75 protein-coding genes, 1 tRNA gene and 1 pseudogene (1 of these 77 only partly in view) are annotated in these 93,133 nt (G+C 72.0%); 37 read left to right on the forward strand and 40 right to left on the reverse strand.

Features of this window, described 5'->3' with window-relative positions; genetic code table 11:
* From FYX01_RS17255 to FYX01_RS17265, 3 genes are all read right to left on the reverse strand, one after another.
* Positions 1-772 carry the 5' portion of a leucyl aminopeptidase gene (locus FYX01_RS17255; RefSeq protein ID WP_150242594.1) on the reverse strand. Its footprint begins 728 nt before the window's first position, so 772 of the gene's 1,500 nt are visible here — the first part of the coding sequence; the start codon lies at positions 770-772; its stop codon lies off the left edge, out of view.
* A 344-nt stretch (positions 773-1,116) separates the two neighbouring features.
* Entirely contained in the window at positions 1,117-1,875 is a 759-nt protein-coding gene (locus FYX01_RS17260) for an adenosylcobinamide-GDP ribazoletransferase (protein ID WP_150242743.1), read from the reverse strand.
* 74 nt (positions 1,876-1,949) lie between these two features.
* On the reverse strand, positions 1,950-2,945 hold the full coding sequence (locus FYX01_RS17265) for a bifunctional adenosylcobinamide kinase/adenosylcobinamide-phosphate guanylyltransferase (protein WP_150242745.1): 996 nt from the start codon (positions 2,943-2,945) through the stop codon (positions 1,950-1,952).
* Between the two features lie 273 nt (positions 2,946-3,218).
* Between FYX01_RS17265 and FYX01_RS17270 the strand changes: the two genes are divergently transcribed.
* Together FYX01_RS17270 and FYX01_RS17275 are read left to right on the forward strand one after the other, a co-directional pair.
* Positions 3,219-3,425, forward strand: coding sequence for a hypothetical protein (locus FYX01_RS17270; protein WP_150242596.1), 207 nt, complete (start codon positions 3,219-3,221; stop codon positions 3,423-3,425).
* Between the two features lie 159 nt (positions 3,426-3,584).
* The gene (locus tag FYX01_RS17275; RefSeq protein ID WP_150242598.1) at positions 3,585-4,049 is read left to right on the forward strand and encodes a hypothetical protein; all 465 of its coding nucleotides are present in this window, start codon (positions 3,585-3,587) and stop codon (positions 4,047-4,049) included.
* A gap of 380 nt (positions 4,050-4,429) precedes the next feature.
* Here the strand turns inward: FYX01_RS17275 and FYX01_RS17280 are convergent, their stop codons facing one another.
* Both FYX01_RS17280 and FYX01_RS17285 read right to left on the reverse strand, forming a co-directional pair.
* Complete coding sequence (locus tag FYX01_RS17280) at positions 4,430-5,434, reverse strand: aldo/keto reductase family protein (RefSeq protein ID WP_190394364.1); 1,005 nt, start codon at positions 5,432-5,434, stop codon at positions 4,430-4,432.
* A gap of 153 nt (positions 5,435-5,587) precedes the next feature.
* Positions 5,588-6,241, reverse strand: a complete 654-nt coding sequence (locus tag FYX01_RS17285) for a DUF3043 domain-containing protein (protein WP_190394365.1) — start codon at positions 6,239-6,241, stop codon at positions 5,588-5,590.
* 117 nt (positions 6,242-6,358) lie between these two features.
* Between FYX01_RS17285 and FYX01_RS17290 the strand changes: the two genes are divergently transcribed.
* The 5 genes from FYX01_RS17290 (at position 6,359) to FYX01_RS17310 (ending at position 10,563) form a co-directional block, all read left to right on the forward strand.
* Positions 6,359-7,135, forward strand: a complete 777-nt coding sequence (locus FYX01_RS17290; protein WP_150242600.1) for a PspA/IM30 family protein — start codon at positions 6,359-6,361, stop codon at positions 7,133-7,135.
* Entirely contained in the window at positions 7,132-7,410 is a 279-nt protein-coding gene (pspAA, locus tag FYX01_RS17295) for a PspA-associated protein PspAA (protein WP_150242602.1), read from the forward strand. The genes FYX01_RS17290 and pspAA overlap by 4 nt, the downstream gene beginning before the upstream one ends.
* A 391-nt stretch (positions 7,411-7,801) precedes the next feature.
* Positions 7,802-8,719: a zinc metalloprotease HtpX gene (gene htpX, locus FYX01_RS17300; RefSeq protein WP_150242604.1), complete on the forward strand. Its 918-nt coding sequence runs from the start codon at positions 7,802-7,804 to the stop codon at positions 8,717-8,719.
* A 73-nt stretch (positions 8,720-8,792) separates the two neighbouring features.
* Positions 8,793-9,389: a PspA-associated protein PspAB gene (pspAB, locus tag FYX01_RS17305; protein WP_150242605.1), complete on the forward strand. Its 597-nt coding sequence runs from the start codon at positions 8,793-8,795 to the stop codon at positions 9,387-9,389.
* 70 nt (positions 9,390-9,459) lie between these two features.
* Complete coding sequence (locus tag FYX01_RS17310) at positions 9,460-10,563, forward strand: glycerate kinase family protein (protein ID WP_150242607.1); 1,104 nt, start codon at positions 9,460-9,462, stop codon at positions 10,561-10,563.
* Between the two features lie 205 nt (positions 10,564-10,768).
* On the opposite strand, the gene FYX01_RS17315 is transcribed toward FYX01_RS17310, so the two are convergent.
* Both FYX01_RS17315 and FYX01_RS17320 read right to left on the reverse strand, forming a co-directional pair.
* Positions 10,769-12,016: an ABC transporter substrate-binding protein gene (locus FYX01_RS17315; RefSeq protein WP_150242609.1), complete on the reverse strand. Its 1,248-nt coding sequence runs from the start codon at positions 12,014-12,016 to the stop codon at positions 10,769-10,771.
* A 434-nt stretch (positions 12,017-12,450) separates the two neighbouring features.
* Positions 12,451-12,879 (reverse strand): PaaI family thioesterase, encoded by a 429-nt coding sequence (locus FYX01_RS17320; RefSeq protein WP_150242611.1) that lies wholly within the window; start codon positions 12,877-12,879, stop codon positions 12,451-12,453.
* A gap of 134 nt (positions 12,880-13,013) precedes the next feature.
* Between FYX01_RS17320 and polA the strand changes: the two genes are divergently transcribed.
* The 5 genes from polA to coaE all read left to right on the forward strand — a co-directional run bounded on the left by polA (position 13,014) and on the right by coaE (position 19,556).
* Positions 13,014-15,827 carry a DNA polymerase I gene (gene polA / locus FYX01_RS17325; protein ID WP_150242613.1) on the forward strand — a complete coding sequence of 938 codons (2,814 nt, stop codon included), beginning with the start codon at positions 13,014-13,016 and terminating at the stop codon, positions 15,825-15,827.
* Positions 15,828-15,873: 46 nt separating this feature from the next.
* Positions 15,874-16,317, forward strand: a complete 444-nt coding sequence (arfB, locus tag FYX01_RS17330; protein WP_223830509.1) for an alternative ribosome rescue aminoacyl-tRNA hydrolase ArfB — start codon at positions 15,874-15,876, stop codon at positions 16,315-16,317.
* A gap of 434 nt (positions 16,318-16,751) precedes the next feature.
* Positions 16,752-18,251 carry a 30S ribosomal protein S1 gene (gene rpsA / locus FYX01_RS17335; protein ID WP_150242617.1) on the forward strand — a complete coding sequence of 500 codons (1,500 nt, stop codon included), beginning with the start codon at positions 16,752-16,754 and terminating at the stop codon, positions 18,249-18,251.
* Between the two features lie 170 nt (positions 18,252-18,421).
* The gene (locus FYX01_RS17340; protein WP_150242619.1) at positions 18,422-18,946 is read left to right on the forward strand and encodes a GNAT family N-acetyltransferase; all 525 of its coding nucleotides are present in this window, start codon (positions 18,422-18,424) and stop codon (positions 18,944-18,946) included.
* A gap of 10 nt (positions 18,947-18,956) precedes the next feature.
* On the forward strand, positions 18,957-19,556 hold the full coding sequence (coaE, locus tag FYX01_RS17345) for a dephospho-CoA kinase (protein ID WP_150242621.1): 600 nt from the start codon (positions 18,957-18,959) through the stop codon (positions 19,554-19,556).
* On the opposite strand, the gene FYX01_RS17350 is transcribed toward coaE, so the two are convergent.
* The gene (locus FYX01_RS17350) at positions 19,553-20,659 is read right to left on the reverse strand and encodes a hypothetical protein (RefSeq protein WP_223830510.1); all 1,107 of its coding nucleotides are present in this window, start codon (positions 20,657-20,659) and stop codon (positions 19,553-19,555) included. The two genes, coaE and FYX01_RS17350, sit on opposite strands and share 4 nt — an antisense overlap.
* 152 nt (positions 20,660-20,811) lie before the next feature.
* Between FYX01_RS17350 and uvrB the strand changes: the two genes are divergently transcribed.
* The 17 genes from uvrB (at position 20,812) to FYX01_RS17435 (ending at position 39,119) form a co-directional block, all read left to right on the forward strand.
* Entirely contained in the window at positions 20,812-22,911 is a 2,100-nt protein-coding gene (gene uvrB / locus FYX01_RS17355) for an excinuclease ABC subunit UvrB (protein WP_150242623.1), read from the forward strand.
* A gap of 179 nt (positions 22,912-23,090) precedes the next feature.
* Positions 23,091-23,537, forward strand: coding sequence for a DUF3060 domain-containing protein (locus FYX01_RS17360; RefSeq protein ID WP_150242625.1), 447 nt, complete (start codon positions 23,091-23,093; stop codon positions 23,535-23,537).
* Between the two features lie 344 nt (positions 23,538-23,881).
* On the forward strand, positions 23,882-24,877 hold the full coding sequence (locus FYX01_RS17365; RefSeq protein WP_077689583.1) for a GNAT family N-acetyltransferase: 996 nt from the start codon (positions 23,882-23,884) through the stop codon (positions 24,875-24,877).
* 77 nt (positions 24,878-24,954) lie between these two features.
* The gene (locus tag FYX01_RS17370) at positions 24,955-25,878 is read left to right on the forward strand and encodes a hydroxymethylglutaryl-CoA lyase (RefSeq protein ID WP_150242627.1); all 924 of its coding nucleotides are present in this window, start codon (positions 24,955-24,957) and stop codon (positions 25,876-25,878) included.
* Between the two features lie 262 nt (positions 25,879-26,140).
* Positions 26,141-27,781 carry a CTP synthase gene (locus FYX01_RS17375; RefSeq protein ID WP_150242629.1) on the forward strand — a complete coding sequence of 547 codons (1,641 nt, stop codon included), beginning with the start codon at positions 26,141-26,143 and terminating at the stop codon, positions 27,779-27,781.
* A 45-nt stretch (positions 27,782-27,826) separates the two neighbouring features.
* A complete protein-coding gene (locus FYX01_RS17380; protein ID WP_150242631.1) occupies positions 27,827-28,489 on the forward strand; it encodes an NUDIX domain-containing protein in 663 nt (220 codons plus the stop codon).
* 60 nt (positions 28,490-28,549) lie between these two features.
* Positions 28,550-29,494, forward strand: a complete 945-nt coding sequence (locus tag FYX01_RS17385; RefSeq protein ID WP_150242753.1) for a site-specific tyrosine recombinase XerD — start codon at positions 28,550-28,552, stop codon at positions 29,492-29,494.
* Between the two features lie 254 nt (positions 29,495-29,748).
* A complete protein-coding gene (locus tag FYX01_RS17390; RefSeq protein WP_150242633.1) occupies positions 29,749-30,705 on the forward strand; it encodes a ParA family protein in 957 nt (318 codons plus the stop codon).
* Positions 30,702-31,097, forward strand: coding sequence for a hypothetical protein (locus tag FYX01_RS17395; RefSeq protein WP_150242635.1), 396 nt, complete (start codon positions 30,702-30,704; stop codon positions 31,095-31,097). The genes FYX01_RS17390 and FYX01_RS17395 overlap by 4 nt, the downstream gene beginning before the upstream one ends.
* A gap of 118 nt (positions 31,098-31,215) precedes the next feature.
* The gene (locus FYX01_RS17400; protein WP_150242637.1) at positions 31,216-32,091 is read left to right on the forward strand and encodes a segregation and condensation protein A; all 876 of its coding nucleotides are present in this window, start codon (positions 31,216-31,218) and stop codon (positions 32,089-32,091) included.
* Positions 32,092-32,102: 11 nt separating this feature from the next.
* Positions 32,103-32,717 carry an SMC-Scp complex subunit ScpB gene (gene scpB / locus FYX01_RS17405; RefSeq protein WP_394350483.1) on the forward strand — a complete coding sequence of 205 codons (615 nt, stop codon included), beginning with the start codon at positions 32,103-32,105 and terminating at the stop codon, positions 32,715-32,717.
* Entirely contained in the window at positions 32,704-34,380 is a 1,677-nt protein-coding gene (locus FYX01_RS17410; protein WP_150242639.1) for a pseudouridine synthase, read from the forward strand. The genes scpB and FYX01_RS17410 overlap by 14 nt, the downstream gene beginning before the upstream one ends.
* 93 nt (positions 34,381-34,473) lie before the next feature.
* A complete protein-coding gene (gene aroH, locus FYX01_RS17415; protein ID WP_150242757.1) occupies positions 34,474-34,836 on the forward strand; it encodes a chorismate mutase in 363 nt (120 codons plus the stop codon).
* Between the two features lie 83 nt (positions 34,837-34,919).
* Positions 34,920-36,077 (forward strand): prephenate dehydrogenase, encoded by a 1,158-nt coding sequence (locus tag FYX01_RS17420; protein WP_150242641.1) that lies wholly within the window; start codon positions 34,920-34,922, stop codon positions 36,075-36,077.
* 94 nt (positions 36,078-36,171) lie between these two features.
* Entirely contained in the window at positions 36,172-36,867 is a 696-nt protein-coding gene (gene cmk, locus FYX01_RS17425) for a (d)CMP kinase (RefSeq protein WP_150242643.1), read from the forward strand.
* A 68-nt stretch (positions 36,868-36,935) separates the two neighbouring features.
* Positions 36,936-38,507: a ribosome biogenesis GTPase Der gene (gene der / locus FYX01_RS17430; protein WP_263363761.1), complete on the forward strand. Its 1,572-nt coding sequence runs from the start codon at positions 36,936-36,938 to the stop codon at positions 38,505-38,507.
* Positions 38,508-38,621: 114 nt separating this feature from the next.
* Positions 38,622-39,119 (forward strand): 2-thiouracil desulfurase family protein, encoded by a 498-nt coding sequence (locus FYX01_RS17435; protein ID WP_150242759.1) that lies wholly within the window; start codon positions 38,622-38,624, stop codon positions 39,117-39,119.
* Positions 39,120-39,168: 49 nt separating this feature from the next.
* On the opposite strand, the gene FYX01_RS17440 is transcribed toward FYX01_RS17435, so the two are convergent.
* From FYX01_RS17440 to FYX01_RS26740, 7 genes and pseudogenes are all read right to left on the reverse strand, one after another.
* On the reverse strand, positions 39,169-39,708 hold the full coding sequence (locus tag FYX01_RS17440) for a dihydrofolate reductase family protein (RefSeq protein ID WP_150242647.1): 540 nt from the start codon (positions 39,706-39,708) through the stop codon (positions 39,169-39,171).
* Complete coding sequence (locus tag FYX01_RS17445; RefSeq protein WP_150242761.1) at positions 39,705-40,637, reverse strand: helix-turn-helix domain-containing protein; 933 nt, start codon at positions 40,635-40,637, stop codon at positions 39,705-39,707. Before FYX01_RS17445 ends, FYX01_RS17440 begins: the two co-directional genes overlap by 4 nt.
* Positions 40,638-40,937: 300 nt before the next feature.
* Positions 40,938-41,378 (reverse strand): annotated as a pseudogene (locus tag FYX01_RS27280) (3-deoxy-7-phosphoheptulonate synthase); the annotation flags it as partial.
* Entirely contained in the window at positions 41,276-41,740 is a 465-nt protein-coding gene (locus FYX01_RS27285) for a 3-deoxy-7-phosphoheptulonate synthase (protein ID WP_394350478.1), read from the reverse strand. The pseudogene FYX01_RS27280 and the gene FYX01_RS27285, both read right to left, overlap by 103 nt.
* Positions 41,741-42,066: 326 nt before the next feature.
* Positions 42,067-42,768, reverse strand: coding sequence for an acyl-CoA dehydrogenase family protein (locus FYX01_RS26730; RefSeq protein ID WP_223830512.1), 702 nt, complete (start codon positions 42,766-42,768; stop codon positions 42,067-42,069).
* Between the two features lie 2 nt (positions 42,769-42,770).
* The gene (locus FYX01_RS26735) at positions 42,771-43,475 is read right to left on the reverse strand and encodes an FAD-binding oxidoreductase (RefSeq protein ID WP_223830513.1); all 705 of its coding nucleotides are present in this window, start codon (positions 43,473-43,475) and stop codon (positions 42,771-42,773) included.
* Positions 43,476-43,576: 101 nt separating this feature from the next.
* Positions 43,577-43,957 carry a chorismate mutase gene (locus FYX01_RS26740; RefSeq protein WP_223830514.1) on the reverse strand — a complete coding sequence of 127 codons (381 nt, stop codon included), beginning with the start codon at positions 43,955-43,957 and terminating at the stop codon, positions 43,577-43,579.
* On the opposite strand from FYX01_RS26740, the gene FYX01_RS17470 reads away from it, so the two are divergent.
* From FYX01_RS17470 to FYX01_RS17480, 3 genes are all read left to right on the forward strand, one after another.
* Positions 43,930-44,003: transfer RNA gene (locus FYX01_RS17470), tRNA-Pro, on the forward strand. The two genes, FYX01_RS26740 and FYX01_RS17470, sit on opposite strands and share 28 nt — an antisense overlap.
* A 243-nt stretch (positions 44,004-44,246) precedes the next feature.
* Positions 44,247-44,918, forward strand: coding sequence for a response regulator (locus FYX01_RS17475; protein ID WP_150242650.1), 672 nt, complete (start codon positions 44,247-44,249; stop codon positions 44,916-44,918).
* 140 nt (positions 44,919-45,058) lie between these two features.
* On the forward strand, positions 45,059-46,753 hold the full coding sequence (locus FYX01_RS17480) for a sensor histidine kinase (RefSeq protein ID WP_190394369.1): 1,695 nt from the start codon (positions 45,059-45,061) through the stop codon (positions 46,751-46,753).
* Between the two features lie 21 nt (positions 46,754-46,774).
* On the opposite strand, the gene FYX01_RS17485 is transcribed toward FYX01_RS17480, so the two are convergent.
* Positions 46,775-47,752, reverse strand: a complete 978-nt coding sequence (locus FYX01_RS17485; RefSeq protein ID WP_150242655.1) for a universal stress protein — start codon at positions 47,750-47,752, stop codon at positions 46,775-46,777.
* Between the two features lie 309 nt (positions 47,753-48,061).
* Here FYX01_RS17485 and FYX01_RS17490 point away from each other — a divergent pair, with 309 nt between their 5' ends.
* Positions 48,062-48,787: a helix-turn-helix domain-containing protein gene (locus FYX01_RS17490; protein WP_150242657.1), complete on the forward strand. Its 726-nt coding sequence runs from the start codon at positions 48,062-48,064 to the stop codon at positions 48,785-48,787.
* A 150-nt stretch (positions 48,788-48,937) separates the two neighbouring features.
* Positions 48,938-49,063 (forward strand): hypothetical protein, encoded by a 126-nt coding sequence (locus FYX01_RS27050; protein WP_263363762.1) that lies wholly within the window; start codon positions 48,938-48,940, stop codon positions 49,061-49,063.
* Positions 49,064-49,103: 40 nt separating this feature from the next.
* Here FYX01_RS27050 and FYX01_RS17495 read toward each other — a convergent pair whose 3' ends face one another.
* The 8 genes from FYX01_RS17495 to FYX01_RS17525 all read right to left on the reverse strand — a co-directional run bounded on the left by FYX01_RS17495 (position 49,104) and on the right by FYX01_RS17525 (position 58,450).
* Positions 49,104-50,303 carry a nitrate/nitrite transporter gene (locus FYX01_RS17495; protein WP_150242660.1) on the reverse strand — a complete coding sequence of 400 codons (1,200 nt, stop codon included), beginning with the start codon at positions 50,301-50,303 and terminating at the stop codon, positions 49,104-49,106.
* A 109-nt stretch (positions 50,304-50,412) separates the two neighbouring features.
* Complete coding sequence (gene narI, locus FYX01_RS17500) at positions 50,413-51,156, reverse strand: respiratory nitrate reductase subunit gamma (protein WP_150242662.1); 744 nt, start codon at positions 51,154-51,156, stop codon at positions 50,413-50,415.
* Complete coding sequence (gene narJ, locus FYX01_RS17505) at positions 51,153-51,812, reverse strand: nitrate reductase molybdenum cofactor assembly chaperone (RefSeq protein ID WP_150242664.1); 660 nt, start codon at positions 51,810-51,812, stop codon at positions 51,153-51,155. The genes narI and narJ overlap by 4 nt, the downstream gene beginning before the upstream one ends.
* Positions 51,809-53,527, reverse strand: a complete 1,719-nt coding sequence (gene narH / locus FYX01_RS17510; RefSeq protein ID WP_150242666.1) for a nitrate reductase subunit beta — start codon at positions 53,525-53,527, stop codon at positions 51,809-51,811. The genes narJ and narH overlap by 4 nt, the downstream gene beginning before the upstream one ends.
* On the reverse strand, positions 53,527-57,240 hold the full coding sequence (locus FYX01_RS17515) for a nitrate reductase subunit alpha (RefSeq protein WP_223830515.1): 3,714 nt from the start codon (positions 57,238-57,240) through the stop codon (positions 53,527-53,529). The genes narH and FYX01_RS17515 overlap by 1 nt, the downstream gene beginning before the upstream one ends.
* Before the next feature lie 423 nt (positions 57,241-57,663).
* Entirely contained in the window at positions 57,664-57,864 is a 201-nt protein-coding gene (locus FYX01_RS17520) for a hypothetical protein (RefSeq protein WP_150242670.1), read from the reverse strand.
* A complete protein-coding gene (locus tag FYX01_RS27290) occupies positions 57,768-58,010 on the reverse strand; it encodes a hypothetical protein (RefSeq protein ID WP_394350479.1) in 243 nt (80 codons plus the stop codon). Before FYX01_RS27290 ends, FYX01_RS17520 begins: the two co-directional genes overlap by 97 nt.
* 155 nt (positions 58,011-58,165) lie before the next feature.
* On the reverse strand, positions 58,166-58,450 hold the full coding sequence (locus FYX01_RS17525) for a hypothetical protein (protein WP_150242673.1): 285 nt from the start codon (positions 58,448-58,450) through the stop codon (positions 58,166-58,168).
* Positions 58,451-58,593: 143 nt separating this feature from the next.
* On the opposite strand from FYX01_RS17525, the gene FYX01_RS17530 reads away from it, so the two are divergent.
* Positions 58,594-59,067 (forward strand): hypothetical protein, encoded by a 474-nt coding sequence (locus tag FYX01_RS17530; protein WP_150242675.1) that lies wholly within the window; start codon positions 58,594-58,596, stop codon positions 59,065-59,067.
* A 118-nt stretch (positions 59,068-59,185) separates the two neighbouring features.
* Here the strand turns inward: FYX01_RS17530 and FYX01_RS17535 are convergent, their stop codons facing one another.
* The 14 genes from FYX01_RS17535 to eccD form a co-directional block, all read right to left on the reverse strand.
* On the reverse strand, positions 59,186-59,389 hold the full coding sequence (locus FYX01_RS17535; protein ID WP_077689608.1) for a cold-shock protein: 204 nt from the start codon (positions 59,387-59,389) through the stop codon (positions 59,186-59,188).
* A 268-nt stretch (positions 59,390-59,657) separates the two neighbouring features.
* Entirely contained in the window at positions 59,658-61,997 is a 2,340-nt protein-coding gene (yicI, locus tag FYX01_RS17540; RefSeq protein WP_150242677.1) for an alpha-xylosidase, read from the reverse strand.
* Between the two features lie 54 nt (positions 61,998-62,051).
* Positions 62,052-62,216 (reverse strand): hypothetical protein, encoded by a 165-nt coding sequence (locus FYX01_RS17545; protein WP_223830516.1) that lies wholly within the window; start codon positions 62,214-62,216, stop codon positions 62,052-62,054.
* Between the two features lie 255 nt (positions 62,217-62,471).
* Positions 62,472-63,500, reverse strand: a complete 1,029-nt coding sequence (locus FYX01_RS17550; RefSeq protein WP_150242679.1) for a LacI family DNA-binding transcriptional regulator — start codon at positions 63,498-63,500, stop codon at positions 62,472-62,474.
* Positions 63,501-63,751: 251 nt separating this feature from the next.
* Complete coding sequence (locus FYX01_RS17555) at positions 63,752-67,057, reverse strand: right-handed parallel beta-helix repeat-containing protein (protein ID WP_150242681.1); 3,306 nt, start codon at positions 67,055-67,057, stop codon at positions 63,752-63,754.
* Positions 67,058-67,123: 66 nt separating this feature from the next.
* Complete coding sequence (locus tag FYX01_RS17560; protein ID WP_150242683.1) at positions 67,124-68,794, reverse strand: hypothetical protein; 1,671 nt, start codon at positions 68,792-68,794, stop codon at positions 67,124-67,126.
* 69 nt (positions 68,795-68,863) lie between these two features.
* A complete protein-coding gene (locus FYX01_RS17565; protein WP_150242685.1) occupies positions 68,864-69,229 on the reverse strand; it encodes a hypothetical protein in 366 nt (121 codons plus the stop codon).
* 51 nt (positions 69,230-69,280) lie between these two features.
* Positions 69,281-69,616, reverse strand: coding sequence for a YbaB/EbfC family nucleoid-associated protein (locus FYX01_RS17570; RefSeq protein ID WP_150242763.1), 336 nt, complete (start codon positions 69,614-69,616; stop codon positions 69,281-69,283).
* The gene (locus FYX01_RS27055) at positions 69,507-72,575 is read right to left on the reverse strand and encodes a hypothetical protein (RefSeq protein ID WP_150242687.1); all 3,069 of its coding nucleotides are present in this window, start codon (positions 72,573-72,575) and stop codon (positions 69,507-69,509) included. The genes FYX01_RS17570 and FYX01_RS27055 overlap by 110 nt, the downstream gene beginning before the upstream one ends.
* A 33-nt stretch (positions 72,576-72,608) precedes the next feature.
* Entirely contained in the window at positions 72,609-74,672 is a 2,064-nt protein-coding gene (locus FYX01_RS17580) for an AAA family ATPase (RefSeq protein WP_150242689.1), read from the reverse strand.
* Between the two features lie 119 nt (positions 74,673-74,791).
* Entirely contained in the window at positions 74,792-75,088 is a 297-nt protein-coding gene (locus FYX01_RS17585; RefSeq protein ID WP_150242691.1) for a WXG100 family type VII secretion target, read from the reverse strand.
* Positions 75,089-75,142: 54 nt separating this feature from the next.
* Entirely contained in the window at positions 75,143-75,415 is a 273-nt protein-coding gene (locus FYX01_RS17590) for a hypothetical protein (RefSeq protein ID WP_150242765.1), read from the reverse strand.
* Positions 75,416-75,488: 73 nt separating this feature from the next.
* Complete coding sequence (eccB, locus tag FYX01_RS17595) at positions 75,489-76,931, reverse strand: type VII secretion protein EccB (RefSeq protein ID WP_150242693.1); 1,443 nt, start codon at positions 76,929-76,931, stop codon at positions 75,489-75,491.
* A 1-nt stretch (position 76,932) separates the two neighbouring features.
* A complete protein-coding gene (gene eccD / locus FYX01_RS17600; protein WP_150242695.1) occupies positions 76,933-78,333 on the reverse strand; it encodes a type VII secretion integral membrane protein EccD in 1,401 nt (466 codons plus the stop codon).
* 193 nt (positions 78,334-78,526) lie between these two features.
* Between eccD and eccCa the strand changes: the two genes are divergently transcribed.
* The gene (eccCa, locus tag FYX01_RS17605; protein ID WP_150242697.1) at positions 78,527-82,489 is read left to right on the forward strand and encodes a type VII secretion protein EccCa; all 3,963 of its coding nucleotides are present in this window, start codon (positions 78,527-78,529) and stop codon (positions 82,487-82,489) included.
* A gap of 162 nt (positions 82,490-82,651) precedes the next feature.
* Here eccCa and FYX01_RS17610 read toward each other — a convergent pair whose 3' ends face one another.
* Complete coding sequence (locus FYX01_RS17610; protein WP_150242699.1) at positions 82,652-83,908, reverse strand: S8 family serine peptidase; 1,257 nt, start codon at positions 83,906-83,908, stop codon at positions 82,652-82,654.
* Positions 83,905-92,277, reverse strand: coding sequence for a hypothetical protein (locus FYX01_RS26225; RefSeq protein WP_223830518.1), 8,373 nt, complete (start codon positions 92,275-92,277; stop codon positions 83,905-83,907). The genes FYX01_RS17610 and FYX01_RS26225 overlap by 4 nt, the downstream gene beginning before the upstream one ends.
* 150 nt (positions 92,278-92,427) lie before the next feature.
* On the opposite strand from FYX01_RS26225, the gene FYX01_RS26750 reads away from it, so the two are divergent.
* Positions 92,428-93,111, forward strand: coding sequence for a hypothetical protein (locus tag FYX01_RS26750; protein ID WP_223830519.1), 684 nt, complete (start codon positions 92,428-92,430; stop codon positions 93,109-93,111).
* The last annotated feature ends 22 nt before the right edge of the window (positions 93,112-93,133 follow it).

The following is a 93,133-nucleotide window of genomic DNA, read 5'->3' on the forward strand; positions in this document are numbered from 1 at the left end:
TGCGGGTGGCCTCCGGGTGGGTGTGGGAGAGGCGGACCAGGCGAGGCGGGTTGGCCGAGCCCTGACCGACGCCGGTCAGGCCGCCGTAGCCGCCCTCGGACAGGGCGCGCTCGTCCAGGACCTCGATCTGGAGGCCGGTCTGCGCGGCGATCTCCTGGGCGGTGTCGGCCAGGTCCTCGGGGACCAGGTCGGCCGGTGCGGTGTTGACCAGGTCACGCGTGAGGTTGACGGCCTCGGACAGGACGGTGGCGCGCTCGGCGGCGTCCCCGGCGTCGGAGGAGACCAGGACCAGCTCGGCGGCCGCGTCGGCCTTCTTGCCGTTCCCGGTGCGGTACCGGTCGAATTCGTAGGCGCCCAACCGTGCGCCGAGGGCGACGGCCTCGGCTTCGGCGGAGGTCTGGGCGGGCAGGGCCAGGACGACCCGGCCCGCACCCCCCGGGCGCGAGGTCAGGGAACGCAGCGCGGCACCGGCCGCGCGGGACAGGATGCCGGAGTCGACGGGACCCTCGGCGGGCGCCGGGCCGAGACCGACCGCGACGACGACCGGGGCCTTGACGGCTCCGAGGGAGGCAAGGGTGTGCACCTCCTCGGGGGCGCCGCTCGCTCCCAGGAGCGACAGGGTCTGGGCGAGGCCGCCTGAGAAGGCGGCATCGACGTCATGTGCGCCCGACGCGGGCTCCGGAGCGTCGCCTCCGGAGTGGTAACCGACGACAACGGCGTCGGCGTCGAGCGAACTGGGGGACTCCGTATTTACTGACAACGACGTGCTCACACTCCCGATGCTAGTCGCCTCGTGCGCTCGGCGGCGACGCGGCGCCCCGGGGTGGGAGGGGGTCTGACGCGGCGCTGCGGGCGATTCCGGAGAGCGGGGGTTCCCCGGGGCGGCCCCGGCCCGTTCGGGCGGCGAGGGGGGCTCTGGCCGCCGGTGGAGGGCGTCGTGCGCCGTCGTCCGGGTGGTGGCGGTTCCCCGTGTGCGGAATCCGTGAAACCCGGTGTGAAAAAATGTGATGATCATGACATCGGGGGTTCCTGGAGATTACCCGTTGGTAGGAGGCCGCCTGGTGGAGCCGCCTCCCACGCGCACGGCGGGTTCCGCGCGTCCCGGCCCGGTGGCCCTCACCCCCAGGCGGAGGCCGCCGCGGCCACCACGAGTACCGCCGTCGCGGCGGACTCCACCAGAGCGCCCAGCACATCACCGGTGACCCCGCCCAGCCGCCGCACCGCCCGACGCAGTACGCCGCCCGCCATGAGCAGGCCCGCGACCGCCGCGAGCACGCACGCCAGCGCGAACACCGGAGCATGTGCCCAGCCCGTCAGGCACACCACGGCCGTGAAGGCACCGGCGGCCAGCGCCCCCGGCCAGCGCACGGTCCCCGCCACGAACGCGCCCAGCCCCTCCGGGCGCGCCGACGGCACGCGCGGTGTGCACGCCAGCGCCACCGCGAGCCGCCCCACCGCCCCGGCCGCCGCCGCGCCCGTCAGCGCCGCCCACGGGGAGGCCGCCGCCAACTGGCCCAGCGCCAGCACCTGCGCGCCCAGCACGACCACGAGGGTGACCACGCCGAACGGGCCGATGTCGGAGCGCCTCATCACCTCCAGGGCACCCTCGGCCGGACGGCCGCTGCCCAGTCCGTCGGCGAGGTCCGCCAGACCGTCCAGGTGCAGCCCCCGGGTCAGCAGCGCGGCTAGGCCCACGGCGAGTACCGCCGCCAGCGGCGCGGACAGCCCCGCGGCCGTGCCCAGTACGGCCACCGCACCGGTCAGAGCGCCCAGGAGCGCACCCAGGACGGGCGCCCACACCATCGCCCAGCCGGCGGCGGAGCGGTCCACCCGCTCCACGCGCACGGGGAACACGGTGAACGTCCCCAGCGCCATCCTCGCGCCGGCGACCGCAGGGGAGGGGCCGGAGCCGTGGTCGGGACCCGGGGAACCGCCGCGGGCCGCACCGGTCACGGGAACTCCATGACGCGGCCCGCGGTCACCAGCACGACCTCCTCGGACTCGGCGGCCACCCACTGGTTCAACCGGCCCAGGTGGTCGCGGAACAGCCGCCCGGCGCGGGTCGCGGGCACCACGCCCGCCCCCACCTCGTTGGTGACCGCCACGACGTAGGCCTGGGTCTCGCGCCAGGCCTCCAGCAGTCCGTGCACCGCGGCCTCCACCCGGTCCTCGGCGCCGGGGGGAGGGGCCTCCTCCCACAGCCCGGCCTCACCCATCACCCAGGTCAGCCACGTGCCCAGGCAGTCCACCAGGACCGCGCCCCGGGACCGCTTGAGCACCGCAGCCAGGTCGGTGGTCTGCTCGGTGCGCCACCACCACGGGCGGCGCCGCACGTGCCGGTCCACGCGGTCCGCCCACTCGGGGTCCTCGACCGGGTCCGGTACCGGGCCGGTCGCCGCGTACAGCACCCTCGGCTCGGCCATCAGGCGCAGCTCGGCCTCGGTGGACTTGCCGGATCGGGCACCGCCGGTCACCAGGGTCCGGTGCGGGCCGTGCGGCCGCGACTCCGGCCACACGGCGGGCGGGCACGACAGGGCCTGCCCGTCGCCCGGCATCAGGGCGCCCCACAGCCGCGCCCGCCGGGCGAACTCCGCCGGGGAGCGGACGCGGTGGTCGCCGCCGACCGCCACGACGGCCGTGGTCACCCCGATCACCCCCGAGCGGCGCAGTTCGCCGATGACCTCGGGGCGCTGCGCCGCGTCCACGATGACCATGTCCACCTGCTGGTCGGGCCGGGCCGAGGAGTAGCCGGAGGAGCCCTCCGCCCGCGCCTCCGCCGGGGGGACGCCGGGCAGGGATCCGGGCCCCGTGCGGGCGTACAGCAGCCTGCCGCCGTCAGGGCCCTCCAGCAGGACGCCGTCGGGTGTCGGGAACACCGAGTACCCCGGGGGCACCGGGCCCACCGCACCCGTCTCGCGGATACGGAAGCGGTCGTCCACGGTCACGCGTAGGGGCAGGCGCCGTTCGGCGAGGGCCTTGTTGCAGGAGGCGCAGGTGCACTGCGGGGCGGGCCACCCCGAATGGCCGGCTGTCCCGAGAAAACGGATACGCACCCAACGAGTAAACCGCATGGCCCGCCGAGTTCCGGTCAGCTTCCCGGCTCCCGGAGGAGATCGGCCCGCGGACGGGTCCCCGGTCCGCTCGCCCGGTTGGTTAGGCTCTGGACAGGATCACGGTGACCGGATGCTGTGACCTCCGCGACGAAGGGGTGGCCGAACATGGCGTGGAGCTGGCGGTACTACGGGGCCGAGGGTTCCGGCCCGGCGGGACAGGACCTGCCCGCCGAGTCGTTCACCTCGCGGGGCGACGCGGAGAGCTGGCTGGGCGAGAACTGGCAGGAGCTCGCCGAGGGCGGCGTGAACCGGGTCGCCCTGTTGGAGGGTGACAAGGAGGTCTACGCGATGTCCCTGGAACCCGTCGACTAGGTCGTGATTCCTTTGCATCGTTCCGGGACCGCGTCCGCCGGGCTGCCTCCCGCTGACCCGAAAGCCCTCTGAAAACACTCCCCAGACGCCTCCGCCGTGCCCCGCGGGGCACGGCCCCCTCGCGGGCGGTACCGGGGCACACGCGAGGACAACGGGGACGTGATCTCTCCTCTGCGCAACCTGGCCGTCCTGGAACTGGCCAACATTCCCCTGTTCGCCGTGGTGCTGTTCCTGTTCCTGGACGTGCCCGCCTCCCCGGCCAACCTGGCCGGGTTCGCCCTGTTCGCCCTGCTGCTGGTCCAGGGCGGTGCCTACTGGTGGTCCAAGGTGCGCCAGCTGCGCGCGCGGGCTCGGGTCCCGGAGGGCCTACCGGTCCTTCGCGTCCTGAGGTGGGTGAACCCGCTGCTGCTCCTCGTGGGCGGCGCGGTCGCGGCGGCGGCCCTCGCCGAGGGCGTCCCCTGGACCCGTGTGTGGCCGGGCCTGGGCCTGTGGCTGTTCGCGGTCCTGGAGTACGTCAACTACTTCCACGTCCAGCTGTCCCACCAGACCCGCGCGGACCTGTCCCGGCTGCTGCGCACCAGGCGCCTGCACCGCTCCCACCTGTCCCGCGACATGGCGCGCTGACCGGTCCGGGGGAGGGAGGGCGACGGGGCCCACGGCCAGCGGTTCCCCGGCTCCACCTCCGGGGGAAGCCGAGGAAGGTCCGGATGACGCCGACCCCGGCGGCCCCCGATGGCGGTCCCCAGCGCATCGATGGCCCGGGCGGTGCCCATGGGCCCCTCCTCCGCGGCGTGTGTGGCGCGGCGGCTGCCCGGAGCGGGCGGGGCGGCACCAGGAACGCTCGTCGATCCGGACGCGAAGGGCCCCGGCCACCCGGAGGTGGTCGGGGCCCGAGGCGCACAACGCGGCGGTCCCAGCCCTTGGGGGGGTGGTCCGGGCGCCGGGGGCTCCCGCCTTCGGGGTGCCCGGACACGGGGCGAAGCGGAGCCCCCGAAGAGCACGGCTCAGCCGCGGATGTTCTCCGGGCTCTTGGTCAGCGCCGGATCGCGCTTGACGCTGTCGTCGAGGATCTCGTCGATCCTGGTGAGCAGCCCCGCGTCGAGCTCGACTCCGGCGGCCTTGACGTTGTCCTCCACCTGCTCGGGGCGGGAGGCGCCGATGATCGCGGACGACACGTTCTGGTTCTGCAGCACCCAGGCCACGGCCAGCTGGGCCAGGGACAGGCCCGCCTCGGCGGCCAGCGGCTCCAGCTTCTGCACGCGCTCCAGCAGGACCTGGTCCTCAAGCGGTCCGCGCAGGAACTTCCCGCTGTTGGGGTCGGCGGCGCGCGAGCCCTCGGGCAGCTCCTGGCCGGGCTTGTACTTGCCGGTCAGGACGCCTCCGGCGATCGGCGACCACACGATCTGGCCGATGCCCTCGCGCTCGGAGAGCGGAACGACCTCGGGCTCGATGACCCGCCACAGCATGTTGTACTGCGGCTGGCTGGAGACGATCCGGTCGAAGCCCATCTCGTCGGCGATCTTGAGCGCCCGCTCGATCTCCTCGGCACGCCACTCCGAGACACCGACGTAGAGGACCTTGCCCTGGCGGACCAGGTCCTCGAAGGCCCGCATGGTCTCCTCCAGCGGTGTGGAGTGGTCGAACCGGTGCGCCTGGTACAGGTCCAGGTAGTCGGTTCCGAGGCGGCGCAGGGAGTCCTCCGCGCCGCGGATGACGTGCTTGCGGGACAGGCCCTTGTCGTTCTTGCCCTCTCCCATGGGCCAGAAGACCTTGGAGAAGATCTCCAGCCCGTCCCGGCGCTCATCCTTCAGTGCGCGGCCGAGCACCTCCTCCGCCCGTCCCTGGGCGTAGGCGTCGGCGGTGTCGAACGTGGTGATACCCGCGTCCAGCGCCGCGCGGACACAGGCCTTGGCCGTGTCCTCCTCCACCTGGGAGCCGTGCGTGAGCCAGTTCCCGTAGGCGATCTCGCTGACCATGAGACCGCTGTTGCCTAGATGCCGAAAGTCCATGCCGAGCACTCTAGTAGGCGGTTGTGGCTCTTCGCGAGGTTTTCGACCAAGTGTGCGGAAATGGGGAGAAAGCCCCCATGAAGGAGCGAGTGAAGGGCCGGTGCGAACACCGGCCCTGCTCACACTGCTCGGTCCGGAGGGGTGGGAGGGAAGCTAGCGCGCGCTGCGCGGGGTGGGGTCCTCGCGGACCTTCAGCCGCGGCTTGGGCAGGCGCAGGCGGCGGAACTGCAGCTGGCGCATGGCCGCGTACATCCCGATGCCCTTGATGGTGGGGTCGCCGGGGAAGTACTCGGAGGCGCGCTTCTTGACCGTGCGGCCCACCAGGACGCCCTCGGCGATGATCGTCACCATCATCAGCGGCCACGCCACGTAGGCCACACCGACCTGGAAGACCGGGTTGTTGATGAACAACAGGGCCACGATCAGGATCGAGAACGGCAGGAAGAACTCGCTGGCGCTGCGGCGGGAGTCGACGAAGTCGCGGGCGAAGGCCCGGGCCTCGCCCATGTCCTGCTGGCGGTAGTGGCGGGCATCGTCCTTGGACACGCCCTTGGGCGCTCTGGAACCCCGGGCGCCCGACCCGCGTTGACGTTCGAGACGTTCCCGGTAGGCCCGGTAGGCCTCCTTGCGGGTCTCGGGCGCCTTCAGCGGTCTGCGTGGGGCCACCTCGGATTCCCTGCGTTTTGGGGTGGGGACCCCCTTCTTGGGGGTATATCCCTTAGGTTGGGTGGCCTCAGTGGCCTCAGGGCTGGCGGATTCGGCGGTGGCCGAGTCCGGGGCTGTGGAAGCGGAGCGACGTCGGAACACACCCACAGGGTAGCCGCTCGTCGCATTATGGCGACCGCAGGCCAGAGCGCGTAGGGTTGGGCAAAGCGCCCGCTGGGAACAGCCGATGTACGCACCGAGAAGGGGACGGCCACGCCGATGAGCGTGTTTCAGCGACTTTCGATGATCTTCAGGTCCAAGGCCAACAGAGCCTTGGACTCGGTCGAGGACCCAAGGGAGACACTCGACTACTCGTACCAAAAACAGCTTGAACTCTTGCAGAAGGTGCGTCGTGGTGTGGCCGACGTCGCGACCTCCCGCAAGCGCGTCGAGCTCCAGATCCAGCAGTTGGAGCAGCAGTCCGGCAAACTGGAGACCCAGAGCCGGGCGGCCCTGACCCAGGGCCGGGAGGACCTCGCCCGCGAGGCCCTGACCCGCCGCTCCGGCCTGACCCAGCAGATCGAGGGCCTGCGCGAGCAGCACGCCAACCTCCAGGGCGAGGAACAGAAGCTCACGATGGCGGCGCAGCGCCTGCAGACCAAGGTGGACGCCTTCCGCACGCGCAAGGAGACCATCAAGGCCACCTACACCGCCGCCCAGGCCCAGACGCAGATCAGCGAGGCCTTCTCGGGCATCTCCGAGGAGATGGGCGACGTCGGCATGGCCGTCCAGCGCGCCGAGGACAAGACCGCCGACATGCAGGCCCGTGCGGGCGCCGTCGACGAGCTGCTCGCCTCCGGCGCGCTCGACGACGTCACCGGCACCGCCCGGGACGACATTCAGAGCGAGCTCGACAACATGGCCAGCACCACCAGCGTCGAGGCCGACCTGGAGCGCATGAAGATGGAGCTCGGGCAGGGTGACAGCGGCTCCACCCAGCAGATCGAGCGCGGTGGCAACGGCGCTGGCAACACCGGCAATCGGGAGGGCGCGTGATCGTCCGCATCATGGGTGAGGGACAGCTCGACCTCACCGACGCCGACCTGGAGCTGATCAACTCCTTCGACTCCCAGCTGGAGTCCGCCATCGAGTCGGGCGACGAGGCCACGTTCCGCCAGGCTCTGCACGACCTGTTGGAGAAGGTGCGTGAGGACGGCAGGCCGCTGGAGGCCGACGCCCTGGAGCCCTCGCAGTTCATCCTCCCGCCCGCCGACGCCACCATGGAAGAGGTACGGGAGATGCTGCAGGACGACGGGCTCATCCCCGGCTAGGACCGTTTCCGTCCAGACGCACCGTTTCCGTCCAGGTGCGTCCGGACAGGGTGAGCGGGGTCCCCGCCAGGCCAGGCCACGGCCGGTCGGAGCCCAGCTCGGTGCCTGCGCGCGCGTTTCCAGGCCGCCGTGATCCCCCAGGGGGCACGGCGGCCTTGTCGTGCGCGCAGGCGCTGCGGGGCGCGGGGCGGACGAGGAGTGTTCCGCCGTCCACAGGAACCGCGGCCGGTGCCTCGTTCGTTGGAGTGGTCGGGTGCGGCGCGGGGGAGGGCGCCACGGGCGCCACCCGGGGACGGCGGGGCGGAACACGCTGCGCACCGCCTTGGGTTCTTTCGCACCTGGGCGAACTACACTCCGAGACAGTCGACGTGTCGGCGGAGAGGACTACGGCATGGCCGGTTCCAAGTTCAGACCTGACCGGGGGCTGACCGCCCGCATGGTGATGACCATGGGCCTTCTCGCCCTGGTCTACGTGGCCTTCATCGCCGGGCTGGTCCTGGCGGGCCTCAGCGTATGGCTGGTCCTGCTCATCGTCGCCGGGTTCGCGCTGTTCAGCTACTTCGCCTCCGACAAGATCGCCATGTTCTCCATGGGGGCCAAGGAGGTCACCCCCCAGCAGGCGCCCGACCTGCACGCCGTGATCGACCGGCTGTGCGCCATGGCGGACATGCCCAAGCCCCGCGTGGGGATCGCCGACACCGACGTCCCCAACGCCTTCGCCACCGGGCACAGCGAGAAGTCCGCGGTCATCTGCGTGACGACCGGCCTCATGCGCCGCCTGGAGAACTCCGAGCTGGAGGCGGTCCTGGCCCACGAGCTGTCCCACGTCGCCCACCGCGACGTCATGGTGATGACCATCGCCGGCTTCCTCGGCATCGTCGCCGGGTTCCTCACCCAGGCCGGACTGCGCTTCGCCATGTTCACCGGGGGGATGCGCAACAACAACGGCCCCGCCCCGGCCGTGATCGCCCTGCTCGTCGTGCTGGTCAGCGCGGTCGCCTGGGCGCTCAGCTTCCTGCTCACCCGGGCGCTGTCGCGCTACCGGGAGCTGTCCGCCGACCGCGCCGCCGCCTACCTCACCGGGCGCCCGTCCATGCTGGGCAGCGCCCTGACCAAGATCACCGGCGACATGGCCCGGATACCCACCCGCGACCTGCGCCAGGCGGAGCCGTTCAACGCCTTCTTCTTCGCGCCGGCCGTCTCCCGCAAGGGGTTCAGCTTCAGCCAGCTGATCGCGACCCACCCGCCCGTACAGCAGCGCCTGGCCCAGCTGTCCGACATCTCCAGGCAGCTCGGCCAGGGCGGTTGACCGCGGCCGGCCCGGCCGCACACGTCGGCCGCACACGGCCGATCCCAGACCCCGAGAGGACAGAGGGGACACGATGAGTTTCTGGCGAGCCCTGCTCGGGCGTTCCGAACCGGCCCAACCCGACCTCGACGCCCTGTTCGGGCTGCCCTCGGCGTCCGTCACCCTGCGTGCCGCCGCGGGCTTCCGGCCGACCGGCACCGGCTCCGTCGCCTTCCGCGCCGCCGAGGGCGCCGCCTTCGCCGACCTGAAGCGCGACGTCACCGAGTTGCTCGACACCGGTGGGGGCCCGCCCGTCGACCAGGTCACCGACGACTACGGCTACACCTGGCTGGTGGTCCGCTCGCAGGGCGCCCCGGCCTCCGGGGACGGGACCGACGCTCCCGACATCACCGGCCTGGTGACCGACCTGCACGCCGTCAACTCCACCCTGGAGGCCAACGGGTACGGGCCCTCCCTGCTGTGCTCCCTGGTCGGCTTCACCGACGGCAGCCGCCATCTGGGGCTGGTCTACCTCTACAAGCGCGGCACCTTCTACCCCTTCGCGCCCGCCGGCGGCCAGCGCAGGGACAACGCCCTCGAACTCCAGGCCGAGGCGGCCATCGGCGCGGACCTGCCACTGGAGAAGGACCGCTCCCGCTGGTTCCCCGTCTACGGCGCCCCCGGGCTCTGACCAGGAGCGCGCGGCCTCTGACCAGGGGTACCCCGAAGCCGGGGGAATGTGGCCTGGCACACTTGGGTCCGTGCGTATCCTCATCGCTCCTGACAAGTTCGCCGGCACCCTCTCCGCGCTCGAAGCCGCCCAGGCCGTCGCCGACGGCTGGCACCGGACCGACCCCTCCGCCCGGACGGAGCTGCTTCCGCTCTCCGACGGCGGTCCCGGGTTCGTCGAGGTGCTGCACACCGCCCTCGGCGGCGAGGTGCACCGAGCCGAGGTGACCGGTCCCCTCGGCGCACCCGTGACCGCGGAGTACCTCCTCGACGGTGACACCGCCTACGTGGAGAGCGCCCAGGCCTGCGGTCTCCACCTGGTACCCGCCGACGACCGCGACCCCGGCCGCACCACCACCCGCGGTGTGGGCGAGCTGGTCGCCCACGCGGTCCGTGCGGGCGCACGCACCGTCGTCGTCGGCCTCGGCGGCAGCTCCACCAACGATGCCGGAGCCGGGCTCCTCGCGGCCCTCGGCGCCACCCCCGGCGACCACCTCGGCCGCGGCGGCGGCCCCCTGGCCGAGCACGTCGGCTCCGTCGACCTGGAAGCCGCCCGCCAGACCCTGGCGGGGGCCCGCCTCGTCGCCGCCACCGACGTCGACAACCCCCTCCTCGGCATCCACGGCGCCAGTGCCGTCTTCGGCCCGCAGAAGGGCGCCGACCCCGACCAGGTCCAGCGCCTCGACGCGGCCCTCGCCGCCTTCGCCGACCGGGTCGACCCCGACAAGAGCACCCGTGACGTCCCCGGCGCCGGCGCCGCGGGCGGTCTGGGCTTCGCCCTGCTCCTCCTCGGTGGCACCGTCGAGTCCGGCATCAGCCGTGTCCTCGACTCCGTTCGCCTGACGGAGCGCCTCGACGGCGCCGACCTCGTCGTCACCGGCGAGGGCTCCTTCGACTCCCAGTCCCTGCGCGGCAAGCTCCCGCACGGCGTCGCCCAGGTCGCCCGTCAGCACGGTGTTCCCTGCATCGTCACCGCCGGGGCCGTGAAGGTCGGCCGGGCCGAGGCCGCCGACGCAGGGATCACCGAGACCTACTCCCTCGTCGAGTCCGCCGGTTCGGTGGAGGCGGCCATGAGCCGCTCCGCCGAGGAACTGCGCGCCCTGGCCGCCGACATCGCCCGTCGCTGGTCCCGGTGAGGAGACGGAGGGAGGGGCGGTAGGGGAGGAGGGAGGCCGACCACACCTCCTTCCCGGAGCCCGGGAGTCCGGCCCGCCCCGCGAGCCCCACGCCCCCTCCGACGGGGACGGGCGAACACGGACAGAGAGGAGCGCCCCGGGAGAAGGATCTCCCGGGGCGCTCCTCGTGCTCGGTGACGGGCGGCCGAGGCCGACCGTTCCTCACCTAGTCCTGGAGGGAGTGCTCCTCGTAGGCCAGGACCTCGTGACCGTCGTCTCCGTAGTGGAAGATCTCGAAGGTGGCGGCGGTCGGGTCGCCGTTGTCGTCGAAGTCGATGTTGCCGCTGGCACCCTGGTAGTTGATCTCCTCACCGTCGGCCAGCAGGTCGCTGCACTCGGAGAAGGAGGAGCACTCGGTGCCCTCGGGACGGCTGACGTTGGGCAGTTCGGCCACGTAGTCGGACGCGTTCGCGCTGCCGGCGGCCTCGGCGGCCAGGGCGATCACGGTGACGCAGTCGTAGACCTGCGGGGCGAACTGGAAGACCTCCAGCTCCTCGTTGTAGCTGGTCAGACCCTCCGTGAACTCGGGGTTCTCCGCACTCGGGGCGACACCGGTGATGCCGTTGACGATGTCCGGGTCCTCCTGGTTGACGGTCTCGCCCAGGTTCGGGTCGTTGAGGCCGTCGGTGACGAAGATCTGCTCACCCTCGATGTCGCTCTCCAGGAGCTGGGCGATGACCTGCGCGCCCTCCTCGAAGGCGATGAGCGCGACGGCGTCCGGCTCCTCGTTGGCAACGCTGCCGACGACCGAGTCGAAGGTGGTGGCCATGGGGTCGTAGGTCTCGTTGACGACGACCTGGGCGCCGAGGTTCTCCAGTTCCGTCTGGAGGGCGTTGGCGTAGCCGCCGCCGTAGTCGTCGGCGCGGGCGACGATGCCGACGTTCGCGTGGCCCTCGTCAGCGATCTTGCGGGCCATCACCACGGCGGAGAGCTTGTCGCTGGGCGCGGTACGGAAGTAGTAGCCGTTGTCCTCGATGTCGCTCAGCGCGGCGGAGGTGTTGGAACCGGAGCACTGGACGATCTCGGCGCCGGTGATGGTGTCGTAGGTCGCCTGGGTCATACCGGAGGCGGCGGCGCCGATGACGGCGTCCACCTCGTCCGAGACGAGGCTGTTGGCGGCCTCGTTGGCCTGTGCGTTGTCGCCGGCCTCGTCACCCTGGACGATGTCGGGGACCTCGTTGCCGAGGATGCCGCCGGCCTCGTTGATCTCGGAGATCGCGTATTCCGCCGCGGTGATCTGGGGCGGGCCGAGGAAGGCGAGGTCACCGGTCTGCGGGTAGAGGATGCCGTAGGTGAACTGGTCGTCCCCTCCGTCACCGCCGTCTCCTTCGCCGCCCCCGCTGCCACACGCGGTCAGGCCGAGTACAAGGGCCGCGGTTGCGGCAGTGAGGCCTAGGACCTTCTTGCTTGCCATGATCGTGGTCACTCCGTTCAACCGGCGAAACACGTGCTGCGTGACGCAGCCGTGCCGATGTGCATGTGCGTCCTGATGCCCGCGGTGTGTGGCATGACTTAATCAGGAGCATTAGCGGAGCTTAATCACGGAAGTTCTGGATCGGAAAGCATGGAGCGGCCGTTGGTGCCGACTCGCCGTCATGCTGTTATGCCCCTGTAGTCATCACTGGGCTTTCGCGGCCGATATTTGTACAGTTCGCAGCTATCCGTGTGCAGGGGGCAGCAAACTGTCGCGACGACCAGGGACGACGAAGCCCGACCGTCAAGAGCCGCGGTCGGGCTGTAGGAAAGCTACAGAGGTACTGCACGCGGGTGTGAAGCGGTCCTTCCGTAAACAGAAAAACCCTTGACCTATACACGTTCCGTCCCTCCGGCCGTCTCCCGCCGTCTCCCCTACCCGCGGGGCGTCTCGCGCAGCATGCACGTGAGCCGGGAGGTGCACACCTTCCGGCCCCCGTCGTCGGTGATGGTGATGTCCCACGTGGCCAGCGTCCGGCCCAGGTGCACCGGGGTGGCCACGCCGGTCACGTACCCCTCGGTGGCCGACCGGTGGTGGGTGGCGTTGATCTCGATACCGACCGCGGTCCTGCCGAACCGGGCGGCGTGGGCGGTGGACCCGATCGATCCCAGGGACTCGGCCAGTACGCACGAGGCGCCCCCGTGCAGCAGCCCGAACGGCTGGACGTTGCCCTCCACCGGCATCCGTCCCACCACGCGCTCGGCGGAGGCCTCGGTGACCTCGATGCCCATGCGCTCGCCCAGCCCGCTGGTCAGGGCGCCAGTGTCGAGCATCCGGCGCATCGCCTCGGAGTCCGTCGTCATGGTGTGTGCCTTCCGATCCGCTGGGGTGTCCACCCGCTCCGGACGGCGGAGGAGACCTCCGGTCCGGAGCGGTGGCCTCCGGTGTTCTCGCGGTGTGGCCGCGAAGTGTCCGCATCGCATCCTAGGATTTGTCTGTGGTGACCAAGCGAGAGACCCCCGACCAGACATCCCAGGCCAGCGCCGGGGCGGGCGGCACGGCCCCCGCCGGCAGCGGTGGCCAGCGCCCCCGCCTCCTTCTCCTGGACGGCCACTCGATGGCCTTCCGCGCGTTCTTCGCGCTTCCGGTGGAGAAGTTCGGCACGAGTACCGGACAGTCGACCAACGCCGTCTACGGCTTCGCGTCGATGCTGGTCAAGTTGCTGCGGGACGAGGAGCCCACCCACGTCGCGGTGGCATGGGACCTGTCCGGCCCCACCTTCCGGCACGAGGAGTACGCCGAGTACAAGGACGGCCGCTCCGACACACCGCCGGAGTTCCCCTCCCAGGTGCCCCTCACCCAGGACCTCATGCGGATGGTCGGCGTCGCCAACCTGTCCGCGCCGGGCTTCGAGGCCGACGACGTCATCGCCACGCTGGCCCACCGGGGCGGTGAGGCCGGGATGGAGGTGCTCATCGCCTCCGGAGACCGCGACGCCTTCCAGCTGATCACCGACTCCTGCACGGTCCTGTACCCGGGAAAGAGCCTGTCGGACCTGCGGCGCATGGATCCCGCGGCGGTCGAGGACAAGTACGGGATCCCCCCGGAGCGCTACCGCGACCTGGCGGCCCTGGTGGGGGAGAAGGCCGACAACCTGCCCGGCGTGCCCGGGGTGGGTCCCAAGACCGCCGCCAAGTGGATCACCAAGTACGGGTCCCTGGACGAGCTGGTCGCCCACGCCGACGAGCTCCCCGGCAAGGCGGGGCAGAGCTTCCGCGACCACCTGGACGACGTGCTGCGCAACCAGCGCCTGAACCAGCTGGCCACGGACGTGGCCCTGGACGTGGACGTCAGGGCGCTGGGCCTGGGCGAGGCCGACCGGACCGGGATCGACGCGCTCTTCGACAACCTGGAGTTCGCCTCCAACCTGCGCGAGCGCCTGTACTCCGTGATCCGCCTGGAGGGCGGCGCGGAGGCGGCCGACGCCGCGCCCGCCGAGGGCTTCCGGATCGACCTGACCGTGGCCGGGACCGGGGAGCTGGCCTCCTGGATCACCCGGCACGCCGCCCCTGACAACGCCGACGGCGACACCCTCACCCCCACGGCGCCCGCAGGGCTGGCCGTGGACGGCACCTGGGGCCGCGGCACCGGCAGGGTGGACGCGCTGGCCGTCAGCGTGCCCTCGGGAGAGGCGGTGTTCGTCGACCCCACCACCCTGGACCCGGCCGACACCGAGGCGCTGGCCGCCTTCCTGGCCGACCCCGGCCGCCCCAAGGTCGTGCACGAGTGCAAGGGAGCCCTGCTCGCACTGGGCGCGCACGGGTGGACGCTGGGCGGTGTGGTCAGCGACACCGCCCTGGCCGCCTACCTGGTCCAGCCGGGGCAGCGCCGCTTCGACCTCGCCGACCTGTGCCGCAGGTACCTGGGCCGGGAGCTGGAGGAGTCCTCCTCCGGCGACCAGCTGACCCTGGACCTGGGCGACGGCGGCGAGGCGGGCTCGGGCCACCAGCACCTGCTGGCGGTGCGCGCGAGCGCCACCCGCGACCTGGCCGGGGTGCTGTCCGCGGAGTTGGACAAGAGGGGCGGCACCCACCTGTTGCACGAGGTCGAACTGCCGCTGGTGGACGTGCTGGCGCGGCTGGAGCGGGCGGGGATCGCCGCCGACCGCGAGTACCTGGAGGACCTGCAGGGCGAGTTCGCCTCCGCGGCCCGCGGCGCGGTGGAGCGGGCGCACGAGGTGGTGGGCCGCGAGTTCAACCTCGGCTCTCCCAAGCAGCTCCAGCAGGTGCTGTTCGAGGAGCTGGGCCTGCCCAGGACCAAGAAGATCAAGACGGGCTACACCACCGACGCGGACGCGCTGGCGTGGCTGGCGGCGCAGACCGACAACGAGCTGCCCGCGGTACTGCTGCACCACCGCGACCAGACCAAGCTGCGGACCACGGTCGAGGGGCTGATCAAGACGATCGCCGACGACGGCCGCATCCACACCACCTTCAACCAGACGGTGGCCGCGACCGGCCGTCTCAGCTCCACCGAGCCCAACCTGCAGAACATCCCGGTGCGCACCGACGTGGGAAGGCGCATCCGGCGGGCGTTCGTGGTGGGCGAGGGCTTCGACGAGCTGCTCACCGCCGACTACAGCCAGATCGAGCTGCGCATCATGGCGCACCTGTCGGGCGAACAGGCGCTGATCGAGGCCTTCGACAGCGGCTACGACTTCCACGCGCAGATGGCCGCGCAGGTCTTCGACGTCGAGGTCGAGCGGGTCGACGGAGAGGCGCGCTCCAAGATCAAGGCGATGAGCTACGGCCTGGCCTACGGGCTGAGCGTCTACGGCCTGTCCCAGCAGCTGGGCATCGCGCCGGAGGAGGCCAAGCGCCTGATGGAGAACTACTTCGCCGAGTTCGGCGGAGTGCGCGACTACCTCGACTCGGTGGTGGAGGAGGCCCGCAGGGTCGGCTACACCGAGACGATCCTGGGGCGCCGCCGCTACCTGCCCGACCTGACGAGCGACAACCGCCAGCGCCGGGAGATGGCCGAGCGGATGGCGCTCAACGCGCCCATCCAGGGGTCGGCGGCCGACATCATCAAGGTGGCCATGCTCCGGGTGGACGCGGCGCTCACCGAGGGCGGCTTCTCCTCGCGGGTCCTGCTCCAGGTGCACGACGAACTCGTGGTGGAGATCGCTCCGGGCGAACGCGAGGCGGTCGAAAACCTCGTGACGCGGCAGATGAGCTCCGCCTATGATCTGCGTGTCCCGCTGGCCGTCTCGGTCGGCAGCGGGCAGAACTGGCACGACGCCGCGCACTGAGCCGCGGCGCGGGAGAACCGTGGGACGACGCGAGGAGGCGGAAACGGTGACGGCACGTGGCGGAGCCCCCGAAGGGCTGACCGTGGGTTCGGTCACCATCCCCGCCGACGCGCTCACGTGGCGGTTCTCCCGCTCCTCCGGGCCGGGCGGCCAGCACGTCAACACCTCCGACACCCGGGTGTCGCTGTCGTTGGACGTGGCCGCCTGCACCAGCCTGGGGCACACGCGGCGCCAGCGCGCGCTGGAGCGGCTCGGGGGGCGCCTGGTCGACGGTGTGCTGACGGTGACGGTGCAGACGACCCGGTCGCAGGCGCGCAACCGGGTCGAGGCCAGGGAGCGGATGGCGGTCCTGCTGGCGGAGGCCACGGCCCCGCCCGCGCGCGAACGCCGTGCGACCCGCCCCAGCCGGAGGGCCAGACAGCGCCGCGTGGACGCCAAGCGGCAACGGAGCGCGATCAAACGGTCACGCTCCCGCCCTCCTATGGACTGACCGTAACCCGCTCCCCCCAATATTTTTTCCGGCGCCCCAGGACGCCCCGCCGGTGCGCGCCCGGCGTTCACCCAGAGGCGGTACGCCCCTGCGGACGTGGGGGTACCGCTAGTTGATCTTGACTGCCATACTCGGGTAAATTGCCGCCATTGTGACCTACGTCGGGTTGGCGGGCCGGGGTTCCGATTGACCAGGACGCCCTTGTCTCATATTCTGGCTGCAGCGTTGTGGGTTCGTGCGGGCGTCCGCTGTCTCCAGTGAGGGACAAACAGGATGGCACCACTTCGGTCAACACTCTGGACCCGGCGGTTGGTGGTCAGGCGGCCCTGTGTCGCCACGGCCCTGCTTCTCACCTCCGGACGACGGATCGATGGGCTCGAACCTACGGCGTGCCCATCTTCCTGAATCTGTCCGTATCCGGAGTCCACCCACAAATGACGAGCAGCACCGAAGCCACCTCGGCACCCCAGGTAGCGGTCAACGACATCGGGTCCGAGGAAGCCTTCCTCGCGGCGATCGACGAGACCATCAAGTACTTCAACGACGGTGACATTGTCGAGGGCACCATCGTGAAGGTCGATCGAGACGAGGTCTTGCTCGACATCGGCTACAAGACCGAGGGTGTGATCCCTTCCAGGGAACTCTCGATCAAGCACGACGTCGACCCCGGCGAGGTTGTTGCCGTCGGCGACCAGGTCGAGGCCCTCGTCCTCCAGAAGGAGGACAAGGAGGGTCGTCTGATCCTGTCCAAGAAGCGCGCCCAGTACGAGCGCGCCTGGGGCACGATCGAGAAGATCAAGGAGGAGGACGGCGTCGTCACCGGCACCGTCATCGAGGTCGTCAAGGGCGGCCTCATCCTCGACATCGGTCTGCGCGGCTTCCTGCCCGCCTCCCTGGTCGAGATGCGCCGTGTGCGCGACCTGCAGCCCTACGTCGGCCGTGAGCTCGAGGCGAAGATCATCGAGCTGGACAAGAACCGCAACAACGTGGTCCTGTCCCGCCGCGCCTGGCTCGAGCAGACCCAGTCCGAGGTTCGCCAGACGTTCCTCAACACCCTCCAGAAGGGGCAGATCCGCAAGGGCGTCGTCTCCTCGATCGTCAACTTCGGTGCCTTCGTGGACCTGGGCGGCGTCGACGGCCTGGTGCACGTCTCGGAGCTGTCCTGGAAGCACATCGACCACCCGAGCGAGGTCGTCGAGGTCGGCCAGGAGGTCACCGTCGAGGTTCTCGACGTGGACATGGAGCGCGAGCGCGTCTCCCTGTCGCTCAAGGCGACGCAGGAAGACCCGTGGCAGCAGTTCGCCCGGACCCACCAGATCGGCCAGGTTGTTCCCGGCAAGGTCACCAAGCTGGTTCCGTTCGGTGCGTTCGTGCGCGTCGAAGAGGGCATCGAGGGTCTGGTCCACATCTCTGAGCTGGCCGAGCGCCACGTCGAGGTGCCGGAGCAGGTCGTCCAGGTCGGTACCGAGATCTTCGTCAAGATCATCGACATCGACCTCGACCGCCGTCGCATCAGCCTCTCGCTGAAGCAGGCCAACGAGAGCGTCTCGCCGGACCAGGTCGACTTCGACCCCACGCTGTACGGCATGGCGGCCGACTACGACGAGCAGGGCAACTACAAGTACCCCGAGGGCTTCGACGCCGAGAGCGGCGAGTGGCTCGAGGGCTTCGAGGCCCAGCGGGACGAGTGGGAGCGCAGCTACGCCGAGGCGCAGGCCCGCTTCGAGGCGCACCGCAAGCAGGTCGAGGAGGCCCTCGCGGCCGAGGCCGACGCTGCGAACGCGCCCGCCCCGGAGGAGGAAGAGGAGTACACCGGCGGCGATGGTGGCCAGAGCGCCAACCAGCCCGCTTCGGAGGCTTCCTCCAGCGGCGCCCTGGCCTCGGACGAGGCCCTGGCCGCCCTCCGCGAGAAGCTCGCGGGCGGCGACGCCTAGGCAGTAGGCCCGGTAGGTCCGCGAGGACTCGCTGACAGCCCCGAAGGGCCGTCCCCTCTTGCGAGGGGGCGGCCCTTCGCCGTGTCCGGGTCCGCCTCCGGGGTTCCGGTGGGGCGGGGAACTAGGGTCGTGGCGTGTCCCCGACGGGCGGGGCGTGTTGAGGAGGCGACGTGTTCGACATCCACCCGGCCACCCCCGCCGACGCGGGTGAGGTCTTCACCCTCCAGCGGGCCGCGTTCGTCGACGAGGCCCAGGCCTTCGGCGACCCGTTCGTGCTGCCGCTCACGGAGAGCCTGGAGAGGGTGGAAAGACTGCTGGGGCAGGAGGACACCCTCGCGCTCAAGGCGGTCTCCGGGACCCGCCTGGTCGGGGCGGTCCGGGCGCGGGTGATGGGCGCCAGCGCCGTGGTCGGCCGCCTGGCGGTGGTCCCCGACCTGCGGCGCCGGGGGATCGCGCGGACCCTGCTCGCCGACGTCGAAGGGCGCCTGCGCGAGCGCCACCCCCACCTGACCGCGCTCGCCCTGTCCACCGGTGCCCAGGAGGCCGGACAGCAGCGGCTCTACCGCGGGCTCGGGTACACCGAGACCTCCAGGGAACGGGTGGCCGAGCACCTGGTCATGGTGCACATGCGCAAGGAACTCACCCCGGACCCGTCCGACGGGGGCGGCGTCGCCGAGCGGGGAGCGGCGGTCTAGGGTTCTCGGCATGCTGAAAGTGGGACTCACCGGTGGGATCGGCTCCGGCAAGAGCGCGGTCTCGGCCGGACTGGCGGCCTACGGCGCCACCGTCATCGACGCCGACGCCATCGCCCGGGAGGTGGTCGAGCCGGGCACGCCCGGCCTGGCCGCGGTCGTCGCCGAGTTCGGGGAGGAGGTGCTCACCCCGGAGGGGCGGCTGGACCGGCCCAGGCTGGGCGAGATCGTCTTCGCCGACGAGGAACGCCTGGCCCGGCTCAACGCCATCGTGCACCCCCTTGTGGGCGAGCGCAGCGCCCAGCTGATGGAGGAGGCGGTGGCCTCCGGGGTGGAGGTGGTCGTCTACGACGTCCCGCTGCTGGTGGAGAACGGACTGGGACCGCTCTACGACGTGGTGGTCGTGGTCGACGCCCCCGACGAGGTGCGGGTGGAGCGGGTGGCCGTCAACCGGGACATGCCGCGCGAACAGGTGCGGGCCCGCATCCGTGCGCAGGCCGACCGGGAGGCCCGCCTGGCCGCCGCCGACCTGGTGGTCGACAACTCCGGCACCCGCGAGGAGCTGCGGGAGCGGGTCGCCGAACTCTGGAGCGAACTCCTCAAGCGCGCCTAGATGTGCTGTCCCGGTCCTCGGCGCAGGGCCGCGGACAGGGACGCGCCGGCGTCCACGGCCTCGCGTACCAGCTCCTCCCGGACCGAGTGCGCGGCCTCCACGCTGAGCAGGCTGTCGTCGATCTCCTCGGTGCGCATGGCCTCCTGGGACGAGGACAGCGCCAGGTCGGCGTAGTCCGCGGCGCGGTCGGCGATCTCCTGGCACTGCTCCCACTCGCGGTGTGCGGTCACCGCCGCGTGCACACGCTCGCCGTAGCCGATCAGCACCCCGACCCGCTCGGCGAGCGCCGCGTGGGCGCGGCCCACGGCCTCCTCCTGCGGTTCGAGCGCCCGGGTGACCTGGTCGGACACCGCCTCGCGCTTGCGCCGCAGCAGCTCCTTGCGCAGGGAGCGCAGCCGTAGCAGCTCCTGGGACATCCGCCACTCCTCCTCGCGCAGCAGGGGCAGCGTGAGGCCGGCGTCGAAGGACTCGCCCAGTACCCGGGCGCCCTCCTCCACCCTGTCGGTGGCCTGCTGGAGCTGGGCGAACAGGTGCGCCTCGGGCTCGTCGCGGCGGGTGGCGTAGCCGTGGGGGCGGCCGAAGTCCTCGGGCAGCACGTAGCGGTCGGCGTTCTCCGAGGCCAGACGGGCGACCATGCCCGGGCGCATGACGGCCCCGGTACCGCCCACGGCGACGGCCAGGTAGAGGGCCGCGGTGGTGGGGTCGCCGGGGACGACCGAGCCGAGCGGTCCGACGACCGGTTCGAGCAGCAGCCGGGCGCCCATGACCCCGACCGCGGAGGCGGGCAGCGCCCAGAAGGCGTGCATGACCAGGTCGGCCCAGTCGTCGGTGAAGGAACCCTTGAGGGAGACCAGTCCGAGAACGGCCATGGTCGTCCCCAGACACAGCAGGGCCATGAGGACGGCACCGGCGGCCGGGGAGAGCAGGGCGACGGCCGCGAGGGAGCTGCCTCCCGCGGCGGTGAGCGCGGCCCCCCGCCTCCAGGTGAGACGGCGGGAGGGCCCGGACGAGCTCGGGATCAGCCTCTCGGGGTGGGCCCGCATACGCGCGACCGCACGGGGAGGGAGGGCCGGGTCGAAGGTGGGTCTGCGGGGATGGGACACGGCTGGCACCTCCGCTTCGGACACAGCACGCTGTCTCGATGGTAGCCCCCTACCCACGACCCGACAGGGATGTCACAGGCGGTCGGTAGCGTTGGGGGTGAGGGACACGCGGACGCGGGGGCGGCCCGCCGTTCGATGGGAGAAGAGGCGACGTGCGACCGGTCAGCGACATCAAACGCAGCGAGGCGCCCTTCGAGGTGATCTCGGAGATGACCCCGGCGGGGGACCAGCCAGGCGCGATCACCGAGATCAGCAGGCGGGTGCGTGCGGGGGATCCGCACACGGTGCTGCTCGGCGCCACCGGTACCGGTAAGACGGCGACCGTGGCGTGGACGGTGGAGCGGCTCCAGCGGCCGACCCTGGTGATGCAGCCCAACAAGACCCTGGCGGCGCAGTTCGCCAACGAGCTGCGGCAGATGCTGCCGAACAACGCGGTCGAGTACTTCGTGTCTTACTACGACTACTACCAGCCCGAGGCCTACGTCCCGCAGAGCGACACCTTCATCGAGAAGGACTCCTCGGTCAACGACGAGGTGGAGCGGCTGCGCCACTCGGCGACCAACTCGCTGCTCACACGCCGGGACACCATCGTGGTCGCGTCGGTCTCGTGCATCTACGGCCTGGGCACCCCGCAGGAGTACGTGGACCGGATGGCGCAGCTGGCGGTGGGTATGGAGGTCGACCGCGACCAGCTGCTGCGCCGCCTGGTGGAGATGCAGTACTCCCGCAACGACACCGCGTTCACGCGTGGCACGTTCCGCGTGCGCGGCGACACCATCGAGATCATCCCGGTCTACGAGGAGCTGGCGATCCGCATCGAGATGTTCGGTGACGAGGTCGAGCGCCTGCTCACCCTGCACCCGCTCACCGGCGAGGTGCTGGGGGAGAGCCGGGAGATGTTCATCTTCCCCGCCTCGCACTACGTGGCCGGTGAGGAGCGCACCGAGCGTGCGATCGCCTCGATCGAGGCGGAGCTGGGCGAGCGGCTGGCCGACCTGGAGGCGCAGGGCAAGCTGTTGGAGGCGCAGCGCCTGCGCATGCGCACCACCCACGACCTGGAGATGATGCGCCAGCTGGGTACCTGTTCGGGCATCGAGAACTACTCGCGGCACTTCGACGACCGCGAGCCGGGCAGCCCGCCCAACACCCTGCTGGACTACTTCCCCGAGGACTTCCTGCTGGTGCTGGACGAGTCGCACGTGACCGTCCCGCAGATCGGCGCGATGTACGAGGGCGACGCCGCGCGCAAGCGCACCCTGGTCGACCACGGGTTCCGGCTGCCCTCGGCGATGGACAACCGGCCGCTGAGGTGGGAGGAGTTCACCGAGCGGATCGGGCAGGCCGTCTACCTGTCGGCGACCCCGGGCCGCTACGAGCTGCGCCAGAGTGGCGGCGACGTGGTGGAGCAGGTCATCCGTCCCACCGGCCTGGTCGACCCGGAGGTGCTGGTCAAGCCGACCGACGGGCAGATCGACGACCTGGTGCACGAGATCCGGGTGCGCGCCGAGCGCCAGGAGCGGGTGCTGGTCACCACGCTCACCAAGAAGATGGCCGAGGACCTCACCGACTACTTCGCCGAACTGGGCATCCGGGTGCGCTACCTGCACAGCGAGGTGGACACGCTGCGCCGGGTGGAGCTGCTGCGGGAGCTGCGGGTGGGCGAGTTCGACGTGCTGGTGGGCATCAACCTGCTGCGCGAGGGCCTGGACCTGCCCGAGGTGTCGCTGGTGGCGATCCTGGACGCGGACAAGGAGGGTTTCCTGCGCTCGGAGACCTCGCTGATCCAGACGATCGGTCGCGCGGCACGCAACGTCGCGGGCCAGGTGCACATGTACGCCGACAACGTCACGGACTCGATGCGGTCGGCGATCGACGAGACCACGCGGCGCCGCGACAAGCAGCTGGCCTACAACGCCGAGCACGGGATCGACCCCACGCCGCTGCGCAAGCAGATCGCCGACATCCTGGACACGCTCAACCGGGAGGACGTGGACACCGAGGAGCTCATGTCCACCGGTTACCGCAGCTCCGGGACCAAGGGCGGCCGTGCCCCGGTACCCGCCCTGGGCGAGCGCTCGGCCGAGGTCTCCTCCATGCCGCGCGCGGAGCTGGCCGACCTCATCGGGCAGCTGAGCGAGCAGATGCACCAGGCGGCGACCGACCTCCGGTTCGAGCTGGCGGCCAGGTTGCGCGACGAGATCGGTGAGCTCAAACGCGAGCTTCGCGGTATGGACGCGGCCGGGGTGAGGTGACGCCGACCCCCGCGGCACGGCGGTTCCGGTTCCGGGGGGCCGGGGCCGGAGCGGGCGGGCGTATCGGAACAGGAACGTTTGGGGAACAGCGAGGTCGCACGGTTATCTCCGCGTGACATACTCTTGGCTTCGCGCAAGCTGTATGTCGCAATTGCCGGTTATCCGGTTGTGGGGGAAACATGAGGGTTCGGCTCTTGGCGGCTGCGGGCGGTGGCCTGCTGTTCACCTTCCTGCTTCCCGGCTGCGGTCTGGCCTTCGGGCATGAGGACGTCGAGGTGCCCAACGGTGCCCCGGGCACCGAGGGCGCCAGGGACGACGTGGTCATACCCGACCACAACGTCAGCGACGACGACACACTGATCATCGTCGACGACGGCGCCGAGATCAACGAGGACTGCGGCGGCCGCGAGGTCGTGGTCACCGCGGACGACGCCGTCGTGATACTGCACGGCGGCTGCGGGCTGGTGCGGGCCACCGGTCGCGGGTCCACCGTCGACGTGGGTTCGGCGGACAAGATCGTGCTGATCGGGGTGGACAACACCGTCTCCTTCGCCTCAGGCGACCCCGAGGTGGTCAACCACGGCCGCAACACCACGGTGACCGAGGGCGGCGTCGCCGGGAAGTGATCCGGGAACGCTGGTGGGCAGGGCGGTTCCGTGTCGGTGCGTTGACCGCCCCGGCACCCTAGAGTGACCTTCGATCCGTTACCGTGGTGCGCGTCCGCTCGTATCCTCATCGGAGCGCGCGGACGCCAAGGTCGGGTGCGCGCGGCGACGCGGAGTGAATTCTCGATTGCAATCGGAGATTTCGTACTCTCGGCCGGTTCCGAGGCGGTACGGTCGTTTCGTCCCGCCCGCGGTGCGACTCCGGTCCCGTCGGGGCGGCACGACGGTCAGGGCGTCGCACGCGCCATTCCGGTACCGGTCCGAGAGCGCGTGTTCGACGTGAGGACCCGCTAGGGGAGGGGTGGATGAGCGGTTATGTCGCGCGGGTGCGACATGATGAGTCGCCCGGGGGCGACGTCGGCCTGGACCCGTTGGTGCGGTCGGCCGCCCAGCGCTGGGCGGACACGGACCCCCTGCTGCCCGAACCCGTCAACTTCGCTCCGGGCTCCTATCCCCTTCTGACCGTCAGCGACGAGGACGGTCGCGCCGTCGCCGCCGGCACCATGCACTACACGTGGTACCAGCCCGGCGAGGTCGGCCGGATCTGGGGCGTGCCGGACCAGCACTGGCTGACCCCCATCGTCGGCGGTCCCGACCCCAGCCGCGCCCTGGACTCCCTGCTGACCAGCTGGCGCGACCAGTTGGAGGACCTGCCGACCGGCACCGGTTCGGAGTCGGCGGCCCTGGTGAGCTGGCCCGCCCGCGACGTGTGCGGCATCATCCCGCTGCAGCGCCACGGCCTGCAGCCCTACACCGTGCTGGCCGCCCGCCAGCGCCGCCGCGGAGTACCCCCGTCGCTGCCGCCGCGCGACGTGACCATCAGGCTGGCCGACCGCAGCGACCTGACCCAGGTGGTCGGGCTCCTGATGGAGGAGCACCGCTACGAGCAGCACTTCGGCGGGGTGTTCCTGCAGGAGGACACCGCCGAGCAGACCCGCAAGGTCGCCGCGCGTGCGCTCAACCGCTCCCGTTCCTGGATCTGGCTGGCCGAGCGGCGCGGTCGCGCCGTGGGCCTGCTGTGGGTGTCCCCGCCCGAGAGGTCCCGGTGGGCCAAGTCCCTGGTCAACGCCCGTCCGATCGCGCACATCGGCTACGGCGTGGTGGTCGCGCAGGAGCGCGGCAACGGGATCGGCACCGCGCTGGTGGGCCAGGCGCACCAGGCCCTGGACAGCCACGGCGTGGGTGTCTCCGTGCTCAACTACGCCGCGATGAACCCGCTGTCCGGCCCCTTCTGGCATCGCATGGGCTACCGGCCGGTGTGGACGACCTGGGAGGTCCGCCCCGCCCTGGCCCTGCGCTGAGCCCCGGTGCGGGCTCGCGGCGGGAGGTTCTACTAGCCTGTGCGCGCAAGCGCGACGGTGCGTGGAAGGTGAGGCGGATGACCGCGAACGACCGTGGGCCCCAGGGCGCGGAACACGTGGAGATCGTCGAGGTGGGGCCGCGCGACGGCCTCCAGAACGAGGCCAGGACGCTCTCGGTCGACGACCGGATCGAGCTGATCGACCGCGCCGCGGCCGTCGGTGCGCGCCGGATCGAGGCGGTCAGCTTCGTCAACCCCAAGCGGGTGCCGCAGATGGCCGGGGCCGAGGAGATCATGGCGGGGGTCACGCGCGCGCCGGGAGTCTCCCACATCGGCCTGGTACTCAACCGGCGCGGCCTGGACCGCGCGGTGGCGGCCCGGGTCTCCGAGATCAACGTGGCGGTGCCCGCCACCGACGGGTTCTGCGTTCGCAACCAGGGCTGCACCGTCGAGGAGATGCTCGGCGCCCTCGCCGACATCGACGCCGCCCTCGCGGGGACGGGCATCCCGCTGAGTGTCACCGTCTCCACCGCGTTCGGCTGCCCCTTCGACGGTGAGGTGCCGCCCGAGCAGGTCGTCGAGGTGGTCCGCCGTATCGCCGACACCGGCGCCGTGGAGATCGCCCTGGCCGACACCATCGGCGTGGGCGTGCCCCGGCAGGTGGGGGACCTCCTGGCCAGGGTCGGGAGGATCGCCGACGGCCGCAGAATGCGCTGCCATTTCCACAACACCCGTAACACCGGTTACGCGAACGCACTGGCGGCCGTGGACGGGGGAGTGCGGGTGCTCGACTCCAGCCTGGGCGGTTTCGGCGGCTGCCCGTTCGCGCCCGCCGCGACCGGCAACATCGCCACCGAGGACCTGCTGTACATGCTGCACCGCAGCGGACTGCACACGGGTGTGAGCCTGTCGGGGGCCGCCGCCCTGGGCGAGTGGATGGGGGAGCGCCTGGACAAGCAGCCTCCCGCCTACCTGGGACGTGCGGGCGCCTTCCCGGCCTGACGCACCACCGCTCGTCCGGCACGGGCCTTCCGGAGCGGTGCCACGACACCCTCCGCGGGCCCGGCCGTGGCGGGTGGGGAGAGGGGAACAGCGAGGTATACGGAGGTGTTCCCAGGTGTGGACGGACGGGGGGCCTGTTATCCTGGTGCCCCGTGGAGTCCGGCGGCCGGAGCGATGAGCAACCGCCCGCAACCGGACCGCCGCACGGCCGCTCAGTTCGCCCCGAGCCAGCCGTAGCCACTCAACCCACGGGAGCATCACTTTGGCATCCGCCGCGAGTACCAAGCACCTTTTCGTTACTGGCGGCGTCGCCTCCAGTCTTGGCAAGGGCCTGACGGCCTCCAGCCTGGGACGACTTCTCAAGTCGCGCGGCCTGCGGGTCACCATGCAGAAGCTCGACCCCTACCTCAACGTCGACCCGGGGACGATGAACCCCTTCCAGCACGGCGAGGTGTTCGTCACCGACGACGGTGCCGAGACCGATCTGGACGTGGGCCACTACGAGCGCTTCCTGGACACCGAGCTGTCCGCGACGGCCAACGTCACCACCGGCCAGATCTACTCCAGCGTCATCGCCAAGGAGCGCCAGGGCGCCTATCTCGGTGACACCGTGCAGGTCATCCCGCACATCACCAACGAGATCAAGGCGCGCATCTACGCGATGGACGCCCCCGACGTCGACATCGTCATCACCGAGATCGGCGGCACGGTCGGCGACATCGAGTCGCAGCCCTTCCTGGAGGCGGTTCGCCAGATCCGCCACGAGATCGGCCGGGACAACTGCTTCTTCCTGCACGTGTCCCTCGTCCCGTTCCTCGGCCCGGCCGGGGAGATGAAGACCAAGCCCACCCAGCACTCCGTGGCCGCCCTGCGCAGCATCGGCATCCAGCCCGACGCGATCGTGTGCCGCTCGGACCGCCCCATCACGCAGAGCCTGAAGTCCAAGATCAGCCTCATGTGCGACGTGGACGAGGCCGGTGTGGTCTCCACCCCCGACGCCCCCTCCATCTACGACATCCCCAAGGTCCTGCACCGCGAGGGCCTGGACGCCTACGTCGTCCGCCGCCTCGGCATGCCCTTCCGCGACGTGGACTGGACCGAGTGGGACGAACTGCTGCGCCGCGTGCACCAGCCCGCCCACGAGGTCACCGTCGCCCTGGTCGGCAAGTACATCGACCTGCCCGACGCCTACCTGTCGGTCAGCGAGGCACTGCGCGCGGGCGGCTTCGCCACCGACACCCGCGTGAACATCCGCTGGGTGGCCAGCGACAACTGCGCCAGCCCCTCCGGCGCCGCGGCCGAGCTGGACGGTGCGGACGGCGTCCTCATCCCCGGCGGCTTCGGTGTGCGCGGTATCGAGGGCAAGCTCGGCGCCATCCGCTACGCCCGCCAGAACGGGGTTCCGCTGCTGGGCGTCTGCCTGGGCCTGCAGGCCATGGTCATCGAGTACGCCCGCGACGTGCTCGGCCTGGACGGGGCGAACAGCACCGAGTTCGACGACAAGGCCCAGAACCCGGTCATCGCCACCATGGCCGACCAGACCGACGTCGTCGCCGGCGAGCGCGACATGGGCGGCACCATGCGCCTGGGCATGTACCCGGCCGAGTTGAGCGAGGGCACCGTGGTGCGCGAACTCTACGGCGGGCGGGCCGAGGCCTCCGAGCGCCACCGCCACCGCTTCGAGGTCAACAACGCCTACCGCTCCCAGCTGGAGGAGTCGGGCCTGGTGTTCTCCGGGCTCTCCCCTGATGGCAAGCTGGTGGAGTACATCGAACTGCCCCGGGACGTCCACCCGTTCTTCGTCGCGACGCAGGCGCACCCGGAGCTGCGGTCCCGTCCGACCAAGGCCAACCCGCTCTTCCGCGGACTGGTCTCGGCGGCCCTGGATTACCACAACTCCTGACGGAGGCCGAACCGGGCGGGGCACGAGTCCTGAGAGGCGGGATCCATGCCCAGTGACGCCCACCCCGACCAGACCACGGGGGCGGACGCGAAGCTCGCGGACGCCCCCGAGTCGTGGCCGGTGGAACGGTCCGAGGAACGCTTCCGCAGCGCCAAGTGCGGGATGCGTACGGACTGGGTGCACATGCCCGGGGCGGGCGGTGAGGGTACGACCGTGGCCGCCCGCGACTACATGGACCACCCCGGCGCCGCCGCGGCCCTGGCCCTGGACGGGGACGGCAGGGTGCTCCTGCAGCGCCAGTACCGCCACGCGGTCCGGCACGTCCTCTGGGAGCTGCCCGCGGGGCTGATCGACGTCGAGGGCGAGGGGCCCCTGCCCACCGCCCAGCGCGAACTGGTCGAGGAGGCGGGCCTGCGCGCCGGGCGCTGGCACGAGCTGGCCGACTTCTTCCCCAGCCCCGGGTTCTCCAACGAGCGCATCCACGTGTTCCTGGCCCGGGACCTGTCGGTGGTGCCCGCCGAGGAGATCGACTTCGAGCGCGAGCACGAGGAGACCGGCCTGGTCGCCGAGTGGATCCCCCTGGACGAGGCGGTCGGCCTGGTCACGGCGGGTCGGCTGCACAACGGCGCGACCGTGATCGGCGTCCTGGCCGCCCAGGTCGCGGCGGCCGACGGCTTCGCCTCGCTGCGCGAGCCCGGCGCGGACTGACCCGTGGCCGAGCGACCGGAACCCGCCGCCCCGGAGGAGGAGCCGGGACCGCTGGCGAGGATGTGCTCCGCCTTCCTGGACCACCTCAGCGCCGAGCGCGCCCTGGCTACCAACACCCTCACGGCCTACCGGCGCGACCTGAGCCGCTACCGTGCCCACCTGGCGGCACGGGGGGTCGCCTCCCCGGACACGGTGGGGCCCGGACACGTGGGCGACTTCCTACGGGTGCTGCGGGAGGGGGACGAGCACCACCCGCCGCTCAGCGCCGCCTCGGCCGGGCGGGCCCTGGCCGCCGTGCGCGGCCTGCACCGTTTCGCGGTGCGCGAGGGGTGGTCGCGGACCGACCCGGCCACCGACGTCTCCCCGCCGGCTCCGCCGATGCGGCTGCCCAAGGCGGTACCGCTGGAATCGGTGGAGCGCCTCCTGGACGCCGCCGGACCGGCCGACGCCCCGACCTCCGGCGACCGCGCCGCGCTGCTGGCCCTGCGCGACCGCGCCCTGCTGGAGGTGCTCTACGGCACGGGCGCACGCGTCTCCGAGGCGGTGGGACTGGACGTGGACGACGTCGCCGACGCCGTGGAGGACGGTGACACCGTGGGTCTGGTGCGGTTCCGTGGCAAGGGCGGCAGGGAGCGGGTGGTCCCGTTGGGCTCCTACGCCCGCCGGGCGCTCTCGGGCTACCTGGTGCGGGCCCGGCCGGGCCTGGCCGCCTCCGGCCGCGGCGGTCCGGCGCTGTTCCTCAACGCCCGCGGCGGCAGGCTCACCCGCCAGGGCGGTTGGGGGGTCCTGGCGGCCGTCGCCGAGCGCGCCGGAGTCGAGGGGGTGTCGCCGCACACGCTGCGCCACTCCTTCGCCACCCACCTCCTCGACGGCGGCGCGGACATCCGCGTCGTGCAGGAGCTGTTGGGGCACAGTTCGGTCACCACCACCCAGGTCTACACACTCGTTACAGTCGAACACCTGCGCGAGGTGTACGCGTCGAGTCATCCCAGGGCACGGCGCTGAGACGGCCGTGTGGGGCGGGAACCCCCCGCCGCGGGGCGGGGCGGAACGGGCCGGTTCGGGTTCTTCCGATTTCCCCCGGGGGCGAAGGCGTGGGATTCTACCCGTACGTTTCGTTGAAGTGCGTCGTGTCGGCGTTCTAGAGTCGCCGCACAGAGGTACGTTGCTGTCGACATATTGAGTTTCCGACGGCGGCCAGGCCCAGGAGCACGGTGTCCCTTGGAGCCGTGGCCAGTCCGTAGGGGAGGTCAAGGGTTGTGAACTGGGAGAACGACGAGGCTGCGAACACCGCACCCGTCGGCGAGGAGGGACTCGTCGACCCGGTGACCAATCCATGGGGGACGACACGCAACACGGGGGCTGATCTGCACACCACAAGACCCGAGCGGACGTATCCGGAGCCCGAGCCTGTCGACGAACACGGCCCGGCACGGATTGTAGCACTCTGTAACCAGAAGGGTGGGGTCGGTAAGACCACCACGACGATCAACCTCGGCGCCGCCATCGCCGAGTACGGAAGACGGGTGCTGCTGGTCGACTTCGACCCGCAGGGAGCACTCTCCGTCGGCCTGGGGCGCCTCGATCCGCGCGAGCTGGACCTGACCGTCTACAACCTGCTCATGCAGCGGGACGTGGCGGTCGAGGACGTCCTGCTCAAGACCGACATCGAAGGCCTGGACCTGATCCCGAGCAACATCGACCTGTCGGCGGCCGAGGTGCAGTTGGTCGGAGAGGTCGCGCGCGAGCAGATGCTCGGCCGCGCGCTGCGCCCGATCATCGACGACTACGACGTCGTGCTGATCGACTGCCAGCCCTCGCTGGGCCTGCTCACCGTCAACGCGCTCACCGCGGCCGACGGCGTCATCGTGCCGCTGGAGTGCGAGTTCTTCGCGCTGCGCGGTGTGGCCCTGCTCATGGACACCATCCAGAAGGTCCAGGAGCGGCTCAACGAGGAACTGGTCATCGACGGCTTCCTGGGCACCATGTACGACCCGCGCACGCTCCACGCGCGTGAGGTGCTGTCCACGATCATCGACGGGTTCGGCGACAAGGTCTACGGCACGGTCATCAACCGTACCGTGCGCTTCCCGGACGCCACCGTGGCGGGCGAACCCATCACCAGGTTCGACTCGTCCTCGGCCGGGGCCAACGCCTATCGGGATCTGGCCAAGGAGGTGCTGGCGAGGTGGCCTCTCAGCGGTCACGGCGCGTGACCCTACCCGGAGCGGACGAGATGTTCTTCCGCTCCAACGGCGCCGAGGAGGCGCCGGAAGAGACCGAACGCCAGTACACGGCACCGGAGCAGCAGAACAGGAAGACCGAGACGTCGGCGCGCTCCAACGGCAGGTCCAAGCGCAGGTCCGGCACGAAGGTGCGGGGAGCGCCCAAGCCGAGCGGGCGTCAGCGCCACGACGAGAAGATCACCGTCTATGTCTCCGCGCCCGAACTCCTGGCCCTGGAACAGACCCGGTTGTCGTTGCGGGCCGAGCACGGGCTGGCGGCCGACAGGGGCCGACTCGTCCGGGAGGCCGTCGCGGTGTTGCTGGCCGACTTCGAGGAGCACGGATCCTCCAGCATGCTGGTACGCAGGCTGAGCGAGGACTGAGCTCCCGCACCGGTACCGGAGGGGGTACCGGTTCGGCGACGAAGGTCGCGGGTGTCACCGGCGGGTTCACGCCGGTGACACCCTTGTCGCATGAGCGAGACGACGTGGGGTCGGTGCCATGGTGGTTGAGGGGACCCGGGCGGACGCCGAGGCCGAGGTGGACGAGAACGCCTTCCAGGTGCACCTCGACAACTTCGAGGGGCCCTTCGACCTGCTCCTGGCACTGATCTCCAAACACAAGCTGGACATCACCGAGGTGTCCCTGTCGAGGGTCACGGACGAGTTCATCGCGCACATCCGGGCGTACGGCGAGGAGTGGGACCTGGACCAGGCCAGCAACTTCCTGCTGGTCGCGGCGACCCTGCTGGACCTGAAGGCGGCCCGGCTGCTGCCGCGCGGTGACGTCGAGGACGAGGCCGACCTGGCCCTGCTGGAGGCCCGCGACCTGCTGTTCGCCCGGCTGCTGCAGTACCGGGCCTACAAGGAGGTCGCCGCGTTCATGCGCGAGCGGCTGGCCTCGCAGGGGCGCCGTTACGCGCGCGCCGTCCCGCTGGAGGAGCGCTTCGCCGCCCTCAGGCCGGACGTGCTGTTCAAGCTGGGGCCCCAGGAGTTCGCGGCGCTGGCCGGGATGGTGTTCACGCCCAAGGAACCGCCCAGTGTGCCGGTCACCCACATCCACCAGGCCAGGACCTCGGTCAGGGAGCAGGGCGAGCTGATGGTCGCGGAGCTGCGCGAGCACGGGCGGTTGACCTTCGCCGAGCTCACCGCGGCCTGTACCGGTACCTTCGAGGTCGTCGCCCGCTTCCTGGCGTTGCTGGAGCTGTACCGGGCCTCCAGCGTGGACTTCGACCAGCCCGAACCGCTGGGCGACCTGCTCGTCACCTGGACCGGTGGTGAGGACGGGGTCGAGCTGCGCAGCGAGTACGACGGATCCGGCGGGGCCGGGGACGCGGAGAGCACGGACGGACCAGGGGAGACGGAGGGGCGGGGATGAGCGCCGAGGACATGACGGCCGGGGCCGTGGCTGCCGTGGGGACGGCCGCGGGGGACACGGCCGGCGGAGCCCAGGCCCCGCCCACCCTGCGCCGTGACCTGGAGGCGGTGCTGATGGTGGTGGACCAGCCGGTGTCGGAGTACGACCTGGCCCGGGCCATGGACGTGCCCGTCACCGTGGTCTCGCGGACCCTGGAGTCCCTGTCCCGGGAATACACCGAGCAGGGCAGGGGTTTCGACCTTCGGGCGGTGGCCGACGGATGGCGCGTGTACACGCGTCCCGAGTGCGCCGACGTCGTCGAGCACTTCCTCCGGGAGGGGCAGGAGGTGCGGCTCACCCAGGCCGCGCTGGAGACGATGGCGGTGGTCGCCTACCGACAGCCGGTCTCCCGGGGCAGGGTCTCCGCCGTACGCGGGGTCAACTGCGACGGGGTTATGCGTACCCTCGTACTGAGGGGGCTGATCGAAGAGGCCGGGCACGACTCCGAGTCCGGCGCGCTGCTGTATCGGACCACCTCCTACTTCCTGGAACGGTTGGGCCTGAGAGGCCTCAACGAGCTGCCTGATCTGGCACCGTTCCTCCCCGACGACATCGAAGGTCTAGACGACACCGGTGAGCACACCTAACGAAAGTTCCCGCGGTGCGCGGGACGACGCCCCGCGCGGTGAGCGCGGCGACTACGACAACCGCGGCGGCCAGGGCCGCCGCGAGAACCGGGACCGCCGGGACGACCGTCCCCGTGGCGGTTACCGGGACGACCAGGGCCGAAAGGGCCGTGACGACCGCCGTTCCGACGGCGGTGGCCGGGATGACCGCGACCGCGGTGGTTTCCGGGGTGACCGGGACCAGCGCGGCGGGCGCGACTTCCGTGGCGGAGACCGTGACAGCCGTGGCGGACGTGACTTCCGTGACCGCGACGACCGCCGTCCCCACGGCGACCGCGACAACCGCGACAGCCGTGGTCGTGACGACCAGCGCGGTGGCGGCCGCTACGAGCGGGGTGGACGTGGTCCGGCTGGCGTCCGGGACGACCGCGACCGCGGAGGCCGGGACGGCCAGCGTGGCGAGGGCCGCTCCTTCGGCGGCGACCGCGGTGGTTACCGCGGCGGCCGGGACGACCGTGGCCGGGAGGACCGCCGCTCCTCGGGGGGCGGTCGCGACGACCGCCGTTCCTACGGCGACCGTGACAGCCGCGACTCCCGTGGTGCGGGCGACCGCTCCACCAGCCGTGGCCGGGACGACCAGCGCGGTGGCGGCCGTTACGAGCGAAGCGGGCGTGGTCCGGGCGGCGGTCGCGACGACCGTGACCGTGGTGACTCCCGTGGTGGTCGGGACCAGCGCAGCGACCGCGACAAGCGCAGGGACCGCGACAAGCGCCGTGCCCTCGGGGGCGAGCGCGGCAACCGTCCCGGGCCCCAGAGCGGCGCACCGGCGAGCGGCTTCAAGAAGGAGGGCCAGCTCTCCAAGGCGGCCCGCGAGCGGCTCAAAACCCTGCGCGCCGACTACGACCCCAAGGACGAGGACCGCGCCACCGGTGAGGACCGCGACACCTACACCGACGTCAAGGACGGCATCCGCCTCCAGAAGGCGCTCGCTGCGGCCGGTGTCGCCAGCCGCCGCGCCAGCGAGGAGCTGATCGCGGCCGGACGCGTCAGCGTGGACGGCCAGGTCGTGCGCCGCTTCGGCGCCCGGGTCGACCCGGAGGTCTCCGAGATCCGCGTCGACGACATGCGCGTGGTCACCGCTCCGGACAAGCTGTACTTCGCCCTCAACAAGCCGCGCGGCGTCGTCAGCACCATGTGGGACCCCGAGGGCCGTCCCACCCTGGCCGACTACACCGGCCAGACCGATGAGCGGATCTTCCACGTGGGCCGGCTGGACACCGAGACCGAGGGCCTCATCCTGCTGACCAACGACGGTGAACTGGCCAACCGGCTCACCCATCCGCGCTACAAGGTCGTCAAGACCTACATCGCCAAGGTGCCGGGCCCGGTCCCGCAGCGGGTCGTGCGCGCGGTCCAGAAGGGCGTCGAGCTGGAGGACGGCCCGGTCGAGGTCGACTCCTTCCGCGTGGTCGAGAACGAGCCGCCCAAGGCGCTCGTCGAGATCCGGCTGCACGAGGGCCGCAAGCACATCGTGCGCCGCCTGATGGAGGCCGTTGGCCACCCGGTCACCGACCTCGCACGCACCCAGGTCGGTCCGATCGACCTCAACACCCTCAAACTGGGCACGATGCGGGCGCTGAGCTCCCGTGAGGTGGGTGAACTCTACGGGGCGGCCGGCCTGTAGATACAGTTGACGGCGGCCGTCCCCTCCGGGTGGCGGCCGCCGTTCCCCTTGTGGGGGGACGGTACGGTGAACGACGACAAGGCGGGATCTAACGTGGCGGTACGGGCCATCCGTGGTGCGGTGCAGGTCGACGCGGACGAACGTGACCAGGTGCTGGAGGCCACGGCCGAACTGGTCTCGGAGGTGATGCGGCGCAACGCGCTGGAGACCGACGACGTGATCAGCGTGCTGTTCACCGCCACCCCCGACCTGAAGAGCGAGTTTCCCGCGCTGGCCGCGCGCAAGCTCGGCTTCACCGACGTCCCGCTGATGTGCGCGACCGAGATCGCCGTCCCGCGCGCCCTGCCGCGTGTGGTGCGGCTCATGGCGCACGTGGAGACGGACCGGCCGCGCTCGGACCTGCAGCACGTCTACCTGCGCGGAGCCCAGGCCCTGCGGTTGGACATCGCGCAGTAGGGCGGCACGGGCTCCCGGCCGGACCGTAGGCTGGGAGCAACCGTAGGCTGGGAGCACGGGACACGGCGGAGGCGAAGAGAGCAGTGGGTAACACCAGCGGCGGGCGGGGGACCGGAGAGCAGCGGCCGTCGGTGCGCCGGGTGGCGGTGGTCGGGACCGGACTCATCGGGACGTCGGTGGCGCTCGCCCTGCGCTCCCGCGACGTCGACGTCGTCCTCTCGGATCCCGACAGCGCCTCTCTCCGCCTGGCCTGCGACCTGGGCGCCGGACGCCCTCTGGAGGATTCCGCCGACCCGTCCTCGGCCCCCGCGGACGTCGCGGTCATCGCGGCGCCGCCCGCCGTCATCCCCTCCGTCCTGCGCCGTGCGCAGGACCGGGGTCTGGCCCACGTGTACACGGACGTGGCCAGTGTGAAGGCGAGTGTGCTGGCCGAGGCCGAGCGGACCGGCTGTGACATGGCCACGTTCGTTCCCGGGCACCCGATGGGCGGCCGGGAGAAGCAGGGGCCCGGCGCCGCCCGCGCCGACCTGTTCCTGGGCCGTTCGTGGGCGCTGTGCCCCAGCGGCAAGGCCGACCCGCAGGCCGTCGCGGTGGTCGCCGAGCTCGCCCGTCTGTGCGGCGCGGACCCGACGGTGCTGGACGCCGGGGCGCACGACCGCGCGGTGGCGCTGGTCTCGCACGCTCCGCACGTGGCGTCCTCCGCGGTGGCGGCCCGGCTGGTCTCCGGCGACGGGGCGGCGCTGACCCTGGCGGGACAGGGAGTACGCGACGTCACCCGGGTGGCGGGCGGCGACCCCGCCATGTGGTCCGAGATCCTCACGCACAACGCCGCACCGGTCGCGGAGGTGCTGCACGCGATGGCCGCCGACCTGGTGGCGACCGCCGACGCCCTGCGTGCGACGGCGGGACGGACGCCCGACCCCTCCGCGGAGGCACTGGCGCCGGTACGCGACCTGCTGGAGCGCGGACACTCCGGGCACGGCCGCATCCCCGGCAAGCACGGCACCGTCCACAGGCCCGACTACACGGTGATCCCGGTGGTCATCCCCGACGAACCCGGTTCGCTGGGCCGCCTGTTCGCCGCCGCGGCGGAGGCCGGGGTCAACATCGAGGACGTGCGCATCGAGCACACCCCCGGTCTGCCGCTGGGTGTGGCGCAGTTGTACGTGCTGCCCGTCGCCGTGGACACGCTCGCGCGGGCACTGGCCGCCGACGGCTGGTCGGTCCATCCCGGGGCGTGACCGCTCCCGCGTGGGGACGCGTGGTCCGCCGCGCACCGGGCCACCGGTAGGGTTGGGCGTCGGCAACAGTGGCAGTGAGCGGGAGTCAACGGCAGTGAGCACGCAGGACAGCACCGAGGGCATCGTCATCGCGATCGACGGTCCTTCCGGGTCGGGCAAGTCGAGCACCTCCCGGGGTGTGGCCAAGGTGCGGAACCTGCGTTACCTCGACACCGGCGCCATGTACCGGGCGCTCACCTGGTGGATGCTGTCCCACGAGGTGAACGTCAACGACGCCGAGGCCGTGGCCGCCCTCGCCGAACGCCCCGTCATCGCCATGGGCACCGACCCGAACGCCCCCACGGTGACCGTGGACGGCCGTGACGTGGCCGCCGAGATCCGCGACAGGGACGTCACCACCAACGTCAGCGCGGTCTCGGCCGTGCCCGAGGTGCGTGAGCGCATGGTCCGCTCCCAGCGTGAGATCATCGCCGCCGCCAGGGCCGGGAGCGCGGGTATCGTGGTGGAGGGCCGCGACATCACCACCGTCGTCGCCCCCGACGCCCCGGTCAGGCTGTTCCTGACCGCCAGCGCCGAGACACGTGCCCAACGGCGCAGCGAGGAAGTCCGTACCAGCGACGTCGCCGCCACCCAGGCCGACCTGGCCCGACGTGACGAGCTGGACTCCAGCCGGGCACACTCGCCGCTCAGGCAGACCGCCGACGCCATCGAGCTCGACACCACCGGACTGACCCTGGACGAGGTCATCGCCCTGGTCTCCAAGCTGGCCGACGAGGCCCGCGACCGGTAGCACCGGCCACACCGGCCGACAACAGCCCCTTTCGGGGAACACACGGACGGCCGCGGGGGTTCTTCCCCGTGGCCAGTACACACGGGCGCCGTCGGCGCCCGTTCTCCGACCTGCGCGCCCCGGGGCCACCGGGGCGGGTCGACCATACGCATCCTCGCGGCACGCATCCTGGGCGCGCGAGGACGAAGAACCGGGAGCAGTACATGAGTGACTTCGACATCCTTGACGTCGGCCATGAGGGCGCCGACGCCGCCGAGCCCGCGGCCCTCCCCGTGGTGGCCGTGGTCGGCCGCCCCAACGTGGGCAAGTCCAGCCTGGTCAACCGCATCATCGGCCGTCGCGAGGCCGTGGTGGAGGACGTGCCGGGTGTGACCCGTGACCGGGTCGCCTACGACGCCCAGTGGCAGAACGCCAAGTTCACCCTGGTGGACACCGGCGGCTGGGAGAGCAACCTCAGCGGCCTGGCCGCCATGGTCGCCCGACAGGCCGAGTACGCCGCGCAGACCGCCGACGTCATCCTGTTCGTGGTGGACGCGACGGTCGGCGTGACCGACGCCGACGCCGCCGTCACCCGTGTGCTGCGCTCGACCAAGCGCCCCGTGGTGCTGGCCGCCAACAAGGTCGACGGCAGCAAGCAGGAGGCCGACGCGCTCGACCTGTGGCAGCTGGGTGTGGGCGAGCCGTACCCGATCAGCGCCCTGCACGGCCGGGGCACCGGCGACCTGCTGGACGCGCTCGTGGCGGAGTTCCCCGAGCAGCCCATCGGGGAGGACGACGACGAGGGCGAGGACGGCCCGCCCCGCATCGCGCTGCTGGGCCGCCCCAACGTGGGCAAGTCCAGCCTGCTCAACCGGCTGGCCGACGAGGACCGTGTGGTCGTGGACGCGGTGGCGGGTACGACCCGCGACGCGGTGGACGAGCTGGTCGAGCTGGGCGGCAGGACCTGGAAGTTCATCGACACCGCCGGTATCCGCCGCCGGTTCCGCGCCCTGCAGGGGGCCGACTACTACGCCACCATGCGCACCGGGACCGCCCTGGAGCGGGCCGAGATCGCCGTGGTGCTGATGGACGTCAGCGAGCCCCTCGCCGAGCAGGACATCCGGATCGTCGAGCAGGTGCTGGAGGCCGGCCGCGGCCTGGTCCTGGCCTTCAACAAGTGGGACGTCCTGGACGATGAGCGCCGGGTCTACCTGGAGAAGGAGATCGACCGCCAGCTGTCGCGGGTCGCCTGGGCCCCGCGTGTGAACGTCTCGGCCAAGACCGGGCGCCACATGGAGAAGCTGGTCCCGGCGATCGAGACCAGCCTGAGCGGGTGGAACCAGCGCATCCCGACCGGACAGCTCAACAACTGGCTCAAGGAGCTGGTGGCCGCGACCCCGCCGCCGGTGCGCGGCGGCAAGCAGCCCAAGATCCTGTTCGCGACGCAGGCGGGTGCGCGTCCGCCGCACTTCGTCCTGTTCACCACCGGGTTCCTGGAGGACAACTACCGCCGCTTCATCGAGCGGCGCCTGCGGGAGGACTTCGGTTTCGAGGGCTCCCCGGTGCACATCAGCATGCGGATCCGCGAGAAGAGGGCCGGTGCTCCGGGCCGCGCCTCCAGGGGCAGCGTGCGTCCCGACCGCAAACAGCGCCGCCGCTGATGCGCTGACCGGGACCTTCACCGGATGATCTTGCCCGTGCTGGCGTTGTCGAAGGCCGACACCGCCTCTACGGGCAAGATCATCGCTGGTGGGAACGGGCGAGAGGGGGGAGCCATGCGCAAGGTGCTGGTCAGCGCCTGCCTCATGGGGCGCAGGGTCCGCTACGACGGACGCGCCAAGACGGTCGAGGACGACGCGGTCGACCGCTGGCGCGAGGAGGGGCGCCTCGTGGTGCACTGCCCGGAGGTCGCGGGCGGCCTGCCGGTGCCCCGCCCGCCCGCCGAGATCGAGCCCGGCGCCACCGCCGCCGAGGTGCTCGCGGGACGGGCGCGCATCCTCACCCCCGACGGGCGGGACGTGACCGGCCACTTCGTGGACGGCGCCCGCGCGGCGCTGGCCACCGCCCGGACGCACGGTGTGGGCGTGGCCGTGCTCAAGGAGTCGAGCCCGTCCTGCGGACTGCACCAGGTCTACGACGGGACCTTCGCCGGGCGCAGAACGCCCGGCGAGGGGGTCACCGCGCGGCTGCTCCGGGAGAACGGCGTCGCCGTCTTCACCGAGAACGAGATCGCGCGGGCCGCCGCGTGCCTGCGCGAACTGGAGCGTGCCTGAGGGGTGTCACCGGGGCCCGTCCGCCCCGGCGGCGTCCCCGCTCCCCGTGTCAGGGGCGGACGACCTCGTACCTTGCGCAGGCGAAGTCACCGGCACGGCGCACGTCCACCACCCTCAGGTCCACGCGCCCGGCCAGCAGCGGCGCCCCCGAGCCCAGGGTGACCGGGGCGATCGACACGACCACCTCGTCGAGCAGCCCGAGCCGGGCCAGGTCCGCGGCGATCCCGCCACCGCCGACCAGCCACACGTCGCGTCCGCCGGCCGCCTCGACCGCCTCCGCGTGCAGGTCGCGCAGTTCCTGGTCGGTGTCCGCGCTGGCGAAGCGGACGTCGCCCTCCATGCGCGGCAGTTTCCGGTGGGTGAGCACCCAGGAGGGCACCTCGTAGGGCCAGGCCTCGACCCCCTCATGTCCGAGGAGCCACTCGTAGGTGCCCGCGCCGCACACGACCGCGCCCGCCTTCCGGATGAAGTCCTCGGTGTCCTTCAGGGCATCGCCCCCGTCGGCGGAGAAGAGCCACTCCAGGGAGTGGTCCTCGGTGGCGATGAAGCCGTCCAGGCTCGTCGCGGTGTTGTATACCGTCCTGCTCACTGTGTACCTCCGTCGTGGTGCCGGTCCTGCAGCCATTCGATGGGATCTCCGTGGTCCACCTCCAGGCCCTCCGCGCGCAGCATGTGGCGGACGAGCTGTCTGCGGTGCGCGGAGTAGGTCAGTACGTGCGCGACGACGCTGCCGAGGACGAAGCTCTCGGGCGGGTCGCACAGGGCGTCGATCAGCCGATCGCCCCAGGCGCCGCGGCGCCCGATGCCGTCGACCGTGGTGATCCAGCGCGCACCGACGCGGGTGTGCCGTTCGAGCAGGCCCCCGGTGTCGTCCGCGCCCGGTTCGGGAAGGTCGGCCCCGTCGATCGAGGCGAGCCACACCTCCTTGGCCCGGACCAGGCGGTCGAGCACGGCGGCGACCGACTCCTCGGGCCCGTCCCACCCCAGGACGGTCAGCCCGGGTGCCCGCACCCGCCGGTAGGCCTCCTCGGAGAGCCCCTCGGCCAGGCGGATCAGGTGCGCGGTGTCGTCCACGTCGTGGTGGATCTGGAGGGCGGTCAGGTCCATTCCGGGCCGGTCCTCGGGTTTCTCCTCGATCCACAGGTGGATCGGCGGATGGAAGTGGATGCCGTTGGGCGCGGACAGCCAGGTGCCGCTGCCCGGCGTCGTTGAGCTGGGCGGACGCCCGAAGGCGCGTCCGAAGGCGCGCGTGAACCCCTCGACCGACGCGTATCCGGCCGCGAAGGCGGCGTCGGTCACGCTGCTGCCCTGGCCGATCTGCCAGGCCGCGCGCTCCAGGAGCACCCGGCGGCGCAGCGCGACCGGGGGCTCCCCGGTGTCACGGGTCAGTCTGCGGGTGAAGTGGAACGGCGAGGTGAAGGCGTGCCCCGCCATGTCGGCGAGGCGGGTGTTCTCCTCGTCCAGGACCGCGTCGAGCAGTTCGCGCAGGCGGTCCCGTCCCGGGGTGGGCTCGGTCATGCGACCAGTATGTTCGCCGGGAGGGCGCGGGCGCCTGACCGATCTTGCCCACCCTGGAGAGCCGCCGCTCCGTCGGAGGGCGTCCTCCGACGGAGCGGCGGTCGGGAGGGAGGGGTACTCCCTCCCGACCTCAGGCGAGGGCGCCGAGCCGGGCACCGACCTGCGGGTCCTCGCGCTCGGCCGACCAGCCCTCCGCCGCCAGCCGCCGTACCAGTGGCTGGGCACGGGGCGTGGCCACGGTGATCTCCACGGACAGGACGTTCCCGTCGGGGGAGGGGACCACGTCCCGGCCTTGAAGGTGTTGCCGTGCATGGGGTCGCACCCCCAGGCCACCCGCGCACCTGAGGCGGTGACCTTCTCCACCAGCGCGGGCAGTCCGCCGGTACGCGAATCGGTGCGGGTCAGCGCTGTCTCGTAGTCCAGCAGCAACGCCTCGTGCGAGGAGTGGAACTCGGTGGTCCTGAGCTCCTCGGCGCAGGTGACCCCGCACGCCCTCATGAACGCCAACGCGTTGTCGATCCCCCTGGCCACGCTCTCGTAGCGCCGGCCGGAGGGGGAGTCACGCACGAAGTCCCGGTTCCAGGCGTGCACCTGGGTGAGATCGGCGTAGCCGCCGGTGGTGAAGGCGCGCACCAGGTTCAGGGCGGCGGCGGAGGCGTGGTAGGCGCGCTTGAGCCGTTCGGGATCCGGGCGCCGGGCCTCCTCCGTGAACGCCCTGCCGTTGACGGCGTCCCCCGGCAGGAGGGAAGGGTCACCCCGTCGAGGGTCTCGGCGCAGTCGCCGCCCTGGAGGAGGAACGCCTCGCCCCGGGCCACGGAGCCCAGGTGTTCCCTGAGCTGGTCGCACTCCCCGGCGAAGACCAGGGGCGGGTAGGAGGAGAGTTCCGCGACCGTGTCGGCCGGGGTCGGGCCAGTCGGGCTGTTGGGCGGCGGGGAGGAAGCGCCAGTCGTCCAGGGCGGCCGTGCTCCGGGCCGCCTCCGCGTTGGAGTGGTAGCTGATCGCCACCGTCGCGCCGTCCTCGGCCAGGCGCAGGGCGATCGCCGCCCCGATCCCCGGCCGCCACCAGTCACCAGTGCCCGCTTTCCCTCAAGGACGCCGCTCATGCCGTACTCTCCCGTTCCGCGACTCGTTCCCGGAGACCTTCACCGTGTACACGTCGCCGTTGAGCCACACGGTGTCTCCCTCCCCGCAGGGCCGGTACAGGACCTCCGGTTCCGGAACGGGGGTCCTCAACCTCTCGGGCACGCTCATACGGGGGCTCCCCGGCGGCCAGGTCGGTCATCGGGTGGTGGTGGGGCATGTCGAGGAAAGGGGCTCCGAGCTTGGAGTTGACCTCGGAGAGTAAGACGACGCGTGCGGTCCCGAGCACCACCGCCTCCTTGTTCTTGGAGTTCGGGGTCCGGTTCGGCGGGTCGGGCGTCGTGCGGGATCAGAAGAAGGGCGGGGTGGAGTCGCCGCCGAGCAGGACGTTTCCGGTCAGCTGGAGGACCGAGTCCTGCGCCACGGCGTGCTGGCACATGGTGTTGGCGTCGCGCAGCCACCGGTCCATCGGGGAGCGGTTGCGGTAGACGGACGCCCCGCCGGCCAGGTCGAAGAGCCGGTGCACGATCGAGCGGGCGGTGCGGAAGGCGTGGTCCACGTCGAGCCGGTAGGGGAGGTAGCCGGCGGACGTGAACTCCTCGTGGAGCAGGTCGAGTGCCCGGTGCGCGCGGGCGGCCTCCCCGGGGTCGGAGCGGTCGAAGCGCAGGGAGACCACCAGGTCCACGACGTCGTGGTCCAGCGCGTTGACGGTGGCGCCCGGGCGTAGTCCGGTCCGCACGCGCACGTCGTCGAGCAGGGTGAGGGCGGCCGTCACGTCCCGCCCGGTGCGGGGGACCAGGGGCAGGAAGAAGATCCGCCCGTTGCCCTCGGAGTCCACGTCCGGTGCGTTCCGGCCGACGGCGGAGCGCAGCATCTCCTCGTGGTGGGAGACGTCGCCCGCATACCCGGCCTCGACCACGCGGGAGACCACGTCGTCCGGTTCGGGAGGGGTGTGGTCGGAGCGCCGCACGGAGGTGAACAGCTTGGCCGCCTCGGCTTCGGTGGCCAGAACGCCGAGCAGGGCCTCCGCGGACTCGGCTGTACCGCCCACGCTCAGGTGCGCCAGGTAACCGGAGGAGCGGGGATGCCGTAGGAGGAGGCGGAGGTGGTGTCGTAGATCTTGAGGATGCCCTGGAGCAGGCCCTGGCCCTGCCATCGGCGGAACGCGTCCACGGCCGGGGCCAGGTCGGCGGCTCCGAAGGTGAGGCGTAGGACGTGCTGGACCTCGGGGCGGACGGGCAGCCGCACCGCTCCCGCGACGGCGATCCCCAGGTCGGACTGGGTGAACAGGTGCAGGAGCGAGGGCCCCAGTCCGTGCGGATTGGGTGCACCGACCCGGTCGCCGGGCCACCAGCCCACGCGCGTCACCTCCCCTCCCGGTAGGACCACCTCCAGTCCGGCGAGGTCGTGGGTGCGCTGGCGGCGCAGCCCCACACCCCGGTCCAGGGCGTTGCCGAGGACGCTGGTGTGGGCTGAGGAGGCGGTGACGTTCAGCAGGCGGCGCGTGCCGATCAGCTGCTCCGACAGTTGCCGCTGGGTCGCCCCCGCCTCGATGATCGCCCAACCCTGGTCGGTGTCGAGGCGGCGGATGCGGTCCATTCCGTGCAGTTCGAGTCGGACGGCGCCGTCCCCGACCGGTTCGCGTGAGCCCAGTCCCCAGTTGTGGCCGGTGGAGACCGCGTACAGGGAGGGGGTCTCGGGAGAGTCGAAGAGCCGTACCAGTTCGGGGACCTGCTCGGCCCGCGAGGGGCGCAGCACGGCCAGGGTGCCGCGGGGGAGAACCCGGACACGTTGGCGTGCTCGGGTGCGGGGCGAAGCGTTCTCGGGGGGCCGGTGTCTCCCGGTACGCGGACGGCCGCTCAGGGACGGTCCCGGGTGGCTCCGTCGAGGTAGACATGGTCGATCTCCCGGCCCGCGTCCACGCGGGCCAGCGCCATCACGCGGATGGTGTGGTGGACCCGGCCGTCCCAGTCGGGTTCGGAGGCGCACAGCATCGGTACGTCGAGCATGCGGTGTTCGCATAGGACCAGCGGCGGAACGTCCGCTGTCAGGTCGGGGGTCATGGTGAACCACAGACACTCCGCATCGGCGGGGGAGCCCGACGCGGACCCGGCAGGGAGGGCGCCGAGCCGGAACCGCGGCGCGAGCGGTCCGGGGAATGCGGTAGAGTCTTCCCCGTCGAGGACGCCGGGGACGGCGTTCGCACGGCGGACGGGACGTAGCGCAGTTTGGTAGCGCACTTGACTGGGGGTCAAGGGGCCGTGGGTTCAAATCCCGCCGTCCCGACAGAGAAACAGCAGGTCGTGGAGGGGTCCGCCCGAGGGCGGGCCCCTTTGCGCGTTCCCGGTCGGTGCCGTCCCCAAGAGGTGTCACCGACCTCTCGGGCGCGTTCGTGCACGAGGTACACGCGGTGACGGCGGCGGGTCCGGGAAGTCGGGACATGACGGGCCCACGCGGTACCGGCGCGGCGGCTCCCGGACCGCACGGTATCTTGGCGGCGGTGCCGCAGCGGAAGTGAGGTGACCTCCCATGGCCGAGACCGACGGTCCCGTCCGGGTGTTCCTGGTCGACGACCACGACGTGGTGCGGCGCGGTGTCGGCGCGCTGATCAGCGACGAGTCCGACATGGAGGTGGTGGGCGAGGCCGCCGGCGCGGCCGAGGCGATCGCGCGCATACCGGCGGTCGGGCCCGACGTGGCGCTGCTGGACGTCCGCCTGCCCGACGGCAGCGGCGTGGAGGTGTGCCGCGAGGTGCGCTCGCGCCTACCCGAGCTGGCCTGTCTGGTGCTCACCTCCTACGCCGACGACGACGCGCTCTACGACGCGGTGATGGCCGGGGCCTCGGGCTACGTGCTCAAGCAGATCCACGGCTCGGACCTGGTGGGCGCCATCCGCACCGTCGCCGCGGGCGGATCCCTGCTGGACCCCCGGAGCACGGCCCGGATCATGCGCCGCATACGCGAGAGCGCCGCGCACGAGGACCCGCTGGCCGTCCTGTCGGATCAGGAGCGTCGCGTCTTCGAGCTGATCGGTGAGGGCCTGACCAACCGACAGATCGGCGAGCGCGTCTTCCTGGCCGAGAAGACCGTGAAGAACTACGTCTCCAGCGTGCTGTCGAAGCTGGAGATGCAGCGCCGCACCCAGGTGGCCGCCTACGCCGCCCGGCTGAAGTCGCGGGTGTCCCGCCAGGACTCCGACTGACGGCCCCCGCACGGCCGCCGCTCCGGGCGGTGGGCACCCCCTCTAGAATCGTGTGTAGGGTACGGCCGTCGGTCAGTGAGCGGACTGCGCCGACGTCTCGGAGGTGAAACGTGTCCGGTGACGGTCCCGAGACCGAGCGGATGCAGATGCTGATTCCGCAGATGCAGCTCGACCAGCTGCTCGCGGAGCTGCAGAACCGCCTCAGCGCAGCCATCCTCACCCGCGACCGGGTGCACTCCCTGCTCAACGCGGTCGTCATGATCGGCACCGGCCTCGAACTGGAGACGCTGCTGCGCCGCATCGTCGAAGCAGCCATGGACCTGGTCGACGCGCGCTACGGCGCTCTGGGGGTCATCGGCGACGGCGGGGAGCTGGAGCGGTTCATTCCGGTGGGCCTGAGCGAGGAGCAGATCGCCGCCATCGAGCACTGGCCCGAGGGCCGCGGCATCCTCGGACTGCTGATCAAGGAGCCGCGACCGCTGCGGCTGCGCGAACTCGCCGACCACCCCGAGTCCCGCGGCTTCCCCCAGGGCCACCCGCCCATGCGCGGGTTCCTCGGCGTACCCGTGCGTGTACGCGAAGAGGTCTTCGGCAATCTCTACCTCACCGAGAAGGCCGACGGCGCCGACTTCAACGAGGACGACGAGGCCATCGTGGTGGCCCTGGCCACCGCGGCCGGCGTGGCCATCGAGAACGCCCGCCTCTACGACGAGACCCGCCACCGCGAGATGTGGTTGGCCGCCTCCGACGAGATCACCACCCGGCTGCTGACCGGTGCCGACACCGGTCAGGTGCTGGACCTGATCGCCCGGCGATCGCGCGACATGTCCGGTGCCGGCCTGGCGGCCATCGCCGTCCCGGAGCAGGGGGAGGAGCGACTGACCGTCCGTGTGGCCGACGGGCCCGACGCCGGCCTCGTCCGCGGGCGCTCCGCGGCGACGCGGGGCACCCTGGTCGGGCGGGCCCTGCGCAGTGAGGCGCCCGTCATCACCGACATCAGCCGCCCCCACTCCGTATCCACGCCCCTGCTGGAGGGGCTGGGCCTGGGGCCGGTGCTGCTGGTGCCCCTGGGCGCGGGCGAGAACACCCGCGGTGTACTGGTGCTGGGGCGCGGCGAGGGCGCCGCGCCGTTCGCGCGCACCACGGTACGGATGCTGCACACCTTCGTCGGCCACGCGGCGGTGGTCCTGGAGCTGGCCGAGACGCGCAGCGACGCCGAGCGGCTGAGCATCCTGGAGGACCGCGACCGCATCGCCAAGGACCTGCACGACGTCATCATCCAGCGGATGTTCGCCATCGCGATGTCGCTGATGAGCTCCGTTCGCCGTATCGACAACCCCGAACCCGCCCAGCGGGTGCAGCAGGCCGTGGACGACCTGGACGACACCATCCGCCAGACCCGTTCGACCATCTTCGCGCTGCAGCACGTGGGTGAGGACCGCTGCTGGCTGCGCAACCAGATCCTGGACGTGGTCAACGCCGCCACCGAGCCCCTGGGCTTCTCGGCCGACCTGCGGCTGGAGGGACCCATCGACAGCCTGGTGTCCGACGACGTGGGCGAGCACGTGCTGGCGGTGCTGGGTGAGTCGCTGTCCAACATCGCCCGCCACGCCGGCGCGTCACGGGTGGAGATCCGGGTCGTGGTCGACGGCGGGATCAGCGTGGAGGTGAAGGACGACGGCGTGGGCCTGTCCGGGGGAGGGCGCCGCAGCGGGCTGCGCAATCTCGCCGAACGCGCCGCCCAGTGCGGCGGCACGTTCGAGGCGGGCCGGCGGCCCGGCGGCGGCACACGGCTGAACTGGTGCGTCCCCCTCGACGAGGACGGCCTCGGCTGAGGCCGCGCCGCGCGCCGGTGGTCAGTCGCCGGCTTCCTCCGTACGGGGGCGCACCACGGCCACCGGTACCCGGGCGTGGTGCAGCACCGACTGGCCGACCGATCCCAGCAGCAGCCCGGTGAAGCCCCCGCGCCCCCGCGAGCCCACGACGATGAGATCGGCGTCCTCGCCCTGGGACAGCAGGGCGTGGGCCGCCTGGTCCTCCACCACGGCGAAGCGGACGGGAACGTCCTCGGCGCGTTCGCCGCGTGTCTCCTCCACCACGGCGCGGACGTACCTGTCGGCGTGTACGGCGAGGTCCTCGCGGTCGGCGGCGTAGGCGGCGGCCGCGAACGCCGTGACGTCGAGGGGCACCGACACCGTCCAGGCGTGCACCGCGACGAGTTCCGCGCCGGTACGGGCGGCCTCGTCGAAGGCGAAGCGCAGCGCGGTCTCGGCGTCGTGGGACCCGTCCAGACCCACCACCACGCGTCCGCGGCTCTCGCGCTCCCGCCGCTCCCCTCCGGCCGCGGCCTCTCCGGGAGCCGGTACCACCACGACGGAGCAGGGCGCGTGCGCGCTGACGCGGATGCTCACCGACCCCAGGAACGCCGAGGCGACACCGCCCAGGCCGCGCGATCCCATGACGACCATCGCGGCCGTGCGCGAGGCCGTCAGCAGGGCATGGGCGGGATCCACCATGGAGACCCTGGTGCGCACCTCCAGGCCGGGGTGGGCCCGGGTGGCGTGGTCGACGGCCTCTCGGAGCAGGTGCGCGGACCAGTCGGTGAGCTCCTGCGACGGCGGCATCCGCAGGGTGTGCCCCAGCGGCGCGCCGATCACGGGCATGCTCAGCGCGTGCAGGACCAGCAGTTCCAGACCGCGGTCGGCGGCGGCACGGGCCGCCCACTCCAGGGCCGACCGGCTCGCCGGCGAGCCGTCCACGCCCACGACGATCCCCGTCGTGTCGTTCCGTTCCTGGGCGCGTCCGCTGTCACGGGCGTCGTCGGTGTCGTTCATGGTGTGGTCGTCCTCTCCTCCGGTGCGGCGATGGCTCCGGGTGCGGTGGTGGTGCGGTGTTCGCGGGGCGGTGCGGTGCGCGCCCGTGTTCCGGCGACGAACCAAGTATGTCCGAGACGCTCGCGGTGTGTCAGCGCCGTCGTCCCCGGGGCGGTGTGCCCTTCGTCCCGGATCTCGGCGCTGGGAAGGGGGCCTTCGCCCTGCTGCCGAGGACCCGACGCCCCATGGCCCACCCGTACCCCCGTGCGTGACGGTGCGTGCGGAGGGGCACGATGACCTGAGGGAACGGAAGGAACACGAGGAGGCACGATGGGGCGGGAACGCGGCACGGGCGGTAGCGATATCGGGCGCCGCATCGCCCAGCGCCGGTCCGAACTGGGGATGAGCCGAGCCGAGATGGCCGAGGGCGCCGGGATGGATCCCGGTTACGCGGAGTACCTGGAGGAGCAGCCCGCGCGCCTCAGCCAGGAGGCGCTGTACCACCTGGCGCACGCGCTGGGCACCTCTCCGGAGCACCTGCTGGGGGCCGACACCGACACACCGCCCGGCAGCGCCTCCACCGCCGTGCCCGAACCGGAGACACGGACACTGACGGCCGAGGAGTGCCTGGCACTCCTCGAACCCGGCGGGGTGGGCCGCGTCGCCTTCACCGATAGCGCCGGTACCGCACCCGTCGTGCTGCCGGTCAACTACGTCCTCAGCGACGGCACGGTGGTCTTCCGCACCGCGGCCGACGGTGTCATCGGCCGCCACGTGCCCGGTCCGATGGGCTTCGAGGTCGACCGGATCGACGGCGCCATGAGCGAGGGCTGGAGTGTGCTCGTCGCCGGGCGCGCCCGCCGTGTCGGTGACGGGGCCGAACTGGCCGCCCTGCGTGGGCACCGCTTCCCGCGCCCGTGGGCGGGCGGTGAGCGCGAGGCCTGGATCCGTGTCGAACCGGAGGGGATCACCGGCCGCCGTGTCGGCGGGCGCGTCCCGCACGCGAGGAGCGGACCGGCACCGGGCGAGGCCGAGGGGCCGGCGTTCCGGTACTGAGGAGCCTCCGGCTCCGGCGCGAGGGCGTCGCGGCCCCTCCGTCCGGAGCGGATCCGGCGTGGGGACCAAGGCCCCTCCTGGACGGTACGAAGGACCGCCGCCCGCGGTCGGCCGCCTCTGTTCGCGACAGGGGTGCGCGGGAGAACGTGGGTGAGGAGGAACGAGGCCACACGTCCGAGCGGCTTCCTCGGCCGGTCGGCACGGCTCCGCACCCACGGAGCCGCCGCCGTGGTCTCCGGTCTGGCGGAGCTGGAGGCGGCCGGGGACAGCCCGTGAGCGTGCGGACGCCGACGCCCGCACACTCACGGACGTCGGTCTACGCCGGCTTCGGCACGTCGCGGAAGGCGCGCGAGGTGTACACCGCCACCCCCAGGGCGGCGGCCGCCAGCAGGACGAAGCCGATGGTGTAGGCGCCCGTGGCCTGCAGTACGACTCCCATGACCAGGGGAGGGAAGTAGCCGCCGAGGCCGCCGGCGGCTCCGACCATGCCCGTGACCGTGCCCACGCGCGCCGGCTCCACGAGCTGGGCGACGAGGGCGAAGACGCCGCCGGTGCCCAGCCCCAGGAACGCCGCGATGAGCACGAAGACGGTGCCCGCGGCCAGCTCCGCCGGGGGCTGGAAGACCAGGGCCAGGGCCATGAGCGTCGTACCGACGAAGGAGATCTGGCAGACCCGTACGGGGCCGATCCGGTCCGACAGCACGCCCCCCACGGGACGCGCGACGACCGCCGTGAGGGAGAAGCCCGCCGCGCGCAGCCCCGCCTCCGTCTGGGCGAACCCGTAGGCAGTGTTGAGCAGAGTCGGCAGGTAGGTGGAGAACGCCACGAAACCGCCGAAGGCGATCGCGTACAGCAGCATGTTCTGCCAGGTCGCCTTGATGCCGAGTGCCTCCCGCATCCGGGGGAGCACCGGCGCGGTGCTGGGGTGCCAACCGGGTGCGTCGCTGCTGAAGACGAGCATGACGACCCCCATGGCCACCAGGACCACGGCCATGAGGACGTGCGTCGCCGTGATCCCGAGCATCTCGGCGAGGTAGGGGGTGAGGAACGCCGACAGTGCGGTGCCGCCCATCCCGGCGCCGAAGACGCCGGTGGCGAAGCCACGCCGCTCGGGCCGGTGCCACGCGCTGACGAAGGGGACCCCCACGGCGAACGACGTCCCCGCGACGCCCAGGAAGAAGCCGAGCACCAGCAGCGCCGCGAACGAGCTTCCGAGGAACCCGAGGAGCAGCACGGGGATGATCGAGACGAAGCAGATGGCGGCCATCATCAGCCGCCCCCCGTGGCGGTCGGTCAGGGCGCCCACCGGAATGCGCCCCAGGGAGCCGATCAGCACGGGGAAGGCGATCAGCACCGACGTCTGGGTGGGGGTCAGGTCCAGGCGCTCGCTGTAGGCCGGTGCCAGCGGCCCGATCAGGTTCCACGCCCAGAACAGCAGCACGAACGCGGCCGTCGCCAAGGCGAGGTTCACGCCGGCGCGTCCTTCGGAAGCGGTCTTTCCCGCCTCGGCATTCATCGCGTTCCATCTCCAGGTCGTTCGAGTCCGACACGGCCCGGGGAGCCGGGCCGTCGCCTTTCAGGGGGCCGGGGGAGCGGGGTGGCCGCCCTGGCCCGCGCGCGGGTGTTCACCTTCGCCTGTTCTCGCCGACGCGCTCCCAGCCGCGGTTTCCCCGGCGCTGTCCCAGGCGGTCCTCCTTGCTCCGGTAGGGCACGTAGGGGCGCCACAGGTAGCCGATGGGCGCGCTGAAGACGTGCACCAGGCGGGTGAAGGGCCACAGCGCGAACAGCAGGAAGGCGGTCACCGCGTGGGCCTGGAAGGTGAACGGTGCCTCGGCCATGAGTTCGGGGCGCAGGTCGAAGCGGAAGATGCCGCGGAACCAGACGGACAGGCCCTCGCGGTAGTCGTAGTGGTCGATGATGTTGCCGCCCACGGTGTTGCCGATTCCCAGCAGGATCACCACGGCCAGGGCCAGGTACATGACCTTGTCCATGCGCGTGGTGGCGCTGAACACCGGGCCGACGGTGCGACGGCGGTAGACCAGGATCGCCATGCCCACCAGCGTGCAGAATCCGGCGACGGCGCCGACGCCGACGGCCAGCACGTGGTACACCCCCTCGGAGACGCCCACGGCCTCGGTCCAGCTCTTGGGGATGCCCAGGCCCATGACGTGGCCGAGGAAGACCGCGAGGATGCCGAAGTGGAACAGCGGGCTGCCCCAGCGCAGCAGGCGGCTCTCGTAGAGCTGGGAGGACAGCGTGGTCCAGCCGAACTTGTCGTAGCGGTAGCGCCAGTAGTGGCCGACGACGAAGACGGCGAGGCAGGCGTAGGGGAGAACGACCCACAGCACGAGGTCGAGTGTGGTGGTCATGAGTGCGCTTTCGTGTGGTCCGTCGGGGCGAAGGGTTCGAGGCCGACCTCCTCGTCCGGCGGCCCCTCGGCGGCCAGGCGGGCCACGGCGTCGCGCAGCCGCCCGGTCAGCGGAGGCAGGGTGGCGCTCACGGCCGACACGGCGCCCGTGTAGGGCGAGCCGTCGTCCTGGAGGGCGAGGTGCAGCAGCTCCAGCCCGGCCCGGTGCTGGACGAGCAGCCGCGCGCCGGCGTCGGGGTCGACGGTGGCGGCGAACTCCAGCACGACGCACAGGTGGTCGGGGAGCTCCTCGGTGTCCGGGTCGAAGCCGGACAGGCGGTAGGCGTGGGTGAACCCGAGCAGCGCGGTACCGCGTTTGCGGGTGTCACCGTAGGCGTAGTAGGTCAGGTGCAGACAGGAGCGCCGGCGCAGGTCGAACGTCTTCACGTAGTGCTCGGCCAGGCTCCGTGCCGGGGTCCGCTCCATGTGGTCCAGGACCCCGCCGAGCTGTCCGCGCATGGGCTCGGGCAGCTCGCCCACGGCGGTGCGCAGCATCGGGAGCAGAGCGGTGAGCCGCTCGTCTGGGTAGTCCAACAGGAGGGCGGCGACCCGGTGGGTCAGTGCGCGCTGGCGCTCGGTGATCGGGTGGCGGCGCAGGGCGTTCAGGATCCGGCTCATGGCTTGGGGTCCGTCTCCGCGTCGGGGTCGGTTCCGTCCATGAGTTCGGGAGCACCGCGGTCCTGGCCGGGCTTGGGCGGGAAGAGTCCCTCGGGTTTGCCCTTGCCGTCCCAGTTGAGCAGGTTGACGCGCCTCTCCTTGTCCTCGGGGTCGCCGAGGGTGTTGGTGGTCTGGCGCTGCTTGAGGGCCTGGAAGTTCTCCACCGCGATGGGCGTGGTGCCGCCGGAGCCCTCGCCGAACGGCCCCCAGCCGCCCATGCCCGGACCGCCCTCGTAGTCGAGGCTGCACTCGGTGGCCAGCTCCTCCAGGCCGTGCGCCTGTTCGGCGTGGGCGGGCGGGATGACGTAGCGCTCGTCGTACTTGGCGATGGCCAGGAGCCGGTACATGTCGTAGAGGGACTCGCCGTCCATACCGACCGCCTCGGGGATGGACTCGTCGGGCTCGCGCCCCAGGTTGATGTCGCGCATGTAGGAGCGCATCGCGGCGAGGCGCTTGAGCACGGCGGTGACCGGTGCGGTGTCGCCGGCGGTGAACAGTTCGGCGAGGTACTCCACGGGAATGCGCAGGGAATCGATCGCCGCGAAGAGGTTGCCCCGCTCCTCGGCGTCCTCACCGGTGTCGGAGACCACGTCGACCACGGGTGACAGCGGCGGGATGTACCAGACCATGGGCATCGTGCGGTACTCCGGGTGCAGCGGCAGCGCCACCTCGTAGCGGTTGATCAGCGACCAGACGGGTGAGCGCTGTGCGGCATCGATCCAGTCGCGGGGGATTCCGGCGCGCTCGGCCTCGCGGACGACCTGTGGGTCGTCGGGGTCGAGGAGGACCTGTCGCTGGGCGTCGAGCAGCTCGCGGTCGTCCTCGACGGAGGCGGCCTCCAGGACCGCGTCGGCGTCGTAGAGCACCAGGCCGATGTAGCGCAGCCGTCCGACACAGGTCTCGGCGCACACGGTGGGCAGGCCGACCTCGATCCGGGGGAAGCAGAAAGTACACTTCTCGGCCTTGCCGGTGCGGTGGTTGAAGTAGATCTTCTTGTAGGGGCACCCGGTGACGCACTTGCGCCAGCCGCGGCACTTGTCCTGGTCGACCAGGACGATGCCGTCCTCGCTGCGCTTGTAGATGGCTCCCGACGGACAGGAGGCGGCACAGGAGGGGTTGAGGCAGTGCTCGCAGATGCGGGGCAGGTAGAACATGAAGGTCTGCTCGAACTCGAACCTGACCTTGTCCGAGACCTTTTGCAGCACCGGGTCGTCCTTGGCCAGCTCGGGGGCGCCGGCGAGGTCGTCGTCCCAGTTGGCGCTCCAGGAGATGTCCATGTTCTTGCCGCTGATCAGGGACTTGGGGCGGGCGACGGGTGTGTGCTCCTGGAGGGGCGCGTCGGTCAGGGTCTCGTAGTCGTAGGTCCAGGGCTCGTAGTAGTCCTGGATGGACGGCATCTTGGGGCTGGAGAAGATGGTCAGGAGGTTCTTCAGCCGGTTGCCGGCCTTGAGGGTGAGCCGTCCCCGCTTGTTGAGCTCCCAGCCGCCCTGCCAGCGGTCCTGGTCCTCGTAGGTGCGGGGGTAGCCCTGACCGGGGCGGGTCTCGACGTTGTTGAACCACACGTACTCCATGCCGGTGCGGTTGGTCCACGTCTGTTTGCAGGTGACCGAGCAGGTGTGGCACCCGATGCACTTGTCGAGGTTCATCACCATCGCCATCTGGGCCATGACGCGCATCAGTACTGCACCTCCTGGGAACGTCGGCGGATCACGGTCACCTCGTCGCGCTGGTTACCGGTCGGGCCGAGGTAGTTGAACGAGTAGCTGAGCTGGGCGTAGCCACCGATGAGGTGGCTGGGCTTGATGAGCAGGCGGGTGGCGGAGTTGTGGATACCCCCGCGCCTGCCCGAGGTCTCCGATCTGGGGACGTCGATGAGCCGGTCCTGGGCGTGGTACATGTACACGGTCCCCTCCGGCATCCGGTGGGAGACGATGGCGCGGGCCACCACGACCCCGTTGCGGTTGACCGCCTCGATCCACTCGTTGTCGGACACTCCGACCTTGGCGGCGTCCTGCACGCTCATCCAGATCGTCGGCCCGCCCCGGGACAGGCTCAGCATGAGCAGGTTGTCCTGGTACTCCGAGTGGATCGACCACTTGTTGTGCGGGGTCAGGTAGCGCACGGTGACCCCGAGCTCGCCGGTGTCGCCGATCTCGGGCTCGTTGAAGAGGGCGTGCATGTTCAGCGGCGGCCGGTACACCGGCAGGTTCTCGCCGATCTCGGTCATCCAGTCGTGGTCGAGGAAGAAGTGCTGGCGCCCGCTGAGGGTGTGCCACGGCTTCTTCCGCTCCACGTTGATGGTGAACGGCGAGTAGCGGCGTCCGCCGCTCTCACTGCCCGACCACTCGGGGGAGGTGATCACGGGAACGGGCGCGACCTGGACGTCGGCGAAGGTGATCTGCTTGCCCTCGTGTTCGGCGGCGAGGTCGGCCAGCCGGGTCCCCGTGCGCTCCTCCAGGGTGTGGAACCCCTGTGTGGCCAGGCGTCCGTTGGTCGTTCCCGACAGCGCCAGGATCGCCTCGCACATATGGACGTCCCGGCTCAGGGACGGCCGTCCGCTCGCGGCCCCGCCGCGGACGGAACCGTTCTTGTGCGCGAGGTAGTCCACCTCCCGCTTGACGTCGAACGTCACCCCCTTGGTCGTCGCCCCGAGGCTTTCGGTCAGCGGGCCGAGGGCGCCCATCTTGTCCGCGATCGCGGTGTAGTCGCGCTCGATCTCCACCAGCTTGGGCATCGTGGACCCGGGCACCGGCTCGCACTCCCCGGCCTTCCAGTCCCGGACACGTCCGTGCGGGTTGGCCATCGCGTCGGGGGTGTCGTGGGTGAGGGGGACCGCGACGACGTCCTTGCGCACGCCCAGGTGGTCGACGGCGAGCCGGCTGAAGGCGCGGCCGAGCGTGGCGAAGGCGTCGAAGTCGGTGCGTGCCTGCCAGGGAGGTGCGATGGCCGGGTTGAACGGGTGGACGAAGGGGTGCATGTCGGTGGTGTTCAGGTCGTGCTTCTCGTACCAGGTGGCGGCGGGGAACACGATGTCGGAGAAGACGGTGGTGCTGGTCATCCGGAAGTCCAGCGACAGCAGCAGGTCGAGTTTTCCGGCCGGAGCCTCCTCGTGCCAGACGACGTCGTTGGGCCTCGCCTCCGGAGGGGCCTCGGTGGCGCGTACGGAGGAGTCGGCGCCCAGCAGGTGCTTGAGGAAGTACTCGTTGCCCTTGGCGGAGCTGCCGAACAGGTTGGCGCGCCACACGGTCAGGACCCGGGGGAAGTTCTCCGGGGCGTCGGGGTCCTCGCAGGCGAACCGCAGCCGCCCGGCCTTCAGCTCCCGCGGCACGTACTCCGACACCGGCAGGCCGGCCCGCTCGGCGTCGTCGGCGATCTGGAGCGGATTGCGGTCGAAGGTGGGGTAGGAGGGCATCCACCCCATGCGCGCGGACTGGGCGATCACGTCCGCGGTGGACCTGCCGGAGAGCGCTCCGTCGCTGTTCGCCGCGGCCAGGGTGTCGGCGCCGAAGGCGTCGTAGCGGAACTGGTCGGTGTGCAGGTACCAGTAGGCGGTCTGGATCATCTGGCGGGGCGGGCGCGACCAGTCCAGCGCCGAGGCGAGCTGGCTGTATCCGGTGATGGGCCGCACCTTCTCCTGCCCGACGTAGTGCGCCCAGCCTCCGCCGTTGACGCCCTGGCAGCCGGTCAGCGTCGTCAGGGTGAGGAACGCCCGGTAGATCGTGTCGGAGTGGAACCAGTGGTTGGTCCCGGCCCCCATGATGATCATCGACCGGCCGCGGGACTCCTCGGCGTTGGCCGCGAACTCGCGGCCGATGCGTTCGGCCTTGTGGGCCGGGACGCCGGTGACGGCCTCCTGCCACGCCGGGGTGCAGGGCTGGGTGGCGTCGTCGTACCCGGTCGGCCAGGAACCCGGGAGCCCGCCACGGGAGACGCCGTACTGGGCCAGCAGCAGGTCGAAGACGGTGGTGACCAGGTGCCCGCCGACCTCGCGCACGGGCACGCCGCGGCGCAGGGACCCGGCGGTGCCGGCGGTGCTGTCGAAGCGGGGCAGGTCGACGGTGGCCGTCTCGCCCCCGTCGGCGTACAGGGTCAGCAGCGGTGCGGTGCCGCCGAGTTCGAGGTTCCACCGGCCCTTGCCCTCGTCGCCGTAGCGGAAGCCGAGGGAGCCGTTGGGCACGGTCGCCTCGTCGGTGCGCTCGTCCAGCAGCACGGTCTTGAACGCCGCGTTCTCGCCGGTGTCGCCGAGGTCGTCGGCGGTGAGGAACTTGCCGGGCCGGTAGGAGTCCCCGTCCCGGTCGAGGCGGACGAGGAACGGCAGGTCGGTGTAGCGCTTGACGTAGTCGTCGAAGTAGGGGGTCGTCCGGTCGACGAAGAACTCCTTGAGCAGGACGTGGCCCATCGCCATGGCCAGGGCGCCGTCGGTGCCGGGCTGGGCGGCCAGCCACTCGTCGGCGAACTTCGTGCTGTCGGCGTAGTCGGGTGAGACGACGACGACCTTCTGCCCCCTGTAGCGGGCCTCCACCATCCAGTGGGCGTCGGGCGTACGGGTGACCGGGACGTTCGACCCCCACATGATCAGGTAGCCGGCGTCCCACCAGTCCCCGGACTCGGGGACGTCGGTCTGGTCGCCGAACACCTGCGGAGAGGCCACCGGCAGATCGGCGTACCAGTCGTAGAAGGACAGCATCGTCCCGCCGATCAGCGAGTAGAACCGCGATCCGGCCGCCTGCGAGACCATCGACATGGCCGGGATGGGGGAGAAGCCGGCGACCCGGTCGGGTCCGAACTCCTTGGTCGTGTGCACGTGGGCGGCGGCGGCCATCTCCACGGCCTCGTCCCAGGAGGCCCGCACGAGGCCGCCCTTGCCGCGCACGGCCTTGTAGCGGCGGGACCTCTCCGGGTCGGAGACGATGTCGGCCCAGGCCAGGACGGGGTCGCCGGTGCGCCGCTTGGCCTCGCGGTACATGTCCAGGAGAACACCGCGTACATAGGGGTAGCGCACCCGGGTGGGGGAGTAGGTGTACCAGGAGAACGCCGCGCCCCGCGGGCAGCCGCGCGGCTCGTACTCGGGGCGGTCGGGTCCCACCGACGGGTAGTCGGTCTGCTGGCCCTCCCAGGTGATGATCCCGTCCTTGACGTAGACCTTCCACGAGCACGAGCCGGTGCAGTTGACGCCGTGTGTGGAGCGCACCACCTTGTCGTGGTTCCAGCGGTCCCTGTAGAAGGTGTCCGCGTCGCGGCCTCCGGCCCGGTGCACGGTGCGCAGGTCCTGGGACACCTCACGGGGGCGCAGGAACCTCCGGGTCCTCAGGAGCGCCTCGGTCACCGGACCGTCCAGTCCCGCGTCGGGTCGGTCCGCACCTCTGTCACGCGGATCTGCCTGTTTCACGACGGAAGCACCTCTCTGTCTGCCCTGTCTGGACCGCCCCGTGGCGGTGCGCCGCCCGCCGGAGGCCGAGCCGCGCGGGGTGTTGGGCACCATGGGTTATGGGAAAGCTACCGTCTGTCATGATGCCTCTGCGGCGGTGCGCGGCGGCTGCGAGGTCGCGGCGCGTCGCCTCTCCAAGCTCACCAGCCCCGGATACGTGTCCCATAGGGGTCGATCGTCCGCGTTCGCGGGACCAAAGTCCGTGTGCCCGGGACCCGAGGTCCTGGCGCGGTCCCGCTCAGAGGCGGCCGACGCGTACCCGCCAGGCGCCCGGACCGGTGAGCCGGTCCGGGCGCACGTGAAGAAGCTCGGCTGGAAGCAGTCGGCCCGTCGATCGCCGCCCGACCGGGTGCGGCGGGGACGGGACCCTTTTCCGCCGAGCGGTCAGGCGGGGCCGGGGACGCGTCCGCTCCAGTTCCCCTCGCCCCGGCTGAGTAGCGCCGTCACCAGGACGCCGAACACGAAGGGGCCGAGGAAGACCGTCAGCATCAGGAGTTCCTGGTCGCCCCCGACAGTGAACAGGTGTCCGTCCGGCAGGCTCTGCGCCGCGGTCTGGAAGGCCAGGTGGATCCCACGCAGGCCCACACGTTCCGCGTGATCAGCCGGATACAGCCCAGGACCACGCCCATGCCGAGGAACAGTGGGAGCTGCTCGGGCACCACGCCCCGTCCGGATCCGGGGATCCGCAGCGCCGGGCCGAACGCGGTGAAGAGCACGGCCTGGGCGAGCACCGCGAGCCAGCCACACCATGGGTACGGCCAGCGCGAAGACGGTCGGGGCGTTCACCCGGTGCCGTGGACCCGTCTGGGGCCCTCGGGGAGGATCGGACGGCCCGGGGCCGTCCCGTCATCGGGGTGCCGCCCCCGCGGGCGGATGCCCCTCACGCCTACTCGACGCCGGCCTCGACCGCCGCGTGGCCGGCCCCGGTCAGGTCGTCGAAGTACACGATGGTGTCCCTGCCGATGTTCTCCACCGCCCCGTCACCGTCGGAGTACGAGACGCCGGCGAGGTAGCCCTTGCCGTCCACATAGCTCAGAGTCGTCTGCACCGCGCTCATGGACCAGCCGGTCTCCCGCGCGAGGTCTCCCACGTTGACCGGGAGACCGCCCTTGCCGGCCTTGACATGCTGTGCGGCCTGGAGGAGTTTTTGTGCGTCGTCTCGGAAAGTCATACCGCCCATCCTCCCGTGTTCCGGATGCGCGGATCCCACCGGGACCTGTGGCGGCGACGCCGTCACCCCGGGTTTGCCGGTCCTCGCCGGGGATAGGGGAGTCCCACCACAAGGCGCACGAAGCCGACGTACGGGAGAAGGCCATGACCCATCTACTGCGCGGTGCGATGGCCGGGGCCGCCGGGACCACGGCACTCAACACGGTCACCTACCTGGACATGGCGTTGCGGGCCAGGCCCGCCAGCACGACTCCGGAGACGACCGTCCGAAGAGTGGAGGAGGTGACCGGGGCACGGCTGTCCCGGGCCGGGCGCGACTCCGAGAAGGAGGCCAACCGGCGCTCGGGCATCGGACCCCTGCTCGGGATCGCCACGGGGGTGGTGGCGGGAACGCTCTACGGCACCGCACGCTCCCGCTGGCCGCGGCTGCCGGTCTCCCTGCTCGCGATCGGAGCCGGTGTCGCGGCCAACCTGGGCAGCACCGCTCCCATGGCCGGGCTCGGGGTCACCGATCCCCGTGAGTGGTCGGCCGCGTCGTGGATCTCCGACATCGTGCCGCACCTGGCCTTCGGAGCGGTCACCGCACTGGCCTACGAGCTGTCCGAGGACGAGTCCTGAGGAAGGGCGCCTCCGCGCACACCAGGACACGACGAAACCGCCCCCCGCCTGGAAGGGCGGAGGGCGGTTTCGGTGTTACGAGAGGCGTTTCAGCCTCGCCGCGGCACGTGCCCGAAGGCTAGGCCGGGCGGACCTGCTCGGCCTGCGGGCCCTTGGGGCCCTGCGTGACGTCGAACTCCACACGCTGGTTCTCCTCGAGGTTGCGGAAGCCGCTGCCCTCGATGTTGCTGTAGTGGACGAAGACGTCCGGGCCACCCTCATCCTGGCTGATGAAGCCGAAGCCCTTGTCGCCGTTGAACCACTTCACTGTTCCCTGAGCCATAACTGTCTCCTGACAGGCAGATGGGTACGAATCCACGGTGCGGATCCGTGATCGCACTCGAGTAGCGGCGCGCCCCACCATCCCTGGCCGGACTACCACCCGCGTCGACTCCCGCGAGCGTCAAACACTAGGTCAAACACATACACAGAAAACTACGATCACCCAATACAACAACGACACCCTCGATGTATTCCGCCCCAGCCGCACCAGTTGAAACAAATTTTGCCGGGACCTGTGCCGTCGTTGCCCGCGACGGCGGAATCGCAGGTCAGAGCAGTCTGAGGCGGAGGCGGGAGGTCCCGGACGGGACCGAGGCGAGGACACCGTCGTCCGTCATGGCGACCTCCGCGGAGGAGTCGACGGGTTCGGCGCCGTGCACGCCGACCAGGAGGACCCTCCACCCGTGGGCGGGAACGGTGTCGGCCTCCACGGTGATCCCGTCCCCGGAGCGCACGGTACGGAAGACCGCGGCGGCGGAGCCGTCGGCGGCCGGTACGACGGTGGGGGAGCGGGGCGGCGGATCCGGCTCCCCGGCGCCGTACACGTGCAGGGTCAGTCCGTCCGTGTAGTCGTAGTCGGGGCGGTCGGACACCGCGCCGACGGGTAGGACGGCGCGGGGCCGGACCAGCAGGGGCAGGGAGTCGAAGCCGTGGACCTCGCGGCGCCAGGCCGGGCCCCGTACGGTCTCGCCCGTGAGCAGGCGGGTCCACACGCCCTCGGGGACGTAGTACTCCACGGAGCCGTCCGGGCTCAGGACGGGGGCGACCAGGAGGTCCCCACCCAGCATGTACTGCGTGTCGAGGTGGTGGCAGGTCGGGTCGTCGGGGAACTCCAGCAGCATCGCGCGCATCACGGGCACGCCCCGCTGGTGGGCCTGCACGGCCGCTCCGAACAGGTAGGGCATGAGCCCGCACTTCAGCCGGGTGAACGTGCGGGCCACCTCGGTCGCCTCGTCGTCGAAGTCCCACGGCACCCGGTAGGAACGGCTGCCGTGCAACCTGCTGTGCGAGGAGAGCAGGCCGAACGCGAGCCACCGCTTGAACAGCGCGGGGTCCGGGGTGCCCTCGAATCCGCCGATGTCGTGGCTCCAGAAGCCGAACCCCGACAGCCCCAGGGACAGTCCGCCGCGCAGGCTCTCCGCCATGGCCTCGAACGTCGAGGCGCAGTCGCCGCCCCAGTGCACCGGGAAGCTCTGGCCGCCCGCCGTGGCCGAACGTGCGAAGAGGACGGCCTCTCCCTCCCCCCGCTCACGGAGCAGCAGGTCGAACACCGTCGCGTTGTAGAGCTGTGTGTAGTAGTTGTGCATGCCCCGCGGGTCGGAGCCGTCCGACCACACGACGTCGGTCGGAACCCGTTCGCCGAAGTCGGTCTTGAAGCAGTCCACGCCCATGTCCAGGAGGGGTTTGAGCTTGTCGGCGTACCACGCGCGGGCCTCCGGAGACGTGAAGTCGACCAGCGCCATCCCCGCCTGCCACATGTCCCACTGCCACACGGTCCCGTCCGGCCGCCGGACCAGGTGCCCCAGCCGGGCGCCCTCCTCGAACAGCGCCGACCGCTGGGCGATGTAGGGGTTGATCCAGACACAGGTCCGCAGCCCGCGGGCCTTGAGCCGGGAGAGCATGCCGACGGGGTCGGGGAAGACCTCGGGGTCCCACTCGAAGTCGCACCAGTGGAACTCGCGCATCCAGAAACAGTCGAAGTGGAACACGCTGAGCGGCACGTTCCGGTTCACCATGCCGTCGATGAAGCGGTTCACCGTGTCCTCGTCGTAGGAGGTGGTGAACGACGTGGACAGCCACAGCCCGAACGACCACTGCGGAGGCAGCGCGGGACGGCCTGTGAGTGCCGTGTACCTGTCCAGGATCTCCTTGGGACTCGCCCCGTGGACGACGTAGTACGTCAGGGCGTGGTCCTCGACGCTGAACTGCACGCGGCCCACCGACTCCGAGCCGACCTCGAACGACACCGGGCCGGAGTGCGCCACGAACACCCCGTAGCCCCGGTTGGTCAGGTAGAACGGCACGTTCTTGTAGGCCTGCTCGCTGCTCGTGCCGCCGTCGGCCTGCCAGATGTCCACGGTCTGGCCGTTGCGCACGAACGGGGTGAAGCGCTCGCCCATGCCGTACACGAGCTCGCGGATCCCCAGCGACAGCTGACCGAGCATGTGGTGGGCCCCGTCCGCGTCCTCGACGAAGCCGGTCCCCCTCGCGTCGACGCTGGTCAGCGTGGTGTCCCCGGCGCGGAACTCCATCCGCCAGGGACCGTCGGTGCTCGCGCGCAGCGACAGTGCTCCGCTGGTCAGTTCGACGGTGGAACCGTCCCGCCTCACCCGGGGAGCAGCGTCGGGGTCGCTGCGCACGTCGAACACCGGTGCGCGCCGGACCGAACCCGCCAGGTGCGTGGCCCGGACGCCGATCACGTCGGGAGCGGGCGACCAGCAGTCGACCGTGACCAGCGGTGTGTTGAGCGTGTCCCCGCGGTGCCGGATCGGACGCACGGGAGCGTAGAGGGTGAACCGGTCGTCGTGTACTCGGACGTCGCGCGCCTCACGCGCGTGGTACGCGCGGACGCCCTCCCTCATCTGCCAGAAGCCGTCGGTGAACTTCATGGGTGGCTCTTCCCTCTCGTCTTCTTCTTGGTCCGCGGTGGTGCGGACGGTGGGTCACTTGATCGATCCGCCGGAGATCCCGGCCGCCACGTACTTCTGCGCGACGACCAGGAGCACCGCCGCGGGGATCGAGGAGGGGACGGCCACGGCCATGACGGCGCCCCAGTCGCCGACGTGCGCGCCGATGTACTCGTAGATGCCGAGCGTCACCGGCTTCACCGCGTCGGTCGTGTTCAGGGTCAGGGCGAAGAGGAAGTCCGACCACGCGAACAGGAAGGTGAAGGGGCGGACGGCGGGGGGTGTTCGTGCATCGGGGCCTCTTCGGCGGGGAGGGTGGGCGCGGCGGTCGCGTCGCGACGCGGTGCGGGCCGTGGGGGACCGTCGCCGTGGGGGTCGCGGTCGGTTCGGTGGACAGTGGGCGGTGGGCGGTGTGCGGCGGGGCCACCGGAGCCGGACGGGCCGGGCGGCCCCGGATCAGGCCGGGGGCGCGACCGTGCCTCCTCGGGTGATCTCGGGCGGGATGAGTTCGCTCCGCCCGTCGGGTGCGTCGTGGACGGCGGGGCCTCCGTGCGCGGCGGCGACGGCCAACCGGGCCACGGCGGACGACATCCGCCCGACGGGCAGTTCGATCCGGGTCACGTCGAGTCCTCCGAGGTCCTCGGGAAAGCTGCCGACGGCCACCAGTGAGACGTCCCTCGGCACCTCGGTCCCGCGTTCCGCGAGGTGTCGCAGGATGCCGGGCACGGCCGCCGGATGCTGGACGGCGAGCGCCGTGGGCGCGTCGTCGGAGTCGAACAGCGCGCCCAGCCGCCGGTGCAGCACGGCGGAGTCCTCGGAGGAGGGCAGGGTGCGCACGGGGACGCCGAGTTCGGTGGCGGCGCGTTCGGCCCCGCGCAGACCGCGTACGGAGTAGCTGCGGCCCGAGGCGATGTCCTTCCCGACCGTCGACAGGAAGCACAGCCTGCGGTGTCCGGCCTCGTGGAGCAGGCGCAGCGACGCGACCGCGGCCTCCTCCCAGTCGAGGTCGGCCCAGGGAGCCGCGTCCTCGTCGGCGGGGCGGCCGAGGACCACCACGGGGAACCCCAGCGCGTCCATCGCGCCGATACGGGGATCCTCCATCTCGACGCCCATGATCACCGCGACGTCGGCGAGCTTGCCGCGTGCCGCGCGTTCCAGCCCGTGCGCTCCGGCGTCGTCTTCGCGGACGGTCAGGAGCAGAAGGTCATAGCCCAGGTCCCCGGCGGCGAGGCTCAGACCGTGCATGAAACGTCCGCCGACCGGCAGGTAGCCGGACGAGGACAGCGGCAGGGCCAGCGCGATCACGTGGGTGCGGGTGCTGCGCAGGGAGCGCGCGCCCGCGTTGGGGTGGTACCCCAGAGCGTCGATCGCCGCACGCACCGCCGTCCGGGTCGGTTCGGAGACCCTGCGCGATCCGGTGAGCACGTAGGAGACCGTGCTGGGCGCCACCCCCGCCGTCGCGGCGACGTCCTTGATGGTCACCATCGCGTGTCCTCCCCTGTGGCGTCGAATCGCTTCGACAAGCCGGCGCGCATATCCGTCGAATCGATTCGACGGGTGCTCGCCATGTTAGGAAACACTCGCCCCTGTGACAACCCCCACGGCCCGCGCGCTCCCCGCAGGGATGATCTTGCCCCCAGTGGCACTGTCGGCGGTCGAGGGTGCCGCCAGGGGCAAGATCATCGGTGAAGGGGCCCGGAGCGGCCGGGGCCGCCGCCGGTCCGGGCGGGAGGCCGTCAGCGGGGCGGGACGTCCTCGGGGAGCAGGGCGGTGAAGTCCTCCCGGGTGGCGTTTCGGACGCCGTTGACCAGACGGCCCGCCTGCCGGGTGATCATCCGCTCCAGCACCTGGCGCGCGTAGCGGGCGTTGCCGAAGTTCGCGTCGCGCGGCACCCCCGAGAAGTGCTCGCGCAGCGCCGCCGACGTCGGCGTGCCGCAGTCGTACCCCGAGCCCTTCGCCATGCGCTCGACGATGGTGACCAGTTCGTCGTCGCCGTAGTCGGGGAACTCCACCCGGTGGTTGAAGCGCGAGGCCAGGCCCGGGTTGGAGCCGAGGAAGCGCCCCATCTCGTCGGTGTACCCGGCGACGATGACCACGACCTCGTCGCGGTGGTCCTCCATGAGCTTGACCAGGGTGTCGATGGCCTCCTGGCCGAAGTCGTTGCCCGCCCCGCGCGGCGCCAGCGTGTAGGCCTCGTCGACGAACAGCACACCGCCCCTGGCGCGCTCGAACACCTCGGCGGTCAGCTGGGCGGTGTGTCCGACGTAGCGCCCCACCAGGTCCGAGCGGGCCGCCTCCACCACGTGGTCGCTCCGCAGCACCCCCAGGACGTGCAGCAGCCTCCCGTACAGCCGGGCCACGGTCGTCTTGCCGGTTCCGGGAGGCCCGGCGAACACCAGGTGGTGGCTCATCGGCGCCACCGGGAGCCCCATGGCGCGCCGCTGCTGTGACATCAGCAGCAGGTTGGCCAGGTCGTTGACGGTCTCCTTCACGCTCGCCAGGCCCACCATGGCGTCCAGCTCCTCGCGCAGGGCCGCGATCCCGTCGGCCGTGCCCCCGAGCGGCTCCTCCTCGACCGGCCGTCCCAGGTCCTCGGGCAGCAGGAGGGTCAGCGAGTCCGGACCGTCGGGGACCGTTCCGCCCAGCCGGAACGCCTGGCGGTCGATCATCTCCTCGAAGACCTTGCGGGCCTCGCGGCCGTTGCCGAACGCCGGGCCCCTGGGAATCCGTTCGAAGTGGGCGAGCAGCGCCTCCTCGGTCCCGGAGTCCATCCGGTAGCTGTGCGCGTCGCACATCTTGCGCACGATCTCCGTCAGCTCCTCCGGCTCGTAGTTGGCGAACTCGATGGTCCGGCTGAACCGCGAGGCCAGCCCGGGGTTGGTGTCGAGGAAGCGCTGCATCTCGTCGGTGTACCCGGCGACGATGACCACGACCTCGTCGCGGTGGTCCTCCATGAGCTTGACCAGGGTGTCGATCGCCTCCCGGCCGAAGTCGGGACCGCCGCCGCCCTCCCCGCCGCCCGCCAGCGTGTAGGCCTCGTCGACGAACAGCAGGCCGCCCTTGGCGCGCTCGAACACCTCCGTGGTCTTGATCGCCGTGCCGCCCACGTACTGCGAGACCAGGTCGGCGCGGGCCACCTCCACCACGTGCCCGTAGCGGAGGACGTCCAGCTCGGCGAGGATCTGCCCGTACAGCCGGGCCACGGTCGTCTTACCGGTGCCGGGCGCGCCGCCGAAGACCAGGTGGCGGCTCATGGGCGGCGTGGGCAGCCCCATCTCCGCCCGGCGCTGGGCCATCTGGTTGCGGGTCACGAGCGTCCTGACCTCGTGCTTGACCCCGGACAGGCCCACCAGCGACTCCAGAGCCAGCAGGGGACCGACCGACTCGGGCTCCTCCTCGCCCTTCGCGGAAGCGGGGACGGCCGGCACGGGGACGGGAGTGCCCGCCTCGTCGCCGAACGCGTCCGGAGCCCCGTTGCCGTGGCTGAGCAGCTCCTCGGTGCGCACCCTCTCACTGGCCACGGTCTGACGCAGCCCCGAACGGCCGTTGCCGCGCACCGAGCAGTCCTCCACCGCCACGTCCTCGGCGGAGTGCACGAGGATGCCGTCGGCTCCGTTGTCGAACACCTCGCACCTGCGCAGCGTCGCGCTCGCCTTCGCCGCCACCAGCACGCCGTTGCGGCGACCGTTGTACACGCGTGTGCGCAGCACCGTCGCCCACCCCCCGGCGCGCACGGAGATCCCGTCCCCGACGCACTCCGAGACGTCGCAGTCACGCACGTCCGCGGACCCGCCCGATCCGATCGCGATCCCGGCGTCGCGGCTCCCGGAGATCTGCACGCCGGTCAACAGCGGACGCGCCCCCTCGTCCACGGACACGGCGCTCTTGCCGGTGCGCTCCAACGTCACGTCCTCCAGGCGGCCGTGCCCGCCCCTGCCGAACACCGCCCCCTGCCCCCGGGTACCGGTGATCGCCATCCCGCGCAGGAAGGGGGCGCAGTCCTCGACCACCACCCCCGGCCCCTCGGTACCGCTGACCAGGCCCCGGTCGAACTCCGCGACGCTGTCTCCGCCCAGGTGCAGCCCCTTCCCGCCGCGTACGGCCAGTCCGAGGAAGGCGGTGGACGCCCGCTCCTCCGCGCGTACCGCGTCGCCGCCCGACTCCTCCACCTCGCAGTCGGTGAAGGTGCCGCGCGCCTTGCCCCACACGTGGATGCCCACCTCCTGGGAGCGCACCACGCGCACCCGGGCCACCTGCGGATCCGACCCGTTGTGCACGGCGATCCCGCGCCCGCCCACGGCCTCGAACACGCAGTCCTCCACCACCGGGCGCGCGCGGCTGGAGACGACCAGCCCGTCGCCCCCCGTGTCGTGCACGCGCGTCCCGAGCAGGGAGGTGGCGGCGCCCTCCTCCAGCGCCACCGCGGGCTTCCCCGTCCCGGAGATGTCGCAGTCCTCGACCGTGCCCGCCGACTGCCCGCTGGCGAACACCCCGTTGCCGCCCGTGTCGCGCAGCACGCAGGACCGGACGGTGGGGCGCCCCTGCTCGCCGATCACCACGGCACTGGTGCCGACCTCCTCGACCACGCAGTCCTCGATGACGCTCGGTCCGGGGGAGGTGATCACGATGCCCGCGCCCCCGGAGCAGGTGACGCGGCTGTCGCGCATGGCGAGCGCGCCGCCGCCGCGCACCGAGACCGCCGTCCAGGCCGCTCCGTCCACCTCGCAGTCGGCCATCTCCAGCTGCCCGGCGGGGATGTCCACCGCGGGGTGGTCGGAGCCCCGGCCGCGCAGGATGAGCCCGGAGAGCTTGCCCGCCTCGGAGCCCGAGACCACGGCGCTGCGGGACCCGGAGGTGACCTCCACGCTGCCGCGGCCGTCCCGGGCCACGAGGGTGATCACCCCGCGTAGGACGAGGCTCTCCTCGTAGCGTCCCGGGGCGATGGTGATGAGCGCGCCGCCGCTGGCGGCTTCGACCGCGTCGCCGATCGTCGCGTGCGCGTCCTGCGCGTCGGGGTCGACGGTGAGGAACTGCCTGGTCATCGGTGTCTTCCTATGTCTGGGAACGGCTGTGGCGGGGTGGCGCGGGGGCCGCCCAGCCGGTGGCGGTCAGGAGCAGGACGCGCGTACGGCCGAGGCGGCCACGTGAGCGCTGGTGTGCTCCTGACCCGCCAGGGGGTCCGCACCGGCGTTGGTGAGCTGGACGGTGAACTCCTCCGTCGGCGAGGTGAAGCCGGTCACCTGGACCCAGCCGCCCCGGACCCCGGCCTGGTCGAACCCGAAGACGGCGGCGGCCGACCCCTCGGCCGCCGGGCCGGGGAAGATCTGGTAGCGCGCCTCACCCGGGGCGATCCACAGCGGGCTCTCGTCGTCGGGGACGTGGACGTACAGCTCGCACACGGCCCCCGCCTCCCCGGGGGAGAAGGTCCAGGAGGCGTACTGGCCGTTGCCGCGCTCCGGGTCGCCCGAGACCGGGACGGCCTCGTAGCCGCCGTCGCAGCCCTCCTGCGCGTACCCGCCGGGTCGGGTGGCCCAGCTCCCGGTGCCCTCCGCGCTGTCCCAGCGCTCCGCGTTCGCGTAGGAGCTACCGGGGGTGTCCGGACAGCCGGGTCCGGCGACGGCGAGGAAGGGCTCCGGCTCGGGGGCGCCCGTCGTCGCGACCGCGTCCTCCAGGATGGAGCCCCCGCCCTCCGACGGCTGCGGTTCCGTTCCGGACCGCCCCTCGGTGATGCGCGGTTCGGCCGCCTGCCCCTGGGCGGCGGTCCCCGCCGCGTCGGAGGCGTCGCCGGTTCCGGTGCCCTCCGTCTGCGGGGGAGTGTCTGCCGCGGCGTTCCCGTCGGCGGCGGAGCCCTGGCCCGAGTCCTCCTGTCCCGCGGTCTCGGAACCGGGGGGTTCGGCGTTCTCCGCCGAGCCGTCCTCCTGGGACGCGCCGGTGCCCCCGTCCTCCTGAGCGGTCCCGTCCGCGCCTTCCTCCGGTGCGCCGGCGACCCCGTCACCGGCGTCGGTTCCGGCATCGCCGGTCTCCGCGTCACCGCCGTCGGCGCCCGCGCCCCCGGCCTCCGCGTCCGCGCCGTTCCCGGCGCCTCCGTCGGTCGAGGCGTCCTCGGCGGCCGGGTCCCCGGTGGAGGTTTCTCCCTCCTCGGGTGCGGTGGCCGTCTCCGGGGCCTCCCGCTCGGCCGGTGCGGTCTCCACCGGGGCGTCCCCGCTGGCCGCCGCCGTACCCGGGTCGGGCATCGCCGGAGCGGCCCCCTCGCCCCCGCTCACCTCGGGGACGTATCCGGTCTCCTGGGCCGGGTCTCCCTGCGGCGGGGCCGATCCGGTGCCCGCCTGAGCGACGGAGGCGCCGGACTCGGTGCTCCCCGCGGCCCCGGCCTCCGCGGCGCCGGGGGCCCGGCCTCCGGTCACGTCCGCGCCGGAGGCGAGCGGCACCGACTCCAGGGTCACGCCGGGAACCCCCGCGGTCATGGCGAAGGGGGCGACGACCATCAGCAGTCCGGCGATGGCCGCGCCCGCCAGGACGGGCCTGCCCGGGCGGTCCAGGGCCTCCTCGGCGGCCTTCGGCGCGGAGGGCTCCTGGACCGCTCCCGTGATCCGGGGACCGGTCCGGGCGGCGGTCTCGGCCGCCGTGTCGGGGGCGGGAGTGGGCGGGGCCGGGGGCGCGTCCCCCGGTCTTCCGCCGGGGGACGCGGCAGCGTCGCCGCCGGAGGGCGCCGACCGGAAGCCGGCCGGCGGGACCGGGCTTCCGTCGGTTCCGCCGCGCGCCTGCGCGCTCTCAGACATCGGGTCTCCTTCTCGGGGGAGGCCCGGGGAGGCCGCGCTCGCGGCCGGCCGGGCGGGTGGGGGTGGAGGTCACCTGCGGCCTCCGTCGCCGGGGGTGCCGTCCGTGGGGCCGATGCCCGAGGCGATGTCCTCGTTGCCGCTCTCGGCGCGGCCGTAGTTGGCCCCGGTCTCCTGCGTGTAGTCGGCGATGTCCCTCTGCGCCTGCACGAGGAAGTCCATGTACTTGTCGATGAGCTCGGACAGTTCGCCCAGGGACTTCTCCATGCTCTCGGCGAACTTGTCCCCCTCGCCCCACACCTTGCCCAGGGCCTGTAGCTCACCGCGCGCCCACAGCTGGAGCTCGCGGGTGTAGTCGGCGGCGTCGTGGATACTCGATCCGTCCCTGGTCAGGCCCTCAGGGAAGGCGAAGACGCCTCCGCCCGGCCGGTCCGTCATGCTCGTGTCCTCTCCTGGAAGGGTGTCTGTACGGGGTGGGAGAAGGCCGGGCTACCGCGGGCCCTCCGGAGGGATGCCCAGGCGGTCGAGCAGTTTGTGGGGGTCGAACCCCTCGCTCAGGGCCTCCTCCGCGTCGATTCCCTCCGGAAGGAAGGGACCGTAGGCGAGGGCGACGCGCCCGGCCATCTGCTTCCGCGCGCGGTTGACCACGTCCGTCACCGCGGCGGCGAGTTCGGTGGGGGCCATGTCCCGGTAGGCCTGGCTGTGGAACTTCAGCTCAACCAGTTCCCCCGTCGCGTCCACCTTCGCCCCCACGAGCCTGTTCTTGGCCACGACCTCTTCGGTTGCCGACTCCAGGCTTGCGCTTGCGTCCGCGAGCCTGTCCATCGTCCTGTGAAGCTGTGCCAGTTCCTCTTCCATCCGGTCCTGCATCGGCGAACTCATGCCGGGGTGCTCCCTTCTTGTTCTGGCCGGGGACGGGCCGCCCCAGTACGGACTGCTGCCGGTCGGACGAGGTCCCCCAGACCCGCTCGTCCTCCGCGAGCCAGGTCGAGCGCTGCCGGTCGCGGTTGTTGTCGCCCCCGCCGCCCCCGCCGCCCATGCCTCCACCCATGCCGCCCATCATGGGCGGCATCATCGGCATGCCGGGAGCGGTGGCGTCGGCGGAGGAGCCCGGCGGCGTCTGGCCGCCCGCGGCGCCCACGGAGCCTCCGGCGCCCTGTCCCCCGGCCGCGCCCGGAGGGCCGCCCGCCTGGTACTGCCCTCCGCCCGGGGCGGAGAACAGGGAAGAACGGTCGGCCGTGCCGGGGGGGTGCCCCGATCCGCTGCCGTCGGACGGGCCGGAGCCGAGGCCTCCGTAGTTGAGTCCGAAGTCCTCGGAGCTCTCCAGGGGCGGGACCTCGTAGTCGGACGGCAGGAGGGGGCCGTTCTCGCCGAAGCCCGTGGTGATGGGTTCCCCGGTCTCGGGATCGATCGGGTAGGGAAGGCCGGTGTCCGGATCGGTGACGTAGGGCTCGCCGGTGATCGGGTTGACGGGGGGCGAGTCGGATCCGTAGTCGGTGGGCAGGCCCGGGACGTCCGACAGTCCGGAGAGGTCGCCGTACCCCGGGACGTCCGACAGCCCGGGGGTGCCGCCGTAGTCGGTGGGCAGGCCGGTGTCGGGGTCGAAGTTGATCGGTAGCCCGGTGTCGGGGTTGTGGGGCAGGCCGGTCTCGGCGTCGACGGGGTAGGGCTCGCCGGTGGCCGGGTTGACGGGGGGCGAGTCGGATCCGTAGTCGGTGGGCAGGCCCGGGACGTCCGACAGTCCGGGGAGGTCACCGTAGCCGGGCGGTACCGTCATGTCGCCGTAGTCGGTGGGGAGTCCGGTTCCGGGGTCGATGCCGACCGGCTGCCCGGTGACGGGGTCGATGGGTAGGACCTGGCCGGTGTCGGGGTCGAAGTTGATCGGTAGCCCGGTGTCGGGGTTGTGGGGCAGGCCGGTCTCGGCGTCGACGGGGTAGGGCTCGCCGGTGGCCGGGTTGAGGGGCAGCCCGGTCTCGGGGTCGCGTTCCAGGGAGCTGCCGGTCTGTCCGGCGGGGACGGGCTGCCCGGTGACGGGGTCGATGGGTAGGACCTGGCCGGTGTCGGGGTCGAAGTTGATCGGTAGCCCGGTGTCGGGGTTGTGGGGCAGGCCGGTCTCAGTGTCGACGGGGTAGGGCTCGCCGGTGGCCGGGTTGAGGGGCAGCCCGGTCTCGGGGTCGCGTTCCAGCGAGCCGTCGTAGGGAAGGCCGCCGCGCCGCCCGCCCGTACCGCTCCCGGAGGGCCCGTTCGGACCGACGGGTCCGCCGAGGCCGAGTGGCGGGAAGGCCCCGTTGCCCGGGTCGGGGTTGGCGTCCGTCCCGAGGGAGGACACGGGCGGTACCTGTGTCGGGTCGAAGGTGTTGTTCCCGGTCGGGTCGCCGCCCGGTCCGCTGAGGTTGAGCGGGGGCGGGGTGCCGGAGCCGTCGCCGCCGAGGCCGGACGGGTCGCCGCCTCCTGGGCCTGAGCCGGTGAGGTCGAGGGGGCCGCCGTTACCGGTGTCCGGTCCGCTGAGGTCGAGGGGGCCGCCGTCGCCGGTGTCCGGTCCGCTGAGGTTGAGCGGGGGCGGGGTGCCGGAGCCGTCGCCGCCGAGGCCGGACGGGTCGCCGCCTCCCGGGCCTGAGCCGGTGAGGTCGAGGGGGCCGCCGTCCCCGTAGAGGTTCTTGAGCCAGTCGGGGGTTCCGTCGCTGTCTCCGTAGGTGTTCGGCGGTCCGTCTCCGTAGAGGTCGTCAAGCCAGTCCGGGACGCCGTCCCCGTTCTCGTCACCGCCTCCGCCCGGGCCCGGTCCGGGCCCGGAGTAGCCGGGCGGCAGACCGCCGATGGGCTCCTTGATGGGCTGCAAGCGGGTGGACGTGCCCTGGTAGTGGGACACCATCGCGGTGTACAGGTCGTTGGCGGCGGTGAGGACCGGCTTGTAGTTCTCCAGCCAGCGGTTCTTCAGAGTGTTGTTGATGTTGGTGTCGGTGACTCCGTCGCCGACGATCCCGTACGTGGGAGGGTCTTTGTGGTAGCGGATCTCGAACTGCTCGCGGCTCTCGTTCCACCTCTCGGTCCCCGCGGACACGTTGACGTACCAGTCGTCGAGGGTGCCCTTGATCGTGGCGTTCGGCCCGGAGAACGCCTGGTTCACGGCGGAGACCAGGGCGTTCATCTTCTCCAGCAACGGGCCGCGGAGGTTGTTGATCTCGGGGTGGAAGCGGTCCAACTGCATGTTGAGGTTGGCCAGCCGTGCGGCGAGGTCGTACAGCCGTGCGGCGTAGGCTCCCGCGGCGGAGCCCTGCATGGCGCTGTCGGGGACGTCGATGCTCTGGTAGGCCTGCAGGAGCCCGGTTTCCTTGTTCTCGACGTAGCTCTTCAGGAAGTCGTCCAGACCCGCCATGCTCACCGAGACGTCCCAGATCGTGCTCTGGTCGTAGGAGGTGGAGGCGAGGTTCCCCGAGGCGATGGCGGCCACGTCCGTCAGGTCCTTCAGCCCCCTGAGGAACTTGGCCTCGACCGAGTCGTCCCCGGTCCACAGTTGGTCCTGCATCTTGTAGCCCGAGTAGTCCCAGCGGACGGTGTTGTAGACGACCTGGCCGTTGGACGCGGGGACGTTGCGCGGGAAGCGCCACCACCGGTCCACGTCCTTGAAGTCGAACCCGTGGATGAAGTGGTCCGTGTAATAGAAGTGGTAGCGGCCCAGATCGACCCAGGGCGGGTCCAGGATCGTGTCCGTGGAGGGCATGCTGGGATGCTCGCCCCCGTCCTCCAGGTCGGCGAAGATGTTCAAGATCTGGTGCAGTTCCGGCATTCCGCCCTCCTCCTGTGCCCGGGTCCCGTATGCCTAGGACTCGTCGTCCGTTTCACCCGCGGGTTCTTCGTTGCCGTAACCGTTGCCGTAGCCGTAGCCGCTGCTCGTGCCGGCCGAGGGAGAACCGATGAGGTTGACCACATCCTGGGCACTGAGCTTCTGCTCGTCCTCCAGGTTGACGAAGGCGCTCATGTTCTCGTGGAGCCTGTCCTCGATCAGGCCGAGTTCGCTCTCCAGGTCGGTGAGGATGCTGTAGAGGGTCGCGAGGGACGTGTCGATCTCGGAGGAGAGGAGCCCCGCCGACTCCAGGAACTTGGCGTTGCCGATGAGGATGTGGTGCTGGGCGCTCTCCCCGCTCCCACCCGCGTTCTGGTAGGGGGCGAACCGGGTGACCTCCTCGCTGACCCGTTCCCGGAGCGGGATCACGAACTTCTTGCGGAAGTCCTTGAGCTGGTCGAGGTCGATCCTGGTGGCTTCGCCGCTTTCGCCCTTCTCGTTCCCGCTGCTCTCCTCGTCGTCCTCGCTGTCCTTGCCGTCTTCCTTGCCGTCTTCGTCCCCGTCCCCGTCGCCGCCGTCGCCGTCCTCGTCGCCGTTGGCCTCCTCGCGGCCCTGGTCCCAGTCGTCCTCCCCGCGGTCTCCGTCTCCGTCGCCGGGGACGTGGTCGACCAGGGCCTCCATCGGTTTGTCGGCGGTGCCCGGGATCGGTGTGGTGGGCGTGTACTCCCCACCTGGTGTCACGGGGCCGTCGGAGGCCTCGCCGGGAGTGTCCTGCTCCTCCGGAGGAGTGCTGGAGAGCGGAGGGGTGAGGGGGGACAGCGGGGTACCGGGGGTCTGGGTGGGCGTGCCGTCGGGGGACCCGGCGGTCTGGGTGGGCGTGCGCGGTACGTCGCCGGAGGTCCGGCCCCCGTCCGCGCCGTCGCCTCCGGAGCTTTCCTCGTCCGGCCTGCCGGATTCACCGGTGCGGCTGTCCCGTCCCGCCCCGTCCTGGCCCGGCCCATCGCTCCCGGGACCGTCCCTCTCGTCCGGGGCGCCGTCTCCGTCGGACTTCCCAGAGACGGTGATCAGACCCGTGTCGGGGTCGACCTCCACGTCCCCGTCGCCCGGGTCGAGGGTCACCTCGCCCGTCTCGGGGTCCAGGGCGAGCCTCAGGTCGCCGATCTCGATAGTGGTGGGAAGGGCCTTCTCGCCCTCCTCGGGTTCGACCGTGTCGATGCCGACGGTGCCCGTCTCCGGGTCGATGGTCAGCAGGAGGGTCCCGGTCTCGATCGTGACCGGGGCGGCCTCCGGGTCCAGGGGCACGTGTCGGTCACCGGGCTCGATCGAGACCGTGCCCGTGTCCGCGTCCATGACGAACTTCAGGTCGCCGGCCTCGACGGTGGTGACGCCCGTCTCGGGGTCGAGGGTCACGGCCGGGGCGCCGGCGTCCCCGTCCTCGGCACCGGACTCCTCGTGCGCGGGGTCCTCGGTCCCGGCGGAGATGGGGACGGCTTCGGCCACCGGTTCACCGGAGCCGGTCCGGGTCCCCTCCAACAAGGGTTCCCGCGATGCCTTGGGGGCGTGGTCGTGGGTGGAGAGGGGTTCGGAGGCCAGCGCCGTGGTCCCGCCGGTGAACGCCGGCTCGGACGTGGCCGCGGGTTCGACGGGCGCGGCCGTTTCCCGCGCGGCCCCCGGCTCGGCCGGAACCGAGGCGGTGCGGGCCTCGGCCCCCCGGAATTCCTGGCCGGAGACGTCCCCGGTCTCCGGCTCGGCCACGGACACGGTGCGCGTGACCTCCTCGCCGGGGAGCAGGTGTGGGGATGCGGTGTCCGTGTCCCCTCGGGGAGCGAGGAGCATCACGCCGTCGCCGTCGGCGGTGACCCCGGTTCCGGCCGGGTCGAGCACCGCGTCCTGCGTGGCGGTGTCCACCTCGACCGAGGCGGGGCCGTGCCGCAGCAGGAGCAGTCCGGTGGACAGGTCGACACTGATCGGCGCCGCGTCCGCGCGGCTGGCCGTGGAGGGGGAGTCCTGCTCCCCGGGAGCGGGCTCCTCCTCGGTGCGGAGGGGTTCGGGTTCGGCCCCTGAGAGGGCAGCACGGAAGTCGAAGAGGGGGGACTCCACGTCAGGACCTCCTTCACCGCCCTCGGGGCGGTCGTTCGTCGATTCTCACGGCCGTGTGGCCGGGACGGGCGCCCCCGGAGGGGAGCGGCGGGGCGCCCGCCCCTGGGAGGGGGAGCGGCCTACATCAGCGCCTGCCACTTCATGGCCTCGCGCCCGTCGGTGGCGGTGTAGTTGGTGCGGATCTCGTTCAGGGCCTCCTGGGCCTTGCCCAGCAGGAACTGCATGTCGGCGACGTTGTTCCGCCAGGAGGCGACCTTGCGGTCGTACTCCGTGGCCATGTCACCTTCGAGGTCTGCCTTGACCGCCTGCATCTGCGCGTCGAGCGTGTCGATCTGGTTCCTCACCGCCGCCGTTTGGGTGCTCAGCGTGGTGGAGCCCTCGTCGACCTGGGCGTAGTGGACGTCGAACCCGTTCATGGTTCCGCCTTCCGGAAGAGGTGTTTCTGGGAGTGGGGGACCGGTGGCCCGACCTCAGCCGGCCTGGTTCGGGTTGAGCTGGCTGATCCACTGCGAACCGTCGATGACCGCCTGGTCCTCGACGGCGTGCATGGCCCGGACGGTGCCGCCGAAGGTGCCGATCATCTGGTTCATGTCGTTGGTGATGAGCCGCAGCTCCTCCAGCCAGAGGATGACCGCCTCGCTGTACCTCTCGGCCGCGGGCCCCTTCCAGGCCTGGCGCAGCCTGTCGCGGACGTCGTCCACGTTGGTGTAGATGCTGTTGCAGCTGGTGTGGGCCTCGCTCATCGCCTCCCGGGCGATGAGCTGGGCCTCCTCTGTGGTCCGTGTCCTGGCTGCCACGGGGTCTCCTCTGTTCGGTTCACTGTGGACACTCGGCGGCCCCGCCCGTGGGCGGTGCCGCCAGCGGAAGGGCCGCGGCCTCCGGGTCGAGCAGCGGCCCGGTGGGCAGCAGCCGCAGTAGGGACGTCGGCACCGGGACGGCCTGGCCCGTGCCGTAGCCGAGCGCTGTCACGGCGCCCTCGTCGGCCGCGGGGTACTTCGCGGCGCTGTCGGTGACGAGGTAGTGGGTGGGGGAGGAGCCGCTGCCGCCCACGGGGCGGGCCGCGGCGAGAGCTCCGTGGCCGGAGGGGACGCCGACCAGGTCGGGGGTGGGGCAGCCCGGGGTGATCGAGGGCCTCTCCTGCACCGGCCACGCCTCCACTCCGGCGGGGTCGTCCATGGTCAGCGACAGCGAGCCGTCAGCGGCCAGCCGCAGGCACGGCACGCGGGCACCGGTCTCCACCAGGTCCGGAGGGGTCGCGGGGAGCAGTTCCTCGCGGGGGCCCGGATCGTCGGCCAGCCGGGTGTGCGCCTCGCCCGCCGGGAGGGGGAGGGCCTCGGGAGGCGCGTCGCGGTAGGCGGCCCCGGAGGTGTCGGGGTCGGCGAGCAGCAGCAGCGCCTGGGTGGTGGAGAGGGGGACGAGCCCCTCCCGGGCCAGCAGGTAGTGCTGGTCCTCCTGGCCGGTGGCGGACACCGCGAACACCTGGCCCACGCGCCGGGGCCCTCCCGCCAGCGTGCCCGCGTCCTCGCCCGCCCCCGGGACCTCCGGGGCGGTCAGGTCGGGGGCGGTGGGCACGGCGTTGAGGAAGGCCGGCGTCACGGGCAGCACGCCGCTCGTTCCGTAGCCGAGGGCCTGGACCGCGCCGCCCTCCTCGTCCAGACGCAGACGGCTCCCGTTCCAGAGCAGATGGGGGGTGCCGTCGGGGCCGGACACCAGGACGGCCTCACCGCCCGCGGGCGGACTCGGCTCGGGGGCCGGGCCGATCGTCAGGGCGGTGCGGCCCCGCTCGTCCTCCGCCGGAACCAGCGCGCACAGGCGCCACACCGACGAGGCCATCGCCTCGGCCCCCGGAAGCGCGCCGGGCGCGCCCGCGATCCCGACCGGGCCGCCCACGGGGACCCCCTCCAGCGACCGGGCCGAGACCAGGCTGACGTCGGCCTCGGCGCCCTGGATCAGCCGGGCCGAGGCGTGGTTGTCCACGGGTCGCAGCACTCCGGCGGAGTAGAGGTAGGAGGCACCGCTGTCGCGGTCCACGATCAGGCGGCCCTCCTGGCGCCAACTGGTCGCGCCCCCGGGGAAGACCAGTCCGAAGACCAGGAACCCGACGCACAGCACCGCGGCGATCGCGATGCCGATGTAGGTGCCGGTGCGGGTGCGGCGCAGGGGGGCGTCGACCGCGTCGGGGTCGCCCTCCAGCATGGCCGTGCCCAGACGGCCCACGGTGAAGTTGTAGGCCATCACCCTGTCGCGACGTGACTGCATGTCAGCCGCCGATCCCGCGCAGGAGGGAGAACACGCCGAACCCGGCCAGGACCAGGGGCACGACCGCCACCGTCAGCAGCGACTGGATGATCTCGGCGGCCCGGCCCCAGTGCGGCAGGGGGCGCGTGCCCGGCAGGTTCCACGACACCACGGCCAGCACCGCGGAGGCGGCGAACAGGCCGGCCAGGGCCAGCAGTCGGGGCAGGGGGGCGGCGGTCCACACCAGGACGAGCACCAGCGCGGTCAGCCCGGCCCAGGGGGGAGCGACCACGAACGCCCGCTGCCAGGCGCCGGCCAGGCCCCGCGACTGGAGGAGCATCACCAGCGCCAGCACCACGCACAGAGTCACCGGCACCCACCCGGGGGAGGCGGCGAGCACGGTCAGGCAGACGGTGAGGACGGCGCCGGTGGAGGCGTACAGGGCGGTCTGGAACCGGTCGGCCAGGGCGGCGCGGTCCAGGACGGCGCGCGCGGGGAAGGGATCGATCCCCTCCTGGAGCTGTTCGGGGTTCGACGGCAGCGGCGGCAGCCTCAGACCGGAGAGGCGGAAGGCCAGCTGGGGGGCGAACGTGCCGGTGAGCAGGGCCACGAGCGCCACCAGGCCCGACACCGCCGGAACGGTGGCGCCGGGCAGGAACATCAGGGACAGCGCGCCCAGCGCGCACAGCACCTCGACGGTGAACAGCCCGGCGAAGAAGGGCACCGAGCCCGCCACGGCGGCCAGGCCCAGCACGCTGGCCCCGGCCGCGGTCACCGAGCCCGTCAGCACCATCGCGCCGGTCAGCGCGGTACCCGGCTCCCCCGAGGGCACGGCCGCCCCGGCGACCGCCATGTACAGGGTGGCCGCCGTGGCGAGGCCGGTGGCGGCGGACAGGTCGCCCATGGCGCGTGAGGCCGCCCAGGCCGACAGCAGCATGAGGGCCGCCGAGCAGGCGGCGGACAGCGCCGTCATCGCTCCGGAACCGCCGCTGGCCAGGACGGTCAGGCCGGTGAGCAGGACGACCAGGCCCAGGGTCTGGAGCATGGCGCGGGTGGCCTCGGGGCGCCACCGGTCCGGGCGGTCGCCCATGCCGGTCGCGACGCCGTCGGTGAGGTCGTCGAAGTGCACCGGCGGCAGCTGGTCGCGGCGGGGGCGCAGGTACAGGGTCTCGCCGTGGCACAGCCCCAGGGAGCGGAGGGTCTCGTCCTCCTCCAGGGGTTCGTCCCCCAGTTGCTGGAGGACCCAGCCGTCGTGTTCCAGACCGCTCTCGTCCAGGTCCTCGCCGTTGTCACCCTCGGCGTACAGCACGAGGGTCGGCAGGATCTCGGAGAGGGGGACCTCTGTGGGCGCCGCGATCTCGAAGGAGCGCCCTGGGGCTCGGATCAGCAGGCGGCACAGGTCCGCGGACGCGGCATCGTTCATCGGGACCCATCATGCGGCGGGGGTTCGTGACAGGGGCGGAAGTGACGCTAACAGCCCGTGGGCCCTTTTTGGAGGTGTGTTGTTTTAAATTTTGTTGTTTGTCACTTTGGTTGGCAACGGTAGTGTTCTGGTCGCGGTGTTGGTGTCCACACCCGGCCGCATCCGCGTTCCCGGCAAGGGAGGACCCCGACCTGTGAGTACGATCCTCGTCCGCCGCCCCCCGCGGCGCCCCGGACCGGACCTGCCCTCCGGGGAGGTCACCCTCCAGGAACCCCCGGAGCTGCCGGAGCCGCAGTCCAACGTCTCGGCGGTGTTCACCTACCTGCCGATGGCCATGACCTCGATGGCGATGGTGCTGCTGTTCGTCCGCCCCGGCGGCTCGGGCGGCACCGTCATGCCCTACCTGGCGGGCGGCATGATGCTCGTGGGCGCCGTGGTCATGCTCGGCGGCCAGTACGTGCGTGCCCTGCTGGAGCGCCGGCGCCAGCTCAACGACGACCGCCGCGACTACCTGCGCTACCTCAAGCAGATGCGCGTCCGCCTGCGCGAGGTGGTCACCGAGCAGCGCGACGCCATGCTCTGGCGGGCGCCCCACCCCGACGCCCTGTGGTCGGTCGTGCGCACCTCCCGCCTGTGGGAGCGGCGGTCCGCCGACGAGGACTTCGCCGAGGTGCGCGTGGCGGTGGGCGAGCAGGCGCTGGCCATGTCCATCTCACCGGTCTCCTCCAAGCCGGTGGAGGACCTCGAACCCCTCAGCGCGCACGCCCTGCGCCGCTTCATCCGGGCCTACGGCACCGTCGAGGACCAGCCCGTCCAGGTCTACCTGCGCGGATACGCCCGCATCACCATGCGCGGCGACCTGGACGCCAGCCGTGCCCTCGTCCGCGCCCTCCTCGGCCAGCTCATCGTCTTCCACGCGCACGACGAGCTGCGGGTCGCCGTGTGCGCCTCCGACGAGGCCCTGCCCCTGTGGTCGTGGGCCAAGTGGCTGCCCCACAGCCAGCACCCCACCGCCCGCGACGGCGCGGGCCCGGCCCGGCTGCTGTGCGGTGACGCGGTCGGACTCGAACAGCTCATCGGCGCCGACCTGGCCGACCGCCCCCGCTTCGACCCCACCGCCGTCCCCAGCAGGGAGGAGCCCCTCACCGTCATCGTCGTGGACGGCGGGCGCATCCCCCCGGGGTCGCGCATGCTGGGCGGCGGGTACCGGAACGCGGTCGTCATCGACGTCGCCGACCCCATGCCGCCCGAGGACGATCCCTACACCCTGGCCCTTCGGGTGGAGGCCGACCGCCTCGTGATGCTCTCCCGGGACAACAGCGGACGCGACACCGAGGAGGTGCTGGGCCGGCCCGACGCCCTCAGCCCCTCCCGCGCCGCCTCCCTGGCCCGCCTGCTCGCCCCCTACCGGGTCGGCGTGGCCGTCGAGGTGACCGAGCCGCTCACCACCGACTTCGAGCTCACCACCCTGCTGGGCATCTCAGACCTGCACGGCCACGACGCCGAGCGGATGTGGAGCGAGCTGCACGCCAAGGACCGGCTGCGCGTGCCCATCGGCATGACATCCGACGGCGCGCCCCTGGAACTGGACCTCAAGGAGTCGGCGCTGGGCGGCATGGGCCCGCACGGCATGCTCATCGGCGCCACCGGGTCGGGCAAGAGCGAGCTGCTGCGCACCCTCGTGCTCGGCCTCGCCCTGACCCACTCCTCGGAGACCCTCAACTTCGTGCTCGTCGACTTCAAGGGCGGCGCCACGTTCATCGGGCTCGACGGCCTGCGGCACACCTCCGCGCTCATCACCAACCTGGCCGACGAGGCGATCCTGGTCGACCGCATGCAGGACGCCCTGCACGGCGAGCTCGTCCGCAGACAGGAGCAGCTGCGCGCCGCCGGGAACTTCAGCTCCATCCACGAGTACGAGAAGGCCCGCGAGTCCGACCCCTCCATGGAACCGATGCCCACGCTGTTCGTGGTCGTCGACGAGTTCAGCGAGCTGCTCGCCGCCCACCGCGACTTCATGGACCTGTTCGTGATGATCGGGCGCCTGGGCCGCAGCCTCGGCGTTCACCTGCTGCTGGCCTCCCAGCGCCTGGACGAGGGCCGCATGCACCAGCTGGAGGGCCACCTGTCCTACCGGGTCGCGCTGCGCACCTTCTCCGCGATCGAGAGCCGCGGAGTCCTGGGGGTCCCCGACGCCCACCAGCTGCCCTCCGCGCCCGGCAACGGTTACCTCAAGACCGACACCGAGACCCTCACCCGCTTCAAGGCCGCCTACGTCTCCGGCCCCTACCGCGTCAGGCACCGGGCCGTCCGCAGGAACAGCGCCGGGGGAGAGGTGGTGCCCTTCGCCGACACCCCCGTGCTCACGAGCGCCCCCGAACCCGAGGAGCCCGTGGAACAGGAGCGGGAGGAGAGCACGGAGAGCCTCCTGGCCACCGCCCTGTCCCGGCTGTCCGGGCTGGGTCCGGCGGCGCGCGAGGTGTGGCTGCCACCGCTGGACGTGCCGCCGCTCGTGGACGGACTGCTCGCCATGACCGGGACCCGCGTCCCCGAGGGCGCTCTGGCCTGGAACGACAGGGGATCCCTGCGCGTACCGCTGGGCGTCGTGGACCGGCCCTTCGAGCACAGGCGCCTGCCCCTGGTCGCCGACCTGTCCGGGGCCGGGGGGCACGTGGGTGTCGCGGGCGGTCCCCAGAGCGGCAAGAGCACGATGCTGGCCACGCTCATCCTCACCCTGGCGGTGCGCAACACCCCCGCCCAGGTGCAGTTCTACGGGATCGACTGCGGTGGCGGCGTCCTGACCTCCCTCAGGAACCTGCCGCACATGGGCAGCGTCGCCGTGCGCACCGACGAGCGGCGCATCACCCGCACCGTCATGGAGATGAACGAGCTGCTCACCCGGCGCGAGGCGCTCTTCGCCGAGCACGGCGTCGACTCCATGGGCACCTACCGCAGGCGCCGGGCGGCGGGGGAGTTCGCCGACGAACCCCACGGCGACGTCTTCCTCGTCATCGACGGCTGGGGCACGATCCGCCAGGACTACGTGGACCTGGTGGGGCCCATCGTCCAGCTCGTGCAGCGCGGCCTGAACTACGGCCTGCACGTCGTGGTCGCCTCGCCGCGCTGGGCCGACTTCCACACCGGCGTCCGCGACCTGATGGGGACGCGCTTCGAGCTGCGGCTGGGCGACCCCGTCGACTCGCTGGTCCACATGCGCGCCGCGCAGACCGTCCCGCGCGTCCCCGGCCGCGGCATCACCGAGGACAAGCACCACTTCCTCACCGGACTGCCCCGCGCCGACGGCAACGCCGACGCGCTCTCCCTGTCCGAGGGGATGTCCGAGCTCGTCGAGCGCGTACGCGCGGCCTGGACCGGTCCCCAGGCCCCGCCGGTGCGCACCCTGCCCCCGACGCTGCGCGCCGCCGAGCTGCCCGGGTCCGAGCTGACCGAGGCGGGCGGCCTGAAGGTACCCATGGGGCTGGAGAGCCGTCGGATGCAGCCGTTCTGGCACGACTTCGGTACCACGCCACACCTGCTCGTGGTCGGCGACACCGAGGCCGGCAAGACGACACTGCTGCGGCACATCACCAACGCGATCCGCGACCACTACGGTCCGACCACAGCGAAGGTCGTGCTCGCCGACCAGCGGCGCCAGCTCTACGACGCCGTGCCCAAGGAGATGCAGCTGGGCTACGCGGTCTCGGGGGAGAACGTCAAGGAGATGATGGCGGCCGCCGCGCAGGCGATGAAGGTGCGACTGCCCGGGCCCGACATCACCCCCGACCGGATCCGCAGGCGCGACTGGTGGACCGGCCCCGAGCTGTTCATCGTCATCGACGACTTCGAGATGGTCTCCGGCAGCGGCCCCAGTCCGCTGGCCCCGCTCCTGCCGATGCTCGCCCAGGGTGCGGAGATCGGCCTGCACGTGGTGCTCGTACACGCCGCGGGCGGCTTCAGCCGCGCCTCCTCGGACCCCGTCATCCGGACGCTCATCGACTCCAACACGCCGAGCATCCTGCTGTCCTGCCCGCCTTCGGAGGGGATGCTGTTCGGCAACATCCGGCCGCGGACGATGCCTCCGGGCCGCGCCCTGTGGATCTCCCGCCGCGACCCGGTGGAGGTCCAGCTGGCCGTGGCCGAGGGCGTCGAGGTCTGAGCGGCGGGGGAACCCGGCGGGACGGGGCCGCCAGGACGGTCGCCCGCACGCGCCGCTCCGGCGGTCCGGACGGCGCACCGACCGAAAGGGATCCCGGGACCGGTTCTCCGGATCGCGGGTCAGAACCCGGGCGCCGCACCGGCGACGGTTCCGGCCGAACCCCTACGACAGCGGCTCGCCGGGGGCGGCGGGCCGCCAGCCCCGGGCACGTCCGCGCCTGAGCACCGCACCGCCCAGGACGCACAGCACGATGAGCAGGAGCGAGCCGCACACCACGACCGCCGTGGCCGGGGCGTCCACCGAACCGTGCGGTGAGGGGTCGGGCACGAACCCCTCGCCCGCCACACCGGCGGCGGTCCCGCCCGGAGCGGTGGCCATGGCGCCCAGGGGGTCGACCCGTCCGCCGCCCGCCAGCGGGTCCGCGTCCCCCAGCGGCGAGGAGTAGGCGGTGGAGACCAGCCGCTCGCGCACCTGTGCCGCCGTCAGGTCCGGTTCACGCGCCATGAGCAGCGCGGCGGCCCCCGCGACGAACGCCGCCGCCACACCGTCGCCCGCCGTCACCACGTGGCCGCCGCCGGGGCCCGTTCCCACCACCCGGTCGCCCGGCGCCGTCAGGTCCACGCGTGCCAGATCACCGGTGGGCAGGACCAGCGGTCCCTGGGCCACCGGAGCCCCCTCCACGCCGTGGGCGGCCACGCTCAGCACCGACGGGTCCTGGGAGGGGTGGCCCGGCAGCGGGCCCTGCGTCGTGGGCACCGTGGCCGGCGCCACGACCAGTGCGTCGGCCTCGGCCGCGTCGGCCACCGCCGCGTCCAGAGCCGCGGAGCCCTCCCACGCGGCCGTGCCCACGAGGACCACGCGGGCCCCGGACCCCACCGCGTTCCCGATCCCGGCGGCGATCGCCTGGGCCGGGGCCAGGCCGGTACCGGTGTCCCCCGTGGGCACCACGGTCACCGAGGCTCCGGGTGCCACCCCGACCAGGCCGCTCCCCTCGACGTGACGGGCGGCGACCACGCCGGCCAGGGACGTACCGAACCCCAGGCAGTCGGCCGACTGGCCGCCCTCCACGGCGCCGGCCAGAGCGGGTACGCCGCCGTCCACCTCGGTGGCCAGCACGGCCACGCGCACACCCTGTCCGGTGCTCAGCTCGTGGGCGTCGGACAGGCCGAGGAAGTGGTGCGTCCAGGGGGTCTGCTCCACGACGTCGTCCCCGACGGCCGCGCACGGCTGGTCGCCGCCCTTGAAGGGATGGACCTGCGTGAGCGCCACGGGGCCGTCGGGGCTCCGGGCCGCCGCGGGTGCCGCCAGGACGGGGGCCGTCAGACCGGGGGAGACGAGTGCGAGGGCCAGCGCCGCGGTGGCGCGGACGGCCGCGCGCCGCCGGGCGCGCACCCTCCCCGGATCGGTGTGTGCGGTCACCTGCTGTGCGCTCCTGACTGTTCGGGCCCGTTCCCGGGGAGGTTCGGCGCCGGTACGGGGAAGACGGGGTTCTCCCCCTCCGACGGTGAAGGGGGCAGCGGGACGTCCTCGGGGGACTCGGTGGCCACGGGCGGCTCCGGATCCGTCCCGGCCGGTGGCGGGTCCGTGTTCCCGCCGGTTCCGGCGGGCGCGGCGGCTCCCCCGGATCCGTTCCCTCCGGCGGCGCCCTCGGGTCCGGTCCCCGGTGTGCCGGTCGGATGACCCGGACGCGACCCGGGCGTGTGGGAACGCGGTGGTGGAGGAAGCGGCGGAAGCGGTGCCGGAGGCGCCTCCGGCACGGGAGTGTCGGCGGTGCCGTGCGTCCGGTCGCCGACAGGGGAGGCGTCGTCCTGCTGTTCCCCCGGGGGCGCCTGGTGGACGGGTGTCCCGCCGACGGGCGCGGTTCCGTCCGTGGACGTGCCGGCGGTCCCGGGCCGCTGGTCCCCGGCCGGTGCGGGTAGCGGGGAGGCGGTGGTCGGCGGACGGGCGTCGCCGCTGGTGGTCGTGGGCATGGGCTGCTCCTGGTGCGCCGCGGGTGGCGAGGACGAGGAGGCGGCCTCGTGCGTGCCGCCTCCGTCCGGCACCGAGGGGTGCAGCGCGGAGGTGAAGACGTCGAGGAGGCTAGGGGGATCGTACTCCAACATCTCGTCACCGACCGGCGGGGGCGGTTGTCCGAGCCCCACGGTTTCGAAGAACCGGTTCCACTCCCCGGACGACCTCGTGCCCGGGCCAGGGGGGTGCGCGTCCGTGGGCTCCCACCCGGGAGGGAACGTGGGCTCCGGCCCGGGGTCGGGATCGGGCGCGGGTCCGGGTGCGGGTACGGGTGCGGGTACGGGCCGCGTGCCGCTCCGCTCGGTCTCCTCCGGATCGGTCTCCTTCGGTCGGATGTTGAGGTCCGAGCCGAGCCTGTCCAGGAGGTTCGGGCCGGTGCCCCGCTGACCGGCGCCCCGGTCGGGCAGGGGGACGGCGTCGGGATCGGCCGCGGGGTCGTCGGCGTTCGGTCGCGGGGGCGGCGGGGGCTCCTCCTCGATGGTGTCGAGGGAGGGGGCGCTCGCGGTCCGGGGCCGGGGCGGGGACGAGGGTCCGCCCAGGCCGTCGCGCAGTGCGCGGAGTGACGCCTCCCAGGTCCTCTCGGCGCTGTTGAACTTCTCCAGCCGGTCCTGGTAGGCGGCTTCGAGGTCGTCGTAGCGCTGCCGGACGTCCGGGTCGTCCGGGGAGGCGACCCGGTCGGCCGCCGCCTTGTCCAGCGGGAGGCGGGCTTCGAGGTAGGCCTTCTCGGCGGCGCCGAGCGCCTTCTGGTCGTTGGCGAACCGCTCGGTCAGGGGGCCGATCCGGGTGGCGTCGCCGGGGGTGAGGACACCCAGTTTCACCGCGTCGCCGTGGGAGACCCAGACGGTCACCGGGGCGGAGGTCTCGCCCCACTGCCACCGCGCGGGCCGCTCCGGTACGGGGGAGGGGGTGTCCCGGCCGCCGAACGCGCCGCGTGTCTTGGCCGCGGTGTACTTCCCGGCCGCGGCGAACTTGTTCCCGACGTACTTCACCGCGCGCTTGTACGCCGGCCCGCGCAGTTCGGACCGGGCGCCGATGGCCCAGCGGGTGTCGATCTCCACGAGGTAGGCGGGACCGGTGCGGACGCGGTCGGAGTGGGGCGGCTCCTTCGGCCTGCTGCCCCGCGCGGTGTCGCCGCCCGAGGTGGAGGACCCCGCGGTGTTGGCCGAGCCGTGGTGCGTGGCCGTCGTCGGCGGGCCCGTTCCGGTACGGCCCGAGGGGCGCGCGTCCATGCCCATGGTCGTCGTGGACGACTGGTTGCGGGTCGGGGAGAACGTCCTGCCCGTCTCCGAGGAGTCGGTCAGGCGCATGTTCGGGTTGTAGTCGACGATGCGCGCCGAGCCCGGGTCGGGCGCGGCCCGCACGCCCCACCTGGTCCGGCCCATCTGGATCAGTTCGGTGCCCGCTTCGGCGTGGGCCCCGGGGAAGAGGGCCTTGAGCGCGATCGCGTTGAGGGAGTGGTCGATGGCGTTGTTCCGGGAGTTGAGTCCCAGCTCGTCCGCCGCGTACTCGCCCGCCCGCCTGACGGCCTCCGGGGTGTAGCGCCCGTCGCGTACGGAGCCCTCGGGCGGGGTCCAGCCCAGCGACTTGGCTACGACGACGTGCCCGAGGTCGCGGACGTCCTGTCCGCGGTTCCCGACGGCCGCGGGCAGGACCACGGCGTCCTCGAAGCCGCTCCGGGACCGCGGGTCGTTGGCCCTCGACCAGTTCCGCAGCATGTCGCCGATGGAGGCGTGGTGCTCGTCGGAGGGGTTCTCCGGTGCGGTCGGGTTCCCTCCCCGCCGGCCGCCGGCGGTCTCCCCGGCGGTGCCGTCCCCGCCGGCCGACAGGTCGAGGTAGGGCGTCGGGTAGAGGGCCTCCACCCTGCCCGAGCCGCCGGTGCCGGTGAAGTCCCGCCGCCCGCCCGGTCCCGGGCTCTCGCCCGTCAGGGTGTTGGCGAACCCCTGTTTGTTGGATATGTGCAGGTCGATCGTCAGCCGCGTGTCCGACGACACCCGCGCGTAGGGCGTCTCCATGGTCAGACCGACGGCGCGCTTGTCCGTGTTCCTGGTGCTCCCGCCCTCGCCGTGCGCGTTCGCCGAGGAGGCGTCGCCGTACAGCCCCATGAGGTAGGGGCGGCTCGACGGCGTGGTGCCGCCGGGCTGGTCGCCCCCCGACCGGGGCAGCGGCGTCAGGAGCGCGCCCTGCGCGCCCGCCGACACGGAGCTCTCGCTGCCCTCGTGGACCCTGTCCCCGTCCTCCCAGCCCTGCTTCTGCCGGTACTCCGTCTTGCCGCCCAGGTACTGGACCTCCGTCTCCCCCCGGTCGAGCCGCAGGTTCACCGTGGCGTCCAGGGACAGGGGCGCGGTCGTCGGAGCGTTGAGGTCGCCGATCGAGTGGCCGATGGGGCGGACCTTCACCGGTACCGGCGCCCCGGTGCCGGGGTTGAGTCCCAGGGGGGAGCTGAGGGTGTGCAGGATGGTCTCCCGGCTGTCCTTGGTCAGCTCCCACCCCTGCGAGGCCAGGTCGTTGGCGAGGTTCTGGAGCGCCCGGTCCGGGTCGGCGGGCCGTACCAGCTTGCCGGAGTCCTCGAAGCCCGGGCGCGGGCGCACGGACCGCGGTGCTTCCGGCTCGGGCTGGGGGACGCGGACCAGTCCGTCGCCGGTCTCCACGACCCTGTCCTCTACCAGGCCCGCCTGGTGGGCGTCGCGGATGTGGACCAGCCCGGTGACGAGGTCGCGTACCTGCGCCTCCCAGCCCCGGTAGCGCGCGGCACGGGGGATCGTCGGCCCGATGCTCCAGTTCTTGGCGAACTCCATCGCCTGGGTCACGCGCCCCGAGGCGGAGAACGCGTACGACATCGGGATCTTGGGGTGGAACTCGACCGCCTCGGAGAACTTCGACGAGGGCTTGGTGTTCGTGTGGCGGTCGAGGAGGCTCCTGCCCGCGGACGGGCCCAGCTGGACCAGGGGCGCCCCCGCGGAGTCGGGCGCGGGCTCGGGGGCGGTGCCGTCGGCGGGCTGGCCGGTGCTCTGGACGGGGTTGGGGTTGTACCGGCCCCCGCCCGAGGCCAGGACGGTCAGGTCCGTCCTCCTCCCCGCCCGGGTGAACACCTCCAGGTTGTTCTTGCCCTTCCAGACGATCGCGCCGTCGGACTGCTCGAAGCGGTCGACGGAGTCGATGTCGAACCGGGTGGACGTCGTCGCGCGGACGTGGTGCGGGGAGAGCGGTCCGCCGCTCATCTCCGTGCGCGTCCGGGCGCCTCCCGAGGACCGCAGCGCGGGGTTTCCCGCGAGGTTCTCCGGGGAGAGGGCGTTCTCGTAGAACTGCCTGCTGCCCTGGCCCCGGACCAGGAAGTGCCGCAGCTTGCGCTCGAACCCGAACCTGCCGGGCGTGCGCTGGACGCCGCCACCCGCCTCCCAGGGCGGGACCGAGGAGAAGTTCTCGTAGGCCGCGTCGAGCAGGCTGCCCACCCGGTTGCCGTCACCGGTGCTGAACCGGGTGTTGACGTGTTCGATGGTGGCGCCTAGGTCGCGAATCAGCGCGGCTCGACGCTGCTCGGGCGTACGCGTGCCTGCGTCGTCGTCCGGAGTGTTCCGGTCCTGGTTCTGGGCGCCGGGGTCCGGCGCCGGGGTGCTGTGCGCGTGCGTCGGCGCCTGGCCGGTATCGGGCCGGGCCCCGGTGTTCTGCTGCCCGTCGCCGCTGCCCCGCTGGCCGGTACCGGTGGTACCCGTGTTCTGCTGCCCGTCGCCGCTGCCCCGCTGGCCGGTACCGGTGGTACCCGTGTTCTGCTGCGCGGTGCCGGGGACGCCTCCGCCCGGTGGCTGGTGGTCCGGGCCCCGGCCGAACCAGCCCCTGACCGTCCCGGTCACGTCGCGCCGTTTGCGTACCCTGTCCGGCTCCGGACTCGTGTGGCCGTCGATCATCGCCTTGGCCCGGTCGACCGGTATCGGCTGGATCCGGGTGGCCCGCGGGGGAGCGCCGTCCCGCCCGTTCCGCCCTCCGTCCGGAACGCCCTTGGCCGTGTCCATCGTCGCCAGCGCCTCGACCGGGGCGTTCAGCAGGTCGGTTCCGCGGTCGGCCAGCGGTGTGTCACCGCCCAGGACCATGCCGAGGTCGTCGTTCTCGTAGAGCTTCGCCGAGAATCGGACCGTGGAGTTCCAGACACTGGAGTCCTCCGCGTACTGGATGATCTCCTCGCTCTGGGTCTTGACGCCCAGGCCCCGGCCCTCTCCCCTGGTACTGCTCAGCTGACCGGAGACCGAGAGGACACCTCCGTCGCGCGGGTTCTCTGCCGCGTCGACGGCGTCGGTCCTGCGGATGTAGGCACCGGTGGTGAGCCGCACCGTCTTGCGTGTCTGCCTCCCGTCCCCGGTGGTGCGCTCGGCCGCGCCCGTGTACTCGCCGCCGGTTCCCCTCCGGGTCTCCCCCGTGTGCTGGAGGGAGGAGAAGTCCGCGGTGACGCGCACCGAGACGAACGGGGGGCGCAGAACGTCCCCGCCCGGTCTGAAGAGGGCGCTGGGGTCGAACCTCCCCGTCTCGATCAGGTGGATGGGCTGGCCGTGCAGCGTCAGGTCGTCCGTGCCGCTCTTGAACACCGACGCGGAGATCGCGTCCATGACCCTGTGGGTGTTGAAGACGGCGGCGCCGTGGTCGCGCCGGAAGGGGCGGTGCTCGTGCGTGGAACCGGTGAGGGGGCCCGTGTTCTCGTGACCGGGCCGCCTCGCGAAGTTCCTGGAGTCCCGTGCCAGTTCCGGCAGCACCAGGCCCGGCCGCTTGTCGGCCAGCCCCTGCAGCACCTCGTACGCGATCTGTTGGTAGATGCTGCGCTGGTGTCCGTCGACATCGTGGTACTGGCTGCCGTCGGGCCAGGTGAACTCGCGCGGCACGGCCCCGTGGAAGGTGACCGGCCGGTCCTCGGCCAGGTTCGGCCGGGGCGGCCGCAGGACCGGGGGCCGTGTGTCCCCGCGCTGCCCTCCTCCGGCCCCCTGGTCCCCGGTCCGTTGGTCGTCGCTCCGCTGGTCGCCCGGCGCGTCCGCGGTGCTCCCCGCTGCCCGGACGGGAGCGGGCACCTTGTCCGAAGGCTCGTCTCCGCTCAGCATGCGGGCTTCCTGGACGGTGAGGATCTCGACGGTGTCGCCCTGGAAGCGGTACACCGTGGGATCGCCGTCGAAGTGCACGTAGTAGTTGCGCTGGACGTCGTAGGCGGACGTCTCGGCCTTGCTGCCGTAGTTCATGCGGTTGGCCGAACCCGAGGACGACCGTGAGCTCTCCTCGGTCGACCGGCCGCGCACTCCCCCCTCCACGGCCAGCGCGTCGACACGGGCCCTGCGGGAGCCGCCCGTGACCCCGGCGTCGACGCTGACGCCCGCCCCCAGGGTCCCGCCGAGGACGTCGCTGTGGCGGAGTGACGAGCCGCTCTCACGTTCGGCCTTGTTGCCCTTGACGTACTTCCCGGGCGGGATGCTGTGGGACTTGGCCCGGTAGGAGGTGGGCACGGACCGGATGCTCACCAGACGGGGCGTCCCCGAGGGGTCGGTGACGGGGAAGACCGCCGGACCGGAGGTCATCTTCGGCAGGTTGTTGCGCACGGACCTGGGCGAGAAGGTCTCCCCGACCTGGTCGAGGAAGGCGTCCATCCTCTGCTGCCTGCGCTTCTCGACGAACGCGGGAGTCATCTTGTCGAGCATGGGCCGCCACCACCCGCGGTCCTGCTCGGGCGACCAGAGGCGGTCGGCGATCCAGTCGGGGAAGGCCTTGTCCGAGGAGCCGTCACTCGGACGGATGTCGCCCACCGACACGGGGTGGCCCTTGTCCGCGTGCGGACCCGCGGGCCCGGCGTCCTCGTCCCGGCCCCGCTGGTGGTCCTCGGTCGCGAAGGGGTCGCGCAGCCGGATCGACCGCGGACCGGCGTTGGGTACGACCTTGCCCGGCAGGACCAGGAGCACTCCGTTCGGGGAGTCCGACCGAGCGCTCACGCCGCGGTTCGCGGGGCCGTCGACGTGCCCTTGTCCGTCCGCGGTCGCGGGCACGGGGGACAGGTCGAGGGACATGGCCAGGTCGGAGGCGTAGACCTCCGGCTTCCCCTTGATCTCGTAGCTGGTGTACCCGTCGTGGAGGCTGGCCGTCGTCTCCCCGCTCTGGCGCTGGCGCGTTCCGCCCGAGAAGCTGACGGAGAACCGGGGGCCGATGTCGGTGGCGCCCACCGTGCCGAGGAGCAGCGGGGAGACCTGGAACCCCAGCCCGACGAACTTGTTTCCGCCGTGACCGCCGCTTCCCTCGGCGGGGTTGGCCTCTCCCGCCTCGTCCACCAGCTTCAGCTCGGGGGCGGCCGGGCCCCGCTCCGTTCGCGTGGGCGCGTGGTGGAAGCCATCACCGGAGGGCCGCAGTCTCACGTTCGCCCGCCACGTGGAGCCGTCCGCGTCGGTGACGGTCGTGGAGAACCCGTCCGGTCCGAAGAACACGCCCATGTCCCTGCGCGCCTGCCGGGCGACCTGTTCCCTGACCGCGTCGCGCGTCGTGGCGCCGGCGTGTCCCGTGTCGCCGGTGAGGGCGTCGTCCACGAACGCCTGCAGGTGCTGGGCGTGGACCATGCTCGCGTTCACCAGGCTGGACGTCAGCAGGTAGGAGAGGTCGTAGCTGTCGTCCCGCGAGCGGTCCGGTGTGACGGAGCCCGGATAACGGGGGTCCGGCGGCGTCTCTCCCCGGCTTCCCCCGGTGGTGTCCGCACCGTCGGGGCGAGGGGGAGGAGGAACCGGGGACACCTCCGCGTCACCGGATGGCGGGGGTGGCGGTCGCCTGTCGGGGGGTGAGGGGGGTGGTGTTTCCGGAGCGCGGCCGTCGGTTCCGCTGTCGGAGCCGAGGTCGGTGTCGGCTTCGGTGCCGGGGCCGAGGTCGGGCAGCGTTGCCCCCGGTGCCGTGCCGTCGGTCTCGGCCGGAGCGGGTCCGGGAGACGGAGGCGGGCTCTCCTCCCCCTGGGCGGTCCGGGGCGTCCCGGTGCCGGTCGGTACGGGTGTCAGTCCGGGCCCCTCCGCGGACCCGCCGGTCGCGGTGGGTCGGGGCCGCGGCGGGCCCTCCGGCCCCGCCGGAATGCCGTCCGTGTCCCTGGGGGGACGCTTTTCGGAGGCGCTGCTGGAGGTGCCGCTGCTCGTGGCGCGGGTGTCGGCGCCGTGCTGGTGCGGTCGGCCGCCTCCGTTCCCTTCCGGCGGCGGAGAGGGCGGGGGGTTCTGGTTGCCGCCGGGTGCGGGCACCGGTGCCGTCGGGATGTGCGGCGTCTGCTGCGGTGGCATGAACAGGTGGTGACCGGGCGGCTTGGGGTCGTAGACCGGCTCGGGACCCGGGTCGTGCTCCTGCTCCGTGTTGTCCCGGTCGGACGAGGCGTCGCCCTTCGGCGCCTGGTGGGACGGGGACGCGGGGGAGGGCTGTTGCTCCGGCGCGTCCGGTTGCCGCCCGGTGCCGTGCGGCGGAGGAGGTGCGGACGTCTTCTCGTCCGTGTGCTGTCGCGTCCCGGTGACGGGGGTGTCCTGGTCGGTGTCCTCCTGCTGGGAGCCGTCGTTCCCCGGGGCTGTGGCCGTTGTCGTGCTCTGGCCGGATCGCTCCGCGGTTGCCGCGGGGGCGCCCCGGTCGCCGCCTCCCCGCTGACCGTCGGTGTCGTCGGGGGACGCGTGGTTTTCCGGGTTCCCGGCGGACGAGGACTGCCCGACGGTCGGAGGACCGCTGTCGCCGGAACCCGGAGGCTGCCCCGGAGGGCTGTCGGCGCTGACCGGAGCGGGGGGAACGGACTGGTCCGAACCCGGGGGCACGGACCGGTTCCCCGGCTCCGGCCCGTTCCCGGGGGGAACGGGGACGGTACCCGTCCGCGTGTTCGTCTCCGAGTCGGTCTCCGGTGCCGGGAGAGGGGCTCCCGGGCCGGGGACGTTCTGTTCCGCGTCGGTGTCCGTGGTCGCTTCGGTGTGGGTGGGGACGATCTCGTTGAGGAAGTAGACGGTCAGTGGTGGGTTGTTCGGGCCTGGTGGTGTTGTTCCGGGGAGGAGGGGGTGGTTTCCGGGGGTGAGTGTGGGGTGTTTGGGGTCGGGTGGGCCGAGGGGGTTGAACGGGTCTTTCTGGGCCCAGGGGGGTTTGAGGGGGTCGGAGAGCGGGGCGTGGGTGTTCTCGTCGTCGTGTACGCGGGGGGCGGTGTCCGGGGTCCGGTCGAGGTCGTCGAGGTCGTCGGGGTCGTCGGGGTCGTCGGGGTCCCCGAGTACGGAGTCGGTGTCGGATCCGCTGTCGCTTTCGGTGTCGCTGACCAGGTCGGGAACGTCGTCGACGTCGGGGACGGGACCGTCGCCATCACGGTCACCGGAGCCGTCCTTGACGGGGGCCGGGGCCCCGCTGCGGTCGGCTGCGTCATCCTCCCGACCTGTCCGGTCACCGGGTCCGCGGTCGCCCTCTCCGCCTGGACCGCCTCCGGAGAACCCCTGACCGATGCCGTTCCCGGCGTTCGGAACACCGTGGCCTCTCTCAGGAGAGGGACCGCTCTCGTTCTGGGCGGTGGTCGGTGGTGTGTGGGGTGGGTTGTTGAGGAGGTCGAGGGTGGTGAGGGTGGTGTCGGTGGTGCTTTGTTGGATGCCTGCTTGGCTGGCTCCTGCGGTGGCTGACCAGAGGGAGGCTTCCCAGCCG

Source organism: Nocardiopsis quinghaiensis (assembly GCF_008638365.1).
GTDB lineage: Bacteria > Actinomycetota > Actinomycetes > Streptosporangiales > Streptosporangiaceae > Nocardiopsis > Nocardiopsis quinghaiensis.

Bases quoted from the DNA above. Each gene is read 5' to 3' on its own strand.
- FYX01_RS17260 (WP_150242743.1), bottom strand. From the start codon at position 1,875: ATGGCGCTGGGGACGTTCACCGTGTTCCCCGTGCGCGTGGAGCGGGTG.
- FYX01_RS17270 (WP_150242596.1), top strand. From the start codon at position 3,219: ATGGCGTGGAGCTGGCGGTACTACGGGGCCGAGGGTTCCGGCCCGGCG.
- FYX01_RS17280 (WP_190394364.1), bottom strand. From the start codon at position 5,434: ATGGACTTTCGGCATCTAGGCAACAGCGGTCTCATGGTCAGCGAGATC.
- FYX01_RS17290 (WP_150242600.1), top strand. From the start codon at position 6,359: ATGAGCGTGTTTCAGCGACTTTCGATGATCTTCAGGTCCAAGGCCAAC.
- htpX (WP_150242604.1), top strand. From the start codon at position 7,802: ATGGCCGGTTCCAAGTTCAGACCTGACCGGGGGCTGACCGCCCGCATG.
- pspAB (WP_150242605.1), top strand. From the start codon at position 8,793: ATGAGTTTCTGGCGAGCCCTGCTCGGGCGTTCCGAACCGGCCCAACCC.
- FYX01_RS17315 (WP_150242609.1), bottom strand. From the start codon at position 12,016: ATGGCAAGCAAGAAGGTCCTAGGCCTCACTGCCGCAACCGCGGCCCTT.
- FYX01_RS17320 (WP_150242611.1), bottom strand. From the start codon at position 12,879: ATGACGACGGACTCCGAGGCGATGCGCCGGATGCTCGACACTGGCGCC.
- rpsA (WP_150242617.1), top strand. From the start codon at position 16,752: ATGACGAGCAGCACCGAAGCCACCTCGGCACCCCAGGTAGCGGTCAAC.
- coaE (WP_150242621.1), top strand. From the start codon at position 18,957: ATGCTGAAAGTGGGACTCACCGGTGGGATCGGCTCCGGCAAGAGCGCG.
- FYX01_RS17360 (WP_150242625.1), top strand. From the start codon at position 23,091: ATGAGGGTTCGGCTCTTGGCGGCTGCGGGCGGTGGCCTGCTGTTCACC.
- FYX01_RS17365 (WP_077689583.1), top strand. From the start codon at position 23,882: ATGAGCGGTTATGTCGCGCGGGTGCGACATGATGAGTCGCCCGGGGGC.
- FYX01_RS17370 (WP_150242627.1), top strand. From the start codon at position 24,955: ATGACCGCGAACGACCGTGGGCCCCAGGGCGCGGAACACGTGGAGATC.
- FYX01_RS17380 (WP_150242631.1), top strand. From the start codon at position 27,827: ATGCCCAGTGACGCCCACCCCGACCAGACCACGGGGGCGGACGCGAAG.
- FYX01_RS17385 (WP_150242753.1), top strand. From the start codon at position 28,550: ATGTGCTCCGCCTTCCTGGACCACCTCAGCGCCGAGCGCGCCCTGGCT.
- FYX01_RS17400 (WP_150242637.1), top strand. From the start codon at position 31,216: ATGGTGGTTGAGGGGACCCGGGCGGACGCCGAGGCCGAGGTGGACGAG.
- scpB (WP_394350483.1), top strand. From the start codon at position 32,103: ATGACGGCCGGGGCCGTGGCTGCCGTGGGGACGGCCGCGGGGGACACG.
- FYX01_RS17435 (WP_150242759.1), top strand. From the start codon at position 38,622: ATGCGCAAGGTGCTGGTCAGCGCCTGCCTCATGGGGCGCAGGGTCCGC.
- FYX01_RS17445 (WP_150242761.1), bottom strand. From the start codon at position 40,637: ATGACCGAGCCCACCCCGGGACGGGACCGCCTGCGCGAACTGCTCGAC.
- FYX01_RS27285 (WP_394350478.1), bottom strand. From the start codon at position 41,740: ATGAGCGGCGTCCTTGAGGGAAAGCGGGCACTGGTGACTGGTGGCGGC.
- FYX01_RS17475 (WP_150242650.1), top strand. From the start codon at position 44,247: ATGGCCGAGACCGACGGTCCCGTCCGGGTGTTCCTGGTCGACGACCAC.
- FYX01_RS17480 (WP_190394369.1), top strand. From the start codon at position 45,059: ATGCAGATGCTGATTCCGCAGATGCAGCTCGACCAGCTGCTCGCGGAG.
- FYX01_RS17485 (WP_150242655.1), bottom strand. From the start codon at position 47,752: ATGAACGACACCGACGACGCCCGTGACAGCGGACGCGCCCAGGAACGG.
- FYX01_RS17490 (WP_150242657.1), top strand. From the start codon at position 48,062: ATGGGGCGGGAACGCGGCACGGGCGGTAGCGATATCGGGCGCCGCATC.
- FYX01_RS17495 (WP_150242660.1), bottom strand. From the start codon at position 50,303: ATGAATGCCGAGGCGGGAAAGACCGCTTCCGAAGGACGCGCCGGCGTG.
- narI (WP_150242662.1), bottom strand. From the start codon at position 51,156: ATGACCACCACACTCGACCTCGTGCTGTGGGTCGTTCTCCCCTACGCC.
- narJ (WP_150242664.1), bottom strand. From the start codon at position 51,812: ATGAGCCGGATCCTGAACGCCCTGCGCCGCCACCCGATCACCGAGCGC.
- narH (WP_150242666.1), bottom strand. From the start codon at position 53,527: ATGCGCGTCATGGCCCAGATGGCGATGGTGATGAACCTCGACAAGTGC.
- FYX01_RS17525 (WP_150242673.1), bottom strand. From the start codon at position 58,450: ATGACTTTCCGAGACGACGCACAAAAACTCCTCCAGGCCGCACAGCAT.
- FYX01_RS17530 (WP_150242675.1), top strand. From the start codon at position 58,594: ATGACCCATCTACTGCGCGGTGCGATGGCCGGGGCCGCCGGGACCACG.
- FYX01_RS17535 (WP_077689608.1), bottom strand. From the start codon at position 59,389: ATGGCTCAGGGAACAGTGAAGTGGTTCAACGGCGACAAGGGCTTCGGC.
- yicI (WP_150242677.1), bottom strand. From the start codon at position 61,997: ATGAAGTTCACCGACGGCTTCTGGCAGATGAGGGAGGGCGTCCGCGCG.
- FYX01_RS17550 (WP_150242679.1), bottom strand. From the start codon at position 63,500: ATGGTGACCATCAAGGACGTCGCCGCGACGGCGGGGGTGGCGCCCAGC.
- FYX01_RS17555 (WP_150242681.1), bottom strand. From the start codon at position 67,057: ATGACCAGGCAGTTCCTCACCGTCGACCCCGACGCGCAGGACGCGCAC.
- FYX01_RS17560 (WP_150242683.1), bottom strand. From the start codon at position 68,794: ATGTCTGAGAGCGCGCAGGCGCGCGGCGGAACCGACGGAAGCCCGGTC.
- FYX01_RS17565 (WP_150242685.1), bottom strand. From the start codon at position 69,229: ATGACGGACCGGCCGGGCGGAGGCGTCTTCGCCTTCCCTGAGGGCCTG.
- FYX01_RS17570 (WP_150242763.1), bottom strand. From the start codon at position 69,616: ATGGACAGGCTCGCGGACGCAAGCGCAAGCCTGGAGTCGGCAACCGAA.
- FYX01_RS27055 (WP_150242687.1), bottom strand. From the start codon at position 72,575: ATGCCGGAACTGCACCAGATCTTGAACATCTTCGCCGACCTGGAGGAC.
- FYX01_RS17585 (WP_150242691.1), bottom strand. From the start codon at position 75,088: ATGAACGGGTTCGACGTCCACTACGCCCAGGTCGACGAGGGCTCCACC.
- FYX01_RS17590 (WP_150242765.1), bottom strand. From the start codon at position 75,415: ATGAGCGAGGCCCACACCAGCTGCAACAGCATCTACACCAACGTGGAC.
- eccB (WP_150242693.1), bottom strand. From the start codon at position 76,931: ATGCAGTCACGTCGCGACAGGGTGATGGCCTACAACTTCACCGTGGGC.
- eccD (WP_150242695.1), bottom strand. From the start codon at position 78,333: ATGAACGATGCCGCGTCCGCGGACCTGTGCCGCCTGCTGATCCGAGCC.